The organism is Blautia sp. Marseille-P2398, assembly GCF_964240315.1.
Classification (GTDB): Bacteria; Bacillota; Clostridia; order Lachnospirales; family Lachnospiraceae; genus Blautia_A; species Blautia_A wexlerae.
On sequence record NZ_CAXSTD010000009.1, the window covers coordinates 1 to 115,343 of the forward strand.

Consider the following 115,343-nt stretch of genomic DNA (forward strand, 5'->3'; position numbering starts at 1 on the left):
ATGTATCGTGAAGGCGCGGAAGGGAAAGACGAAGCATACCTGAAACTCTATGACGGTCATGACTGGAAATGGTCCTGTGTACGTCTGGATCATACGGATATGGAATATCTGAGAAAATGCTGGTCAGGGAAAAAGGCATCTGCCCCGACTCTGGAAAAGAGACACCGGAAGTATTTTTTGCGTTTTTCCTATAAAGAGGAAGTAACACTTACCAAAACACCTGTGAAAGAACAGATTATCTGCAGCGTGGACTTAGGGATCAATACCGATGCAGTCTGTACGATCATGCGGGCAGACGGAACTGTCCTGGGAAGAAGATTCATAGATCATCCCAGTGAAAAAGACCGGATATACCGCACACTGGGACGGATCCGCAGATTCCAGAGGGAACATGGCTCTGCGCAGACACAGGGAAGATGGGCATATACGAAACGTCTGAATACAGAACTGGGCAAAAAGATTGCAGGTGCGATTGTAAGATATGCGGAAGAAAACCATGCAGATGTGATCGTGTTTGAGTATCTGGAGATGCAGGGGAAGATATCGGGAAAGAAAAAACAGAAACTGCACCTGTGGAGAAAGCGGGATATCCAGAGGCGCTGTGGACATCAGGCACACAGGAAAGGGATGCGGGTATCCAGGATCTGCGCATGGAATACCAGCAGGCTGGCTTATGATGGTTCCGGGGCGGTAATACGCGACTGGGAAAATCACAGCCTCTGTACTTTCCAGACAGGAAAACGATATAATTGTGACCTGTCAGCATCCTATAATATAGGAGCGAGATATTTTGTCAGAGAACTTTTAAAACCCCTTCCGGCAACGGAAAGGTCTTTACTGGAGGCAAAAGTCCCTCCTGTAAAGCGTAGAACCTCATGTGTCTATGCGGATCTGAGAAAACTCCATTCAGAAATGGAACTCTTAAAAGCAGCATAGATACAGGCAGATATACAACGGACTACCTGTAATGTGGGAACCAGCCATATCCGGCATGGGAAATGCGCATAACTGCGCACCTAAATTACAGGCGTATCCGCCGATATTCAGTCTGACGCCTAAAGCGTCTGGAAGCACGTGACTTTAGTCATGTGAGGTTTACTTTACAGGAATCAGTTGTAGGCGAACAGATTTTTGTGTATAATCATAAAGATATATGCCTGTTCAGGCACAAAAAATATTTCGAGAGATGTAAACGGTAACCGGTACATATTTTGAATCTGAAAGATTGTTGCAGAAATCAACTTGTTGATCAGCATGGTTGTTTGTAAAATAATGTACCGTACAGGAAGAAGACAGGAGAAAATATGAGCGATATTTATAGTACATTAAATCCTCAGCAGCAGGAAGCGGTTTACCATACAGAAGGTCCACTGCTGATCCTTGCGGGAGCGGGTTCGGGAAAGACAAGAGTACTTACCCACCGCATTGCTTACCTGATAGATAAAAAGGGAATCAATCCCTGGAACATTCTGGCTATCACATTTACAAATAAAGCAGCCAGTGAGATGAGAGAACGTGTAGATAAAATAGTGGGATTTGGTTCTGAGAGCGTATGGGTTTCCACATTCCATTCTACCTGTGTGCGTATTCTGCGTCGTTATATTGACCGTCTTGGATATGATACCAGATTTGCTATTTATGACACAGAAGATCAGAAAACTCTGATGAAAGAAGTATGCAGAAAACTGAATATTGACACCAAGAAAACAAAGGAACGTTCTCTTCTGGCACAGATTTCCCATGCAAAAGATGAACTGATCACACCGGATGAGATGGAACTGAATGCAGGTGGGGACTTTGTTAAAAAGAAGGTTGCTGAGGTATATCGGGAATATCAGGCTGCTTTGCGCAGAAATAATGCGCTGGATTTTGATGATCTGATCGTAAAGACCGTAGAGCTTTTTCAGAACTGCGGAGATGTTCTGGAAAACTATCAGGAACGTTTCAGATATATCATGGTGGATGAGTATCAGGATACCAATACTGCACAGTTTAAATTTATAAGCCTGTTGGCCTCTAAATATGAAAACCTCTGTGTAGTCGGTGATGATGACCAGTCTATCTATAAATTCCGCGGTGCAAATATTGGAAATATTCTTGGATTTGAGCATGTTTTTCCAAATGCAAAAGTCATCCGTCTGGAACAGAATTACCGTTCCACAAAGAATATTCTGAATGCAGCCAATGCGGTGATCGCAAACAATACCTCACGTAAATCAAAAACACTCTGGACTGAGAATTCGGAGGGGGAACGAATCCATTTCCGCCAGTTCATGAACGGATATGAGGAAGCAGAGTATGTGGTAGGCGAGATTTCCAGAGCTCACAGAGAGAATGGTGCGAAGTATAAAGACTGTGCAGTTCTGTACAGGACCAATGCACAGTCACGACTCTTTGAAGAGAAGTGTCTTCTTGCGAATATCCCTTACAAGATTGTAGGCGGTGTGAATTTCTATGCGCGTAAAGAAATCAAAGACCTGTTATGTTATCTGAAGACAATTGACAATTCCAGAGATGATCTGGCAGTCCGCCGTATCATCAATGTACCGAAGCGTGGAATCGGAGCCACAACTCTTGGCAGAATACAGGATTATGCGGATAAAATGAGTGTGAGTTTCTATGATGCCTTGCGTGTGGCAGAGGAGGTCCCGTCTATTGGAAGAAGCCTTTCAAAGATTGATGGATTTGTAACCTTTATTCAGAGTTTAAAGAGTAAGGCAGAGTCTTATACAGTACGTGAACTTCTGGAAGAAGTGATTGAACTTACCGGATATGTGGCAGAGCTGCAGGCTGAAGATACAGATGAATCGAAGGCAAGAATCGAGAATATTGATGAACTTATTTCCAAGACAGAATCCTATCAGGAAGCAATGGAAGAACAGGGACAGACTGCCACACTTTCAGGTTTTCTCGAGGAGATTGCACTGATCGCAGACATTGACAGCGTGGATCCGGATCAGGATTATGTGCTTCTTATGACACTACATAGTGCCAAAGGTCTGGAGTTTCCGAGAGTATTTCTCGCAGGAATGGAAGATGGGATGTTTCCGTCTTATATGTCCATTATATCAGATGACAGATCTGATCTGGAAGAAGAGAGAAGGCTCTGTTATGTGGGTATCACAAGAGCTATGGAGGATCTGACGCTGACAAGTGCCAGACAGCGGATGCTCCGGGGAGAAGTACAGTATAATAAAGTATCCAGATTTGTACGTGAAATTCCGCGGGAGCTTGTGGATCTGGGACAGGAAGCTCAGGAAAAGAAGAAAAAGATTGAAGAGATGATTCAGGCAGATAGAAACCTTGCAAAAATGAAAATGGCTTTTGAGACGAAAACATTCAAGCCCAGAGAATTTAAGGTGACGAAGGCTGCTGCACTGGATTACGAAGTGGGAGACACTGTCCGCCACATTAAATTTGGTGTAGGAATTGTCAAAGACATTGTAGACGGCGGAAGAGATTATGAAGTCACTGTTGATTTTGACAAAGTGGGAATAAAGAAAATGTTCGCAGGATTTGCAAAGCTGAAAAAAATATAGTAATGGGGCAGGTGACTTAAGTCACCTGCGGAGGCTGCGAAAAGCAATAAGCAGTAAGGCGAACGATTTTATCCGCTTTATATATGAGACAGGAGTTCAGGAAGTTTCATAAGACTGTCAAATTCATGATCAGGGATGATTTCTGAAGTCTTCTCATGGCTGGGATTAAACCAGATCGTGCGGATTCCGGCATTGATGCCGCCCTGGATGTCAGAGGTCAGGCTGTCCCCCACGATTACGGATGTTTCCTTATGGAAATCAGGGATTCTGGAGAAGCAGCAGTTAAAGTATTCCCTGCCCGGTTTATTGTATCCCAGTTCTTCGGAGATAAAAATATCCTCAAAGTAACGGGAAATTCCGGAACTTTTAAGCCGTCCCTTCTGGACACTTAAGGTACCGTTTGTAACCAGATACATCCGGTATTGACCGTAAAGAGTTTCGAGCAATTCTTCTGCACCATCTATGAAATAGTGCCCCTGGGCCAGAAGAGTTTCATAGGTATGTGCAGCTTCTTTTGCAGGTACATCCACATTCAGCTCTGCAAAAAGAAGCCGGAATCTCCGAAGCTTTACCTGGTCTCTGGTGATCTTGCCCTGTTCAAGAAGCTTCCACTGGGCGAGGTTGAGCTCACTGTAACGCTTCAGAACTGAAGGCTCGGGAACAATGTGAAAACTTTTCAGAGTTTTTGCGATAGCTGCTCTTTCTGCCCGGTTAAAATCAAGTAATGTATTATCAAGATCAAAAAAAAGTGTTTCTACCATAAGTATTTATCCTCTCTTATCAGATCGTTGCTGTCGGCATATTTTTAAGTCAGGGGCAAAATTCATTCCAGATTGCCTGTGGCAATGGAATTTTGGCTTGTATGTCTCGGGATTGTGTGAATAGTAACCCCCTGATATCATTATAATAAAGAAACTAACAAAAGTATAGAATAAATGCAGATATCTTATGGTAAAATTACAGAGAAAGTGTTATAATAATTTCATTAAACAGCAGACGGCAGAAGTGTTAAGTGTCAGCTGATGAATTATTGAGAGGATGGTGCGATTATGAATATCAAAATTGAAGAATTATTATCAGCATTAAACAGAAAAGAAGAAGAGAAAGAAAAAAATACAGTCCTCTGGGTACTGGCAATCATTGGCGCAGTTGCAGCAGTAGCAGGTATCGCATTTGCTGTATATCATTTCTTTGCTCCGGATTATCTGGAAGATTTTGAAGAGGATTTTGACGATGACTTCGACGATTATTTCGAAGATGAAGAAGAATAATTACCTGTAATATGAAAATGAAAGAATAGCTCCGGCTTATACCGGGGCTATTTTTATGGAGGTTATATGAAAAAAGGCGAAATTTATGAAGGCGTGATTGAGAAAGTAGATTTTCCCAATAAGGGAATTGTGATAACAGACGGACAAAAAGTTACCGTAAAGAACGGAATGCCCGGACAGAAAGTTCGTTTTATGATCAATAAGAAGCGTTCCGGACGTGCAGAGGGAAGACTTCTGGAAGTGTTGGAGAAGTCTCCGCTTGAAACAAGAGAGCCGGTCTGTAGCATTTTTCCGGAATGTGGAGGATGCATGTATCAGACCATGTCCTATGAAAACCAGCTCAAAATGAAAGAATGTCAGGTTCGTGAACTGTTGGATGGTGCATTGAACGGCACTGATTACCAGTGGGAGGGAATTCATGGAAGTCCCATTGAATTCAGATATCGAAATAAAATGGAATTCTCCTTTGGTGATGCATATAAGGATGGTCCGTTGACGCTGGGTCTGCACAAAAAAGGCAGTACCTATGATGTTCTTACAGCAGATGACTGTCAACTGGTTCATGAAGATATGACGAAAATCCTGACTTGTGTGCATGAATACTTCCTGAAACGAAACGTTTCCTATTATAAAAAGATGCAGCATACAGGATATCTGCGCCATCTGCTTCTCCGCCGCGGTGTGACTACAGGAGAGATTCTGGTCCATGTGATTACCACCAGTCAGGAAGAACATGATCTGGAATCTCTGAAAGAAGAACTTCTTGCACTTCCGCTGGAGGGTAAAATTGTGGGAATCATGCATATTATCAATGATTCTCTTTCTGATGTGGTGCAGAGTGATGAGACACGTATCCTTTACGGTCAGGATTTCTTTTATGAAACGCTTCTGGGACTGCGATTTAAGATCAGTACATTTTCATTTTTCCAGCCTAATTCACTGGCTGCGGAAGTGCTTTATTCTATCGTACGTGAGTATATCGGAGATACGAAGGATAAAGTAGTGTTTGACCTTTACAGCGGAACCGGAACGATCGCCCAGCTTGCAGCCTCCGTAGCGGACGAAGTGATAGGTGTGGAAATTGTGGAAGAGGCAGTAGAAGCTGCAAAACAGAATGCAGCACTGAATAACCTGAGTAATTGCAAATTTATTGCAGGAGATGTCCTTAAAGTCCTGGATGATCTGACGGAGAAACCGGATGTGATCATTCTGGATCCGCCAAGGGATGGAATCCATCCCAAAGCATTGCCGAAGATTCTTTCTTATGGGGTAGACCATATTGTATATATTTCCTGCAAAGCGACCAGCCTGGCAAGAGATCTTCCGGCATTTCTGGCGGCAGGGTATAAGCTGGAAAAAGCCTGCTGCGTTGATCAATTTTGTCAGACTGTTCATGTTGAGACGGTCTGTCTCCTCTCTAAGAAATGCCTAGTTTAAGCGGGGTTGAGGGGTATATCTGCTAGAATATATTATGAAAATAAGCCTATAAAATATGTGCATGAAATGAAAAATAGAATACGGGTGTAGTGAAAATCAACCTTTTGGCGTAGTTCGTATAGAGTACGCTGAAAGGTTATTTTTATGGGATTTTGTACGCGGAGAAGTAATAGACTGTACGCCGAAAGTTATGTAGGTTTAGATTGATTTTCGGCGTCTTGGCGCTTATACTAGAAATTAGGATAAAATGTCGCATTTTATAACTTTATTGAGGTAAGAAAATATGGAGTTTATGACTATTAAAGAAGCAGCAGAAAAGTGGAACTTATCAGTTAGAAGAGTGCAGACAATCTGCAATGAAGGAATGATAGAAGGGGCTATGAAGTTTGGTAATACTTGGGCCATTCCAAAGAATGCTGTAAAACCAGCGGATAAAAGAATTAAGTCCGGGAAGTATATCAAGTCCTGATTTTGGGACAACAGATATGGGAGAATGGATTAGAAAGGAAGAGTATGCCTATGTTACCGGAAGAAAAAGCTCGTGTAAAAATTGATAAGCAATTAAGAAATGCCGGCTGGGATATAGTGGCTCGAAATGAATATCTGCCTAATAGCACATCTGCTGTTAAGGAAGCTTTGATGGGAGGAAACACAGAAAGTGATTATCTTCTCTTTATTGATGGAAAAGCTATTGCAGTTGTTGAGGCAAAAAGAGAAGAGAATCCTCTAGGTGATGAAGTTAAGAAACAGGCAGAGGACTATGCTGTTTCTCCACAGGACTGGTATGGTTTATGGTTTGAGAAACTTATTCCGTTAGTGTATATGGCTAATGGAAATAAGATATATTTCAAAAATATGTTGGTAGAAAACAGTGATTATGAAGAACTGTCACAGATGCATTCTCCTAAGAAGATGCTTCAGAGTATTGGAAAGAAGTCCGAGTATGGTGCTCTTCCGTTAATCGAGAAGCGTGGCCTTCGCGATTGTCAATATAGAGCAGAAGTAAAGTTTGAAGAATCATTAAAAATGGGAAACAAGAAAAATCTGGCAGTACTTGCAACCGGCTCTGGTAAAACTTATCTTGCATGTTTGGCAGCTTATAGATTGCTTAAGGCGACTTACTTATAGCTTAAAAAGTTTTTCTTGTTCAGGGCGGAAAAATATTTTTATTAAAGGAGATAAATTATGCCTAAACACACAGATGAAGATATTAGAAATATGAGTAAAATAACATGTAAGATAGCGGCAGATTACCTAGGCATATCCCCTATGGCGGTTAGTATTGGCATGAGAAATGATCTTTTACCGATTGGTTTTGCAATTCACAATGAAGAAAGAGATAGAACATATTCTGAGAGTTGGTCCTATCACATAATTGGTGAGAGATTGATTGCATATAAGTATGGGAAAACATCAGAAGTACAAGTTCAAAATATAGAAAAGAGTCTAAATACTATAATAGAACAGTTTGAAGAAATGAAAAAAGATTTGGTTTTTCTATTAAGCGAAAACGAGGAGCAGCAGAATTAGAGCTTTATGAATATGCGTTTTCGCTGGGAAAATACAAAGATGTTGACAAAAAATATGCAGGAAAGGAGCTGCCAGGATGGAGAATGAAAAAGGAATAGTTAAATTGACTCGTAAGCAGCTCTATGATGAAATATGGGCTCTTTCAGTTGCAGGGGTAGCCAGAAAATATAACTTGAATTATGGTAAACTGATAGCAACTTGTAAAGTAGAAAATATATCTTTTCCTTCTTCTGGTTATTGGACTAAGAAGAATATGGGAAAAGATGTATCGAATGAGATTGTAGAATTTTCTGGATTGGAAGATACAGAAATTTCATTGATAACGAAAGACGCGGTTGTTAAGCGTATTCGGAAAGCTAAGGCAGAAGTAGTAGAGAAAGTGCATACTGACGTAACAGAAGAATTGGACGTAGTAACCGAGGAGGATTTACCGCAGAAAAAAACGGACAACATACCTGAGTGGCCGGATGGAATTCTTGATTATTTGGATGAGACGGAAAGAAATAAAGTATTAGAATATGCATGCAATCTGCAGATAAGTCAAAGTACACGATTGCATAAAATGCTGGTCCAATACAAGAAGGATATTACAGATTATAAGTCAAAGCTGAAAGAAGTACAGAGTAGACCATACTATAATTCAAGACATAACAAACCAGAAAACGAGCCTGAATTTTTTAAGGAAATGTCTGATGAGTGTATGTCACGTGCAATTGCAATATTAGATACCGTATTCAAAACAATTGAATCTTTAGGTGGAAGTATTAATAGTGATTTGTCTGTAAAAATTAGAGGAGATATTGTTAGATTTTGTATGGTTGAGAGTCAAGACCAAGTGAAGCATGAAATGACTAAACAAGAGGCACAGGCGCTCGTAAAATATAATGATGATATCAAAAATCATAGATGGGCTTCAAAACCGCAAATTAGAAAGTATGACAAGGTATATAATGGCAAACTTCGTATTGTGTTTGGGGCGCGAAGCTACATAAGAGATAACGATTCTGAAAAATTAGAAGATAGACTGGGTGATATTTTGGTTACCCTGTATGAGAAGGCAGAAGAGAATAGAATTGTACGAGAAGCACGTGAAGAGGCAGAACGTAAGAGAGTTGAAGAAGAGAGACGCAGAGAAGAAAATAGACAAAGAAAAGAACAAGAAATTCGTCTTGTAAAAGAACTTGTAAACAAAGCTGAAGACTATAGAATTGCAAAGGAAATAAGAGAATATATTCAGGCTATGATAGATAGTGGAAATGAAGATATTACTCCAGAATGGATTGAATGGGCTCTGAAGAAAGCTGACTGGTATGATCCGTCTATAGCGACTGAGGATGAATATCTGGGAAAACGTCAGCATGAAAAAAGTGCTGAAGAAAAGGAAAAATCTTTACAAGACAGTATCAGAAAGAGCTGGTATTGGTAAAAATGAATGGAGGCAATTTGATGGATAAAGATCCCTTTAAAGAGTATATGAAACAATCAGAACCGAATAAAAGAGACAAAGGTTATGCCTGGCATACAGCTATCGGACTTCAAGCAGTGGATGGATTAAAGACTTCGAAGTATTTGATTGATACTGCAATAAAGAATATTGAAGGTGATATTTCGATTGATGAAGCGCAAGAACTTCTCAACACGTATTATGAAGAAAATCCAAAAGCAGATATAGAAGACCGTACGGAAGAGGCCGACAAAGTTGCCGTTAGAATAGCAAAAATTTTGTCGGAGAAAGCATTTAGTTTTACTCCGAATGAGTATATCTCTATTCATAAAAAGTTATTTACAGGGATTTATGGACATGCCGGAAAACTTAGAGATTATAATATCACAAAAAAAGAGTGGGTGCTGAATGGAGCAACGATTCTTTATGGAAGTGCATCAGAACTTCGTGCAACCCTGGACTATGATTTTGCAGAGGAAAAGAAGTTTAGTTATAAAAACTTGAGCATGGAAGAAATTATTCACCACCTGGCGTTTTTTGTATCAAGATTATGGCAGATACATGTATTCGGAGAAGGAAATACACGAACTACGGCAGTATTTTTTATTAAGTATCTTAGAACACTTGGATTTGATGCAACTAACGACATTTTTGCGGAGAATGCATGGTATTTTAGAAATGCACTTGTTAGGGCTAATTATAACGATTTGAAAAATGGTGTTCATGAAACAACCGAGTATTTGGAATTGTTTTTAAGAAATTTATTGTTGGATGAGAAGAATGAACTTCATAATCGTACGATGCACATTAGTGGAAGGTTTGCAGAAGTGGACATTGAAAGAGTAAAAGTGGACATTGAGAGTGGAGAAGTGGACATTGAAAGCACAAAAGTGGACATTCGAAATAAATTACTTTCTTTCTCAGATACGATTTCAGAAAAAACAATAAATCATACAGTAGAAATATTTTCAAAATGTGGAAAAGAAAATTGTTTCGGAAGAACGATAGTTGAAGAAATTACTGGATTAAAGCCATCAGGAGCTTCCAAGTTAATAAAACTGTTGGTTGATAGTGAGGTAATCGTACCTGTAACAGGACATGGAAAAGGAAAATATCGGTTTCAATAAAAGTGAACATTGAAAGGGTGTTAATGCCATTCGCAAAAATGCCCAAAACAAATCGGCGTACTGATATATTACCAAATTTGGTAGCAGTATTTAGAATAATTTTGTATTATAAAAGTGTTACAAAATATCGGCGTACCCGCCACACGTTTACAAAGTCAAACGGTCTGTACGCCATGTCTTAACCTTATGATTGCAGATATTAGCAACCTGTCAAAGGGTGTAAAAACTCAGTAACTATGCGGGTTCGCGTACTGTTAAAGCAGTGAAAAACGACACCGCATGTGGAGACGGTTGTTCTTTTGTCCCAACTGAAACAAAAGCCGGATGATTACATTAATGTCACGATTGAACTTGATGATATGGATATAACATCTGCAGAGACTAAGGCTACATATGATGAGATAAAGAAGTATGTGGCTGAACATAATGCCGGCATGAAGGTTTCCAATCTGTATATCTCACAGGTAAAGAGAAAATGCGGAATTGAGGTTGGAAAGAATTATAATTTACCTAAAAATGAAGATAGTAGGCAACCGCAGTGTCCAGAAGATAAAGAGAGTGCAATTGTGGAGGTATTGAAGCATTTTAAGATGAATAGTTAATAAAGAGAGGTGCAGATGCTATGCCAGGTATACTCGTGGTTGAAGATGATGAAAATTTAAATCGTGGAATTACATTCTCACTGAAAAAATCCGGATATGAGGTTTTTTCAGCAGAATCAGTGAAAAAAGCGAAAAGAATTGCAAGTGATAATAATGTGGATGTTACCATTTGTGATGTGAATCTTCCGGATGGGAATGGACTGGAATTTGTAAGGTGGATGAGATGCAATTATAATACATACATTATTTGTCTTACAGCACTAGATCAGGAGATGGATCAGGTCATGGGATATGAAGCAGGGGCAGATGATTATATTACAAAGCCGTTTAGTCTTTCGGTACTTCTTTTGAAAATAGAAGCACATTTCCGCCGCAGACAGGAGAAAACGGAAGCCGGAAAGATGATTTCGGGAGATATCGTATTTATCGCAGGAGAAATGAAAGTCCTGATAAAGAGTCGTGAAATCAGTCTGACAAAAACGGAGTTGAAAATGCTGACTTTTTTTCTTCAGAATCCGAAACAGATTCTTTCAAAAACACAAATATTGGAAAATGTGTTTGATCTGGAAGGGGATTTTGTGGATGAAAATACAATCGCTGTCAATATCAGAAGACTCCGTGAGAAAATCGAAGACAATCCGGCTGCACCGGTCTATATAAAGAATATCAGAGGTCTTGGGTATATATGGAATCAGGAGGTAAGGCAGTGACAAAGAGATATCGCAAGAAGATTACAGTAGTGCTCTCCTTGGTATTACCTGTCATATTATTGTTTGCAATATTAAATTGCTTTACCACGTATGTGTTTTATGAAGATTATAAATATAAAATGAATCTTATGACAGAGATTGCTGCAAAGGAAGAATTTTCCGGGCTGGATGCTGTTTCGGAATTGCTTAAGGATAAGGATATTGAAACTAACGAACAGGGAAGGCGATTATTGGAGCAATATGGATACTGGGGGAATAAAGGGAATGCATTTTATTCGCAATTCCGGTATCAGGTTATGGTGACCGGTGCTGTAAGCACTGTGATATGCGTGCTTCTTTTGACTTTTTTACTTTATTGGAAGAAAAAAGAAGATGCGTGTCATCAGAAAATTTTAGACCAGTTGGAAGAAATTCTGCTCAGATTCCGTGAAAATAAATTTGATGATTTACTGAAAACGGAAAATCATGCAGAACTGGAAAAATTGAATGACCAGCTTGAAGCAATCGGACATCATATTCAGTTGATAAAGGAAGAAGCAAGGGCAGAAAAGGAGAACACGAAAGAAATGGTTTCTGATATTTCTCACCAGTTAAAGACACCGGTTGCAGCTTTGGATACATGTTTTAGTGTGCTGATGCAGAATGACTTAAGTGCCACAGAACAGGAGGAGTTTCGTATCCGTTGTCGGAGTGCTCTGGATGGATTGGAGACATTATTGCAGTCGCTTCTTGAAATATCCAAGATGGAAACTGGACTGATTCAGATTAATAAGAAAAAACTTCCGCTTATGGATACTGTCATATCTGCTGTGAACCGCACTTATCCTAAAGCGGATGAGAAAGAAATTGAATTCGTTTTTGACTATGAAAAAGAGCTGGAAACATGCACGATTATGCAGGATAAAAGGTGGCTTGGTGAAGCTGTGATCAACGTTCTGGATAATGCGGTCAAGTACAGTCCGTGTGGTTCAAAAATATTTATCCGGTTACAAAAAAGAAACTATCTTGTAAGAATGGAAATTGAGGATCAGGGAATTGGTATTCCGCAGAATGAGTATCACAAAATTTTTCAACGATTTTACAGAGGAAGTTCCAAGGAGGTCATGGAAAAGAGTGGTACAGGAATCGGACTTTTTCTATCGAGAGAAATTATCGAAAAACACGCAGGTACGATTACGGTAACCTCCGGCAAAAAGAAAAAAGGAAGCACGTTTGTGATTCAATTACCATATGTTGGTTAAATTTTAAGTGAGCAGAAATCTTACAATTCTGTAAGATTTCTGCTCGTTTTTTGAAAGTGAAATGAAAGATTGTCCTGATACAATTTGGATGTAGATTGAAAAATGACCAAATATATAAACAGGCAAAGAAAGCGTGCTGAAAAGGTACGCTTTACAGAATTGAAAAGGGAGGCAACACATGAGTGTGATATTAGAAACCAAGCAGCTTTGTAAGTTTTATGGCGCAGGTGAGAATCAGGTCAAAGCGGTCAATCAGGTGGACATTCAGATTGAGCAGGGAGAATTTGTCGCAATTGTTGGAAAGTCAGGTTCCGGTAAAAGTACATTACTTCATATGCTTGGAGGGCTAGACACTCCGACAAAAGGCAGTGTTACTTTAGCAGGGAAAGATTTATACAGGATGAAGGAAGATGCCCTTGCTGTTTTCCGCAGAAGAAAAATCGGATTTGTTTTTCAGGCATTTAATCTGGTTTCATCTGTTAATGTCTGGGAAAATATTGTACTGCCACTGGGGCTGGATGGAAGAAAAGTGGATGAAGCGTATGTAAATGATATTATTGCAACTCTGGGGATTGAAAACCGGATTTATAATCTGCCAAATCAGTTATCCGGAGGACAGCAGCAGAGAGTAGCAATTGCAAGAGCACTGGTGAATCGTCCGGAAATTATATTTGCAGATGAGCCGACAGGAAATCTTGATTCTAAGACCAGTGATGAGGTAATCGCTCTGCTTAAGATGACAGCAAAAAAATATGGACAGACAATTGTAATGATTACCCATGATGACGAAATTGCACAGGTCGCTGACCGTATTCTGGTGATTGAGGACGGACAGGTGGTGGATTTCAGATGAAGACAATAAGCAGGATTGCATATAGCAATGACAAAAGGAACAGGACAAGAAGTATACTGATCATGATGGCAATCTGTCTGACCACGATGCTGCTTGTTATCATCAGTACTGTGGGAAATGGGGTAATTCATTTACAGAAAAGTCAGGCGGCAAGCTCATACGGAAGCAATTACGGCCTGTTTATCGCCGCAGATGGTACGCAATTAAAAGAAGTGGAACGCAGAGCTGAGATATCTGATATCGGCATCATGTGTACGGAGGGCATCCTGAAAGGAAATGAAAATGGCGGCTTTGTCAGTGCGGATGAAACGGTCAGGAAAATGCTTCCATATAATCAGGAATATGTGTTGAAGGAAGGTACCTATCCGGAAAAGGCGCAGGAAATTGCCGCAGGACGCGCTTTCTTTGATGCAGTGGGATACCATGATGTAAAGGTCGGAGACACCGTAACATTGGAGTACCGTTCCGGCATGCAGTCGGAATACGCACCGGTGGAATTTACTGTCAGCGGGATTTTATATGACCGGGATGAATATACCATCGAGGCTTCCTATGTTGTATTCGGTTCGCAGGATTTTTATAATGAGCGTGTTGCGGAGGGTGACAGGCAATATAATATCTATTTTACCTTGAGCGATTCTGCAAATGTATCTATGAATAATGTTGCGCCTGTTATAAAACAAATCGCGGATTCCTGCGGCATTGACCAGAAAAACGTGATCATCAATGACCTCTACCTGCAGTGGGTATTGCAGCCGAGCTATGAAATGATTGTGGTTTGTGGAACCCTGATCCTCGGAATCGTGCTGTTTTCCGTTGTGGTCATTTATAATATCTTCCAGGTCGGGATCGCCCAGAAGGTTCAGGAGTACGGAAAAATCAAGGCGCTGGGTGCAACCAGAAAGCAGATGAAGCAGTTGATCTTTCGTGAGGGCATTCTTCTGGCGGTTCCTTCGATACCGCTGGGGCTGCTGTTTGGTTTCCTGATTGCAAAAGTCAGCTTCAACTGGCTGGTGAAGCAGGGAAATCTGGTATCGTCCGGAATCAAGAACCATCAGGTGCCTCTGTTTTCACTGACAATTATGCTCATCTGCATTTTTGTATCGTTTCTTACGGTCGTTTTGGCTCTGCGCAAACCCATGAAAATTGTTTCCCGGATTTCACCCATCGAAGCGACACGGTATCTTGACGGCTCCAAAACGCAAAAACAGGGCAGACGAAAAGGCAGAAAAGATGTCACCGTTTTCTCCATGGCAATGGCAAATGTGACAGGCAATCCGAAAAGAACCATTGCTACGATTCTTACCATGGGGCTTTCCTGTGTATTGTTTGTAATTATCTCTAATTATGTTGGGAATATTGACACGGAGCACGAGGCGCGGATTGCAATCAACCATGGACAATTTGAGTTGCAGCTGGATTATTCCCAGAATTATGATGAAGCCTATTCGGAGAATAATCTGGACACAATCCTACAGAACAACCCACTGAATGATTCTTTGATTAAAGAAATCAAATCCATCCCCGGTGTAACGGATGTACTGACGAGAGAAATCGTCTCTGCAGATTTGAACGGAACAAAATTTCCGGTTGCAATCGTAAATCAAGAGGATTTTGAAATGATGCGCGGGGATGGCGATATCGGTTCCATGGACTATACACAGGCTGTCAAAAACGGGGATGTTTTCTTTGGCTGGTCCATGTGGATGGAAGCTGACGGGTATTCTGCGGGTGCACCGATTACATTCAACTTTGATAACGGAAGCGGAACCTATACCTATCATGGAAAAATCGCAGGCTCCTTTGTAAGCGCGGACACTTATCTGGTCATTCCGGAAGAAGTATACCGCTCTGTAAATCCGAAAGGGACATCTTATGGATACCTGTGGGTGGATTGTGCTAAAAAAGATGTGGCATCTGTAGAGCAAAGCCTGAATGACCTGCTCTCCGATACTTCTCATATCAAGCTGAACACCTATCACGCAGAATTGCAAACCGCAGAATACGCAAGCCGTATGATGAAGCTTGGCTGCTATCTGTTCATGGCAATTGTCGGTCTCATTGGGTTTATGAATCTGGCAAACACCATGATCATCAATATCACCACGAAGAAGCAGGAATACGGTGTGCTGCAAGCGGTAGGCATGACCAATAAGCAGTTGAATCTGTGCTTACAAATACAGGGCTTGATTTTTACGGTTGGCACCATCTGCGTCGCACTTGCTGCCGGTCTGCCTCTTGGCTATGCACTGTTTTCCTATGCGAAGCATAATGGGATTTTTGGAATGAACGTTTATCACGTTCCTCTTATCCCGATTCTTGTTATGATTCTTCTGGTTGGTATTCTACAAATTGTGCTTTCCTGTGTTTTAAGCAGTAATCTGAAAAAGGAAACGCTGGTAGAAAGAATAAGGTATCAGGGATAGCAAGTATTGCTGGGATATCCTCAGTATCATAACAGGAATTAAAAGCACTTGGCTTCATTGCCGATTCGGATTTTGAAAGTCATGTTTCACACTTATACGAGTGGAATGATGACAAACTCATCATCGGAAAGTTCTGTCAAATCGCCGCCGGAGTTGAGTTTGTGATGAACGGTGCAAAACATCAGATGAACGCCGTCTCTACATTCCCGTTCTATACCTTGGAGGGATGGGAAATGTCGCCGCCTGCAAAGACGGATCTGCCATTAAAAGGAGATACCGTTATCGAAAATGATGTTTGGATCGGGCAAAATTCGGTAATCCTTCCCGGCGTTCACATTGGAGATGGTGCAATCATTGGTGCAAACAGCGTTGTGGGAAGTGATGTTCCACCATATACGAAGGTCGTTGGGAATCCTGCAAGAGCAATTCAAAAACGCTTTGACGATGAACTGATTGAATTGCTGCTGAGATTCAAGTGGTGGGATAGGAGCATTGACGAAATCAACCGGCTGATTCCAATCTTGACTTGCAGTGATTTGGATAAAGTGAAAGCTGAAATCAAAAAGCAATTAGGCTGACAAATTCTAGTTGTGCGCCCAGCTAAGGGTGTGTAGTCAAGCCGGTGGGAATCCGGTTTATCCAAGGTTTAGCCAACCAGATAATAGCGAGTCTTGGGATGATGTCGGTAACGGCATTTGACAAGCGTAGACAGCAAGAAAGCAGGGTTGAATAGTGATTGAGCTTCGAAACGTTAACTTCAGTCGGTCGACGTCTTAACTGGTGCGGAAGACAATATCATGTAATACGATATGGCGAGTATTATGTGGCACTGCGGAGTCAGAGAACCAATCATGTTTTACATCGTGAATACACATCAACTGGGGAGAACCTGCCGTTTCTCGAAAAAGAGTATGAAGTCACAACTGAAAACGGAGGATTTCAAATGAATGGCAGGTAGTCGGACAATCTCATAGTACTGTAGAAATCGGGTAATGCCGATGGAGGGAAGGGGATTGCATAGTAAAGGTCTTACTGAGGACACATTATCCGTACTCAGGGACGGAGGAAATAATGGAAACGAAATTAGTAAGAATAGCTGAAATATCAGCAACAACAAAACATCCTATATTTACATCAGTGTACCATTTGATAAATGAAGATATGTTAAAGCAATGTCATAAGGAATTAGATGGGAGCAAAGCAGTCGGAATCGACAAGGTAACCAAAGATGAGTATGGGAAGAACCTTGACAGAAATATCAAGGATTTAGTACAAAGGCTGAAAAACAAATCCTTTAAGCCACTTCCATCGCTGAGGGTATACATTCCTAAAGCAAATGGAAAGAAAAGACCATTAGGGATAGCTTCTTATGAAGATAAGATTGTACAAATGGCAGTGAAGAAAATATTGGGTGCTATTTATGAGCCAAGATTCCTAAACTGTATGTATGGATTCAGACCGAACAGAGGTTGTCACGAAGCGATAAAAGAGATATATCAACGGATAAGTTATGGGAAAATCAGCTATATCGTAGATGCTGACATCAAAGGGTTCTTTGACCATATCGACCATGAGTGGATGATGAAGTTTCTCGAATGGAACATACAGGATAAGAACTTACTGTGGCTGATACGTAAATATCTTAAAGCAGGAATAATGGAACAAGGTAAATTTGAACCAACAGAGGAAGGTTCGGCACAAGGCTCAGTAATGAGTCCGATGCTTGCGAATATATACATGCATCATGTGCTGACGCTGTGGTTCAAACTTGTAGTGAAGAAGGAAATGCAGGGAGAGTGTTTTCTTGTCAACTTTGCGGATGATTTTGTTGCAGGATTTCAATATAAGTCAGAAGCTGAAAGATACTATAAAGAGTTAAAAGAACGAATGGAAAAGTTTGGTCTGGAACTTGAGAGTAGTAAAAGCAGACTGATTGAATTTGGAAGATTTGCAGAGCAGAATCGCAGGGCAAGAGGAGAACATAAACCGGAAACATTTGACTTTTTGGGATTTACTTTCTACTGTAGCAAAAACCGAAAAGGAGGTTTCGTACCAAAAGTACAGACTTCAAGAAAGAAGTTTGAGCAAAAGGTCAGAGCCTATAAGAATTGGATTTATGATAATCGGAATCGACCGATGCGAGAGATAATCAAGGAATTAAATGTGAAGCTAATCGGACACTATCGGTACTATGGTGTTACATGGAATTTCCGAAAGATAACAACATTTTTGCATAGAGTTCAGCAGTTTCTGTTTAAAGCTATGAATCGGAGAGGTTGTAGACGGGCATACACATGGAATGGATTTGTGGAAATGCTCAAGTATTATCCATTAGCAAAGCCTAAAACGTACTATTGCTTATATTAAAGTGAATGTTACTATGAGGAGCCGTATGCGGGAAAGCCGCACGTACGGATCTGTGAGGGGCTAAGATTGAGAGGTCTTAGTCTACTCGACTGTTGATGCAAAGCAGAGGCGGTAACCATTGATAAGTTCCCGCAAACCGATGAGGCGCTGGACATGTTTCCACAAACCGATGAGGTAAAAAAGAGAGCAGTTCAGACGTCTCAACGCATGTGGAGACGGTATGTTTATTGTCCAAACTCCACGAAGCGAAGCATCATGTGAATGTGAAACTTAATATGGATGAGATGGATTTGACAGCTGCGGAGAGCAAGGCGACTTATGAGGAGATAAAGAAGTATGTGGCAGAACATAATGATGGGATGAAGATATCTAATCTGTATATTGCACAGGTAAAGAGTAAGTGTGGAATTATAGAAAGAGAGAACAATAATAAGTCAAAATCTGAGAAGGGCGGACAGCCGGAATGTCCAAAAGAAAAAGAAATAGCGATTGAAGAGGCGTTGAAGTATTTTCAGATGATTCCAAGTGAATCATAGGCTAATTTGGCTTATCGGATTGAGAAAATTCAACTAATGTTATTGAGCCTTCGGACATTGGGAATAAAATCTGATGTTCGTAGGCTTTTTGTTTACAGAAAAAATTTTCGCGGATATAATAAACATGACATATAGTTGTCATGTTGAATTGGGTATGATATATATGGAGTGTAAGAAACGATGAAAATAGATAGACTTATCGGTATATTGTCAATCTTACTGCAGGAAGAAAAGACAACGGCTCCTGAACTGGCAGAAAGATTTGAGGTATCTCGAAGGACAATAAATCGGGATATTGAAGACCTTTGTAAAGCAGGTATTCCTATAAAAACTGCACAGGGTACTGGCGGTGGCATCAGTATTATGGATGGATATCGTATGGACAGGATGATTTTGAGTTCCAAAGATATGCAGATGATTCTTGCGGGTTTGCGGAGTCTTGACAGTGTGAGCGGAAGCAGGTACTACAGTCAACTGATGGAGAAAATCCAGACCGGATCATCAGAGTTCATCAGTGGAAGAGACTCTATGCTGATTGACTTATCTTCATGGTATAAGGGTTCTCTTGCTCCAAAGATCGAGGTAATACAGAGTGCAATAGAAAACAGGCACATCATACGATTTAAGTATTATGCTCCGTCCGGGGAGAGCAACCGAAGGGTAGAACCATATTATCTGGTTTTCCGGTGGTCGAGCTGGTATGTATGGGGGTGGTGTTTAGAACGTAAAGATTACAGGCTGTTCAAACTGAACCGTATGGATTGTGTTGTTGAAACAGACCGTGGATTCCTGCGTAGAGATGTACCAATGCCGGATTTGTCAAATGAGAAGATATTTCCGGGTGGGATAAAGGTAAAAGCTCTTTTCACACCGAATATGAAGTGGCGGCTGGTTGAAGAATTTGGACCGAACTGCTTTACAGAAACGGACGATGGAAGGCTGCTCTTTTCAGCAGACTACACGGATATGGAAAACCTTGTGACATGGATTATGACATTTGGAGCAAAAGTAGAGGTGCTTGAGCCCGAAGAAGTGCGGGACATTATTCGCAGGAATGCAGAGGAAATATTAAAAATCTATGGAGGATTAGGAAAATGAGATTAGACGGTTTTGGGTTGTTTGTTGATGATATGGCAAAGATGATTCGTTTTTACAAGGATGTTCTCGGATTTGAAATTAAGGAAGAAGAGAATACTTCCAATGTTTATCTTGTAAAAGACGGAACACTTTTTTTTACTGTATGGGCGGAATGATTTTGAGAAGATGACAAACCGGCGATATGAGTATATCAAGGGTCTGAATGGTCATTCTGAAATAGCTCTATATGTTGATACTTTTGAAGAGGTGGACGAGGCATACAAGAAGGCTGTGGAAAATGGTGCAACATCTGTACTTGAACCGGAACTTGAACCTTGGGGACAGAGAACCTGCTATATTGCTGATCCGGAAGGAAATCTGATAGAGATTGGTTCCTGGAATAAGCCTTATGAAGAAAAGGACTTAGAGGGGTGTAAAGGATATGGCTTTTGACTACAAGAAGGAATATAAAGAATTTTATATGCCGAAAGGCACACCGTCTATCGTAACTGTTCCGAAAATGAACTATATAGCGGTAAGGGGAAGCGGCAATCCAAATGATGCAGACGGAGAATACAAGCAGGCTATCGGACTTTTGTATGGAATTGCATTTACGATTAAAATGAGCAAAAAGGAAGATCATCGGATTGATGGATATTTCGATTATGTCGTGCCGCCATTAGAGGGATTCTGGTGGCAGGATGGAGTATCCGGAATTGATTATGCTCGTAAGGAAGATTTTAAGTGGATCTCTGTTATTCGCTTGCCGGATTTTGTTACCAGGGAAGATTTCGACTGGGCTGTCAGGAAAGCTACGGCAAAGAAAAAACAGGATTTTTCTAAGGTTGAGTTTTTTCCCTATGAGGAGGGCTTATGTGTACAGTGTATGCATATCGGAGCGTATGACGATGAGCCTGCTACGGTAGATGCAATGCACAGGTTTATGGAAGAACAGGGATACACATTGGATATAACGAATCGGAGAATGCACCACGAGATTTATCTGAGCGATGCGAGGAAGGTAGCGCCGGAGAAGTTGAAGACTGTAATCAGGCATCCGATAAAGAGAGCCTAAGGGTGTGGAGGAAAATAATATGGCATCAACAAAAGAGTATTTGGATTTTGTTATGGAACAATTATCAGGACTGGATGAACTCAGTAGCCGGGCAATGATGGGCGAATACATCCTTTATTACCGTGGAAGGATTTTTGGTGGGATATATGATGACAGACTTTTGGTGAAGCCGGTCTCGATGGCATTGAGGCTGATGCCAGATGCTGAGATGGAACTACCTTATAATGGTGCTAAAGAAATGATTTTGGTTGATAATGTAGATGATCGGCAGTTTTTGTGTGAACTGGTTGAGAGTATGTGGGAAGAATTGCCGGAAAAGAAAAAGAAGAATATACAGTAAGAACTAAGACTTGACAAAATCGAACAAATATTCTATATTTGACAACGGAGATTCTATACCCAAAACCCAAAAACAGAAAACGTGAATGCGCAAATGAAGCTCAAACCCTTGTGGTTTGGGCTTTTTCTAATTTTGATAGAAACTTGAGAACAATAATTTTCAAAAAGTCAATTATCAATTTGTAATGTTTTTTGAAGGAAAAAGTTCACAAAAGCATTTAGGCAATATTTACAAATTTTTTGAAAAAGGAATAGTTTCGCAAGAGTAACAGAGTGGCAATCGAGTAATATCGGTTGCTTTTTTGTTGCCCAATTTTAGAAATTGTCGATTGCCCCCGGAAGAATGATTTCTAAAAATTACAAATTTGAAAAGAAATGGAGGAAAAGAAAAGTGAAAGAGTATTCAAAAGGAATTTATGTAAAATTCAAACCGGAAGAGGTGGAGATACTGCATAATCGAATGAAGGAAGCTGGAGTTCAAAACATGAGTGCATATATCAGAAAGATGGCATTGAACGGATATGTGATTATTCCTGAGTGGCCGGATTTGAATCAGGTAATATCCTTCAACGATCTGAAATGCCGTGAAAAAGATCAGCAAGGACGTTGTTCAGATTACAACTGACGATTTGCGAATCTATCTGGATGAGTATCAAACTGAAAGTAAAATCAGCAAGGTCACAGTAGATAATATCCGCAGAATATTGTCCAGCTTTTTCTCCTGGCTGGAAGACGAGGACTATGTTGTCAAAAGCCCAGTAAGAAGGATACACAAGGTTAAAACCTGCAAAACGGTGAAGGAAACGTATTCCGATGAAGACTTAGAACTGATGCGCGATGAATGTGAAGGAATACGAGATCTTGCAATTATTGATCTGCTTGCATCCACAGGCATGAGAGTTCAAAAAATGAGCAACATTGGTATAGTATGCATGAATCGTGGAATCCTTGAGATTCCGTTTATTCGCAGCAGATCTAATTTGATTAAAAATTTCTTCGTACATAATAAAATCCTCCATGTAAAGTAAATCGTAAATGTATAAACACTGCTTACATGGAGGAGCATTAGCATAATAAAACTGCTTGCCAGAAAGGCAGCTCAATGGTATTCTTTTCATAGGCAGTGGGGATGTCGATCCTGTTTGATTGTTGGTTGTGGTGACTTAACAATACTACTTGTAGGACTTGGTTTCCACTGTTTTTTTATTAAAGTGTAAAGAAAAACTGCGCCATAGCTTTGGCAGGCCATCGCGCAGCGATTTTGTTCAATTGGAAGTTATGGCTTTGACTTTTTCCGAATAATCAGCTTTAGGATAATACATACGACCACCACAACAGCCACCAAGGCACCATCCAACAGCAGCTCTGTGTACCACGGTGCAGACTGTATGGCATATAAATTTGGGTAGGTTTTAAAGTGCCAGAACTTATAAATTCCGAATCCAATGAAAACTCCTATTGATGAACCAATAACGATGTTTAAAAAACAATTCAACTTTCTCAGCATGGCAGCACACCCCTTTCCAAATTTCCGATTTGTACTTATTTCTTAAACAGCTCAGAATGTGAACCAAGGCGATAAAGCATCAAAACAAGAACATCTCCACAAATCTCATAAATAAGCAGCCAGTCCGGTTCGATGTGACACTCACGCGTGCCTTTGTAGTTTCCTGTAAGGTCATGATCTCTGTATTTTGCATCCAGCGTACCGCCATTCGCCAGAATATCAATTACTTCAAACAGCTTATCAAGATTTTTATTTTGCTTTTTGGCAAGCTTCAAATCCTTTTTAAACTGATTGGTAAACTGAATGTCGTATTTCATACGTCGAGAGCTGCCTTAAGCGCATCCATACTGGAATAACGCGGAGCAGAAGGATCCTTCATCATTTTTCTGCCTTCCTCAATGGCAGCGGCTGTCGTATCATTCGGTACTTCCAGTTTTAATTCAAAAGGAATACCATGCTCACGGATAGCGGTTCTCAGGAACATATTTACAGCAGTTGTCATATTCAGACCAAGCTCATTGAAGATTTCCTCCGCCTGGTCCTTGATTGCCTTGTCTATACGAATATTTAAATTAGTTGTTGCCATACAGAACACCTCCATTCAAGTATAGTATATTCAAATATGTGCCTAATGTCAACACATTGTCATCATATAAGATATATATGAAAACTAAAATAAAGACTTTCTCCCCCAAATTATGCCTGTTTTGTTAAAAAACTTGATATCTGTTGTCCAAGAAGGAAACCAACCTGTGGATATAACTCTTGGATTTCCTGATATTTTGCCTCAATCATTTCCGGTTCATCAGCCCAGATCTTTTCATATATTTTGAAAGCTCTTTTAAAATGCGTTTTGGCTTGCGGAAGATTGGCAGTCATCAGATAAATGGTTGCAAGGTTTTCCTGAACTTTGGCATAATCCAGACAGTCATCGGAATGGTATTCCTTGATGATGCCAGATAATTTTTGCAGGACAGAGATTCCTTTTTCCATATATTCTTTTGCAAGATCTGGGTAACCGTTCGTGCGGTAAAGACCACCGAGGTTTAAATGGAGGTTTGAATGGAGATTGGAAACAAGATGAGCATTCTCTTCTGTAATTTTTTTAACCAGGGCAAGGGCATCCTTTTCCAGTTTTATTGCTTTTTCTGGTTTGGTTTCAAGGGCTGCCTGAAAATCTAGCAATAATGCCTAGTCAGAGTCAGTGCCAATGCTTTTTGTCTTTAACAGATCCTTTAATTCCTGAATGATTACATTCATACCTTTGTGGTAGTTATAGTTATCCATGTATGGAAATTTAACCACACAGACGATAGGAAAGTGTGGGGGATTTCGCCTGTGTCATGACACAGGCAGTGCTTGCTACTCTTGATTAGTTAAAGACTTTTAACTTTCCTGATTTTAAAATAATACCGATCAATAATATCCTGCAATGTAATGGATTTCATTTTTTCATCTACCATATTTTGAATTTCATGATAGAAGTCCCCAATAGCGAATTGAATGTTGATACCGATTCCACAATCCGGATTGGTATCTGTGTCCAGGTGAAGCAGCGGCTTATCGCCCTCTACGGCTCGGTAGATGTCATACATATTGATTTTATCTGCCGATTTTGCAAGAGCGGCATTCGCATGACCTTGTGTGTTGACAACAATGCCTGCATTTTTCAGGGTTGCCATAAGCTGTCTGACATAAGCCGGGTTTGTCTTGATACTTTCTGCGATTTTTGTGCTGGAGAGTTGTTCGTCATCTCCAAGAGCAATAAATATAAGAATATGAATGGTGTCACTAAGCTTTGTGGAATATTTCATTTGTCACCTCGAATTTTCTTCTTGCAATTTTTAAACTTACATGATAGTATGATTTTAATACTTGATGTAAATTTAATTTTAACAAGTAAAAAAATAAAAGTCAAGCAAAATAAAAAGTGTGGAATCTGATATAAAAAAGGAGATAAAGTGGTGTATGCAAAAGGAGGAACAAGTCAGTTTTTTGGCGGGAAAGGAAATGTGGTGAAGATGAATGTATATCAAGAGATAAGCCAAATCATCAAAGAAGCAGATGGTATTTTGATTGGAGCCAGTAATGGTTTGTCTATCGCAGAGGGATATAATATTTTTGCAGATGACGCATGGTTTCAGGAAAATATGGGAGATTTCAGAGAAAAATACGGACTGCGTTGTGTTTTACACGGATTTTCAGTGCCAATGAAGGTAGAAGAAAAGTGGGCGTTTGTAAGCAGACTTGTTAAGGCAAAAGCTATGCAGGATGAGCCGAGTGAGATTATGAAAAATATCTATGCACTAGTAAAGGATAAAGAATATTTCGTAGTAACTTCCAATGCGGAGGATCATTTTGTGCCGGCAGGTTTTGAGGCAGACCGTGTTTTTGAAATGGAAGGGAAATTAACCCAGATGCGGTGCAAGAACAGATGTCATGACGAGGTCTATCCTAATCAAAAAGCAGTTCTCGCCATGACAGAAGAGGAAGTAAACGGAAGAGTACCCAAAGAGTTACTGCCGAAATGTCCAAAATGCGGTGGAGATATGGAAGTAGATTGGGGTGAGATGTCCTCGTTTACAGAAACAAAAAATTGGAAGGAAAAGGCTGCCCACTATCAAGAATTTATTCAGAATTTACATGGAAAGAAGCTGGTAATTCTGGAATTTGGTATTGGTTGGAGAAATCAGATGATTAAAGCTCCTTTGATGCAGCTAGTAGCAGTAGAACCACAGGCAAGATATATCACATTTAACAAGGGCGAAATTTACATTCCAGAAGAAATCAAAGAAAAATCCATCGGTGTGGATGGTAATCTTACGGTAGCGTTAAAGGAAATCAGAAAGGGAAGGATAGACTAAGTAAGGTGGTTAAAGATATTACAGTTGTGAGATAGGAGAATGAAAAAAATGAGCTGTTATGAAAATTTGGTAATGAAAACACAAATGAACTATTCCAGACACTATAGTACCTATGCATCCGGCGGTACTGCTGTAGTGTTGAGCAAACAAAAACCACTTCCTTATGAGGAACAGATTCAGGAATTTGTTCGCAGAGTGCAGGAGGCAGAGTGTATCATAGTAGGCGGAGCATCCGGTTTATCAGCGGCTGGAGGTGGTGACTTTTATTATAGTGATACCCCTTCTTTTCGTGAGCATTTTGGAAAATTTGCAGATAAGTATGGATTCAAAGGTGCTTTTAGCGGCATGATGCATCGGTTTTCTACAAGAAATGAACACTGGGGATATGTGGCAACCTTTTTAAATACTACACAAAATGCCCCTATCAGAGAGCCATATCTGGATTTGGATAGAATCTTGCAGGGAAAGGACTTTCATATCTTAACGACTAATCAGGATACACAGTTTGTAAAGATTTATCCGGAAGAAAAGGTCAGTGAGATTCAGGGAGATCATCGTTTCTTCCAGTGTTCCCAGTGCTGTCAGGATGAAACATGGGATGCCGTACAACCTGTGGCAGATATGATTGCGGCTATGGGAGAGGGGACAATGGTGCCGGATGAACTGATTCCTCGCTGCCCTCATTGTGGTGCGGAAATGTTTCCGTGGGTAAGAGGATATGGGAATTTTCTGCAAGGGAAAAAATACGAAGAAGAATATGAGAAAATCTCAAAATACATTCAAAAGAACAAAGATAGAAAAATTCTCTTGATAGAACTTGGAGTAGGGCGCATGACACCGATGTTTATACAGGAACCGTTTTGGGAACTGACAAACAGTTTGAAAGATGCATATTATATTTCCGTAAATTCAGAATATCAGTTTTTGCCGGAATTCATTGAAGATAAGGGAATTGCTATTTTGGGAGATATAGGAACAGTGTTAAAAGATTTGCAGAAAGCAAATGAGGAAAGTGCATTTGTATAGGATACTTGTTCTTGATATTCCACTTGATGGAGAAACATTAGAATATTGATTGATACAAAACTGCACTCAGGGATATTGTGGGTGCAGTTTTGCATTAAAATTATTGATTACGATACAGTTTCTGATATGCAGTAGGTAATATCTGAAATATATCTCGGAAAGCCGATGTAAATTTACTTTGGCTTTTATATCCCACAGTGGCGGCAATTTCCGAAATAGATTTATCTTCCTGCAACAGCATATTTGATGCCGACTTCATACGGTATTCTTTCATGTAAGAAGCGATGGGCATTTTATTGTTATTTTGAAAAGCTGCGAGGCGTTTCAGGAAGAGCAAACTGTTGAAGTCAAAAAGTGGCTAAGAGCGTTATATTTAATTCACTTTGGCAGGGTGATATGACTGTATGGATCAAGGTTGGTTGCAACTTCTGACTTTTATAGCCGTAATCCTTTAATATCTTTAATGCGTGATAAGATCATATTGCAACTGCAGCTGATAATGCCAGGCAGTGTATCAATGACATTGTGCAGGAAGTATTCCATTTCATCACCTGATGAAGCAACGGCATGTACATGAAGCCTGTCTCTTCCTGTGACACGGTAAATCTGTGTGATTGTATTATTTTTGTACAATATATCTGTCACCTGCGCCAGGTACTCCGGTTTTGTTTCAATTTCAAAATAGCATGATACAGCCCCACTGATTTTTTGCGGATTAATAATTGTTGTATATTCTTCGATTACGCCTCTTTGCTCCAAAGCCTGGATACGGGCTTTTACTGCCACTCTGGAAATACCGGTTTCTTCACCGATATCAGAGTAAGAGATACGTGCGTTTTCTATAAGCAGCCGGATAATCTTCTGATCCAGCTCATCTAAACCGTCCAGGTACATAAGTTCCCTCCTGTAAAATAATATAAAATAATATCCATCTGATAGCAGTTTTTTTCAATATCAAATATCATATCATTTATATTACTAAAAGTAAACAGCAGCTTGACTTATTTGCTGTAATTACATATAATTGTTGCGTAACGAAATCTTAAACTTACATTTTGAAAATACAATCGTGATTTCGGATAAAAAGCAGGAATTGATGGAGGAAAATGAGAATGTCAAAAGATGAATATTTAATCACAGATGCCCCTCTTAAAGCACTGACTGTTTTTGCAATGCCTATGATTCTGGGCAGCTTCTTTCAACAAGTATATAATATGGCTGATTCCATTATCGTCGGTCAGTTTGTGGGATCCTCTGCACTTGCGGCAGTTGGAGCCTGTGCCGCTTTGACCAATGTTTTCATCTGTGTGGCTTTGGGAGCTGGTGTAGGAGCAGGCGTACTTGTGAGCCGCTATTTTGGAGCTCAGAATTATAGCAAAATGAAAACAATTGTGTCAACATCGTTGATCAGTTTTCTGATTCTGAGTATACTTCTGGGGGTTTTTGGCTTTGTTTTTTCTCATTTTATGATGAGTTTATTACAAACACCTGCTGACATACTGGATGAAGCGGTACTGTATCTGCGTGTTTATTTTGTGGGATTTCCCTTTCTGTTTATGTACAATATCCTTTCAACGATGTTCAATTCCATCGGTGAATCGAAGATTCCGTTGGGCCTTTTGATATTTTCTTCTGTTTTGAATATTGTTATGGATCTTTGGATGGTGGCAGGTTTAGGGCTGGGTGTGTTCGGTGCCGCCCTTGCAACTCTCATTGCGCAGGGGATTTCCGCAGTGTTTTCGCTTTTGATTTTCTTTAACCGGATGCGTCGATATAAAAGCCGCTTTAACTGGTTTGACAGGCAGGAGTTACATTCCATGCTTCGTATTGCAGTACCATCGGTTCTTCAGCAATCCACAGTGTCAATTGGTATGATGATCGTACAGGCGGTTGTAAATCCCTTCGGTACACAAGCGCTGGCAGGTTATGCGGCAACCATGAGAGTAGAGAATGTTTTTTCACTGATATTTGTATCCATTGGAAATGCGGTTTCGCCCTATGTTTCCCAGAATCTTGGAGCAAAGAAAATTGAACGTATCAAAAAAGGATACCATGCTGCACTGGTGTTGGACCTGTGTTTCGCAGTCCTTGCTTTCATAGTCATTGAAACACTGCACACCCCAATTTCTTCCTTATTCCTTGGAAAAGATGGAACCGCTCTGGCATATCAGGTGTCCGGGGATTATATGAAATGGCTGGGATATTTCTTTATTTTTATGGGTATTAAGATGGCAACAGATGGAGTTCTTCGTGGACTTGGAATTATGCGGCCGTTTCTCATTGCCAATATGGTAAATCTTGCCATTCGGCTGTCAGTTGCCTTGATTTTTGCACCGCGTTATGGAATTGCATTTGTCTGGCTTGCTGTACCGGCCGGATGGCTTGCGAATTTTCTGATCTCCTATGGGGCACTTAGAAAATCATGGCCGGTTGATGAAGGAGTTTCATTCCGGTAAATTTCTCTTAAGTTTTGATGGAAAGCTGGATTCGTATGTTAAGAGGTATATTTTCGTTACTGTTCACTGGCAATATCCCGCGAAGCGTGTTGCTGTGAACAGTAACATATTTTCTTATAGACATGATATAGTATGAGTGCTATAATAAAAAATAATTTTTTATGGCATTTATTGGCAAACCGGTTGAAAAGCCGGGGCGCAAAGCCAGAAGGAGCTAAAGTCAGATTGAAATCTGGCCATGCCAGCCGGTTGCATCATGCCTCAGTAATAAAAAAGGTAAATGTTAAATGGGCATTATGGAAAAAGTTCCTGTAAAATTTTTTACAAGGAACTTTTTTGTGTCTTCAAGCGGATATTCGCAACCTCCGCAGGGGACTTACCTGATTCGGTTAAATTTGAGAAAAAATAGAAAAGAATAGCAGGAATGGAGAAAAGATGAAAGGGAAAAAGGTGATTGCAGGCATTCTGCTTGTGGGAATTTTAGCAACTGCCCTGGCAGGGTGTAAAAACACAAATATCACTAAAAAAGAAAGGGAAAAGCCCGTCATCACCCTGGGCAGTGACAGTTATCCGCCATACAATTATCTGAATGAAGATGGGATTCCCACAGGAATTGATGTGGAACTGGCTACAGAAGCTTTTAAAAGAATGGGTTATCAGGTGGATGTTGTCCAGATCAACTGGGAGAAGAAAAAAGAACTGGTAGAAAGCGGAGAGATTGACTGTATTATGGGCTGTTTTTCCATGGAAGGACGCCTTGACGATTACCGCTGGGCAGGACCCTACATAGCAAGCCGCCAGGTAGTTGCTGTAAATGAGAGCAGTGATATCTATAAACTAAGTGATCTGGAGGGAAAGAACCTTGCCGTCCAGTCCACAACCAAACCGGAAGGCATCTTTCTGAACCGGACAGATGAAAGGATCCCCAAACTGGGCAATCTGATCAGTCTTGGGCACAGGGAACTGATCTATACCTTTCTGGGAAAAGGATATGTAGATGCAGTTGCTGCACATGAGGAATCCATTGTCCAGTACATGAAGGATTATGATGCAAGCTTCCGTATTCTGGAAGATCCGCTGATGGTGGTCGGGATAGGTGTTGCTTTTGCAAAAGAGGATGACAGAGGAATCTGTGAGCAGATGGATCAGACGCTGGAAGAAATGCGTCAGGATGGCACATCCCTGAAAATCATTAAAAAATATCTGGATGATCCCCAGAAGTATCTGGAGGTGGATGATCTTGGATATTAGGAGAAGAATAAAAGTAAAACGATTCTGGATATTCGGCATTCTGCTTGGAATCTGTGTGACTGCAACTTCCCTGTATTACTTTTTTCAGGCAGAGAAAAAAGAAGCAGAGAACAGGATGGTGAAAACTGTAAACTATGTCAAAGTGCAGTGTTCCACCTATACCCATTATAATGAAGCTTCGGAATCTAAAAGTCTCCTCCGCGCCATTGAAAGTGCCAGACAGATGAGTACGAATATCGACATGGAAACAGAAAACGGCGGCCGGCTAAGCCAGGAGTTTCTGAAAGAAAATCTGCAGACCCTCTGGGTGGATGGTATCCTTGTGCTGGATGCAGAGGGAAAGACAGTCTGCAAATACAGCATGGATGAGGCTCTGACCAATGAGATCACAGATTATCTGCAAAAAGACATTATCATGGATTTTACCGGATATGAAGAAAGATCTTATTCGGAACGGATTGACCGAGAAGACGGATCACGTATCGACATTGCAGCCTGTGCCAGAAAAGATGGGCCAGGTATGGTTGCAATCTATTATTATACATCTTCGGAATTTGTCAGAAATTATACCCTGACAATACAGAACCTTTTAAAGGGCTATAGCACTCAGAAAGATGGAACGATTATTGTTGCAGACAAGGGAACCATTGTTGCCAGCAACGATGAAAGCCTGCTGGGACAGGATACTGCCGGCAACCAGGTTGTCCAGGCAATGAAAGAGCATACAGACAGTCAGCATATTTTTCATTTAAAAAATGAAGGAACCGGAGGTTACGGAATCATGCTGAAGCAGAGGGATTATTATATTTATGCCTATCTTCCGGATACGGAAGTATTCCGTAACCTGCCGCTAAGTGTAACAGCTGTCGTTTTTCTTTATTTACTCATATTCGGTATATTCTGCTTCTGGGGTTACAGAGCGGATCTGGCACACCGGAAACAGGAACAGGAAAAAGATGAAAAATATAAAGCAGAACTTCTGAGAACAGCAAAAAAAGCAGAAGCAGCCAATGAGGCAAAAACCGAGTTTCTACAGCGAATGAGCCATGATATCCGGACACCGATCAATGGAATCTGCGGCATGATCAATGTGGCAGACTATTATGCAGACAATATGGAGAAACAGACGGAATGCAGGGCAAAGATCAAAGAGGCATCTCATCTGTTGCTGGAACTGATAAACGAGGTTCTGGACATGAGCAAGCTGGAGTCAGATGAAGTGGTTCTGGAAGAAATCCCATTTAATCTGAACAGTATTTTTGAGGAAATACTGGGTGTGATCGAACATATGGCTGCGGAGCAGAATATCCGGATCATTTGGGAAGAGAAAGAAGTTACACACTGGAATCTTATTGGAAGTCCGGTGCATGTGAAACGGATTCTGATGAATATTTTGTCTAATGCGGTGAAATATAACAAAGAAAACGGATATGTCTATATCAGCTGTCGGGAAATCCCATCAAAACAGACAGCAATGACCACATTGGAATTTGTCTGCAGAGACACCGGAATTGGAATGACAGAGGCATTCCAGAAACGCATTTTTGAACCATTTGCACAGGAACATGCAGGAAGCCGCACAAAATTCGCCGGAACAGGACTGGGAATGCCAATTACAAAAAAACTGGTGGAGAAAATGGGCGGAACCATTTCCTTTGAAGGTAAAGAAGGCACAGGGACTACATTTGTGATCCGGATTCCATTCCAGATTGATGCAGATATGAAGGACAGGAATGAAACGGAAGAAAAAACAGAAACTTCTATCCAGGGGCTCCATGTTCTTCTGACAGAGGATAATGAGCTGAATATGGAGATTGCAGAATTTGTGCTTCAGAATGAAGGCGCTGTGGTGACAAAAGCATGGAATGGACAGAAGGCTGTTGACATATTCAGAAAAAGCAGACCTGGAGAATTTGATGCTATTCTTATGGATATTATGATGCCTGTCATGAATGGATATGAAGCAGCAAAGATGATCCGCTCTCTGGACAGAGAGGATGCAAAAGTGATACCGATCATTGCCATGACAGCAAACGCGTTCACTGAGGACAAAATGAGAGCAAAGGAAGCAGGAATGGATGAACATATTGCCAAGCCTGTTGATGGGAAATTATTAGTAAAAGTGATCAATGAGTTAGTAAAACGCAATCAGAGGGAGAAGTTATAATGAAAAAGAAAAAATGGAACAAGTTAGTTTCTGTGCTTTTGGCGATGGTGACAGCCGTATCACTTCTGTCTGGCTGCGGCGGGAAAAGTGCGGAAAAAGAAGATGCAGAAACCATCACAGTGTATTTATGGAGCACAAAGCTGTATGAAAAATATGCGCCATACATCCAGGAACAGCTTCCGGATATCAACGTTGAATTTGTAGTAGGCAATAATGATCTGGATTTCTATCGTTTTCTGAATGAAAACGGCGGATTGCCGGATATTATAACCTGCTGCAGGTTTTCCCTCCATGATGCAAGCCCCCTGAAGGACAGTCTGATGGATCTTTCCACAACCAATGCTGCAGGTGCTGTCTATGATACCTACCTTAACAATTTCAAAAATCAGGATGGCAGTGTAAACTGGCTTCCTGTGTGTGCAGATGCCCATGGCTTTGTAGTGAACAAAGATCTTTTTGAAAAGTATGATATTCCTCTTCCAACGGATTATGAAAGCTTCGTTTCTGCCTGCCAGGCATTTGATGAGGTGGGTATCCGTGGGTTTACTGCAGACTATTACTATGATTATACCTGTATGGAAACACTGCAGGGTCTGTCTGCATCAGAGCTGTCTTCTGTGGATGGACGTAAGTGGCGTACCATCTACAGTGACCCGGACAATGCAAAGAGAGAAGGTCTGGACAGTATTGTCTGGCCGGAGGCTTTTGAACGTATGGAGCAGTTTATTCAGGATACAGGGCTGAGCCAGGATGATCTGGATATGAATTATGATGATGTGGTTGAGATGTACAAAAGTGGTAAGCTTGCCATGTATTTCGGCAGTTCTGCCGGTGTAAAAATGTTCCAGGATCAGGGCATTAACACAACATTCCTGCCATTCTTTCAGCAGAACGGCGAAAAGTGGCTGATGACTACACCATATTTCCAGATAGCTTTAAACCGTGACCTGACAAAGGATGAAACACGTCGGCAGAAAGCAATGAAGGTACTGAACACAATGCTTTCAGAGGATGCGCAGAACCGGATCATTTATGATGGGCAGGATCTGTTAAGCTATAGCCAGGATGTGGATTTCCGGCTTACGGAATATCTGAAGGATGTGAAACCTGTGATCGAAGAAAACCATATGTATATCCGTATTGCGTCAAATGACTTTTTTTCCATTTCCAGGGATGTGGTGTCTAAGATGATCTCAGGAGAATATAATGCAGAGCAGGCTTATCAGTCATTTAATTCCCAGCTTCTTGAAGAAAAATCCACTTCTGAGGATATTGTGTTGGATTCAAAGAAAACTTATTCCAATCGTTTCCATACCAGCGGAGGCAATGAAGCCTATTCTGTTATGGCAAACACTTTGCGCGGTATTTATGGGACGGATGTGCTGATTGCAACAGGAAACAGCTTTACAGGAAATGTACTGAAGGCCGGTTATACAGAAAAAATGGCAGGCAACATGATTATGCCAAACGAGCTTTCCGCTTACAGCAGTGAGATGAGCGGGGCAGAACTGAAGGAAACGGTCAGAAACTTCGTAGAAGGCTACCAGGGAGGCTTTATCCCCTTTAACCGTGGCTCTCTGCCTGTGTTCAGTGGTATTTCTGTAGAAATCAGGGAAACGGATAATGGTTATACATTGAGTAAAGTTTCAAAGAATGGAAAACAGATTCAGGACAAGGATACTTTTACTGTGACCTGCCTTGCAGCACCACAATATATGGAAGCTTATCCAGCAGAGGAAAATATTGTATTTGATGGAGGGGATACCTCTGTGGAAGATACCTGGACAACATATGTTTCAGATGGTAATGCCATTCTTGCAGAGCCTGAAGACTACATTACTCTGAGGTGAGAAGAATGGATGTTAAGAATCATAATACAAACAGAAAGAAACGGGTTGTGAGAAAACGATGGAATGCAGCAGTTCTTATTGCCCTATTTGTTGGAATCCTTTTGACTGTTTTCCAATATTTGGGGTTTGTATCGAAGACTGTTTATGAGGAAAGTGTTTCTCACCTGACAGAAATTTTTCATCAGTCTGATAATATGCTAAGTGAGCTGACAAATAAGAATCTGACTTATCTCCATATATGGGGGGAATATCTGCAGAACACTTCCGATGAAAGTGAAATTCGTGAGTATATAGAGAAAGCACAGGAAGATGCAGGCTTTTTAGATTTTTATTTCCTGTCAGCGGACGGGAACTATAAGATGGTAACAGGTGAAACCGGGTATCTGGGATTACAGGAAAATATTGAAGATGAGATCCGGCAGGGAAATGATGTGATAACCAATGCAACAGTTCCCGGAAAATCCCAGCTCCTTGTTTTTGCCACTCCCAGGCCTCATGGAAGTTATCAGGGCTTTGAATATGATGCCATTGCCATTGCCTATGAAAACTCTGATATCGTAAATGTGCTGAATATTTCTGCTTTCAATGGAAATGCCCAGAGTTATGTGGTTCATCCGGATGGCCGTGTTGTTGTGGATCATTCTTCTGAGGCATGGGGAGAGGTGTATAATTTCTTTGGGATTCTGAGAGAACATTCTACTCTGTCTGAAAAAGAGATCCTTAAGCTTTCAGAAGAGTTTAAGGAAGGACATACAGATGCAATGCTGATAAATCTGGATGGAGAGGATTACTATCTGGTCTATGAGAAATCCAAACCTCAGGACTGGATCTTTCTGGGACTTGTCCAGGCTGATATCGTCAATGCAAGTATGAATGTTCTGCAGCGTAGCACTGTGCTGCTTGTAAGTGCAGTAGCGGTGTGTATTGCCGGTCTTTTTATTGGAATTATTCTCCGGAAAAACAGGGTAAACCTGAAGAGAAAGGATACGGAGATCCTGTACAGGGACGAATTGTTTCAAAAGCTGTCAATGAATGTAGATGACGTTTTCCTGATGCTGGATGCAAAAACATATCAGGCAGATTACGTCAGTCCCAATGTGGAAAAACTGCTGGGAATTACAGTAGAACAGATTCGTAAAGATATTTGTGTCCTTGGGAAACTGCATCCCGGGGACGTTGAAGATCCGGAGAAGAAGTATCTGGAAGAAATCCAGGTTCATGAGCAGCAGGAATGGGATCTTGAATATGTTCATCAGAAAACAGGAGAACACCGCTGGTTTCATAACGTTGCAATGGGCAGCGAGGTAAACGGAAAAAAGAAATATATCCTGGTTCTGTCAGATCGTACCTCTGATAGAAAAATGAATCAGGCCCTTTCTGAGGCGGTCCGCGCTGCGGAGACTGCAAACAAGGCAAAGAGCACCTTCCTTTCCAATATGTCTCATGATATCCGTACACCAATGAATGCGATCATTGGTTTTACTACACTGGCTGTAAGCAACATTGATGATAAAGAAAGGGTTCGGGATTATCTGGGTAAGATTCTTTCCTCCAGTAATCATCTGCTCTCACTGATCAATGATATCCTGGATATGAGCCGTATTGAGAGCGGGAAAATCCATCTGGAAGAGACGGAAGTCAGTCTGTCAGAGGTTCTTCATGATCTGAAAACCATTATCAGCGGACAAATCCATGCGAAACAGTTAGAGCTTTACATGGATGTCATGGATGTTACCAATGAGGATGTTTATTGTGACAAGACCAGGCTGAATCAGGTACTGCTGAATCTTTTGTCCAATGCGATCAAGTTTACTCCTGCAGGCGGAACCGTTTCTGTCCGGCTGAGAGAGTATCCGGGTACACAGAGAGGCTGTGAACTGTACGAAATCCGGGTAAAGGATAACGGAATCGGCATGAGTCAGAAATTTGTACAGAAGATCTTTTCTCCTTTTGAGAGAGAGCGGACTTCCACTGTAAGCAGGACTCAGGGTACAGGACTGGGTATGGCTATCACCAAGAACATCGTGGATATGATGGGCGGAACCATTGAGGTTCAGACAGAACAGGGCAAAGGTACTGAATTTATTATCCGTCTGCCATTGCGGATTCAGCCTGAGAACCACCGTATAGAGAAAATCGCAGAGCTGGAAGGTCTGAAAGCATTGGTAGTAGACGATGATTTCAATACTTGTGACAGTGTGACTAAGATGCTTGTAAAGGTTGGAATGCGTTCGGAATGGACACTTTCCGGTAAGGAGGCTGTTCTCCGTGCACGACAGTCTATGGAAATGGGGGATGCATTCCACGCTTATATCATTGACTGGCGTCTGCCTGATATGAATGGCATTGAAGTTACCCGTCAGATCCGCAGTCTTGGTGATGATACGCCAATCATTATCCTGACTGCTTACGACTGGTCAGATATTGAAGTGGAAGCCAGGGCAGCAGGGGTGACTGCGTTCTGTGCCAAACCTATGTTTATGTCAGATATCAGAGAGACTCTGATGGCTGCTATCGGTCAGAAGCAGGCCGGGGCAGAGGATAATATTCTTCCGGCAGCAGATTCAGATTTCAGAGGCAGGCAAATACTGCTTGTGGAAGATAATGAACTGAACAGAGAAATTGCAGTAGCACTCCTTAGTGAATATGGTTTTCAGGTTGATACAGCGGAAGATGGAGCAGAGGCTGTGGAGAAAGTTAAGAATTCAACATCAGGTGACTATGATCTGGTGCTTATGGATGTGCAGATGCCTGTAATGAATGGATATGAGGCTACTGAGCGGATCCGTTCACTGGATAATCCTTCACTGGCGGGAATTACGATCCTTGCCATGACTGCCAATGCTTTTGACGAAGACAGAAAGAAAGCACTGGCATGTGGCATGGATGGATTTCTATCCAAACCAATTGTTATAGAGGAATTGATCAGTACATTACAAAACAGTCTGGGGTAAGTTTTCTGTTTGAACTGTGATAATGGGATATGAAAAGTGGTTTGATGAAAGCAAGGAGGAGCAACGAATGATTTGTGGAATGACGTATTTTCAGATATGTCTGTATTTTCTTATTTATTCTTTTGGCGGCTGGGTTGTTGAAGTTATTTTTCATGCAGTAGCGTTGGGAAAAGTTATAAACAGAGGTTTCCTGAATGGACCGGTCTGCCCGGTATATGGATTTGGGGTGCTTTCTGTTTTTGCTTTGCTCAATACAATTCAGGGCAGCGGGCGTCAGATGAGTGATGGAATGATTTTTGTGTTTGGAATTGTTCTGGCAACTGCGGTGGAGCTGGTTGCAGGCTGGCTGCTGGATGTGTGTTTCCACGCAAGATGGTGGGATTATTCAGATAAACCCTTTAATTTTCATGGCTACATTTGCCTGGAGTTTTCTCTGATCTGGGGACTGGCTATCGTTATGGTAGTAAAAGTTTTCCAGAAGTATGTAGAGGCACATGCGTTACATACACCTGCAACCTGGGAGTGGATTGTGATAGCAGTTTTGTATGCTGTGTATCTGACAGATTTTATTGTGACGGTAGCAGTGATCCAGGGACTGAATAAAAAGCTTACCAGACTGGATAAGGTTCGCGCAGATCTGAGAATTGTAAGTGATAAACTGAGTGATACACTGGCTACGACTACGATTGGCACAGCACAGAAAGTGGGAGAAGGAAAGGTTCAGGCAACTCTTGCAGCAGCAGAACTGCGTGATGCAACTGCCGCACAGCGAGAAAAATCTATTGAAATGCTTCGTATAAAAAGAGCGGAGCTTCAGGCTCAGTTTGAGGAACTGTCCAGTTCTATTACCAATCATACCGTTGTCGGGCAGGGGCGTATCATCAAGGCATTTCCGAAGATGCAGCACAGAGACTATTCCGAACTGATTCAGGAGCTGAAAAAGAGATTAAAATAGATTAAAATGCAGAGGGAGGATTCAGGTGAACAGACAGGCAGTACAAACCTTAAAGACTTATTTTGGATATGATACATTCAGAGAAGGGCAGGAGAGTGTTGTGGAGTCCATTCTGGAACACCGGGATGTGCTTGCAATCATGCCGACAGGAGCCGGAAAATCCATCTGTTATCAGGTACCGGCACTGATGCTGTCAGGAATTACGATTGTAATTTCTCCTCTGATCTCACTGATGCAGGATCAGGTAAAGGCTTTGAATGAAGCGGGAATACATGCTGCATTTATCAATTCTTCACTGTCGGAAAGTCAGATTAGCAAGGCGTTGTACCTGGCAGCAGAAGGAAGATACAAAATTATTTATGTTGCACCGGAACGTCTGGAAAATTATGAGTTTCTGGAATTTGCCAGACAGGTGGAGATTTCCATGGTGACAGTGGATGAGGCACATTGTATTTCACAGTGGGGCCAGGATTTCAGACCAAGCTATGTCAAAATCGTAGACTTTGTAAAAAATCTTCCCGGTCGTCCGATCGTCAGTGCTTTTACCGCAACTGCAACAGAGGAAGTAAAGAACGACATTCTCTGTACTTTAAATCTGGAAGATCCGAAAGTAGTGATCACCGGGTTTGATAGAAAGAATTTATATTACAGCGTGGAAAATATCCGGCGAAAAGACGATTTTGTGATGGATTACATAGACAGACATCCAACAGAGAGCGGGATTATTTATTGCTCTACAAGAAAAAATGTGGACAATCTTTTTGAACTGCTTTTCCAAAAAGGAGTTGCTGTTACCAGATATCATGCAGGACTGAATAATGAAACCAGAAAAAAGAATCAGGATGATTTCATTTACGACAGAACCCCCGTTATTATTGCAACAAATGCATTTGGAATGGGGATTGATAAATCCAATGTGAGATATGTGATCCATTACAATATGCCGCAGAGTATGGAGAATTATTATCAGGAGGCAGGACGTGCAGGGCGTGATGGAGAGAATTCCCAGTGCGTTCTATTGTTTTCTGCACAGGATGTTATGATCGACCGAATGCTTCTGGATAACAAAGATTTTTCCGATGTGGATGAAGAGGATGAATTTCTCATTCGTCAGCGGGATATACGAAGGCTTCAGATCATGGAAGGATATTGTAAAACAACAGGATGTCTGCGAAATTATATTCTGGAGTATTTCGGTGAAAAGACCTTCGGTCCCTGTGATAATTGTGGAAATTGTCACAGAGAATACCATGAGACAGATATGACCAGAGAGGCGAAGTGGGTAGTGAACTGTGTGGCTGAGACGAGAGGAAGGTATGGACTGACAATTGTGCTTGGTACTCTGCTGGGGGCTAAGAGAGCCCGGTTGAGGGAGCTTGGAGCAGATAAGTATAAATCTTATGGAGCATTGAATGATCACAGTGAGGCAGAACTCAGGGCACTGATCAGCCAGATGACTGAGATGGGATATCTCTATCAGACACAGGAACGTTACAGTGTGCTGAAACTGGGCGATATTTCTCCGCTAAGAGATGAAAATACTCACGTGATCATGCGTACTTACGAGGAAAAAGAACCGGATAAAAAGAAAAAGCCCCAGAAATCTGTCAGAAAACGCAGTACAGATGCGCTTACGGCAGCAGGTTACGATTTATTTGAAGCCTTGCGGAAACTTCGTCTGGAAATTGCAAAAGAGGAAGCCATGCCTCCATATATCGTGTTCAGTGATAAGACGCTGATAGATATGTGCATCAAATGTCCATCAAATGAAGAAGAAATGCTGGAGGTTTCCGGTGTGGGCAAGAATAAGTTAAAGAAATACGGTCAGAGATTTCTGGAAGAGATACAGAAGTTCTGCCTGGAACGTCCGAATGCGGTTTTGAGTATGTCGGAAGATGAAAATGGTAATCCCTGAGAACAAAGGTTGGAAAACAGATGAATATAGAAAAATATACGGAAGAATTAATCACATTGAGACATTACTTTCATCAATATCCGGAGCTGGCACTTCAGGAAGTGGAGACGTCTGCATATATCCGGAAATATCTGGAGAAACTGGGATATGAGATTGTGCCGATAGAACCTACAGGATTGATCGCGGAACTTCCATCTCTGAGAAACAGGGAGAAACTGGTTGTACTCAGGGCGGAGATGGATGCATTGCCCATACAGGAGCAGACAAATCTACCATATGCATCAGTAAATCAGGGATGTATGCATGCCTGCGGTCACGATATGATCCTGGCAGCAGCACTGATCCTTGCAAAAATTGTGGCAGAAGAGCAAAGAATGCAGGAAAATTTTCCGGTCAGGCTCCGGTTCCTTTTTGAACCTGCAGAGGAGATTGGTGAAGGTGCAAAAAGAATGCTTCAGGCCGGAGCATTAGAGAATCCGAAAGCAGATGCATTTCTGATGTTTCATTACGCAGCGGACATGACATTTGGAATGGCAGTGCATCAGGGACAGGCATCTTCCATGATCAACAGTATGCAGATTCATGTTCATGGAAAATCCAGTCACTGGTGTGAAGCGGATAAGGGGATTGATGCAATTTATGCAGCTGCTCAAGTGATAAGTGCCATTCATGATCTGAATGAAAGTTTTGGAAAACAGCATCCGGATGCAGGAAAATATATTGTGGGTACGGGTACGATCCATGGCGGTGAATATACGAATATTATTGCAGACCATGTGGTATTAAACGGAAATATACGCGCAGTTCATGAAGAAACTTACACGGCACTTGAGCACGAGCTGGAGAGAAATCTGCAGGAAATTGAAAAGCAGACTGGCACACAGATCCGTATGGAATTTCCAAAAGATCCGGTATATGCGTTTGCCAATGATGAGGAACTTACAGAGACAGCAAAGGCAGTGGGTGAAGAAGTATTCGGGGATAAGTTTGTCCTGGAAGGAGAAGATGAGCTGTTTCTTTCAGGTGATAATGCATACAGATATTTTAGAGAAACCAGAGGACTTTTCACAGTATTTCTTGCGGGAATACCAGGAGAGAATCATCCTCTGCATCATCCGAAATTTCAATTGGATGAGAGGATACTGCCGTACAGCGTGGAAGCATTGTATAAGATTATAACTACATTATGAAAAAAATTACCAAAAGGACTTGAAAATTGGATTAAAATAGTATAATATAAAAACATAAACAAATTAAGAATGCATAGCAACTATAACTTATTAACGTTGAGTGACAGCAGATTGCTGAATAGTAACGGACAGACGATATACTATAAAGAAAGAATTGAGGGCAGAAATATGAAGATTACAGATACCATTAAATATGTCGGAGTTAATGACCATCAGGTAGATTTGTTTGAGGGACAGTATGCAGTGCCAAACGGAATGGCATATAATTCCTATGTGATTCTGGATGACAAGGTTGCAGTTATGGATACTGTAGATGCCAATTTCAAACATGAATGGCTGGATAATCTTGAACAGGCACTGGGCGGACGTAAGCCGGACTATCTGATCGTTCAGCATATGGAGCCTGACCATGCAGCAAATGTAGCGAACTTTCTGGAAGTATATCCCGGCACTACAGTAGTAGCCAATGCGAAGACATTTGTAATGATCAAAAATTTCTTCGGATTGGATCTGGAAGGGCAGAAACTGGAAGTAGAGAATGGTTCTACACTGAGTCTGGGAAATCACAATCTTACTTTTGTATTTGCGCCAATGGTACATTGGCCGGAGGTTATGGTGACTTATGACAGCACAGATAAAGTTCTTTTTTCAGCAGATGGATTTGGTAAGTTCGGTGCTCTGGATGTGGCAGAAAACTGGGATGATGAAGCAAGAAGATACTTTATCGGTATTGTTGGTAAATATGGCGCACAGGTACAGAGACTTCTGAAAGTAGCAGCTACTCTGGATATTCAGATCATCTGTCCGTTACATGGTCCGGTACTTACAGAAAATCTGGGACATTATATCAGCCTCTATGATACCTGGTCCTCTTACACACCGGAGGAAGAAGGAATCGTAGTTGCATATACTTCTGTATACGGACATACCAAAGAAGCAGTCAATCAGTTTGTGGAGAAATTAAAAAGCAAGGGATGTCCGAAAGTAGTTGTTTATGATCTGGCAAGAGATGATATGTCTCAGGCACTCAGCGATGCATTCCGCTACAGTAAGCTGGTACTGGCAACAACTACTTATAATGCAGGAATCTATCCGTTTATGAATGACTTTATTACCCGTCTGGCAGAGCATAATTTTCAGAACCGTACAGTAGGTCTTATTGAAAACGGTTCCTGGGCACCTCTGGCAGCAAAAGTAATGAAAAATATGCTTTCTGAATGTAAGAAGATCAACTGGCTAGACACCACAGTGAAGATCATGTCCGCAGTAAATCAGGAAAACAGAGATCAAATGGAAGCGATGGCTTCCGAGCTTTGTAAGGAATATATTGCAAAGAATGATGAACTGGCAAATAAAAATGACATGACAGCATTATTCCGCATTGGTTATGGTCTCTATGTAGTGACATCAAATGACGGTAAAAAGGATAACGGACTGATCGTTAATACAGTTACACAGCTGACAGACTCTCCGTTCCGCGTTGCAGTTAATATCAATAAGACAAATTATTCTCACCATGTTATCAAGCAGACAGGGGTGATGAATGTAAACTGTCTCTCTGTAGAAGCTCCGTTCTCTGTATTTGAACAGTTTGGTTTCCAGAGTGGAAGAAGCGTGGATAAATTTGCGGGACAGAAGGTGAATCGTTCTGATAACGGACTGATATTCCTGGACAAATATATCAACGCATTTATGTCCCTGAAAGTAGAGCAGTATGTAGATCTGGGAACTCACGGAATGTTCATCTGCAGTGTGACAGAAGCCCGCGTGGTAAGTGACCAGGAGACAATGAGCTACACCTACTATCAGAAAAATGTAAAACCGAAACCTGAAACAGAAGGTAAGAAAGGATTTGTATGTAAAGTCTGCGGATATATCTACGAAGGTGATGAACTTCCGGAAGATTATATCTGCCCACTGTGTAAACATGGAGCTGTAGACTTCGAGCCGATTGGATGAAAGATTTCTCTTGTTAAACTGCTAAAGAGTGACATTCTGTTATATGAATAATTGTTGAGATTTCAGAGTGATCTGATTGATAAAATAAAAAATAGAGATTGTCAGTGGTTAAATTGCTGGCAATCTCTATTTTGCTCCAATATGGTACTATTATTAAATGCAGAAAATAGTACAATTACAGTTGTATTGTAAGGATGAATAGACGATGGGATATTAATAGAAACATTATGGGATGTAAAGAAATTTTGATAGACGAATTCAATAGCAATATGTTACACTTTATAAAAGTTAGAGTTTAATATATCAAAATATAAAGGGAAGTGTGTCTATTGAAACAAATTAAAAAGAAACTTCCAAAAAGAATATATTGGAATATTATGAGCTTTTTGAGCATTATGATGAAATAAAAATGTGGTATGACGGATATCGGTTTGGAAATGTAGAGGTTTATTGTCCCTGGGATGTGATAAATTATTGTGACGAATTGCGTATAAACAATATGGCGCAGCCACAGAATTACTGGTCTAATACTAGCAGTAATGAAGCGGTGAAACGCTTTATTCAGGAGACTGATAAGGGAACGGTCAGAAAGGAAATTGAGAAACTGATAGCAGGAGAAACAATTGTAAAGGAGATTCATCAGGAACTGACATATCAGGATATGTATGCTTCGATTGAAAACCTGTGGAGTGTTCTTTTTACTACGGGATATCTCACACAGACCGGAAGAAAAGATGCAAATACGTTCATGCTTACCATTCCTAATATGGAAATACGTAATATTTTTCTGACACAGATTATGGAATATTTTAAGAAAACTGTTTCTGAGAATGGAGAAGCACTTGAAGTACGGTATTGCATTTTACAAAAAGAAATGCAAAGTAATGGCAGTCAAATAAATGAAAAACAAATACAAAAAAGCAGCAGAACCATTGAGGGATAGTGATTCAATGGTTCTGCTTTTTACTGTCTGTATTGATGAAGTTGCTTAATGTAACTGGAACACAACAGTTTCGTAAGGTTTGAGTACAAGTGTTCCAATTCCGTATTCAACTTCATTTTCTCCGTAATTGGAAATGATTACGGGAGTGTTGCACGGTAATTCAATATCTTCAGTGTCATAATGGAATTTCTGCATGGATGCAGAGAAATTATGCACTGCCAGCCATGTCTCATTCTGCCAGCTTCTGGTGTAGGCAATAATCGGTCCCTCTTCCGGACAGCAGAGTTTGAAATCTCCATGAGCCATTATCGGGTGTTTTTTGCGTAGTGCGATGAGATTCTGGTAGAATCTGAAAACGGAAGAGTCATCATTCATCTGGCTTTCTGCGTTAATGAGTTTGTAGTTTGGATTGACACCCAGCCACGGAGTATGCTCAGAAAATCCGCCGTTTGGACTGTCGTTCCACTGCATAGGCGTTCTTGCATTATCACGGCTGATACTTCTGGATTCTGCCAGTGCTTCTTCAGGAGAAGCTCCCTGTTCGATCATGGTTTTATAATAATTGCGGGTATCAATGTCATTGTAATCATCGATAGATGGGAAGGCAACATTGGTCATTCCCAATTCTTCGCCCTGGAAAACGAAGGGGGTACCGGGAAGTGTGTGCAGATAACATGCCAGCATTTTTGCAGATTCTGACCAGAATTCTCTGTCATTTCCGTAAAGGGAAACCTGACGCGGTTTGTCGTGATTACTTAAAAATCTTGCCCACCATCCGTCTTTTTTCAGGATTTCATAATCTTTCTTAAGATCACGTTTCATTTTCTCTGGTGACCATGTCTGGATTTCAACAATCGGAGGGACAAATGGAATAGCCATGTTAAATTCTTTGCTTGCTGCGCTGGAATAGTTGATGGCATCCTGTTCATTGTTGATATTAACTTCTCCTACACTCATCAGATTGTCGGGAGTCATTGTTTCTGCAACCATTTCACGGATGTAGCGGTGGGTTCCCTCCAGATTTACACACGCTACAGTACCAAGGGGTTCATTCATATCTGCACGTCCGTCCAGTCCTTTGTCAAGATAACTGATGGCATCAATGCGATATCCGTCAACACCTTTCTCATTCCAGAAACGGATAATATCAAAAATTTTCTCTTTAGTTTCCGGATTATCCCAGTTCAGATCCGGTTGTTCTTTAGCAAAGAAATGGAGATAGTATTGTCCACGTTCCGGAACATATTCCCAGGCGCTTCCGCCAAATACGGACATCCAGCAGTTGGGTGCGCCTCCGTCCGGTGCAGGATCACGCCAGATATAGTAATCACTGTAAGGATTATTGCGGGATTTCTTTGATTCTAGGAACCATTTATGTTTATCTGAAGAATGGTTCAGGACCAGATCCATGATAATGGCGATGCCTCGTTCATGTGCACCGTCGCGGAAAGCATCCCAGTCTTCCATAGTTCCGAATTCTTCCATGATCGCGAAGTAATCAGAAATATCGTAACCGTTATCCACATTCGGAGAAGCATAGACAGGAGACATCCATACTGCATTGATGCCAAGCTCCTTCAGATAATCCAGCTTCTCAATCATTCCCTTCAGATCACCGATTCCATCATTGTTGCCATCTTTAAAACTTCTTGGGTAAATCTGGTAGATCACCAGATCTTTATACCAGTCTTTTTTGTGTTTCATATGTACATCCTTTCGTCTTTTTGCATAAATAAACTCTGAAATTATTATATTGTATTGTGCAAAAAAACGCAATGAAGAAAATGAGATTATTTTTGATAATAGTAACACACGTGTTACTGTTCACATTCCACTATTCCGCGAGGTGTTTTGGCATGAATATGCCAAAATCCCGAGACATACAAGCCCAAATTCCATTGCCGCAGGCAATCTGGAATGAATTTTGGATACGTTACTGTGAACGGAGTGAACAGTAACATAACGAAGTAAACAGTAATACACACTCTGGACATATCAGATTGTACAGAAAAAAGAATTGTGATAGAATAGGCGCGTAAAATATGTTACTGTACATAAGACAATGAAAGACGGAGAACAGAATGAACGCAAATTTTGAATATTATAAAGTTTTTTATTACGTATCAAAATATGAGAATCTGACAAAGGCAGCATCAGTATTAAAGACCAGCCAGCCGGCTGTGACCAGGACGATACATAATCTGGAAAATATATTAGGGTGCAGACTGTTTACCAGAAGCAAAAGTGGCATGAAACTGACTCCTGAGGGAAAGATTTTCTATCAGTATGTAGCAGCAGGCTGTGCTCAGTTTTTCAAAGCCGAGGATAATCTTAATAATCTGATCAGCCTTGAGAACGGGACCATTTATATCAGTGCAACAGAGACAGCATTGCACTGTTATTTGTTCGAGGCAGTCAGAGACTTTAATATTCAATACCCGAATGTGCATTTTAAAATTCTTAATAACAGCACTACAGATTCTGTAAATGCCTTAAAAGAGGGTAAAGTAGATCTTGCAGTTGTATCTGCTTCTTTACAGTTAGCAGAGCCACTGAAAATGAAAGTAGTGCGAAAGTATAGGGAAATTCTGATCGGAGGCAGTCGTTTTGCGGAGCTGAAGGGGAGGAAGACTTCGTTGGAGGAACTTTCAGCCTATCCATGGATCAGCCTGACTTCCGAGGCAATCAGCAGGAGATTTTTGAATGAGTATTTTTCAAAAAATGGACTGCAGTTTTCGCCGGATGTAGAGCTGGCGACTACAGATATGATTCTCCCGGCAGTACGGTATAATATGGGAATCGGATTCCTGCCAGAAGAATTTGCCGGAGATGATCTGGAATCCGGAAAGGTTTTTGAGATAGATGTAAATGAAACACTTCCGGAGAGAAGCATTATTCTGATCCATGATACAGAATATCCTCAAAGTATTGCATCTAAAGCATTCCAGAAGTTTTTGGCAGAACGGAAAGAACAGAACCGCTGAAATAGAAAAGTCATCAGGAAATCCACATGATGTGAATCCTGATGACTTATTATATTTATAAGGAATTTATCATCTGTTAGACGGATTTATTTATGCCACTCCCAGTTTCGAATCTCTTCCAGATCCTGGCCATATTCAGCAATATACTGTTTGTGCTCAACAAGCTTGTCATTCATCTTCTGGATTAAGAAGGAACCTTTGTTTCCAAGCTGTGGAAGATGCATGATGGCATCCTTTACAAGATTGAAACGGTCAATCTGGTTCTGTACACGCATATCGAATGGTGTAGTAATAGTACCTTCTTCCTGATATCCGTGAACAGAGATATTGTGGTTGTGACGCTCATAAGTAAGCTCATGGATCAGTGTTGGATATCCATGGAATGCAAAGATGACAGGTTTATCTTTTGTGAAGATTGCATCATATTCTGCGTCACTTAAGCCGTGTGGATGTTTGTGGTCGGATTCCAGTTTGAACAGGTCCACAACATTAACAACACGAATCTTAAGTTCCGGCATTTCATCACGAAGGATAGTAACTGCAGCCATGATCTCAAGTGTAGGTGTATCACCGCAGCAGGCCATAACAACGTCTGGTTCTTCACCACAGTCATTGCTTGCCCACTCCCAGATACCGATACCCTGTGTGCAGTGCTTAACAGCCTGCTCCATGGTCAGCCACTGGCAGCTTGGATGTTTGGAAGCTACAATTGCATTGACATAGTTCTTACTCTTGATGCAGTGATCGAAGCAGGAGAGTAAGCAGTTAGCGTCCGGTGGTAAGTACATACGAACTACGTCTGCTTTCTTATTGGCAATGTGATCCAGGAATCCAGGATCCTGATGAGTAAATCCGTTGTGGTCCTGCTGCCATACGTTGGATGTCAGGATGAAGTTCAGGGATGCGATGGGCTGTCTCCAGGAAAGCTGATTGCAAACTTTCAGCCATTTTGCATGCTGGGCTGCCATGGAGTCAACGATACGGATGAAAGCTTCATAGCTTGCGAAGAAGCCATGACGACCTGTTAACAGGTAACCTTCCAGCCATCCTTCACACATATGCTCACTGAGCATACTGTCCATAATACGTCCGTCTCTTGCGAGGCAGTCATCAGTATCAAGCATTTCTGCGTTCCAGTCACGTTTCTGATATTCAAATACTTTGTACAGACGGTTGGACATGCTTTCATCTGGTCCAAAGATACGGAAGTTCTTGTTTTCTTCATTCAGTTTGAAGATGTCGCGGATGTATCCGCCAAGTTCGATCATATCCTGAGCTTTTGTTTTGCCAGGCTGTACTTCAATACCGTAATCGCGGAAGTCCGGAAGACGAAGATCTTTCAGAAGAAGTCCGCCATTTGCATGTGGGTTGGCACCGAGACGTGCATTTCCCTTAGGAGCCAGTTCAGCCAGTTCCGGGATCAGGCGTCCGTTTTTATCAAACAGTTCCTGAGGACGATAGCTTTCCAGCCACTCCTTCAGAAGTTCAAGATGTTCCGGTTTTTCCATAGTGATCGGAACCTGATGAGCACGGAAAGAACCTTCAATCTGAAGTCCGTCAACAACCTTAGGACCTGTCCATCCCTTAGGAGTACGAAGGATGATCATTGGCCATACCGGACGTTCCGGATTATTGTTCTCACGGGCGTTCTTCTGGATCGCTTTGATTTCTTCGATCACTGTGTCCATTGTTTCAGCCATCTTCTTGTGCATTGTCATTGGGTCGTCACCTTCAACGAAATATGGTTTCCAGCCACAGCCCTTGAAGAAGCATTCAAGTTCTTCATGAGAAAGACGGGAGAAGATAGTCGGGTTGCTGATCTTATATCCATTTAAGTGAAGAATAGGAAGTACAGCACCGTCTGTGATCGGGTTCAGGAATTTGTTGGACTGCCAGGATGTCGCCAGAGGACCAGTCTCAGCTTCACCATCACCTACAACAGTAGTTGCAATCAGATCCGGGTTGTCAAATACAGCTCCGAAAGCATGAGCGATGGAGTAACCAAGCTCGCCACCTTCATTAATGGAACCAGGTGTTTCCGGTGCGCAGTGGCTTGGGACTCCGCATGGGAAGGAGAACTGTTTGAACATTTTCTTCATACCTTCCTCATCCTGGCTGATGTTAGGATAAACTTCGCTGTAAGAACCTTCCAGATAGGTATTGGCAATCATGAAGTTTCCGCCATGTCCAGGACCGGAAAGCAGGATCATATCAAGGTCATAACGTTTGATGACACGGTTGCAGTGTGCATAAACGAAGTTCTGTCCCGGTACAGTTCCCCAGTGACCAACAATTTTTTTCTTGATCTGATCCATAGTTAATGGCTCTCTCAGAAGCGGATTGTCGAGAAGATAGAGCTGTCCGGCAGACAGATAGTTAGCTGCACGCCAGTAAGCATCGATTTTGTCAAGCATTTCCTGGTTTAAAGGCTGCTTTTCCAGACATAATTTGTTGTCTTCCATTTTCTTACCTCTTTCTTTTTTCTTTGTCTTTGATGTGTATAATTTAAGATGTTGAAGATATCTGTATGAGAAATTTTCTGATGGTAGTTAATGATAAACGTTTCTCAACAGATAAGTTGGAGTGTTACTTTGTTATTTTTTAACTAAACACATCCTATCATGTCAGAAATGAAACGTAAAATAGAAATATTGCATTGTAATTATAAGTTTTTGATATGGATAAAAAATAAGCTCCTTCTGATGAAATGCGGAGCAGTTATTCGGTATAGAGCTGCGTAGCGAAGCAGATTGTGAATATCCGCTTGACGACAATGCTCTGAGTGGAAATGATTGGTGTTTAATATGGAAGATGACGAAAAGAACTAAGCAATGATTAGTAATTTTCACGAAAAAATGGATAACATGAAAGTTGTATTGCAATTTGCACAAAAAATAGATATAATAAAAAAAACAATTGCGCATAAGGTATAGAAAAACTGCTTATATGTACTAGATAAAGTATAGGCGGTAAAAGTGAAGAATGGCGAAGGAGACAAGAATCATGGGAAAAAGAGCAGCAGGAATATTAATGCCGATCAGCAGCCTTCCATCAGACTATGGCATCGGATGTTTTTCCAAAAGTGCATATGAATTTGTAGACTGGTTAAAGGAAGCCGGACAGACTTACTGGCAGATTCTGCCATTGGGACCGACCAGCTATGGAGATTCTCCATATCAGTCTTTCTCTACATTTGCAGGTAATCCATATTTTATTGATCTGGATACACTTGTGGAAGAAGGAGTTCTTGATAAGAAAGACTGCGAGAAAGTTAACTGGGGAAAGAAGCCTGATGAGGTAGATTATGAAAAAATCTACAAAGGCCGTTATCCTCTTCTGAGAAAAGCATACGAGAACAGTGATATCAGCAAGAATCCTGACTATCAGAAATTCGTAGCAGAGAATAGCTGGTGGCTGTCAGATTATGCTCTGTTTATGGCAGTAAAAGACCGTTTCGAAGGTGTAGAATGGACCAAATGGGCTGAGGATATCAGACTCCGCTGGAACAATGCCATGGATTATTATCGTGAAGAACTCTATTTTGATATTGAATTCCAGCAGTATATGCAGTTTAAGTGCTATGAGCAGTGGATGAAACTGAAATCCTATGCAAATTCAAAAGGAATCCAGATCATTGGAGATATTCCGATTTATGTTGCCATGGACAGTGCTGATGCATGGGCACATCCGGAGTTGTTCCAGCTGGATCAGGACAATGTACCGCTGGCAGTAGCAGGATGCCCTCCGGATGGATTTTCTGCAACCGGTCAGTTATGGGGAAATCCGCTGTATCGCTGGGATTATCACAGAAATACAGGATATCAGTGGTGGATTTCCAGAATGAGTTACTGCTTCAGACTGTATGATGTTGTGCGAATCGATCATTTCCGTGGATTTGATGAATATTTCTCTATTCCATACGGAGATAAAGATGCAAGAGGCGGACACTGGGAAAAGGGTCCCGGAATTGATCTGTTCCGTAAGATTGAACAGGCGCTTGGATGGAAGCAGGTTATCGCGGAGGACTTGGGATATATGACAGATTCCGTACGTCATCTGGTATATGAGAGCGGATTCCCGGGAATGAAGGTTCTGGAATTTGCGTTTGACTCCAGAGATTCCGGATGTGCCAGTGATTATCTGCCACATAACTATCCGGAGAACTGCGTGGCATATACAGGAACCCATGATAATGAAACTATCGTGGGATGGTGGAAGAGCATCACAGCAGCTGAGAGAAAACTGGCGAGAGATTATCTGTGTGATCATGCAACACCGGAAGAAGAACTGTATAAGTGTTTCATCAGTCTGATCATGCGCAGTGCTGCGCGTGTCTGCGTTATCCCAATGCAGGACTATATGGGACTGGACAACAGATTCCGAATGAATAAACCATCTACAGTTGGTATGAACTGGAAGTGGAGAATTAAGAAGAGAGATCTTACAAAGAAACTCCAGAAGGAAATCTATGATGTGACACTTCGTTATGGACGTAAGAACTGGGATTAAATACATAGTGAAATAACTGGAATAATGACAGCGTTTCGGATATAAATAATATTCGGAACGCTGTTTTTTTAACCGAATCAAGCAGTTATTTGGTTAAAAAAGCAACGAAGGGGATGGTTTTGTCTGCTTTGTTTCATTCAGCCAGAGTGATTTGTCAGAGGGAGAAAAAAAGGACAGTTTTGCAAGGTCTTTATTTTTGTATGAAAAAGAAAACATTGAAATTGTTTTGACAGGCGTACAATTGAAAAAGAAATGCATTGATTTTCAGGCAATGTCTGATAAAATATTAACCAGAAAAAGCAAAAGAACAGATTTTCAGGAGGGAAAATAAATGAACTATAACAGATTAGAAACCAGTCTGATCGATGTGATCAAAGAGGAACAGGCGAAGCTTGGATATATGAAAGAGAAGATCAGCCTTTATTATCCGCTCAGTTCCCTGAATCATTTCTTTGGCGGTGAGACAGATGCTGCAGGCATGATGGAGATTTTAAAAGATTTTCCTTCTTATATAGAAGAGAAATTTGGTGAAGTAGCAGTATCACACAGAGGAGATCGTTTCTGCTTCACTGTTTCGGAAAAAGCTTCCGAATATGTACATAATAATATGAAAGAGAATGAATTCATCAAGGCATTGATCGAACTGGTCGGCAGACATGGATGTACGATAGATGAAATTAAAGAACTGTTCCATTCTTATTCAGATAAAATCATTACTGAACCAATGGATAACGAGGAGTTTGATGTGATGATCCGCTTTGATGATGGATCAGATCCTTATTATTATTGTTTTAAAGATGAAGGATGCCATATCATTTACCACAGATTTCTGCCGGAAGACTATGCAGATTTTGGATTCTGATAAGAATGAGTGAAAAATTTTCCAACTGTCGGATCAGCCAAAATATATGTGATATTTGCAACAAAAGTATGTTATTTTTTTGTCAAATATCAACAAAAATAAGTCGAAATTCTATATTGACAGATAGTCTCAATAATGGTAATTTTTATTTGATTTAATGTTTTCATTTATAGAAACAGGTAAAATTTTATTACATTATTTTACAGGAATAAAATAGATAAAATTGAGTTGACAGTTTGGAGGGAAAGATTAAATGAGAAAAACCAAAATTATCTGTACAATGGGACCGTCTACTGATAAGGGCGATGTTATGGAGCAGCTTGTGAGAGAGGGAATGGACGTAGCACGTTTCAACTTCTCACATGGACCTCACGATGAGCAGAGAGGCCGTATCCAGAAACTGAGAGAACTTCGCAAGAAATATGACAGACCTGTTGCAGCACTTCTTGATACAAAGGGACCGGAGATCAGACTTGGATGCTTCAAGGATGGCAAGGTTTCTCTGGAAGAAGGACAGATATTTACATTTACAAATAAAGATATTGAAGGAACTAATGAGTGCGTAAGCATTACTTATAAAGAGCTTTATAAGGATGTGCAGCCGGGCGGACATATTCTGGTTGATGATGGACTGGTAGACCTGGAGGTTCAGGACATCGCAGGAAAGGACATTGTCTGCAAGGTTATTAATGCAGGTGTGATTGGCGACAGGAAGGGTGTCAATGTTCCGGGTGCAAACCTGAAGATGCCATTCATCAGTAAAAAAGACCATGGTGATCTTCTCTTCGGTATCCAGGAAGGATTTGATTTCGTTGCAGCATCTTTTACACGTACTGCAAACGATATCCGCGAAGTAAGAAAAATTCTGAAAGAAAACGGCGGTGAAGAGATTCAGATCATTGCAAAGATTGAGAACCAGCAGGGCGTTGACAATATCGACGAGATTATTGAAGCAGCAGATGGCATCATGATCGCCAGAGGTGACATGGGTGTTGAGATCCCGCCGGAATATGTACCTGTTATCCAGCAGAAAATCATCCAGAAAGTTTACACAGCAGGAAAACCGGTTATTACAGCAACACAGATGCTTGACTCCATGATCTCTCATCCGAGACCAACCCGTGCAGAGGCTACAGACGTTGCCAATGCGATTTTCCAGGGAACAAGTGCAACTATGCTTTCAGGAGAAACCGCAGCCGGTAAATATCCGGTACAGGCACTTCAGATGATGAGCCGTATTGCAGAACATATGGAACAGAATATTGATTACAATACAATCTTTAAGAAAACAGACAGAAATGAGAATCCGGATATTACAAATGCAATCGCACATGCAACCTGTCTGACAGCAATCGACTTGAAGGCCAGTGCAATCCTTGCAGTGACAAAATCTGGAAGTACAGCTCATATGATGTCCAAACACAGACCAGGATGTCTGATCGGTGCATGTACAAGCTCTGAGAGAGTTCTTCGCCAGCTGAATCTGTCATGGGGTGTTTACCCGATGCTGATCAAAGAAGAATACAGTTCTGAGATCCTTTGCCTGAGAGCAATCGAAGCAGCACAGAAGCATAAACTTGTAAAAGTTGGCGACACTATTGTATTTGCCGGTGGTGTACCGCTTGGAATTCCGGGAAGAACAAACCTGATCCGCGTCTGCACGGTTGAGTAAGTCAGGAAAATATCAGTAGTTGAAGTGGGAAACTTGCCTGATTCGATAAAAAATAGTATTTTCAGAAAATATAAGATGTAAAAGACACAGGGGTCTGCCGTCAGAAAAGTATGACAGAAAATATTTTCTGACAGCAGTCCCTTGCTTGTGTTAGAGGAGAGAATTGTTATGAAAACAAATGAGGAAGAAGATTCGAGACATATTTTCAGAGGAGAGCTGGCATTGGTGATAGCAGTCATGATCAACAGTCTTGCTGTTATTCTGATGCTGTATTCTGGTTCAGGAATATCTGCCATATCCAGTGTTCCTTATGCATTTGAAAAAGTATTTCCGGTAATTACACTGGGAACATGGACTTATATTTTTCAGGCACTTCTGATCTTAAGTCTGATGATACTGAGAAAAAAATTTGTACCTGCTTATCTGTGCAGTTTTCTGGTTGGATTTGCATTCAGTGAGCTTTTGGATGTTAATGAGGCATGGATCAATATCCTGCCAAAGACAATTCCACTCAGAGTGTTATATTTTGTGATCAGTTATCTGCTGATCTGTATAGGGATCGCACTTTCTAACAGATGCGGTCTGCCGATTATTCCTACAGATCTGTTTCCTCGTGAACTGTCAGAGATTATAAAGGTGAAATATTCTAAGATCAAGGTTTCTTTTGATGTGATCTGTCTGATGATTACTGCCTGTATGACAGGGCTGATCCTGGGGCATATCAACGGACTGGGAATCGGAACAGTGATGGCGGCATTTACCATGGGAAAAGTAATTGGATTGATTGGTGATGAGATGGATAAGCACTTCCGGTTTGTGAATTTCACTCAGCACTGTTCACTTCATGTACAGTAACAGAGTTTCTTCATTGCAGGATTTTTCTTTCTATGATATACTTGACGCATTATAGAAGTAAAGATATCATAAGAAATCTGTGATGGAAGTATGTTGCAACTCTGGTATCTGAAAATAATATATTAAGGAATAGTGATGCAGATTATGAAACGGTTGCTCATAAAAAACAAAAGAAAGCTCTGGCTTTGGTTTCTGCTCCTTGTTTTTTTGTTTCTGGCATGCAGAGCTGCTTACATTACAGGCAGCAAAGCAGAACAGACCAGAAATAATGAAGTAGAAGAAAGGCAGGCAGATAGTCGGTCAATACCGAATGAAATGGAGATATTATGTTGAATCAATTTTCAAGAACAGAGCTTCTTCTGGGAAAAGAAGCAATGAATAAACTGGAGAACTCCCGCGTGGCAGTGTTTGGAATCGGAGGGGTTGGAGGATATGTATGTGAAGCATTGGTCAGAAGCGGTGTGGGGACCTTTGATCTGATCGATGATGACAAAGTATGCCTGACGAATCTTAACAGACAGATTATTGCCACCAGGAAAACTGTTGGTCAATATAAAACAGAGGTGATGCGGGACAGGATCCTGGACATTAATCCGAAAGCAGATGTGAGAATCCATAACTGTTTTTATCTTCCGGAGAATGCTGCTGATTTCGATTTTAGTGAGTATGATTATGTGGTAGATGCTGTGGACACAGTGACTGCGAAGATTGAACTGATCATGCGTGCAAAGGAGGCAGGGACTCCTGTTATCAGCAGTATGGGTGCCGGAAATAAGCTGGATGCCAGTGCGTTTCGGGTGGCGGATATCTATAAGACGAAGGTGTGTCCGCTGGCGAAGGTTATGCGTAGAGAGCTGAAGAAGCGTGGTGTGAAGAAACTGAAGGTTGTTTATTCAGAGGAACAGCCGATCAGACCAATTGAAGATATGGCGATCAGCTGCAGGTCGCATTGTATTTGTCCTCCAGGTGCTACGCATAAGTGTACGGAGCGCAGAGATATTCCGGGGAGTGTGGCCTTTGTGCCGTCTGTCGTCGGGCTGATTATTGCAGGAGAGGTTATTAAAGACCTGACTGCGGAGTACAGAAGATAAGAAGTGTTTATTTTGAGATGTGTATGGTGTCAGAAATGGTATGGTACACATCTTTTTTTGCGGGAAATATTTTGAATTGGATTGATGGATTACCTGTTAGAGTGTATAGAATTGTTATATGAGAAAAAGTCAAAATAACATAAAAATTTATAGGATTTTCAAAATATAATGAAAGAAAAAAGAAAGAATCTGTGATACACTGTCATTATTGATTGATAGAACTGTGAAGGTGCAGAATTTGGTGAATGAGAATGCCTGAACGATATCAGCGTAATAAATTGTTACTGCTTACTCCGTTCTCAGTAACTAATAAATTTCAGATTGGAGGATATCATATTGAATGAAAACAAATTACAACAGAACAGTGCAGGCCTGTTTTATCGGATATGTGGTGCAGGCTATTGTAAACAATTTTGTTCCTCTGCTGTTTCTGACATTTCAGGGCAGTTACGGGATTTCGCTGCAGAAGATCACACTTCTGGTTACTTTTAATTTCGGAATCCAGTTGCTGGTAGATCTGGCATCGATTGGATTTGTGGACAGAATAGGTTATCGTGCATCTATGATCCTGGCACATGCAATGGCGGCTGCAGGTCTGATTTTGCTCACAGTATTGCCGGAGTGCCTGGGAGATCCGTTTGTGGGACTTCTCATTGCAGTTATGATCTATGCCATCGGAGGCGGATTGCTGGAGGTGCTGGTAAGTCCTGTGGTGGAAGCCTGCCCTACAGATAATAAGGAAAAAGCAATGAGTCTCCTTCATTCCTTTTACTGTTGGGGACATGTGGGAGTGGTACTTCTTTCTACATTATTCTTTCGTATTTTCGGGATTGCAAACTGGAAATATATGGCGCTGGTGTGGGCATTGATTCCCATTGCAAATGGAATCTTTTTTACCAGAGTTCCCATTGCTCCACTGCTGGATGAGGGTGAAAAGGGGCTGACTATGGGAGAGCTTTTTAAGAAAAAAATCTTCTGGGTTCTGATGTTAATGATGCTCTGTGCAGGAGCCAGTGAGCAGGCGGTAAGCCAGTGGGCTTCTACTCTGGCTGAGAAAAGCTTTGGAATCAATAAAACTATCGGAGATCTGGCAGGTCCCATGGCGTTTGCAATTCTTATGGGAAGTTCAAGGGCATTTTATGGGAAATTTGGAGATAAAATCAATCTGGAACGCTTTATGCAATACAGTGCAGTTCTGTGCATGGTTTCCTATCTGATGATCGCATTTATCCCGGTACCTGCGTTGGGAATCCTTGGATGTGCGGTTTGCGGTCTGTCTGTAGGTATTATGTGGCCGGGAACCTTCAGCATGGCGGCTGCCTCAGTAAAGCGTGGCGGAACAGCCCTGTTTGCCCTCCTTGCCCTTGCTGGAGATGTGGGATGTTCATCCGGACCAACCTATGTGGGGATGATTTCAGGAGCACTGAATGATAATCTGAAACTTGGAATCTTTGCGGCACTGATTTTCCCTGTGTTGATGATAATGGGGATTAAGATGATTGGAAGTCTGCAAAAATATGATTGAGATAATTAAAAAGTATGGAACGATTAATTTTTCATATTGATGTAAACAGCGCATTTCTTTCATGGGAATCAGCCAGAAGGGTAAGCCAGGGGCTGCCGGATCTCAGGGAGATTCCCTCCTGTGTGGGAGGAGATCCAAAGAAACGGACAGAGTACACACGCTGTTCCCGGACGAAATACCGGAGAAAATGTGGCCACTTCCTGTCCGTAACCTGTTATTTCTGGGAAAAGCCTCCGAGCAGAAGCTTCTGAATCAGGGAATCCGTACTATTGGTGATCTGGCAAGGGAACGGGAAGCAAATGTACAGTTCTGGCTTGGAGAAAAACCAGAGCACAGATGAAAAATGAAGACAGACAGGAAGAATAAAAGCGCAGAGATGATACTTTTTCTCTGCGCTTTTATAGCGGACTGTTATACATATTTCAGAAATTCTTCATCCGGGATCCGGGAAGTATGAATGGCATTCTGGATAGCCTGAGCCATGACTTCTGCGGCGAGAGTTCCAGCCATATTGATATCTACAGAAACATTGCCAATGCTGGCAGCATAGATGGAATCACCGTCAGCCATAGTTGCTACAGGATTGATGCATCTGGCATAGGCACAGCGGGTCATAGAGGCAATTTTATTCAGTTCAGCCTTTGAAAATGCCCCATTGGTGATTACAGCTCCGATGGTGGTATTGCCGGTAAACTGGTCATGAGGTGTCATAAAGCGGTATAATTCGTGGACACTGTCCAGAAACCCGCTTCTGTCAGGTGTTTTCAGCCCTGCAATTTTCTGACCATTTTGTGGACTGAAGATATCTCCCAGTGCATTGACAACGACAATTGCGGCCATCTGGAAATTTTTCACAGATACAGCGGCAATACCAAGACCTGACTTCATGGATTGTTTCATACCGTAAAGTTTTCCCACAGTTGCACCGGTACCTGCACCGATATTTCCGGTTCTGGTATCTGTTCCTGCAAATGCCTGACGGCAGGCTTCTTCGCCCATTTTTGCAGTTGGACGTATTTTAGGATCTCCGTAAGAGAGGTCATAGATACAGGACTGGCATACAAGAGGAACCAGGGCTGCACCGGTGTTATAACCGATATTTTGTGATTCCAGATAGTTCATCACACCGTCAGCAGCAGCCAGTCCATAGGCAGAACCTCCGGACAAGACAATAGCATTGATGGGATTGTCGGCAGTGACAGGAGAGGTGAGAGGAGTTTCTCTGGAAGCAGGGCCGCCTCCGCTTATATCGCAGCCTGCTTTTGCTCCATTTGGAAAATAAAGAACAGTTACACCGGTCTTCGCATCATGGTCAGAAGTATGACCGATGCGTAAATTTGAAAGCTCTGTAATAGAAATCTCTTTTAATAATGACATAAAAATCTCCTTTATTATGTGATAGCAATTCTATGAAATACTGAGAGCAATCCAGCCCATCAGAATGTGAAGTACTGCGTCAGATATTTTCCTTGTCTTTCGCACTCTGCTGAACTGTCTTGATTGCATTATTTTGTGAGATTGCTATAGATATTAATTGAATCAGGTAGGATTTCTGTTTTAAATGTGCCAGATAAAAAAACCTGACTACGGTGACAATGTAGTCAGGTTTTTTGGAAAAGGCTGTTCTTTTAAAGATTATGCACGTTTCAGTGCCACAGAAAGTGCCTTGGAAACGATACTTCCCACTACAAAGCAGAAGCCCGCTTCGATCAGTCCCTGAACGCCCACAAAAGCAGCAACGAAGACAACAGGATTGCTTACTCCAAGACTGGAAACAATACCCTGAATGTAATCTGTGTTGTAGAAGAAGAGACATAAAAAGCCCATGAAGAAGAAAGTATTCAGTAACGGGCATGCCAGTGAAGCAACGTAATAGGAAAATTTCTTCGCCGGTGATTTATATAATGCTGCGAAAATAAGTCCTGTGATCCATCCTTCCAGCACACGTGCCACGATACATACAATAAAAGTGCCAAATGGATTAATGTTAAAAAGTGCAGCAGCGAAAGCTGAACTTCCTGTGACAGCCATATAGAAGCTGGTTGCACCGAAAGCAAGTCCGCATACAGCACCACCTTTCGGTCCGAGGATGATAGCTCCTACAGCTACCGGGATGGTGAGAAGGGTGATGGATAAGCCGGGAGTACGAAGGTAGCCCAGCGGGGTAAAGGACATGAGCAGAATAATGGCAATCATCATAGCCAGCTCTACCATGTAAAGAGTGCTGCTTCTTTTTGAGGCAGCTGTTGTAGTAGTTGTTGTTGTGTTCATATGAATTCTCCTTTTGGTCTGATAAAACGGCGCAATGCGTCCCCTGCTTTTCAGACAGTTTAGAGTATGGGGATCAGGCGTTATGAAAAATATGCATCAGAACAAAAGAAAAATTTCCGGTGTGTAGACGCCTTACAGGTCGCCTCACGAATTTAACCAGACTGTGAAGTGGATGATTTTATCCACCAGACTGTCAGATGTGGAAATCAGATGCATTTTCTTTCGAATAACGCTCCCGTAAACCATAACACATTTGATTAAAAACTGCAATATTTTATAGTATGTTTGAAAATAAATACAGGATATAGAGACGTTTCTATATCCTGCAAAAAATATTGATTATGAGATTTAGCGTTCCATCATGCTGATGGATTCAATTCTTACGCTTCCACCACGTACCACTTCAATTCTGTGGAATTCTTCCTTGATCAGTTTGACAACTGCATCATTCTTGGTGGCTGTCTGGACAAATTCCAGAAGCAGGCTGTCTTTGCCGTAGTCAATGACTTTTGCCTGGAAGGTTTCTGCAATCTGAAACAGTTCTGCTTTATCTTCCCTGGAGCAGTTGAAAACCTTGATGTAGAGAATTTCTTTCATTCTGACAAATACATTTGTGAAGTCGATTACCTTGATAACCTCGATCATGCGGTTTAATTGTTTTTTGATCTGTTCAAAGGTTTTATCATCGCTGACTGTTGCGATAGTCATTCGGGATACTGTAGGATCCTCGGTGGTTCCTACAGTAAGACTGATCTATCACGAGATATGTAAATGGTTAAGTGAGTTTTGTTAATTAAAATGTACTAAAATGTCGTCTTTTTTGACAAGAAATTATAGAAAATAAACAAAATAACACAATGCAAAAAACAATGCATAAAATAAAAGAATGTCCCTTTGAGGAACATTCTTTTAACGTGTCTGAAGGAAAACTTTTAATTTGGGAAGCTGGTTGTTAAGGATAAGAGTTTCCGGAAACATGAGCTGGTGAACGAATTCTTCGGCATAGGTGAAATCTCCAACATGTTCTTTTCCGTGGCTGTCGCTGGACAAAATAACAGGAAGCTGATATTTCTGACAGAGATACAGGATTCTGGCTGCATTGGCTCTTGTGTCTCCCCGATATCCTCCGGGTGCGAGGGAAGCTTCGTTTATTTCAAAAATAACATTTTCCCGTAAAGCTGCTCTTGCCAGCGTTTCATAATCTACAGGGAAATGTGTATCGTCGCAGTGGCCGAGTATTTTTACAGCAGGATGTTTCATTGCATTGATGTAAGCTTCTGTATTCTGAGATACAGAGCCTGAACGGTAGTTCTGCCGATGCATACTGATGATAGCGTAATCCAGGTTGTTCAGCAGTTCATCTGACAGATCTGTATGTCCTGCACTGTCCAGGATGTTTAGTTCAACTCCGTAAAGAATATCTATGCCGAATCTTTTTCTGGGATAAAAAGGAAGGCTTCTGAAATAAGAAGAAGTTCCGGAAGCCAGAGTTCCCGGGCCGTGGTCAGAAATCCCAAGGAGTTTCAGTCCTTTTTTGCTGGCTGCTTTTGCCATGTCAGAGATGGTACAGGTGGTTCCGTGACCGCTGGCGATAGAATGTGTGTGGATGTCAGAAAGATACATTGTTTGTCTCCTTTCCAGAGCGGTTTCTATATATGATAAGAGCCTTACGGAAGATGCAAAGCTGCTGTTTGATGGTACATTCGTTATATTCAAGTATGACAGATGAGGATTTAAATGTCAATGAGGAAACAAAATAAAAACAACTGAAATACAACAAAAATCAAATAAAAAGCAACACAAATAAACGGCTGATACATGTTAAATTATGTTGACTTCGGGAAAATGAGAAGGTATAATGGGACTATATGAAAACACGGGGGCTTATTGCTGATCAATGACAGCGATAGCACTGTTTGCTTATGTGTAGACAGTTACTTCATGAGAAAGGAGTAACATGGAAAAATTTCAAACATCAGACATTTCCGGAATTCTCTTATGAATGGCTGGAGGCTGAACTGGATACTGGTATGATTCCACAAATATGGACAGCGAAGAAATTGCTCCTAACCTTTATGACTAATCGACAAGTATATATCGAGAGGAAATGAATCCTCAGAATTAAGTAAAAAAAGTTACCGGGAACAATGTGACCGGCAGCGAAATACAGACGCCGCACTGCCGTATGGCAAGTGCGGCGTTGTTGTTCAAAACTCTGATAGCAGAGTGAAATCAAACAAATATAAATACAGTAACAGCTCAGACAAGATGATGCAAATAAAGACATTTTTTTGGACAAACGAGGTTCTTACCCTGGAGAGCAGATCAGGGTAAAATGAAATCATCAGATATGAAGAGCGCAATTCATATATTGGAGGAAGAACAGTGAAAAGTACGGAACGGTTAATTTTTCATATTGATGTAAACAGTGCATTTCTTTCCTGGGAATCAGCCAGAAGGGTGAGCCAGGGGCTGCCGGATCTCAGAGAAATTCCTTCCTGTGTAGGAGGAGATCCAAAGAAACGGACAGGTATCGTGGTTGCCAAATCTATCCCTGCAAAAAAATACGGGATCCAGACCGGCGAGCCAGTAGCCATGGCTCTTCGGAAATGTCCCAATCTGGTGATCGTTCCCAGTGATTTTGAATTATACGATAAATGTTCCCGGGCATTTAAAGCAATCTGTGCTTCCTTTGCACCTGTGATGGAATCTTTTTCCATTGATGAGGTATTTCTGGATATGACAGGTACTTCTCTGATCTATCCTGACCCTGTAGCTGCTGCTCATGAGCTGAAAGACAAGATTCACAGAGAGCTGGGATTCACAGTAAATGTAGGAATTTCTACCAATAAGCTTTTGGCAAAGATGGCATCAGATTTTCAAAAGCCGGACAGAGTACACACTCTGTTCCCGGATGAAATCCCGGAGAAAATGTGGCCTCTTCCTATCCGTAATCTGCTGTTTCTGGGAAAAGCTTCCGAGCAGAAGCTTCTGAATCAGGGAATCCGTACCATCGGTGATCTGGCAAGAGAAAGAGCATCCAATGTGCAGTACTGGCTTGGGGAAAAAACGGGACATCAGCTATGGCAATATGCCAGAGGTATCGATGATTCCCCTGTAAAAGCAGTGCCTGATGAGGCAAAAGGTTTCAGCGTGGAAACTACTTTTAACGATGATATTACTTCCATAGAGCAGGTGTTTCCCATACTTTTGGAGCAGTGTGATGTTCTGGCAACCAGAATGCGCAGAAAAGATAAGAAATGCAACTGTATTTCCGTGACTTTCCGTACTTTGGATTTCAGAAACCGTTCACACCAGACAAAGCTGGAAAATGCTACAGATCTTACAGATGAAATTTATATAAATGCTACAAGACTTTTTAAAGAGTTCTGGAAAGGACAGCCGCTACGTCTGATTGGTGTGGCACTGACAGGCCTTACAGATGGCACTTATGAACAGATGTCTCTGTTTGAAGATACAGAAAATAAAGAACGCCACAGAAAGCTGGATGCAGCTATGGATGAGATCCGGATGAAATTTGGAAATGATAAGATCACCCGTGCCAGTATTATGAACAGCAATGCACGGATTGGGCGAAAAGCGAAAGCACAGATGAAAAACGAAAAGATGGAAGAACCGTAAGTAAAGGGAGGACTGAGCATTAAGAACAATGCGACAATCCTCCCTTTATAAAAATTTCAGAAAAAGTTTTATCGTTCCATCATACTGATAGATTCGATTCCTACACTTCCTCCACGTACCACTTCAATTCTGTGAAATTCTTCCTTGATCAGTTTCACTACTGCGTCATTCTTGGTTGCTGTCTGGACAAATTCCAGGAGCAGGCTGTCTTTGCCATAGTCAATGACCTTTGCCTTGAAGGTTTCGGCAATCTGAAACAGTTCAACCTTATCTTCTTTGGAACAGTTAAAAACCTTAATATACAGAATCTCTTTCATGCGGACAAATACGTCTGTGAAATCAATAACCTTAATAACCTCGATCATACGGTTCAACTGTTTTTTGATCTGCTCAAAAGTTTCATCATCACTGACAGTTGCGATCGTCATTCGAGATACTGTGGGGTCCTCGGTGGTTCCTACAGTAAGACTGTCCAGATTGTAGCTTTTTCCGGAGAAAAGTCCGGAGATTTTGGACAGAACACCTACCTGGTTCTCAACATAGAGAGAAATCCATCTTTTTTTCATTCCTTTATCCATAATAATTTTCCTCCTGATCAACAGTCCATAATCATATCTTCTAGAGTTCCGCCTGGTTTGATCATAGGATAAACCATTTCCTCAGGGTCAATGATGAATTCAATTACTGTAGGTGCCTTTGTGTTCTTTTTTGCTTCCTCGAAGGCTGCTGCAATTTCCTCTTTCTTTGTGACACGGATTCCTTTTGCCCTGTAGCTCTCTGCAAGTCTGATGAAATCCGGTGTGTACTGTGGATATTCCATGCCTTCAGTGCGGCGGGAAAGTGCTCCTGCGCGCAGATTGGTCATAGCATAGCGTTTGCCGTAGAAAAGCTTCTGCCACTGGCGTACCATTCCAAGGTATTCATTGTTAAAGATGCACAGGATAACAGGAAGTTCTTCCAGAACTGCAGTTGCAAGCTCCTGAATGTTCATCTGCACACCGCCGTCACCGGAGATAACGATGACAGGTCTGTCGGGATTTCCGATTTTGGCTCCGATACCGCCCGGAAGACCATAGCCCATTGTTCCCAGACCACCGGACATGATCATCTGTTTGCCCTCTGTGATTTCCGCATACTGGGAGACAAGCATCTGATGCTGTCCTACATCTGTTACGATAATACTGTTCTCAAACTGTTCGTTGATCTCTTTCAGGATATCCATCGGACTTAAAAGATCATTTGGACGCATTTTAAGCGGATGCTCTTCTTTCCAGTTTTTGATCAGGTTAAGCCACTTGTCCGTTGAACATTCCTGGACGTATTCGTTCATTTTGGTGATAGCCTCTTTTGCATCAGCAACAATGGGGATATCTACCTGAATGTTTCGGGAAATGGATGCTGTATCAATATCAATGTGGATAATCTGGGCATGTGGTGCAAATTCATGAAGTTTTCCGGTGATTCTGTCATTGAATCTGGTTCCGATGGAGAACAGCACATCGCAGTTGCTGACAGCCATGTTTGCTGCATAGGCACCATGCATGCCGAGGTTTCCGATATAAAGCGGATGGTCAGTAGGAATGGAACCTTTGCCCATTACGGTTGTGACAACCGGAACTTTTGTCTTTTCCACTACTTCCCGGAAAATTTCATGGGCGCGGGAGATTACTACACCGCCGCCTGCCAGGAATAAGGGACGTTTTGCTTTATTTAAAAGTTTGATGGCACGTTTGAGCTGGCCGATGTGGACATCTGTGTTGGGCTTGTATCCGCGGATATTTACATTTTTAGGATATTCAGCGCTGCCGAGTTCTGCCATTACGTCCTTTGGAAGGTCGATAAGGACAGGTCCCGGACGGCCGGTGCGGGCAATGTAGAAGGCTTCTTTGATGATACGTCCCAGGTCTTCACGTCTGCGGACAGTAACGCCGTATTTGGTGATGCTTCTGGTGATTCCTACGATGTCTACTTCCTGAAATGCATCGTTGCCGATGAGGTGGCGGGCTACCTGGCCGGTGAAGCATACAAGAGGTACGCTGTCATAGTTGGCGGTTGCAAGTCCTGTTACAAGGTTGGTTGCTCCGGGACCGCTGGTTACCAGACATACGCCGACTTTGCCGGTGGTTCTGGCGTAGGCGTCGGCTTCGTGGACAAGGGCCTGTTCGTGACGGGGGAGGATGATTTTGACGTCGTCCTGTTTGTAGAGTTCGTCACTGATGTCGATGGTACAGGCGCCGGGGTAGCCGAAGAGGTATTCTACGCCTTCTTCTTTTAAGGCTTTGACTAAGAGTTTGTTGCCGGATATTTGTTTCATATTTGGGTAAACCTCCTTTGTGTATGTGGATGGGGACGCTCAGAAATTTATTTGTTTTGTGTGCGGTTTCGGAGTCTAGTATATCTAAGTGTCTGAAAATCTGCTAAAAGCGTTCAGAAAAATCTCAAACTCGCTGCGCTCAGACAGTGAGATTTTTCTGAACAACGCAGATTTCCAGGCACCAAGATATACACGACTCCTGCAAATGCACACAAAACAAATAAATTTCTGAGCTGTGTGTTGGCCAATGCAGGGGGCAGAATGGCGCTGCGCTGATTCTGCCGAGTGTGGGGCGGCGGGTTTGATGTGACAGATTAAAGCAAGCACGAACGACTTTTTGACCCTGATATATAAATATAGTAAAAAACGCCCTGGGCTTGTTTGCCCAGGGCGAAAATGTTTCCGCGGTACCACCTGTATTCAGAGTCTGGCTCTGCACTTTGTCAGTACTGATATACTGTGTTCCTGTAACGTGGAACTGACGTTGAAGCCTACTTGGCATGTCCGTTCAGGTCTTGTGGATCAGACGGGATATGCGGTTTGGTTCACTGCTCGGGGGCTACTTCCACAATTCGTTCACGAAAGCTCGCACCGACCGCTTTCTCTCTGTGCTTCCCGGGGTTGTGTACTCCTCCCTGTCATGGCATTTGGCTGATATAGGGATATTCATTGTCCGAATAGGGTGGACAAATGTTTTCTTGGGTTACATTATACATTTATAGAGAGGAAATTGTCAACCGGGTTTTGGATAATTGCTGTAAAATTTATGTTCTGGAATGAATTTTGGTTACGTTACTGAGAACGGAGTGAACAGTAATGTAATTGACAGATTTTTATATTGCTGATATAAAAAAGAAATAGTACAGTTGTTTGGAAGGAGGGGACATATGGATTATTTATCGAATAATGTGGCGGTGAATCTGAAGAGGATTCGGAAATCCAAGAGTATGAGTCTGGATCAGGTGTCTGAGCAGACGGGGGTGAGTAAGAGTATGCTGGCTCAAATTGAGAGAGGGACTGCCAATCCTTCTCTGGGTGTGCTGGGGAAGATTACAAGTGGTCTGAGGATAGAGTTTCAGGAGCTGATACAGCCGCCGAGAGTGGACTGTTGTCTGGTGACACCGGCAGAACTGGTTCCTACCAAGGAGATAGCAGGACAGTACAGGGTATGGACCTGTCTGCCTTATGAGGATACCCGTCTGGTGGAGGTGTACCGGATCGAGGTGGAACCGGGTGGTGTTTATATCAGTGGCAGCCATGGGGAGAAGACGAGAGAATATCTGGCTGTTATGGAGGGTGTGCTTACGCTGGAATGTCATGGTGAGAAGTATGAAATCCACAGAGATCAGGTGTTTAAGTTTGAAACGGATCAGGAGCATGTCTATCGGAACACAGGGAAGGAGAAAGCCTGCTGTACCTGTTTTTTTCTGGATTATCATTGATGCAGTTGTATCAGGAGTTTTGTTGCTGAAGCGGTCTGCCGCAGGTGGATTACCATAGTGTAGAACTGAGTAGTGAAGCAGGTGATTTTATCCGAAGTATGAGTGTAAAATGTACAATATAATGCACAAAATGATGAAAAAGATACACCAGGAAATGAATATCTGAAAAGAAAGAATGTATGTAATGGTTTGTCAGTCTGCCATTTCATGAAGAGGCTGTGTTGTTATGAATTGTTGAGAAACCTTTATAATATCGCATGAATATGCAGGAAATATTGGATATACAATAAGGAGAACACAGAGCTTTCATTACTGTTCACTCCGTTCTCAGTAACGATCTTTCTGTAAAAAATGTAAATGTTCAAAAAAACATGTTGACAAATCATAAGGGCAGTGATATTGTAAGAATGTACAAAATAATACACAGAAAAAGTTAAGCAAAGGCGCTTACCCATACGGGTCAGTTTGTCTTTGCTTTTTTTTATTATCTTAAGGATGCAGGAGGACACAGCTATGAAATTAAAAGACATAGGATTAACTTTTCAGGACATTAAGGACAAAGTAAACAAGTACATGATTGAGACTTATGAGAGATTTGATTTCCTTGCAGAGACAGCAGAGGGCATGTACATTTATGATGAGAATAAAACTCCATATCTTGATTTTTACGCTGGTATTGCAGTAAACAGCGCAGGAAACTGTAATCCGAAGGTTGTAGCTGCTGCAAAGGATCAGTTAGATGATATCATGCATACATTTAACTATCCATATACAATCCCGCAGGCACTGCTTGCTGAGAAGGTCTGTGAGACAATTGGAATGGACAAGATTTTCTATCAGAACTCCGGTACAGAGGCCAACGAGGCAATGATTAAAATGGCCCGTAAATATGGTATTGAAAAATATGGTCCAAACCGTTATCATATCGTAACTGCAAAGATGGGATTCCATGGAAGAACCTTTGGTGCCATGTCTGCAACAGGTCAGCCGGGTAATGGATGCCAGGTTGGATTCGGACCTATGACTTATGGTTTCTCCTATGCACCGTACAATGACCTTCAGGCTTTCAAGGATGCATGTACAGAGAACACAATTGCCATTATGGTTGAGCCTGTACAGGGCGAGGGTGGCGTGCATCCTGCAACAATGGAATTCATGCAGGGACTTCGTAAATTCTGTGATGAGAACGATATGCTTCTTCTGATCGATGAAGTACAGACAGGATGGTGCAGAACAGGTGCTGTTATGTCCTATATGAATTATGGTATCAAACCGGATATCGTATCTATGGCAAAGGCTCTGGGCGGTGGAATGCCAATCGGTGCCATCTGTGCAACAGCAGAGGTTGCAAAAGCTTTCACAGCAGGTTCCCATGGAACTACATTCGGCGGACATCCGGTAAGTTGTGCAGCTGCACTGGCTGAGGTGAATGAGCTTCTGGACAGAGATCTGGCTGGAAATGCAAAGAAGGTTGGCGATTACTTTGCAGCTAAGCTTGAGAAGCTTCCTCATGTAAAAGAAGTAAGACATCAGGGACTTCTGGTAGGTGTGGAATTTGATGATACTATCGGCGGAGTGGATGTAAAACATGGTTGTCTTGACAGACATCTTCTGATCACAGCCATCGGAGCGCATATCATCCGTATGATCCCACCGCTTATTGTTACAGAAGAAGAGTGCGACAAAGCTGTAGCAATCATCGAAGATACAATTAAATCTCTGGAAAAATAAAAATCCGGCAACGGAGTGATACAGTAAGGACAAGGGCGTCACGAATTATATTCGTGCGCCCTTTTATGATATCAGAGCCAAAAGGTCAAAAAGTCGTTCGTGCCTGCATGATAAGACTTTTGAACTTGGGACCTGCCAAACATGAGAAAGTAGCGATTTACATAGCAAATCAGCGGATTTCGAATGTTTGAGAATCTGATAAAAATTTGAGTGTGAGAGGGAAGAGCATGAAACATCTGGTAATTACGATTGGCTGCGAATATGGAGCCAAGGGCAATGCCATCGGTAAGAAGATTGCGCAGGATCTGGGGATTAAGTTTTATGATCGTGATCTTGTGGATGAGATTATCAAAGAGGTAGGCATCCCTACAGACATTATGGACAGAGTAGAGGAAGGCGGAACCATCGCAGGTAAAGGTGCACAGGGTGATGTGAGAGGCTCCTTTTCCAAATATGCGGATTTGACAGACCGCGCCATTCATGTACAGAAGCAGATTATCCGGAAGCTGGCTCAGAAAGAAGCCTGCGTAATCATAGGACGGTCTGCAGATTATATTCTGAAAGATACAGAAGGAATCCAGCTGGTGAGAGCATTTATTTATGCACCTAATGATGTTCGCGTCCACAACATTATGGAAAGCCATAATCTTTCAGAAAAGGATGCAAAGCTTCTGTTGGATGAGAAGGATAAACGTTATCATAAGAGACATCTGGCACTGACAGGAAGTAACCGCGGTGACAGACATAACAGGGATATTCTTATTAACAGTGATTTTCTGGGAATTCAGGGAACAGCAGAATATCTGGAAGATCTGATCGCAAAAAAATACGGAAAAAAGGAGGCCTGACCTATGGAACAAAAAACATCAGAATTTGACAAAGTACTTGGTGCATGGGACATACTTGTAATTGCATTTGGCGCCATGATCGGCTGGGGCTGGGTAGTTTCTTCCGGTAACTGGATTGAATCCGGTGGTGTGCTTGGTGCAGCTATTGCATTTGCAATCGGTGGAATCATGATCTTCTTTGTAGGTCTGACTTACGCAGAGCTTACAGCAGCCATGCCTCAGTGTGGTGGTGAGCACGTATTCAGCTACAGGGCAATGGGTTCTACAGGTTCTTTTATCTGTACCTGGGCGATTATTCTTGGATATGTAAGTGTTGCCTGCTTTGAGGCATGTGCATTTCCCACAATCATCACTTATCTGTGGCCAGGGTTCCTGAAAGGATATCTCTATACAGTTGCAGGCTTTGATGTTTATGCATCCTGGTTGATCGTGGCGATTGTGATTGCTTTTCTTATTATGATAATCAACATTAATGGAGCAAAAACTGCAGCAGTTTTGCAGACTGTTCTTACCTGTATTATCGGCGGTGCCGGAATTATTCTGATCGTGGCTTCTGTGGTTACAGGAAGTGTGGATAACCTTCAGGGACAGATGTTTGTTGGAAACGGTACCGGTGAAGCAATGAAAAGTATTATTAAGGTTGCAGTTATCACTCCGTTTTTCTTTATTGGTTTTGATGTTATCCCACAGGCAGCAGAGGAGATTAATGTTCCGCTGAAAAAAATCGGTAAAATGATGATCCTCTCTGTTGTGCTGGCTGTTGTATTTTACGCACTGGTTATTCTTGCAGTAGGTTATATCCTGAATCCGGCAGAGATTATTGAGTCTCAGCAGGGAACAGGACTTGTAACAGCAGATGCCATGGCCAAGGCTTTCGGGACAAAGATTATGGCCAAGGTTATCATTGTAGGTGGAATGTGTGGTATTATTACATCATGGAACTCCTTCCTCCTTGGCGGTTCCCGTGCCATGTACTCTATGGCAGAATCCTACATGATTCCTCCGTTTTTTGCAAAGCTTCATCCGAAGCACAAAACTCCGGTTAATTCTCTGTATCTGATCGGTGCCCTGACTATGCTGGCTCCTTTTGCAGGAAGAACAATGATGGTCTGGATCTGTGATGCAGGTAACTTCGGATGCTGCCTTGCATACTGTATGGTCTCTGTCTCTTTCCTGATCCTTCGTAAAAAGGAACCGGATATGGCAAGACCTTACAAAGTAGGCCACTACAAATTTGTAGGTTTTATGGCAGTAGTCATGTCAGGGCTGATGCTTCTGGTTTACTGTATTCCGGGTTCCGGTGGAAGTCTGGTATTTCAGGAATGGATCATGGTAGGTAGCTGGAGTTTACTTGGAGTTGTATTTTATGCGATCTGTAAACGTAAATATAAAGAAGACTTTGGTAAACTTATTGAACTGATCTCTGATGAGGATGCAGCAAGTCTTATGCCGGAGGCTGATGATGAAGAGCTTGATGTGGTAATCGATGCGGCTATTGACAGGGTGCTTTCCTCTATGGCATAACGCTATAAATGACATGACAATTATTTTGGGTAACAGAGTTTTGAATTTGTGCAGGGTCCCTGCACATTGCAATATTGAAAAATACAGGAAAAGAGGCAGAAATTAATGAATCCATTTGAATTTTTTATTCCTCAGAATATTACAGTCGGTGCAGGTACTCTGGCGAAGCTTCCGGAATGTGCCAAAAAGCTTGGAGGTTCTCATGCAATGCTGATCTCAGGACCAACTCTCCGGAAAATGGGAGTTGTGGATAAGGCGGCGGATTATCTGAAAGACGCCGGAATGGCAGTGGATATTTTTACAGATGTAGAAGCCAATCCGTCTGTCACCACAGTGGAAAAAGCGACAGAAGCGTATAAGGATTCCGGCGCAGATTTTATCGTTGCGCTGGGCGGTGGTTCTCCTATGGATGTGGCAAAAGCAGTGGGAGTTACGGCTAAATATGGCGGCAGTATTACAGAATATGAGGGGGCACATAAGGTTCCCGGAAAAATTGTTCCGCTGATCGCAATCCCGACTACTGCGGGAACCGGCTCAGAGGTTACGGCATTTTCTGTTATCACTGACCACAGCAGAGATTATAAGCTGACGGTATTCAGTTATGAACTTCTTCCTGCATATGCGATCCTGGATCCTGAGCTTCTCACTTCTGCTCCGGCATCTGTGGCAGCAGCCTGCGGAATCGATGCATTTATTCATGCGGAGGAGGCTTATGTTTCCACAGCAGCATCTCCGTTTTCTGACGCAATGGCAGAGAAAGCAATGGAGCTGATCGGTGGAAATATCCGCCGTTTTGTGGCAAGACGTACAGATCTGGAGGCTGCAGAGGCAATGCTTACGGGATCTCTTTTTGCAGGAATCGCCTTTTCCTTTGCAAGACTTGGAAATGTCCATGCCATGAGTCATCCGGTAAGTGCTTTCTTTAATGTGGCACATGGAGTGGCAAATGCAGTTCTTCTCCCTGTGATTGCAGAATATAATGCGCTGGCAGATCATGGCAGATATCTGAAGATTTATAATTATATCAGTCCGATCCTTGCATATGAGGATGAATTCGAACCACTGATGCTGGCGGATGCCATCAGGGAATTAAACGAAGATATCGGAATCCCGGAAGACCTGACCACAGCCATCCGCCAGGCGAAGAAGGGAGAAGAGATTTCTGATGAGGAGATTGAAAGCAAGATTGATGCCATGGCAGATGACGCTATGAAGAGCGGAAATATTGCAGTAAATCCAAGATCCTCCAGGAAACAGGATATTGTGGAATTGTATCATAAGGCTTTATAAATTCAGATAAAGAGGAATGCAGTATTTTATGTAATTGCTATAGGTTAACAGAAGGTATTGATTAAAATATCTGCTATTATAAAAAACGTGCAGAAACATTGAAGTCGACAGATAACTTCAGGTTTGAAGATTTATCCCGATTTTAAAATGTATCTGCACGTTGTTTTTTTGAGAAATTTCCATTGTATAACTTGCCTGATAGAAAGAAAGATTATATAGTATTAATCAAAATATAGTAAAGTAATGTGAGTCAAAATATTGATTGTTCAGGAGGATTTTATGGCAAAGAAGAAAATATATGCAGTACGCAAGGGACATAAAACAGGACTTTTTGCTACATGGGCGGAGTGCCAGAAGGCAGTAAGCGGATATTCAGGAGCTGAGTTTCGGGGATTTACAGAGAAAGAGGAAGCATTGGCTTTTCTGAACATGGAGACAACAGGAAATGTATCCGGTGATAAAGCAAAAGAGGCGGCAGGAATCGTGGAAGTACCTGAAAATATGGTCATTGCTTATGTAGATGGAAGTTTCGAGAAAAGTATTGGCAGATATGCCTTTGGTTGTGTGATCCTTACACCGGATGGACAGGAAATCCGTAAATCCGGCAGCGGCAGTGATTCTGCAGGAGTCGCGATCCGAAATGTGGCAGGAGAGATGCTTGGTTCCATGACTGCAGTAAACTGGGCCATAGAAAACAAATATCCAGCTGTGGAAATCCGCTATGATTACGAAGGTGTAGAGAAGTGGGTAACAGGTGTGTGGAGAGCCAAAACACCTCTGACCAGCAAATATGCTGCTCATATGCAGGAAGCAGGAAAGAAAGTAAAGATTTCTTTTTGTAAAATAGCAGCTCATACGGGCAATCACTACAATGAAGAGGCAGATCAGCTGGCTAAGAGTGCATTGCTTAAAATGGATGAAGAAGTACGAATATAAAAATCTTATCACTGAAAGGCGATTTCCAAAGGGATGAAAAATTTATGTGGATGACAATTTGAGTGATCCTCAGGGAAATCAATATACGGAAGTGGAAAAATAAAAAGCAGCTGTGTTACCATTGAAACTGTTAGCTGAAATTTTTATCAAGTAACAGTTTCAATTGACAGGTAACGCAGCTGTTTTTGCTTATGAAAGTGTCATATCCCCGTCTTTCACCCATCCAAGCTTACGGATAAACATGTTGATGAGCGGACACAGGATTGCAGGCAGGATAAAGGAAATCAGCAAAAGTCCGGCCCAGTCCCAGCCTGTGACAGCTGTTTTTGTTCCTGTGGCAATATCATTCATCCATCCGGTGTAGACACCAATCTGTCCTACGAAACCACAGGTACCCATACCGGAAGAAACCGGAGTACCGTTCATCTGAAGTTTGAACAGACAGGTTGCAAGAGGTCCGGTGATGGCAGAAGTAAGGATCGGTGCAATCCAGATGCGTGGATTTTTTACGATATTTCCCATCTGGAGCATGGATGTTCCGATTCCCTGAGAAACAAGACCACCCCATTTATTTTCGCGGAAGGACATTACTGCGAAACCTACCATTTGTGCACAGCAGCCTGCTACAGCAGCTCCTCCGGCAAGTCCGGTGAGGCCAAGCGCAGCACAGATTGCGGCAGATGAGATAGGAAGTGTCAGTGCAATACCCACAAATACAGAAACAAGGATTCCCATCAGGAACGGCTGCAGGTTGGTTGCCCACATAATAATATTTCCCACTTTCATTGCTGCACTTCCAAGTGCCGGAGCCCACCATGCGGACAGGGCAACACCTACACCGATCGTGACAAGTGGAGTGACCAGAATATCAATTTTGGTTTCCTTAGATACTGCTTTTCCGATTTCGGAAGCGAAGATGGCTACAAATAATACAGCCAGCGGTCCGCCTGCACCGCCTAATGCGTTAGATGCAAAGCCAACAGTGATCAGTGAAAACAACACCAACGGCGGACAATGCAACGCATAGCCGATGGCAACAGCCATGGCAGGACCACTCATTGCAGATGCCAGAGAGCCTACGGTATACTGGGTGTCGTTTACAGTTGCCACAGCAGTGGTCAGAAATGAAATATGAAACTGTGTTCCAAGTGTGTTGATGATCGTGCCAATCAGCAGGGAGCAGAAAAGACCCTGCGCCATGGCACCAAGGGCATCGATTCCATAACGTTTTATGGAGATTTCGATGTCTTTACGTCTGAGAAATGCTTTAAACTTTTCCATAGATTACTTTCTCCTGTTTTTATTATGTATAGAAGGGTGTATATACACCTATATACGTTTTTCTCATTATAGTCATATTCACGGAGTAAATCAAGTAGTTTTGTAACTGTTCACACACCACTATCCCGCGAAGTGTTTTGGCATGAATATGCCAAAATCACAAGACATACAAGCCAAAATTCCATTGCCGCAGGCAATCTGGAATGAATTTTGGGTACGTTACTGTGAACGGAGTGAACAGTAACGTAGTTTTAAAATAGTGGAAAACAATTTACAGAAAGAATATTGTAAAGTATTTTACTGTCTGATATGATAGAAAGAGTTAATTTTACGGAGGAAAAAAGATGAGTGAATGGATCAGAAAAATAAACTGGAAGTATGTGGTCGTAATGTTGATTGGAAATATAATCCTTGGTCTGGGAATTGCGATATTTAAACTTTCCGGACTTGGAAATGACCCTTTCAGCGGAATGGTAATGGCACTGGCAGAATGTGTGGGAATTGAATATGCCCGTTTTTTAATTCTTCTGAATCTGGGATTTTTTGTAATAGAAATTATCTGGGGAAGAAAGCTTATCGGATTGGGAACGATCATAAATGCGTTATTCCTTGGATATTTTGTTACATTTTTCTATAACCTGATCACATCTGTGATCGATGCACCGGATCAGATGGCAATGCAGGTGGTTACCGTATTTATTGGAGTTATCATAACAAGCCTTGGAATTTCCATGTACCAGCTTCCGAAACAGGGAGTTGCACCATATGACAGTATTTCTCTGATCATGACAGAGAAATGGCCGAAAATTCCGTATTTCTGGTGCAGAGTATCTAATGATGCGATCAGTGCACTGGTGTGTTGGCTTGCAGGGGGAATCGTCGGACTGGGAACACTAGTCAGTGCATTTGGATTCGGACCTTTTGTTCAGTTTTTCGATACACATTTTACATCAAAAGTGCTGGCAAAGCTGGAAAAATAATAAAAAACTGTCCTGTATATGCACATTATACGTAGAAAATAGGTGCATTACAGAGACAGTTTTTTTATTTGTCAGCCTGTTAACTGCATATATGGCATGCTTCACATGCAGATGGCGTAGTAGCGCATCCTCCCATAGCAGTTTCACGCAGTTCTGCAGGAAGCTTTTTACCCACGGTAAACATCGTCTGGATCATTTCGTCCAGAGGAATCAACTGCGGGATTCCTGCGAGAGCCATTTCTGCGGCAATTATAGCGTTTGCCACACCTGCAGCATTTCTGTTCTGACATGGATATTCTACCAGACCGCCGACCGGATCGCATACCAGACCAAGCATGTTCATAAGAACAGTAGATGCAGCAAAAGTACATTCTTTCGGTGAACCTCCCATCAGCTCTACAGCAGCAGATGCAGCCATTGCAGATGCAACCCCTACCTCGGCCTGGCATCCGCCTACCGCACCTGCAACAGTTGCATTTCGCATTGCCAGATAACCAATGGCACTTGCGTTAAATAATGCCCGTATAATCTCTTCATCAGAGAATTGATAATGTTCCTGCATTGCCAGCATCAGTCCCGGTACGATTCCGGCAGAACCGGCAGTAGGAGAGGCCACGATCAGCCCCATGGAGGCATTCGTTTCCAGTGTAGCCATAGCATAAGTAATTGCCTTCTGAAGCAGATTTCCGCAGAGACCTTTTTTCTCCTGAGCGTGGAGACTCAGCTTTCTGGCTTCGCCGCCGATCAGACCACCCATAGATTTTACCGGCTGTCTGATTGGTGAGAAAGCAGCATCTTTCATAATTCCCAGTACTCGTGTCATTTTTTTATTTACAATCTCAGAGGCTGTTTCGCCAAGCTCAATCTCACGGATACGCATAATCTCTGAGATAGGAAGATTTTTTTCTTCACAGAGTGCTAAGAGTTCATTTGCATTTTTAAAATCCATGATAAAAATCCTCCTTTCTTTACATCTGTACGATCATAACTTCATGAATATTCGGGTTCTCGCGAATCGCAGGAACGATATTCTCAGGAAGTTTGCCGTCAGATTCTACGATTGTATAAGCAATCTCTCCCTTGCTTTCACGGAACAGACGCATAAATGCAATATTGATATTGCGGTCACTCAGGCATTTGGTAATATAGGCCACAACGCCGGGAGTGTCCTGATGAATCACGATCACTGCACTGTACTCGCCTGTAAAGTCTACCTGTACGTGATTGATATCTACAATACGGACCTTGCCTCCTCCAAGGGATTCGCCGCGTACGGTCATTTTCTGGCCTTTTTCATTTTCCATGCAGATATCTACGGTGTTCGGATGAATATCTGTTTCCTGCTCATTTGGAGTGAAAGAGAATTTCAGACCTTTTTCATGAGCAATATCAAAAGAATTTCGGATGCGCATATCATCAGTAGAGAATCCCATAATACCACCCAGCAGAGCTCGGTCAGTACCGTGACCATGGTAAGTTTTTGCAAAAGAGCCGTACAGGATGAAGTCGGCTCTCTTTAACGGGCCTTCGATCATTTTCTGGGCAAGATAGGAAATACGCGCCGCACCTGCGGTATGTGAACTTGAAGGACCGATCATGTTCGGCCCCATAACATCAAATACACTGATAAATGACATATTTTTTCTCCTGTGAATATCAATTATAGTCTTGCATGTTTATGGCAATAATCTTATTATTTGCAAATTTCTGATTATATTCTATCATTTAGGAATAAAAGAAGCAAACTTATCGTTAACATTAACAAAAATTAATGTAAAAAATGAGAAAACAGGGTTGCTTTTTCTCTACTGGGCGGTTACAATAACTGTGCAAATTGAAAATAATTTTAAAAATGCTGTTTCAAAATAGGGAACAGCATAAAATTTGCTGTTAGAAATCAGATTCCCGAAAACAGGGTCTGATATCCGAAATCGTAAATTTTAAAGAAAAGGCAGGTGGAACAGAATGGATAATTGCGATTCTCATGGGCGAAGTAGTAGCACAGGATCTGAATTAAAAAGAGTATATGAGTATAGCAGCCGTTTTTGTTCTGCTGTAGTCATATATTTTCCATGTATGCATATAGAATAGAAGCTTTTTACTGTCTGTGATCTGACAGTTTCTGTATGTGGAAGATTGGATGTCTTTTTCATTTCTTATCCTGTATTTATGAAATTCCCCCGAATCATGCAATTACATATTGAGCAGTAATGATCCGGCGAAGATGCCGGACAGTTACGGACAGCGGATGAATAGCAGGTTATGGTTTGATACCCTGCGGTTTATTCTGCTGGAAAAAGCATGAAAGAAATGGCAGTAAAATGTAATAAATAACAGACTGCTTTCTTTTGGTGTGCTTTTATGCAAAAAAACGGAGGATGAAAGAATGGAGAAAAGAGTACAGGATTATTCCAAAGAAATTCTGAAGATCATCCGCAGCAACACCTCTCCTGCCGTTATGGGAGGAAGGCTGCAGGATTATCATGAGAATGATCTGGCAGATGTAATGCCGAAACTGACTGTACAGGAGCGGTGCAAGCTGTACCGTATCCTGGATACAGATATGCTCTCTGATATTTTTGAATATACAGATGAGGAGAATGCAGCAGAGTATCTGAATGAAATGGATGTGAAAAAAGCAGCAGCCATTTTATCCAAAATGGAGACAGATGCTCTTGCAGATGTATTAAATAAAGTTGAAAAAACAAAGAAAAAAATACTGATCGATCTGCTTGAACCTGAGGTTCGACGTGATGTGGAGATGATCGCATCCTTTGATGAGGATGAGATCGGAAGCCGCATGACAACAAATTATATTGTGATCACAGATAAACTGACAGTTAAGCAGGCAATGAGCAGTCTGATCGAACAGGCTGCAAAAAATGACAATATCTCCACTATTTTTGTAGTGACAGAGCAGCAGAAATTTTATGGGGCCATTAATCTGAAAGAACTGATCATTGCCAGACGGGATGATCTGCTTGAGAATCTGGTGGTGACTTCCTATCCATATGTATATGCGGAAGAGAATATTGATGACTGTATCGAAGAACTGAAAGATTATTCTGAGGATTCTATTCCGGTTCTTGACAACGATAATCAGCTTCTGGGTGTCATCACATCTGCCAGTATCATTGACCTGGTTGATGATGAGATGGGTGATGACTATGCGAAGCTGGCCGGTCTGACAGCAGAAGAGGATTTAAAGGAGCCACTGAAAGAAAGTATGAAGAAACGTCTGCCCTGGCTGATCATTCTTCTGGGACTTGGCATGGTAGTTTCCTCAGTGGTAGGAATTTTTGAGAAGGTGGTGACTGTACTTCCGATCATTATGTGCTTCCAGTCTTTGATCCTTGATATGGCAGGTAATGTGGGTACCCAGTCTCTGGCTGTGACGATTCGTGTGCTGATGGATGAATCTCTGACAGGTAAGCAGAAACTGGAACTTGTGTGGAAGGAAATGAGAATTGGTCTGTGTAATGGCGGACTTCTTGGAATTCTGTCTTTTGCGCTGATTGGATTGTATATTTATCTGTTTAAAGGAAAAACACTTCTGTTTTCCTATGCAGTATCCGGATGTATCGGTGTGGCACTGTTGTTGGCTATGTTGATCTCCAGTGCAGTAGGCACCTGTATTCCATTGTTCTTTAAGAAGATCAATATTGACCCGGCAGTAGCATCAGGTCCGCTGATCACAACAGTGAATGACCTTGTTGCAGTAATTACCTATTATGGCCTGAGCTGGCTGTTCTTATTAAAAATGCTGAATCTTGCAGGCTGAATTTCAGATAATAAAAACAGAAAGAGGGATAAAATCTTTATGGATTTAAAACAATTACAGTATTTCGTAGTATGTGCGCAGACAGGTTCATTCAGTGATGCTGCGAAAAATCTGTATTCTACACAGCCCAGTGTCAGCAAGGTAATCAAGGGACTGGAAGATACGCTGGGAATGCAGCTTTTTGAACGACTGCCAAGAGGAATCAGACTGACAGTACAGGGGCATAAGATGTATGAATATGCGTCGAAAATTATAAATGAAGTAAATGTTCTGGAAAATATGGCTTCCAGCGGAATGACAAAATGGATCCGGATATCTTTAAATCCCAGCTCCTGGTTTGCCAATCAATTTGTAGACTTTTATAATGAAACCTATGAAAAAAAATATCATTTCCAGGTAACAACAGCAGGTGTACAAAGCGTAATGGAAAGAGTCCGGGATTATATGGATGATATTGGTTTTGTATATATCCTCAGTCAGCAGAAGGAAAATTTCCTGTATGAATTGTCAAAAAACAAAATGCATTTCGAACCTATCTATGAAACAGATGTAATGCTGTATCCGGGAGGGCTGACAGAGCTTTACAATTCCGGCAAAGAGAGGGCAGAACTGGAAGACCTGGAGGGAATCCGTTTTATACAGAATTATCAGGATGAATTTTTTGACATCGGTGCTGTAAAAGAAGATGCATTCCAATGGAAGGATATTGATATTTCCGTGCTGACCAACAGTGATTATATTATGGAAAAAATGCTGAAGAACAGCAAGGTGGCAAATATAAGCGGAAGTTACCTGTCAGAAAACAAAGAAGGAACTACACCGGGAATCCCTCTGGATCTTGGAGACAGTAAAGTGATTTTTGGTTTTATACTCCACAAAGGAGAAGAAATGGATGAGAGTGTGGCAGAGCTTGTGGAGTTTTTAAAGAGCAGACTGCCGAAGCATTAATTGCCGAAGCATTAATAAAAATTGCAGTTGACTTTTTAACTTATTTTGCATATACTAATAGTAGCTAAGAAATGAAGTGAAATTTCCATGAAGCGAAACGAAAGCCCTCAGAGTTGCCGCTCTGAGGGCTTTTTTGCTCGTTACGGGGAGCTGTTCCGTTTAGACTGTTGCTGTCTAATGTCCGCTGTCCAGCCATTTGCATATGTAGTAGCTAACTACGCCTGCTATGACAGAGACAAGAAATGAAGTAAAAATTGCTTCCATGAAACTCACCTCCTTCCTGCTGGAGGTTCGACAGCTCTTGTAGTATAACATAGTTTAGAACAAAATGGGATGGTTGTTTTAAATTATTGCTGATATTAAAAAAACCTATTCCCAAAATGACGATAGATATTCAAATTAAGAATAGCTTATAACCCCCAGGGTGGGTTGTGGGCTATTTTTGCTTTTGTTAAACTGAACGGTGGCAAATTAGGAGTACAATTTTCAAAAATTATAAAATGGAGATAATCAAATGAGAAAATATGCATTCAGACGACTGCTTCAGCTGATTCCCATTTTGTTTGCGATTACTTTTCTCTCTTATGGCATGATGCGGATTGCGGGAAGTGATGTAGTAACACAAAAAATGGAAAATACAGGACAGATCCTGTCAGAAGATAAGTTAAATGCAGCCAGAGAACAGCTGGGACTGGACAAACCATTTCTGACCCAGTATTTTGTGTGGCTTGGGAAATTGCTTCATGGAGATATGGGAAACAGCTATGTATCCAGTCTTCCGGTTTTTGATACGTTCATATCGAAGCTTCCGGCAACGCTGCTTCTTACAGTGACATCTATTTTGCTGACTATCATCATATCAATCCCTCTGGGGATTCTGTCAGCAGTAAAACAGAATACGATCACGGATTATCTGATCCGTTTATGCAGCTTTATAGGAAACAGTCTTCCTAATTTTTTTGTATCATTGCTGTTAATGTATTTTCTTGCGATCCGGTTGCGGATTTTTCCGGTTATATCCAAAGATGTAAGTTTAAAGAGTGTGGCAATGCCGGCGATCACTCTGGCAATTGCCATGTCAGCCAAGTATCTCCGCCAGGTCCGTGCAACTGTGCTGGATGAATTAAGCAAAGACTATGTGGCAGGAGCGAAAGCAAGAGGAGTAAAGTTTTCTGTCACTCTTTGGAAAAGTATTATGAAGGCTTCGCTGGTAACCATCATTACCTTGCTGATGCTGTCAGTGGGAAATCTGCTGGGAGGAACTGCGATCGTAGAATCAATCTTTATGTGGGATGGAGTTGGAAAGATGGCAGTAGATGCCATCTCCATGCGTGATTATCCTATTATTCAGGCCTATGTTATGTGGATGGCGATCATCTATGTTGTAGTAAATCTGCTTACAGATCTGTCATACCGGTTCCTGGATCCGAGAATCCGTCTGGGAGGTGTGAAACAATGAGTGAAAAGCAGAATAAAAATGTGACAGTGCGTGTACAGAAGATTAAGAAAAACCATATAAAACAAAAGCTGATCTTTTTTCTTATTCTTGCAATAGGGCTTGTAATACTTGCAATTTTTTCAGAGCATCTCTGTCCATATGACCCTTATGCACAGAATCTGGCAAGTGCACTTCAGCCCCCCAGTCTTCAGCATCCTATGGGAACAGATACATATGGGAGAGATATGCTGTCCAGAGTGATAAGTGGTGCAAGAGCCAGTATTTTCTCTACCTTTATCCTGGTTGCTGTGATCGCTGTGCTGGGAACAGCTGTGGGTGTATGCTGCGGATATTTTGGCGGAGCTGCAGATGCTGTTATGATGAGGATTTCAGATGTATGTCTTGCTTTCCCTGGGCTTGTATTTGCCATGGCGATCGCGGCTATTCTTGGGGGAGGCATTCAGAATGCTGTTATAGCACTGGCAGTAGTAAGCTGGCCGAAATATTCACGTATTGCCAGAGGGCAGACTCTGGCATTAAAAGAGGAACCCTATATTCATGCTGCCATACTTGCAGGTGACAGCTCAGGTCAGATTATGCTCAGGCATATTCTTCCCAATATGCTGGGACCTGTTCTGGTAACAGCCATGCTTGACATTGGTACTATGATGATGGAGCTTGCGGGCCTGTCATTTCTTGGACTGGGAGCACAGATTCCCATGGCTGAATGGGGAAGTATGATGAGCAGCGGACGAAGTATGATTCAGACATATCCATGGGTAGTATTATCACCTGGAATTGCAATTTTTATATCTGTGGCAATTTTCAATCTGTTAGGTGATACAGTCCGTGACTATCTGGATCCGAAGAACAGCCGTTCATGATAAGTAATATGAAAACAAACGAGGAGGAAAGAAAATGAGAGCAAAGAAATTTCTGGCAATGGCAATTGCCCTGGGACTGGCGGTAGGAGCGACAGTTATGCCAACACTGGCAGCAGACAAAAAGACATTTGTATTTGGTGATACCACCTTTAATGCGGAAAATGAAGAGGCAGATATTAATCCACAAAATACATATGCAGGATGGGCGTGTATCCGTTATGGAGTAGGGGAAACTCTTTTCCGTTATTCCGATACCATGGAGATAGAGCCATGGATCGCAAAAGAGTATGAAAATATTGACGAGCTGACCTGGAAGATCACACTGAATGACGGAGTTGTGTTCTCCAATGGACGTGCCTGTGACGGAGAGGCAGTAAAGGAAAGCCTGGAGGCTTTGGTTGCCAATCATGAGCGTGCAGCAGGAGATCTCTGCATTGATACTATCGAGGCTGACGGAAATACTGTTACCATAAAGACTACAGAACCGAAGCCTGCACTGATCAATTATCTCAGTGATCCTTATGGATGCATTATTGATATGCAGGCAGGTGTCAGTGATGATGGGATCGTGATCGGTACAGGTCCTTATGTGGCAACTGAACTGGTGACAGATGATCATGTTAATCTTGTAAAAAACGAAAACTACTGGAATGGAGATGTAAATGTGGATGAGATCACTGTCCGCACAATTTCTGACGGTGATACACTGGCAATGGCTCTTCAGGCAGGGGAGATCAATGCTGCCTATGGTATGGCATATGCAAGCTATCCCTTATTTGAAAATGATGATTTTACATTTACCAGTACAGCTACAAGCCGTGCATTCTATGCATGGATGAACTTTGAAAGTCCTGTAACATCTGACCCTGCAGTGCGCAAAGCAATTGCCATGGGTATTGATAAGGACAGCTTTGTGTCTGTGCTTCTGAATGGATATGGATATCCTGCAGTCGGTGTTTTCCCGGATACCTTCTCTTTTGGAGGGCAGAATCTGACAACAGAGAGCTATGATCCTGATGGGGCAAAGAAGGTTCTGGAGGAAGCAGGATGGGTGGATTCTGATGGTGACGGTATCCGTGAAAAAGACGGACAGAAACTGGAGATCCGCTGGCTTACTTATCCCAGCCGTCAGGAGCTTCCGCTTCTTGCAGAGTCTGCACAGGCAACCTTAAAAGAAATCGGTATGGATGTTCAGATAAATTGTACCTCTGATAATAATACTATCCGTAAAGACCCTGCATTATGGGATGTATATGCAAGTGCCATGGTAACTGCACCTACAGGAGATCCGGAGTATTTCTTCACTTCCTGCACACTGGATGAATCTGCAAGCAATAACGGACATTATCACAGTGATAAACTGGAAGATCTGGAAAAACAGATGAAGCAAGAATTCGACGCAGATAAGCGTTCAGATCTGGCGATTCAGATGCAGCAGACAATCCTGGATGACAATGCCTATGTATTCTGCTCTTACCTGAGAATGAGTATGATCATGCAGTCTAATGTAACAGGACTGACTGCACATCCATGTGATTATTATGAACTGACAGCGGATTTGGATATCAACTAAACTGTAACAATAAATGAAGAATATGTGAACGATGATATTTCAGGGGCAAAAGATATTTTGCCCCTGATTTGGCAAGTATTAACAAGGATGGTTTACAGAAATGGATAGAAAAATACTGACCTACGATTCCGTAGAGATATCATTTGGCGGGAAAGCGGTGGTTCATGATGTGAGCTTCTCTCTTGAACATGGAGAGATACTTGGCCTTGTGGGAGAATCCGGCAGTGGGAAAAGCACCCTGATCAAAGCCGCAATGGGACTTCTGGGACCGGATGGTCTTGTGACAAGAGGAGATATCCGATATATGAATCAGAATATTCTGGATATACCGGAGAAAGAAAAAAGAAAGATCAGAGGTGCAGGAATTGGCATGATCTTTCAGGATGCAGGTGCTTCCCTGTGCCCGATCCGCACCATTGGAGAACAGATTTATGAAAGTATGCGTGTACATACGAAGATAACAAGAAGTGAGGCCAAAAGCAGGGCAATGGATCTGTTTGATAAACTGAACTTTAAGGACAGTCAGCGTGTGTGGGACAGTTATCCATTTGAACTGTCAGGCGGAATGAATCAGAGAGCAGGTATTGCAATTGCCATGCTTATGAATCCGCCCATCCTATTTGCGGATGAACCGACCAGTGCTCTGGATGTGTCTGTACAGCGTCAGGTTGTAAGGGAAATGCTTAAGTTAAGAGAGTTGTTTGGAACTGCAATTGTGATCGTGACACATGATATCGGGGTAGTCCGGGCAATGGCAGATACTGTGTTGGTTTTGAAAAATGGTAAAACAATAGAATATGGCACAGCAGACCGTGTACTGGATCATCCCCAGGATCCCTATACCAGGAAATTGCTGGAGGCTGTACCAAAGCTGCAAAGGAAGGTCAGAGTATGAGCATACTTTTAGAGGCAGAACATTTAACAAAAACATTTACCCAGAGAGGAAAAAATCCTTTTAAAGCAGTAAATGATGTAAGCTTTACACTAAAAAAAGGAGAAACGCTGGGAATCGTAGGGGAATCCGGCAGCGGGAAAAGTACCATAGCAAAGCTGATCACCCGGCTGACTGACATCACAGAGGGTACATTGAAATTTGAAGGAAAAGATATTACAAGACTGAAACAAAGTCAGCTGAAAGAGATATATGGAGATATACAGATGGTTTTTCAGAATCCGGTGGGTTCTTTTGATCCCAGAAGGACACTGGGTGACGGAATCGGTGAGAGCCTTAGAAACCGTGGAATGAAAAAGGCTGATGTGGAGAAGAGAGTAGCAGAATTGCTTGAGCAGTGTGGTCTTGAGAAGGAATATGCAAAAAGATATCCTTATGAGGTAAGTGGCGGACAGTGCCAGCGGGCTGCGATCGCAAGAGCCCTGGCAGTAGAACCAAAAGTTCTGATCTGTGATGAGGCAACCAGTGCTCTGGATGTAACCATACAGAAACAGATCATGGAGCTTCTGGAAGATCTGAAAGAGAAGAAGGGGCTGTCTTTTATTTTTATTTGTCATAATCTGGCCCTTGTCCAGATGTTCTGTGACAGGGTTCTGGTACTGTATGAGGGAAAAGTAGTGGAAAGCGGAATTCCCGATGATATCATCAATGAACCCAAGGAAGAGTATACACAGAGACTGGTGGATGCGGTACTTTCGTGAATGTGATTTTTTTTGGAAGTGCGATAGTGGTATGAAAAATACAGGCAAAACTATGCCGGATAAGAATATATAGATATCCCCTTGGGTGGGTTGTTGACGCTTTAATGTGGTGCTACAATACAGTTGTTTGTAAGGTGCGCGCCAGATAAAAATAATATTTTCACAGGAAAGGAAGTATATTTATGCATATACCTGAAAATTATTTAAGCCCGTCAACATGTGCTGTAATGACAGCAGCCATGCTTCCGGTGTGGGGATATTCTATTCATAAAATAAAAACAGAGATACCGAAATCAAAGATGCCGCTTCTTGGTATTGGGGCAGCCTTTTCATTTCTGGGAATGATGTTTAATGTTCCGCTTCCGGGCGGTACAACAGGACATGCAGTAGGGGGAACTCTTATTGCCATACTGACAGGAAGTCCTGCAGCCGGGTGCATGGCGGTTTCTATTGCTCTGCTGATACAGGCACTTCTTTTTGGAGATGGCGGAATCCTTGCATTTGGGGCAAACTGTTTTAATATGGCATTTATATTGCCATATCTGGGCTTTTTCCTGTATAAACTTCTTTTGAAGAAAACAGGTATGCGCAAACTTAGTGCGGCAATTGGTTCATATATAGGTATTAATGCTGCGGCCTTTTGTGCAGCTGTTGAATTTGGTATTCAGCCACTGCTGTTCAAAAATGCAGAAGGCCAGGCTCTTTATTGTCCGTATCCGCTAAGTGTATCAATACCTGCAATGATGATCGGACATATTACATTATTTGGTCTGGCAGAAATTATTCTGACAGTAGTGGTACTTACCTTTGTTGAAAAAGTTACACCAAAAGCACTGGATGCTGTTCCGGATAAGACAGCATTTAAACCACTGTATATACTGATGGCTGTTCTCATCGTACTGACTCCTCTGGGACTTCTGGCAACCGGTACTGCCTGGGGTGAATGGGGTGCTGATGAAATCGCTGGTCTGGTAAGTGGCGGAAGCCAGCTTGGATACACTCCGTCAGGAATGACCAATGGATTTGAACTGTCAACTTTGTTTCCTGATTATTCTATGTCCGGGTTACCTGAGTGGACAGGATATATTCTTTCGGCTATTGTAGGCGTGGCACTTCTGGTGATCATTTTTAAGATTATTTCTTCAATGATGAAAGAGAAAGTTGATTTTAAAAAGAAGGCTGCATAACAGATGAATGATCATAAAAAAGAAGAAACTATGCTTCCGGACTGGATGTGTTCCGGAGAAACTTATGTTCCATCTAAAGATAAAGAAGCATTTTTAACAAAAAGTACGAAATCAGTTTTATCTGTGCTTGCAAAAATGCGGTTTTATGAAGGGAAGGATGGCAAATTTTCTGCCACTCCTTCTCTGAAACTGTTTTATACACTTCTATATATTGTTCTTACTGCATGTTCAGGAAATTATCTGTTTACTCTGATCATGTGTGCAGCAGTGACAGTCAGACTGGCGTTTTTTTCGGCAAAAGCTATCCGTCAGATCCTGAGAGGAACAGCAGGTGCGGTTCTGTTTTCTATATTGATCCTTCTCCCATCTGTATTTATGGGAACTCCTCAGACTTTAATGAATATTACTTCAAGAGTATATGTATCTGTAACTCTGGTTGGTATTTTGTCATCAGGGACATCCTGGAATAAACTGACAGGAAGTATGAGAACTTTTCGGCTGCCATCCATATTTATTTTTACGCTGGATATTACTTTGAAATATATTTCGGTGCTTGGAGAGATATGTGCAGCTATTCTTACGTCTGTCCGGTTAAGGTCAGTGGGAAAGAATCTTCAGAAAGCAAAAGCTTTGTCAGGTGTGTTGGGAATCTCATTTCTGAAATCTGGTGAAATGGCAGAGGAAATGCATGCAGCAATGTGTTGTCGTGGATTTACAGGAGAGTATAAGAAAAAGCAGAAATATACGTTATGTGCAGCGGATATTTTCAGTACTTTTATTATGGCCGGATGTATTGTATTGTTCTGGTATCTGAACCGAAAGATATGATAATTGACAGGAAAAGACAGAAGAGGGCAGTTATGATCAGACTTGAGAATGTATGTTTTGCATATGAAAAAGAAATTGCACTGAGATATGTGGATCTTCACATAAACAGAGGAGATTCTATAGTTATCCAGGGACCTAACGGATGTGGAAAATCAACACTGATTAAACTATTGAATGGAATTATTTTTCCATCGGAAGGAAAATATTTTTATCAGGGACATGAAATTAATGAAAAAGCGTTAAAAAACAGCCAGTTTGCAAAATGGTTTCATCAGCAGATGGGATATGTGTTTCAGAATGCAGATACCCAGCTTTTTTGTGGAAGTGTGGAAGAGGAGATTGCATTTGGACCGGTCCAGATGGGGCTTTCGGAAGAGGAGATTAAAAAAAGAACAGAAGACTGCCTGCACTTATTTGGATTGGAAAAACTAAGAGAGAGACCACCCTATCATCTGAGTGGAGGGGAGAAAAGAAAGGTTTCACTGGCATGTATTCTTTCGTTGAATCCTGAGGTTCTGATTTTGGATGAACCTCTTGCAGGACTTGATGAAAAAACACAGGATATGCTGGTGGAGTTTTTGCAGAGTTTTCATAATGCAGGAAAAACGTTGATTATGATCACACATAACAGACAGCTGGCTGAAACTATTGGTACAAGATTTGCCTGTATGAATGAAGAACATGAATTGAAGATGCTATCATAATATTGATAATTATCTTTTCGTTAAAAAAAGTACTTCCTGCGGACGAAGTACTTTTTTTAATGAGTTTTTAGATGCGCATTGCGCGGAGGTCTGTGCACCTTTATTTGTTGTTTGACACAAATCTTTGTGCGGATACATGGATCATTAAGTACCTCGCTGACTGATATTTAATGATCTCTGCATTGATTATATTTTAACAAAATTATGGGAAAGAACAAGCCTCCCAGGGGGATTTTAGACCATGAAAAAAGTAGTATGAACTATGCAATATATGAATAGGTAAATATCCCCCGGGGGCGCTTGACAATTGTTTACAACCTGAATTTTACTTAGTTACTGTAGCCAGAAGTACTTTAATATCTTCAAGATTATCGACAAAATAAATTCCTTCCTGCCGTCTGGAGGTGGACAGCCCCATCTTGATCATATGGTCAAGAAGCTGCTTCAGGCTGTCATAATATCCATTCAGATTATACAGAATACAGGGGGCATTAAGGTGTTTTAAGGAAACCATGGACATAACTTCTGTGATTTCTTCCAGAGTACCGGTGCCTCCTGGAAATGCAATAAATGCATCACCAAGTTCAATCATTTTTGCTTTTCTTTCAGCCATATCTTTTGTGACGATCAGTTCTGTGATCTCATCATACTGCAGTTCAGAATCTATAAAAAACTGTGGTTCCACGCCTGTTACTTTTCCTCCGGCATTCAGCACACTTTCTGCTATCTGTCCCATAAGACCGGACTTCGATCCGCCATATATCAGAGAATTTCCACTTTCTCCAATCCATGTTCCTAATTCCCGGACAGCATCTCCAAGTGCCGGATCATTCCCCTCCAAAGCTCCAAGATAAACAGTAATATTCATTGTAATTTCCTTTCTTTTTTCATGTACAGGTAATTGTTTTATATAACTGCCTCAAATAGCATTACCATCAGCGGCATTGTAATAATCGAGAACAGTGTAGTCATGACATTGATGGCACTGGCATAGCGTGAATCATTTCCGTAGACCTGGCACATCTGGGTTATTGTGGAAGCAGACGGTGTGATGATCGCCAGAAAGACAATAAGCATGATTTTATTTCCGTCTGCAGAGAACATAGCCAGATGGCTGATCTTAATCATTACAAGTGCAAGCAAAGGCACTGCGATCAGACGAAGAAATGATACAAAATATACTCTTTTGTCAGCAAAAATCTGTTTCAGGTTCATTCCTGCAAACAGCATACCGGTTACGATCATACTGGCCGGTCCTATCATGCTGCCCACTGAGCCAAGAGTATTATTGATGATCTCTGGCAAATGGATTTTTGCGAAAAAAAGTACAACACCGATAAAAATAGAAATCATGTTAATATTTAACACAATTTTTTTCCAGTCGTAGGAAGATTCCCGGCTGATAATCTTTTTGCAGTGTGTCCACAGAAAGATAAGTTGCACACTCATAAAAACACATCCATATAAAACCCAGTCCTGTCCAAGAATAAAGGTCACAATGGGTACGATCAAATTTCCTGAATTAGAATAATAAACAGAAGCAATTTCCACTTCATTCAGATGCAAAAGCTTTCCGGCTATGGAGATAATGATCAGGAGAAGAACCTGGGTCATGACAGATGCAGCCAGAGCAAGCAGCAATCCCTTTACAGTATCCATCGTGTAATCTACCTGAAAAGCATTGATGATTACACAGGGAATGATCAGATAGAGAATGATTTTGGATAAAACCTTGCTGTCTTCATCTTTTACAAGCCCAACTTTCACAATCAAATATCCCATGAAGATCATAAGAAATAATTGAATGATCTGTTCCATGAGCAGTATGCTGATATTCATAAACTTATCCACCTCGTATTCTTAAAAATGTCCGTCATCGGAAATATTGTATTTACCCGATTTCTGATGTCGGAACTCATTATAGAACTTTCCCGGTTGCGGTTCAATAGTAATGTGCGAACAGAAACAGTTGCTGACAATATTTTACAGGAAGCAAACCACAGATTTGAGAAAGTGTTTCAGATTATATTATCAGACAGTTTTTCAGCGGAAATCTTACAGAACAGCATTCATAGTATACGTCAGGCTTATTGTTTATCAATAACGGCATCCGGAGAATTAAAGGATTACGAAGCAGATCTTAGCTGATTCTTTCTGGACATTCTGATAGTATTATGTCATACTTAAATATGCAGAGGATTGCGGGAGCTGCTTTGCAGCGGAGCAATTCGTGGATAACATCATATGTATTAATTAAAATGAACAGGAGACATCAGCACAATGTTAGATGAAAGGATATATGAGAGTTATATAGGAATCCTGAAGGAAGAAATGGTTCCTGCAATGGGGTGTACAGAACCGATCGCACTGGCATATGGAGCAGCCAGAGCACGAGAAGTTCTGGGAAAAGAACCGGAACATATCACTGCAAAATGCAGTGGAAACATTATAAAAAATGTCCGTTGCGTTATCATTCCAAACTCCGACGGATTGACTGGAATTGAAGCAGGTGTAGTCCTCGGTGCAGTAGCCGGAGACCCATCCCTGAACATGGAAGTTCTTTCGAAGGTAAATGAATCTGGAAGAAAGAGATGTTGTGAACTTCTGGATAAAAAGATATGCAAAGTAGAACTTCTGGACTCCCCTGTAGTCCTGCACTTTATCATAGAAATGCAGGCAGGGGATGACACAGTAAGTCTGGAGATCAAATACGATCATATAAATGTAACAAAGATCGTAAAGAACCAGGAAGTCCTGCTGGATTCAGATCATAAATCCGGTGAAACTCCGGCTGCAGCAGACAGAACTCTGCTCAATCTGGAAGACATTAAAACATTTGCAGATGCGGTGGAGCTTGATGATGTCAAGGAAATTATAGAAAATCAGATCCGCAGCAATATGGCAATCGCCCATGAAGGAATGACTGGTAAATACGGTCTTGGAATCGGCCGGATAATACGCGAAACCTATTCCAATGATATGCTTACCAAAATGCGCAGCCTCACAGCCGCAGCTTCCGAAGCCAGAATGGGCGGATGCGATATGCCGGTAGTCATCAACTCAGGCAGCGGAAACCAGGGGATTGCCTGTTCCGTACCACTGATCGTGTATGCCAGAGAAATGGAACTTCCGGACTATGTACTTTACCGCGCACTGGTATTTTCTAACCTCTTAACTGTATACCAGAAACAGTATATCGGTAAACTTTCCGCATTTTGTGGTGCGGTATCCGCATCCTGTGCAGCCGGTGCGGGGATTACCTACATGGGAGGTGGCGAACTTTCAGTGATCAAGAAGACCATAGAGAATACTCTTGCCAATATTCCGGGAATCATCTGTGATGGAGCGAAAATATCCTGTGCAGCGAAAATCGCCGCCAGCCTTGATGCTGCATTCCTGGCACATCACCTTGCTATGAATGGTCAGTCCTATGCGCCATATACCGGAATCCTCAAGGAAGAAGCCGGCGAAACCATCAGCTGTGTAGGACAGATCGGCAAAGAAGGAATGAAAGAAACAGACAAAGAAATTCTGCGGATTATGTTAGAGCGTGTTTGATTTTATGACAAAGTAAAAAAGAACGGTATATTCTCCTGCTGAAAAAAAGACATAATTGCACTGGTTTTGTGATAAGACAAGAAAAAATAATGACTATAAATTTCAATTCATCTATTATGTTCATCTGAAAATAGGAATATAAATGACCTGAAACGAAAAAAGTATAATTACGGTCATCTTAAGAAACCGATGAAAATGACCTGAAACGAAAAAAGTACAATTACAGTCATGTATAGAAGGGAGTATGAATGACCTAAAATAAGAAAAGCAGAATTGTGGTCATCTTAAAATGAAATTATGAATGACTTGAAATAAAGAAAGTGAAGAATAGAGTCAATATAAAGAGATTTTTTGTTTGACTGAATTTGCTGAAAATAAAATTTAAGTCAAGGAACTTGAGAAAGTAAAAAATTTTTACGAGGTAAGCAGATAGATATGACTATATATGAGTATGGAAATCCAGATGCGGATACTGTTTTGATTCAGTTGACTGGTGATCATGAATTATCTGTTCTTAAGAATGAGGTTGAAGAAATCCGAAAACGGACTTCAACAGATTTCAGACTCATTGCTGCAAAAGTTGATGACTGGAATTATGAGTTGTCTCCATGGAAAGCACCGGCAGTGTTCGGAAATGAAGACTTTGGTGATGGTGCTGTCAGGACACTGGAGCAGATTCTGACATTATGCACAGACAAAAGCAGGACATATTATATCGGGGGATATTCTCTTGCGGGGCTGTTCTCGTTATGGGCAGCATATCAGACAGATGTATTTTCCGGCATTGCAGCTGCTTCACCGTCTGTCTGGTTTCCGGGATTTATTGAGTATATGAAGGAACATGAAATTAAAAGTGAGATAGTTTATCTGAGTCTTGGTGACAAAGAAGAAAAAACGAGAAATTCGGTGATGTCACAGGTTGGAAACTGTATCCGGATGGGATATGGGTGGCTCATAGAGCATGGGATCAATTGTAACCTGGAGTGGAATCAGGGCAATCATTTTAGAGAACCGGATATAAGAATTGCAAAAGCATTTGCCTGGGTAATGGAGGGAAAATAATATGTGGATATTATTTGCATTTGGTTCTGCTCTGTTTGCAGGCTTGACAGCCATATTGGCAAAATGCGGAATCAGAAACACAGATTCTAATGTTGCGACAGCATTAAGAACCGGTGTAGTGTTAGTCTTTTCATGGCTTATGGTATTTGTAGTCGGGGCACAAAGCGGAATCAGAGATATTTCAGCAAAAGTCCTGATCTTTCTGATTTTGTCAGGACTGTCAACGGGGATATCCTGGCTATGCTATTTCAAAGCACTGCAGATTGGAGATATCAATAAAGTAACACCAATTGATAAATCGAGTACAGTGATAACGATGCTGCTGGCTTTTATTTTTCTCAGGGAAGAAATAACGTGGCTGAAATTTGTTTCAATGATTCTTATCGGTATCGGTACTTATCTGATGATACAGAAAAAGGAAACAAAGGAGAAGGCAGAAGATAAGAAGTGGCTGCTTTATGCAGTCGGTTCCGCTGTTTTTGCCAGTCTTACCTCTATTTTGGGAAAGATTGGAATTCAGGATGTTAATTCAAATCTTGGAACTGCGATCAGGACTGCTGTTGTATTGGTGATGGCGTGGATTGTAGTATTTGTGACCGGAAAGCAGAATACGGTTAATAACATTGACAGAAAAAGCTGGCTGTTCCTTATTCTTTCCGGATTTGCAACAGGCGGTTCCTGGCTATGTTATTACAGAGCACTTCAGACAGGTCCGGCCAGTGTGGTAGTTCCGATTGATAAACTGAGTATCCTTGTGACCATTGCATTCTCATATATTGTATTCCATGAAAAACTGTCATTGAAATCAGGGACAGGACTGCTTCTTATTGTTGTTGGAACGTTAGCTTTGCTGATATAACTATTATAAAAAAGAAAAACTATCTGGAAAAGTATAATTGCGGAAACTGGCTTTTTCAGGTAGCAGAGGGATATTCAGATGGTATTTCAGATGCCAATGGAATCCTTTGATCCGCGCTGTACGCTCGGGGACGGAATCGGAAAAAGCCTGAGAAATATGGGGATAAGCCGTACCGAAACCCGTAGAAAAGTGGAAGAACTTCTGGAAAGATGCGGCCTGGAAAAAGAATACGCAGACCGTTATCCCCAAATTGTATATTTATCCTGTGTCTGAAGTATATCAAACAGGGCAGCAGATAGAGCAGAAATGTCTGAAGCGATTTTATTCGTGAAAGACATTTCTGCTTTTTGATTTCTTACTCAAAATGCCGTAAAATTTTGTGTTTTTAAAAATAAAGAAAGTGTCAAAAAGCACTAACAATTATTCAGAAATCTGTGATACAATGGAAAGGCGAAATACAGAAATACAAATGAAAAGAGAGAAAACTACAAATGACACAAAAACAAAATACATTAACAAAAACCGGTATTGTAGCGCTTCTTGCCTGTGTTTGCTGCATCTTGTGGGGAAGTGCGATTCCGGTGATCAAGACCGGCTATCGTCTGATGCAGGTAGACTCCGCAGATACCGCGAGCCAGATTGTTTTTGCGGGAGTTCGTTTTACGCTGGCAGGGATTCTGGTGTTGATCTTTGCTTCCATTAAAGAAAGGAAAGTGATGATTCCTGACAGGGAAATTTTGAAATACGCAGTTCCGGTATGTCTGGCGCAGACAGTGGGACAGTATTTCTTCTTTTATATAGGTGTTGCACATACATCAGGAGTCAAGGGCGCTATTATTACCGGACTTGGAAACTTTATTGCAATTCTTCTGTCCTGTCTGGCTTTTCGGAGTGAACGGATGACAGGCAGAAAAATTGCCGGATGTGTTCTGGGATTTGCGGGAGTTGTGGTAATCAATCTGATGGGAAATTCCCTGGATATGGGGTTTAAGCTGACAGGAGAGGGATTTATTCTGATTGCTCAGTTATCCTATGGAATTTCCACAGTTCTGATTAATCTTTTTTCCAGAAAAGTATCGCCGGTAGTACTGAGCGGAACGCAGTTTACGATGGGCGGCATCGTTCTGACTCTGATAGGAGTGGGAATGGGCGGTCATCTGGGAAATGTTACAGCAGGAGGTGTGGCAATCATATTTTATCTGGCAATGGTCTCAGCAGTGGCATATACACTCTGGTCTGTATTGCTTGCATGGAATGATGTTTCGAAGGTTGCAATCTTTGGATTCGTCAATCCCCTGTGCAGTGTGATTTTGTCTGCGCTGATACTTGGAGAGGTGAAGCAGGCATTTAATATTGGAAGTTTGATAGCACTGATTCTGGTTTGCACAGGAATTTATATTGTTAACTGCAAGAAAAAAATGTCTCGATAGACTGCGGAGCAGTTATTCGGTTATAAGCAAGTAGCGAAGTAGATTGCGGATATCCGCTTGACTGATTCCGTAATCCGGGAAGTCTGGAAAGAAATCGGCGGCTCTTTTTATTTTATGAAAAAAAGAGCATAATAAAATAGAATTTTATCTTGCAGGAATGAATATTTCTGGATATCAATCTAAAAAAGAACAGGAGAAATTCAGATGAAGAAAAAAATTTGTAAGCTGTCAGCAGCAGTATTGCTTTTTTTCTCGGGAATTATGGAGATTGGCTGGCGCTTTTTTAACATGGTGGTCTGCTGCAAAAGAAGGGGAAGGAAAAAGGAAAGAAAGAAATGGTTTGAATTATCCCATATACGGGATAATCATCCCAGAAACGGATACGCAAAGGAATATGATGAGAGCAGAGCATGGTGCGAGGCTCAGAAGATGCAGGACTGTTATATCCAAAGCGTGGATGGATTAAAACTCCACGGATTCTATCTGCCGGCAGAGCATGCAAAGCGGTTTGTTATCTTAAGCCATGGCTATCGGGGCAGCAGATTTGGTTCCCTGTCATTTATGGCAAAATATCTCCATGAGCATCAATGTAATCTTCTGTTTATGGAACAGCGATGCTGTGGAGAAAGTGAAGGAAAATATATTACCTTTGGAGCAAAGGAAAAATGGGATGTACAGCGTTGGGCAATTTATGTGTCCGAGAGAAATAAAGAAAAGCTTCCAATCTATCTGTATGGACAGTCTATGGGAGCAGCCGCTGTACTGATGGCATCCGGATACAGGCTTCCGTCAGAGGTGAAGGGACTGATCGCAGACTGTGGTTTTCAGTCTATGGAAAGACAGATGCGGGATATGGCTGACAACTGGTTCCATCTGCATTATATCCCTTTGCTTTTGAAGGAAATGGACTGTCTGTGCCATTTTGTGGCAGGATTTCGTATGAAAGATGCAGATACCACAGAAGCTATGAAAAGGAATACAAGACCTGTCCTTTTCTTTCATGGAGAGAAGGATACTTATGTGTACCCGAACAATTCATTCCAGAACTATATGCTGTGCAAAGCACCAAAGGAACTGGTCATTGTACAGGGAGCGAGGCATCTGTGCAGTGCCTATGCAGATCCGGAACTGTATCAGCGTACAGTGATGGAGTTTTTTGAGAAATATGATGGCCGTAATTCTGAAAAATAATGTGACTGTTTTCAACCGCCAAAGGCGATTACGAATGACAACAATCCCTGACTGGGACTTATCAGATGCGTTTTGTTAAATGCATGATAAGTCTCGGTCAATTTTATGTAAAGTGTTCATTAAGTGCTGAGGGTACTGGCATTTGGGAAAAATCTGTGCTATTTTTGTCACGTAATAAAAAAGTAATGTTGTAGCTGCCAGTACATTATTTTTAAAATAACTGTGGGCTACTGAACAAGTATGTAATGTTTTTGTACCCGGGAAAAGAGAAAAAACGGGTGATGGAGGTTAAATAAAGTATGACAAACTACTATCCTTTAACAGCAGCACAGAAAATGCACCATAACTGGATCATGGATTACGGTACACAGCAGGTATCCGGTGTCAGTGTTGTGGCGTCTGTACAGGCTGAACTGGATTTTGGATTATTAAAAAAATGTATTCAGATGGAGACAGAACGTTCCGGATGCACCAGAATCCGTTTTACGAAGCCTGATAAAGACGGAAATGTACAGCAATACCTTGTAAAACAGGATCCAAGAGATATCGGATTCAAGGATCTGTCAGGAATGGGAAGCCTTGCAAAAGCAGACGAGCTGATGCAGCAGTGGGCATACGAAACCTTTGACGGTGATGACATTCCCATGTGCGAGTTTACTATGCTGAAGCTGCCGGAAGGATATAATGGTTTCTTTGTACATATGGATCACAGACTGATCGATTCCTGTGGTCTGGTAGTAATGATCGGTGATCTGTTTCAGTTATATACCTATTATAAATATGGAACAGCCTATCCGCAGGAACTGGCAGACTTTGAGACAGTACTGAAAAAAGACCTTGCAAAAGCAGGCAACGAGAAACGTTTTGCAAAAGATAAGAAATTCTGGGATGATCAGCTGGATGCACTGGGCGAACCTCTGTATTCTGATATTCAGGGCCCGTCCGTACTGGAGGAAGCAAGAAAACGTCATGGAAATCCAAAACTTCGTTCTTCTGACATTGAGATGAAGGATCTGTTTGTGGCAGTTAAGGATTATTATCTGGAGCCGGGACCAACTAAAAATCTGATCGATTTCTGTATGAACCATCAGCTGTCTATGACAAACCTTCTTCTGCTTGGCATCCGTACCTATCTGTCAAAGGTAAATAACGGACAGGAAGATATCACTATCCAGAACTTTATATCCAGACGTTCTACTCATGATGAATGGACTTCAGGAGGAAGCAGAACTATCATGTTCCCATGCAGAACAGTGATCGCACCGGAGACAGATTTCCTTTCTGCTGCTTATGAGATTCAGAATATGCAGAATCGTATCTACATGCACAGCAATTACGATCCGGCATTTATTATGGATGAGATGAGAAAGAGATACAATACACCGGAGCATACAGGATATGAGAGCTGTTATCTGACTTACCAGCCAATGACTGTGAAGGTAGAGAATGAAATGCTTGGAACTATCCGTCAGCATGCAAAATGGTTTGCAAACGGTGCAGCCACCAAGAAGATGTATCTGACTGTATCCCATACAGAAGATGGAGGTATGAACTTCTCCTATCATTACCAGACTGCTCATCTGGAGGAACATGATATGGAACTGCTCTATTATTATATGATGCGTATTCTTTTCAAGGGAATCGCAGAGCCGGATATGAGCATCGGCAAAATTATGGAACTGGTTTAACTAAATCAATATCAGGAGGAAATGCAATGAATCAGGAAATGGAATTTAAAAATATCGTAGCACAGTATAGCAAGGTAGCATCGGAAGAAATGAATAATGAAATGAGATTCCGCGAGGATCTGGGTTTCAGTTCTCTGGATTTTATGTCCTTTTTAGGTGAGCTTGAGGATACCTTTGATCTTGAACTTGACGAGAGCGAAGTGCTGAAGATCACAACTCTTGGCGAAGCCTTAAATCTGCTGGAAGAACTTCAGTAATTTTTTTCGAAGCAAAACTTATAAAGATGTCAGGGTCAAGGATATTTTGTACCTGACAGGATATCCATAACTTGAACAGTTCAGAAAATAATGGGGGACAGATATGCTGATCAGAAATATATTAGAAGAAAGTGTACGTAAATTTGATGAAGTAAAAGCAGTAAAATGGCTCAAGAAAAAGGAAATCATGGAAAGAAGCTATGGCGAACTGATGGAAAATGTAGTTTCCACCAGAAAAGGTCTTCTTGCAGAAGGCTTTGAGGGCAAACACATTGCACTGATCGGAACCAGTTCTGTAGAGTGGATGGAAAGTTATCTGGGAATCATCACCGGATGTACCACTGCAGTACCGCTGGATGCCGCACTTCCCTGTGAGGATCTGATCGATCTGCTTAACCGTTCCGATTCCGTAGCTCTTTTCTTAAGTCCGAAGCTTAGACCATATCTGGATGCATTTCTTGAAAACTGCCCGAAACTTCAGAAGGTGTGGATGCTTCAGGAAGAGGTAGAAGATGCACCGGCAAAGGTATATGGTATTGGTGAACTTCGAAATGCAGGAAAGAGCGCATCAGCAGATTCTGTCTGCCCGGATGCAGAGGATATTGCGACCATCATTTTCACTTCCGGAACAACAGGAAAGAGCAAGGGTGTTATGCTGACACAGAATAATCTGGCTTCCAATGTTGAGGCAGTAAAGATTACGGCAGAACCGGGAACTGCCGTGCTCAGTGTGCTTCCGATCCATCACGCATTCTGCCTGGTTATGGACTGGCTGAAGGGATTCTCTCTGGGTGCAACTCTTTGCATCAATGATTCCCTGCTCCATATGGTAAGGAATATGAGTATTTTCAAACCGGATATTATGCTTATGGTTCCAATGATGATCGAAACTATTTATAAGAGACTGGCTGCCGCTGATCCGTCAATTCCGAAGGCAGTTCTGGCAGAAAAGGTATTCGGTGGAAAATTGCGTATTATCTTTACAGGCGGTGCACATTTGGATCCATATTATATTGACCGTTTTGCAGAATATGGCGTCGAAGTACTGGAAGGCTATGGAATGTCAGAATGCTCTCCTGTTATCAGCAATAATACACTGGAAAACAATAAAAAGGGTTCTATTGGAAAACCACTTGAAAACGCAGAAATCAGATTCGAAAACGGTGAGATTCTGGTAAAGGGAAGCAGTGTTATGAAGGGATATTATCAGATGCCTGATGAGACAGCAGAGACTTTAAAGGATGGCTGGCTGCATACCGGTGACAAGGGATATATGGATGAAGACGGTTATCTGTTTATCAATGGACGTGTGAAGAACCTGATCATCCTGTCCAACGGTGAAAATGTATCTCCGGAGGAGATTGAGAATAAGCTGGCTCTGAATCCGCTGATAGGAGAAGTGATCGTCACAGGTGAGGACAATGGACTGACCGCCCGCATCTATCCGGAGCAGGCTGTTGTGGAAGCGAAAGCATTGGATGCAGAGGCAATTCAGGCACAGCTTCAGGCATTTCTGGATGAATATAACAGAAATCAGCCCACCTATCGCCGCATTACAGAATTGATTGTCCGCAAAAATCCGTTTATCCGCAACACAACAAAAAAAATCAGGAGACAGGATGTCCTGATTGATGAGCCTCTGGAATAAGACAGAGGCTTAAGATAAAAGTGGAAGCATACCGGATAAAAAAACCTCAGACAGAATATCAGCGATCACTTCCGGTGCCAGATTAAAATTATCCCGGCTCCATTTGTGGAGAACGCCGATGGTACTGCCGATGGCGCAGGTGATCACATAGGAAACTTCTTCCTTTGTATGCCTGTCAGGCCTGGAATTAGATGTAGTTTCTGTAACATAATGATGGAGCATAGTCAGCATTTTTTCAAACAGATCATTGCCATGAGGCGTGCTCAAAAGACCGGACAGAAAAGGATTTTCCATAGTGTACCGGCACAGAGTCAGAAAATAGGAACTGCAGATATCCCGGTCATTTTTTGGCTGGAAATTTTCCATCATGGAAAAAACATCATGAATAGTTTTATCCTCAACTGCAGAGATCAGTGAAGGGATGTCCTGATAGTGATTATAAAAGGTACTTCTGGCAATACCAGCTGTTTTAGTGATGTCGGATACAGTAATCCGGTCAGGCTCCTTTTCTTTTAACAATTTGAAAAAAGCACCTAAAATGGCCTCGTCAGCCACAGAATATCTTTCATCGGGAATTATATTTTGCATAGTTGTTTCCCCCGGGAGTCTGTAAGTAATACATAAAGTATATCACAAATCTGACGATACATCAGGTGCTTTTTCTTTTTTTTGAGAAATTTACGTTACTGTTCACTCCGTTCACAGTAACGTAGCCAAAATTCATTCCAGATTGCCTGTGGCAATGGAATTTTGGCTTGTATGTCTCGGGATTTTGGCATATTCATGCCAAAACACCTCGCGGGATAGTGGTGTGTGAACAGTAACAACAAATTTTCAATAATATATAAAGAATAGGTAAAGGCTTGATTTATGAAAGAGTAAATGATAGAATGATATTGGATAAAATATTGTCTGATTTTAATGAAATGGCGAAATTTTGGATAAAATAATATCCATAAAACAATAAAAAGCAAGGAGGGAAAATGGAGCAGTTTGTATGGGAAACAGCAGAGGAACTGGATCAGAAGCTTGCACAAAGGGTGCGTAATATCAGAAAACGACGCTCTATTTCTCAGGAAAAATTATCTTCCATGAGCGGAGTAAGCTATGGTTCAATTAAGAGATTCGAAACTACCGGACAGATATCATTGATATCACTGACAAAGATTGCCATGGCTTTGGATATTGCAGATGAGCTTAGAAATATTTTTACGCATGTTCCATATAAAGATATTCAGGAGGTCATAAATGAGGGAAGGTAATGCATTACAGGTATTTTATGATGAAAAACTTGTAGGAACACTGGCTATGACAGCTGACCATAAAGCTGCGTTTCAATATAGTGAAGAATGGATTGAAAATGGTTTTCCGATCAGTCCGTTTTCACTTCCCCTTAAAAAGCAGGTTTTTGTACCGACAAAAGATTATTTTGACGGATTATTTGGAGTATTTGCAGATAGTTTGCCGGATAATTGGGGGAGATTGTTGTTGGATCGTCTGCTACGTGCACATAAGCAGAATCCAGACAAATTAACAGTGCTGGATCGGCTGGCAATTGTTGGAAAGTCAGGTATGGGAGCACTTACCTATTATCCGGAGAAAAAAATAGATGAACAATATGGAGATGTGGATCTGGATGAACTTGCGGAGCAGTGCCGGAAAATACTAAATACGGAATACTCCGATAGATTGGATGAATTATATCGTCTCGGTGGTACAAGTGGTGGAGCCAGACCCAAAATTATGACTACAGTGAATGGAGAGGAATGGATTATTAAATTTCCTGCACATGTGGATGGAGAAAATGCAGGGAAGATGGAATATGATTATTCATGCTGCGCAAAAAAATGTGGTATTATAATGAGTGAAACCAGACTGTTTCCATCTGAGAACTGTGAGGGGTATTTTGGGATTAAGCGGTTTGACAGGATATCAGATAAAAATGGAACAAAGAGAATTCATATGCTGACAGCTGCTGCGTTGCTGGAGTTGAATTTTGAGCATCCAAGTCTGGATTATCACAGTCTGATGAAACTGACAAAAATATTAACCAGAGATAATGAGAAAGATATGAGAGAGATGTTTCGCAGGATGTGTTTTAATGTTTTTGCACATAACAGAGATGATCATTCAAAGAATTTCACCTATTTATATGATGATGAAAAAGACAGATGGAGCCTGAGTCCGGCATATGATCTTACTTACAGTAACACATACTATGGAGAGCATACTACAACAGTTGACGGAAATGGACGTAATCCAGGCAGAAAAGAACTCCTGACTGTGGGAATTGCGACAGGAATGAAAAAAGAGGTATGTATAGAAAGTATGGATATGGTAGAAAAGTGTGTGAAAAATATGCTGGGAAGATATCTTTAAAGAAATCGACATGTGGAATAATTTGTTACTTGGAGGACAAAAAATGACTATTAGAAAAGCAGAAGAAAAAGACATTCTAAGAATAATTGAACTGTTGGGACAGGTATTGCAGATCCATGCAGATATAAGACCTGATATTTTTATTCCCGGTACCACAAAATATACTGTAAGCCAATTGACAGAGCTATTAGGAAAAGAAGAAAAACCAATATATGTTGCAGTGAACGAGGAAGATGTTTGTGTAGGATATGCATTTTGCCAATTACAGGAACAGCCTTTTTCAACTAATATGGTACCGTTTAAGTCTATTTTTATAGATGATCTATGTGTTGATCAGCAGGCACGAGGACAGCATATCGGCGAGAGTTTGTTTGAATATGTAAAAAATGAAGCAAAGCGAATGGGCTGTTATGAAGTGACACTGAATGTATGGGCAGGAAATACTTCAGCCGAAAAGTTCTATGAAAAAATGGGTATGAAAACAAAAGAAAGGCAGATGGAATATATCCTGGAACATTGATGCGTTGTATGGCATATTTGAGAAGTCTATCTGCGAATTTACAGAGATATCCGATGGATGAATCCGATCAGTCAAACAGTAAATATTAAAAGAAAATGCAAATCAGGCACAAGTTATATTTCGGAAACTTGTGCCTGATTTTTACAGTGTTATTTGGAAATTACAGGTGCTTTTGTCTGATATTTTTAGCATTGATATAATTTATGATCATGTTTGCTGCATCGGAAATATCAAGTTTGCCTGTATCAATAGACAGCTGATACTGGCTGGCGTCTTCCCATTCTTTGCCTGTGCAGAATTTGTGGAAAGATGCTCTTTTCTCATCAACTTCCTTTATCAGCTTTGCAGCTTTTTTCTCATTAATACCGTCCCGTTCCATTACACGTTTGATACGGCAGTCTTTATCTGCGTGAAGAAAAACAGTAGTTGTCTCAGGATCATTTGCATAGATCGCTCCTGAACAGCGTCCGATGATTACGGCAGATTTTTGCTGCGTAAGTTCACGTATAAGTTCAAAAGATTTTTCCATCGGATTGCTTTCTCCGTAGCTTACAGCAATGCTGTAGAGCAGGCTGTTTACTGCCTTTTCCTGGAAAAATTCTTTGTTTTCGTCAAGCTTTCCAAGTTTTTTGGCCTCTTCTTCCAGCTTCTTTCTGTCATAGAGTTCCAGTCCAAGTCTGGAAGCCAGTTCTTTTCCTATTTCATGTCCGCCGCTTCCGCACTGTCTTGCTATTGTAATAATCATATCCCATGCCTCCTGTGCAATGATGTTGCATTTATTTACTGTCAAAGTACTTTTTCGGAATTATTATACTCAAAAAAAATTGAAATGTATATGCCAAAATCTACTATAAATTGCCTTTGCAAATCCTGATATTCTGGTACTTATGGCAAATTGGTCTGACAAATATTTGCTTAATAGAAACATTAGACAAATACTTTATATTGAGATATGATGAGAATTGTGGGAGCTGCTTTGCAGCGGAGCAATTCGTAGATATCAAGTGCTTTCCCTTTGTCCAATTTCTTACAGTATCTGAAAAAGAATATTCTCCTGTCATATAATGTTTTATAAATCATTTTGCATGGATGTTCGCTGATAATAGGTATTTATGATATCCTGTAAAGTAATCGTATTCATTTTTTCTTCAGCAGTTTTTTGGATTTCATTATAGAATCCCTGCAAAGATAACTGAATGTTAATGCCAACGCCACAATCTGGATTGGTATGAGTATCTAAATGAAGCAATGGTTTATCACCTTCAACTGCTTTATAAATATCCAGCAATGTAATCTGGTCTGCTGGTTTTGAAAGAGAAGGACGGGCATGTCCGGCTACACTGGTCATAAGTTCGGCTTTTTTTAGTTTTAACATAAGCTGGCGTACAAAGCCGGGATTTGTATGGACACTTTCTGCAATTGAGGCGCTGGAGAGAGATTTTTCCTGGTTGATAGCAATCAGAACCATCACATGAACAGTATCACTTAATTTCGTTGAATATTTCATGATAAGAAACTCCTTGTAGTATGATATAATGATTTTGCTTTCACATTTTTGAGACAAAAATATTTCTGGTTTGTCTAAAACATTTCAAGTTCGCAACAGTTCTTTCCAATATGTTGAGAAACTGTGCATATTTACTATTTTGATGATTGTAAATAATATAATTACAACTATAATGAAATTTAAAGGAAAAGTCAATACAGGAATGAAATTTACGGAGGATTGTATAATATGCAGATCGTAGACAAATTTATGAAACCACCAAAATCCTTGAATAAACATTGATTATTACATGATGCGATAAAATATTTACAAAGGAGAACTTATGGAATACAAAAATCAAACAGAAAATCGTGCATTTCAGGAAATGTTGCAGGCAGCAGTAAAACGGCTGCAAAATCGTTACGGAGAGGATATTGCTGCAAAAAGCGGGGCTGTTTTTCATAGCAGCCGAAATGTGCTTGAAGTACTGAGTTTTTATGAAACGATTGAAATTCAACTCCCTGAGTTTCGTATTAACTCAGACATGGACGAATGGCATTATCTGACATTGCTGCATTATCTGGATATGGCCGATGGAACAGAAGGTTCACAGAAGCTCATTACTTTTGGTAACCTGAAAGATGGATTGATTCGAGGAACCAAGTTTGACCGGACTGCAGAGCAGAAACTGGAAAAGCTTTTGCAGGATAAAGATCCTGAGAAAATTCAGAAAGCATGTAAAAACCTGGGTGCAGAATTCACAGAGACAAAGGCGGATCTGTGTGCTGTTTTTCCAGTTCTGCCAAGATATCCGGTAACTTTAAAGATATGGTTTGCAGATGAAGAATTTCCTGCATCTGGCAAAATATTTCTTCAGGATCATGCCGATCATTATCTGAGTGTAGAAGATGCGGTAACAGTTGGAGAAATTTTGCTGCAAAAATTATCGGAAGCATTTTCTTCCCTCTGATCATGAATCAGAAAACTTTCCAGCCCGGATTTGATAAATTTGTCGATTACTGTCTGAATCTGTTTCCAGTCATTACAGTGATTGCGGAGCATCAGTCTGTTGATGGAAAGGCAGCCATTCATTTGAAAATAAAAAACCGATTCTGCCTGTTCAAAGGTCAGGAGGCTGTGTGACATAAGCCAGGTCACATAGCCTTCTTTTGTATTTTCTGCTATTTTTTCCAGAAGAATAGGGGCAATTGCATCATCCAGAAACAGTGCCCTGTATTGTGATTCCATCTGTATTTTCTGACAGAACGGATAGGAACAGCTTTTTTGATTTAGACAGAATAAATGATCTACAGTTGTTAACATATCCTGAGTCATATCATTAAAAATATCTGATAATACATCATAGATATCGTAGTAATGAAGATAAAAAGTGCCACGGTTGATTTCAGCATTTTTGCAGATCTCTGTAACTGTAATTTTCGTAAAACTTTTCTGATTTAACAATTCTAAGAACGTATCTTTTATGGTTTGCCTGGTATAGCGGGTACGGCGATCTTGTTTTCTCGTTTTTTCTGACATTATATACTCCTGTATTAGTTAGTATCATATGATTTCTCAACAATTTTTCTGATGTGTTGAGTAACCATACAAATCTCACAGACTGATTATTGTAATTTATATAGTAACAACTATAATGAGGTTTAAAGAAAAAGTCAACAGATTGTTCAGAATTTTAGGAGGAAAAACATGGGACATGTAATTGCAGTATCAGGAAAAGGCGGCGTAGGAAAAACAACTCTTTGTGGTTTGTTGATCCAGTATTTATGTGAAAGCGGAAAACGTCCGGTCCTGGCGGTGGATGCAGATGCAAATGCAAATTTGAACGAAGTGCTCGGTGTTGAGCCGGAGGTCACACTTGGGGAGCTGAGAGAAGAAATTGAGCGGGCAGGCATAGACCCACGATATCAGATTCCCTCCGGTATGACAAAACAGGCATATCTGGAAATGCGTCTTTCTGATGCGATTGCAGAAGAAGACGATTATGATTTGATGGTAATGGGACGAACCCAGGGACAGGGCTGCTATTGTTTTGTAAATGGTCTTGTGCAGACCCAGGTTCAAAAACTGCAAAGCCATTATCCATATATTGTGGTTGATAACGAAGCAGGTATGGAACATATCAGCAGAGGAATCCTGCCAATGATGGAAGTTGCCATTCTTGTAAGTGATTGTTCCAGAAGAGGTGTTCAGGCAGCCGGACGTATTGCAAAGCTGATGAAGGAGTTAAACTTTAAACCACAGAAAACTGGATTAATCGTGAATCGTGTTCCGGATGGAAAACTGGATGCCGGAACTCTGGAAGAAATCCGAAATCAGGGACTGGAACTGTTAGGGGTTGTACCACATGATGACCAGGTATATCAGTATGACTGTGATGGAAAGCCGATCATACAGCTTCCGAAAGATTCTCCTGTAAGAAGTGCACTGGGAGAAATTATAAAGAAGTTAGGATTGTGAGTTGGGGGATTGAAAGTTTGAATAACTGTGCGTCGCATTCTCGTTACTTTCAGTGATGAGTTAGACGCGCAAATTTTTTTACTAAACAACAGAACAAATGTTTACATAAACCAATACATATGGTATAATATTTATATGGAAAAAGATATATTTAATATAGATAAAAACAAACTTTCATATGGTAGGGGATATGTCTATTCCTTGCAGTATCATCTTGTCTGGTGTACAAAATACAGAAAAAAGGTTTTAAAAAACGGAATCGATACAGAATGCAAAGAAATGTTACAGAATCTTGCAGAAGAATATAAATTTCAGATCCTGGCAATGGAGGTGATGCCGGATCATATCCATCTGCTTGTGGACTGTAAACCTCAGTTTTATATTTCAGATATGATCAAGATCATGAAAGGAAATCTTGCACGCCAGATGTTTCTTGCGTATCCGGAGTTAAAAAAGGAACTGTGGGGTGGGCATCTGTGGAATCCGTCTTACTGTGCCATAACGGTCAGTGACAGGAGCAGAGACCAGGTGCTTGCCTACATCGAAGGACAAAAGGAAAAAGAAAAGAAAAAAGCCTGACAGAAGAAATGATTTGTTGGAGGAAAAGAGATGCAGACCGTATCCAGCTATGGCGTAGAATTACGAAAACAGAATATCCCAGTCCGCCAGACACTGGAAATCTACCGGTCTGCGGTCTGTTACCTGACAGAAATATATGAGCAGGTGTGGGAAGAACTGGCAGAGATACCGGATGCCAAAAGGCGGTTTAATGCTGCAGAGCATCTGGTGCATACTACAAAAAAGAATCCTGCACGCTTTGATTTTGATCTTCGCTTTCCGAAGATGCCGTCCTACCTGAGGCGAGCCGCAATCCAGCATGCATTGGGAAGTGTATCTTCTTACGAAACACGGATGGATCTGTGGGAAAAGGCAGGAGAAAAAGCAGGGAAACCCAGACTGGCGTATGAGAATCATGCCATGCCTGTTTTTTATCGTGATGTCATGTACAGAGAGGAAAAAGAAGGAAAAGACGAAGCATACCTGAAACTGTATGATGGTCATGACTGGAAATGGTTTTGTGTGCGTTTAAATCACACAGATATGGAATATCTGCGCAGGAACTGGTCGGGGAAAAAGGCATCAGCCCCGACACTGGAGAAAAGGCACCATAAATATTTCCTGCGTTTTTCTTATACGGAAGAAGTGACACTTACGAAGACACCGGTAAAAGAACAGATCATCTGTAGTGTGGACTTGGGAATCAATACCGATGCGGTCTGTACTATTATGCGGGCAGACGGAACTGTCCTGGGGAGAAAATTTATCAATCATCCCAGTGAAAAAGACCGGATGTACCGCACACTGGGCCGAATCCGAAGATTCCAGAGGGAACACAGCTCTGCGCAGTCACGGGGAAGATGGGCATATACGAAACGCCTGAACATAGAGCTGGGAAGAAAAATTGCAGGTGCGATCGTAAAAAATGCAGAAGAGAACCATGCAGATGTAATCGTATTCGAGTATCTGGAAATGCAGGGAAAGATATCCGGAAAGAAAAAACAGAAACTGCATCTGTGGAGAAAACGGGATATCCAGAAACGCTGTGAGCATCAGGCACACAGAAAAGGAATGCGGGTATCCAGAGTCTGCGCATGGAATACGAGCAGGCTTGCATACGATGGCTCCGGAAGTGTGTCCCGTGACCCGAAAAATCACAGTCTTTGTGTATTCCAGACAGGAAAAAGATATAACTGTGACCTGTCGGCATCGTATAATATCGGAGCAAGATATTTTATCAGAGAACTTTTAAAACCCCTTCCGGTAACGGAAAGGTCTTTGCTGGAGGCAAAAGTCCCTTCGGTAAAGCGTAGAACCTCATGTGTTTATGCAGATCTGAAAGAACTTCATTTACAAATGGAAATCTTAAAGGCAGCATAAATGCAGGCAGATATACAGCGGACTACCTGCAATGTGGGAACCTGCCATATCTGGCATGGGAAAATGCGCATAACTGCGCTGGCCTAAGTTACAGGCGTATCCGCCGATATTTAGTCTGACGCCTAAAGCGTCTGGAAGCACGCGACTTCAGTCGTGTGAGGATAAAGTTTTTAATTCACTATGCGAAACCAATTACTATAAAAGATAATTGCTGGCTGCCGGAAATCCATGCCGGGTTATTCGCAAAATAACTGAAAAAGATCATATGAAATAAGATAATACAATCAATAAAGGGGATGCCGTTTAATACCACTTTTCGGCATCCCCTTTTTGCCAAAATAATTAAGTATTCCAATATCCGATATGGCAGAAATATTTCTGGGACAGATTGTATTCCGGAGAAAAATGAAAGGTTAGTTTTAACTGGTTGTATTACGGCGAATCAATATTGGAGTAATCTGTTTATGGACAGGCTTTTCCAGTGGTTTAGGGGAACGTTTTTTTTGTTCTTCCATCTGTTGAACCAGAAGCTCCATGGCAGTCTGTGCAATAATATCAATCTGCTGACCAACAGTTGTGATTGGGAGAATTGCCTCACTGGCAATGGGAGAATTATCAAATCCTATGATTTCATAGAAAGAGGGTAATTCTCGGTATTTCTGGAAAATCAGGTTAAGAAACATGTTTGCATAAGTATCGTTGGCAAGGAAAATGCCTTTTTTTTGATTGGGATATTTCTCTTCTATTCTTGTAAAAATACGTCTTATTTCATTTAAAATTTCCTGATAAGAATTACCGCTTACACTTAGATCAATATCATAAGGAACCTGATATTCTTTACAGGTTTCCTTAAATGCGCGAATACGGTCGTAAGCAGGAACTGCTTTCTCAACATTGACATTGATGTGGATCAGTATATCACATTTATCACGGATCAGCAGAGTGGTAGCCTGAAGCGCACCCATATAGTTGTCAGTGGTAACACTGCTGATATATTCCGCTTCACGTTCAATGGCAACGATGGGAATCTGATAGGAGGATAATTGTTTTGATGACAGCGTATGACTTAAAACAATGAGACCTTCAATCTGATAGGATAGGAGCTCTTCAATATATTGCTGTTCTTCTTCAGCCCCATGTTCACTGCTAAAGACGAGAAATTTGTAGTGATAATCACTGTAGCTGGACAGCAGTTGTGTCAGCATTTCAGAATAATAATGCAGATAAAGATTCGGAATAATGATTCCGATAAATTCACTTTTTCCGTTTGCCAGAACTTTTGCAAGTTTATTTTTTTTATAGCCAAGAGTATCAAGGGCCTGAGAAATTTTTTCCTGATTTTCAAGTGTAAGGGAATCAGGATGATTGAAATATCTTGATATTGTAGTTTTTGAAAAATGAGTATATGCTGCAATATCTGCAAATGTCACCTGTTTTTTTGACATGAAACTTATTCTCCTTATAAATAAATGCAAATATTTTTTTAAGTATAGCAATTATTATACAAAAAGGCAATATTAAAATAACCGATTACGTAACCGGTTATTTTAATGAAGAAAAGTGTTGACAGAGAGTGTGTGATGTAGTAACATCAGATTATAAAGTAACCGGTTACTTAACCGGTTTCGTGAACAATGTATGAAAGGAATGGAGGAAAAAGTGCATGAAAACAGTGCAGAACCAAGCAAAGCCCGTAAGCAAGCAGACGTGGAGAAATAAGGTTACGTATGTGAAGAAAAACTGGCAGTTATATCTTTTTTTCTTAATGCCGGGACTTTTACTGACAATCATTTTTAAGTATCTCCCGATGGGAGGGCTTTTGATTGCGTTTGAAGATTATAATGTAATCAAGGGAGTACTTGGAAGTCCATGGGTTGGACTTGAATATTTCAGACGTTTTTTATCATCACCGGATTTTATGAACTATCTGATGAATACATTAAAGCTGAGTATCTATGGATTATTATGGGGATTTCCGGTTCCGATTATTCTGGCATTACTTATGAATCGTATTCAAAAAACAGGGATCAAGAAAAAAGTACAGCTTCTGATCTATATGCCGAATTTTATATCTGTAATAGTACTTTGTGGTATGGTTCGTATGCTGTTATCACCGGTAGGACCTTTGAACAGGCTGCTTGGGATTAGCACAAACTGGATGACAATGCCATCTGCTTTCCGTACTATTTATATAGCAAGTGGAATCTGGCAGACTGCAGGCTGGGCATCTATTATGTATACTGCAGCATTATCTAATGCGAGCAAAGAGTTGGAAGAAGCGGCAGTTATGGATGGTGCAAACCTTTTGCAGCAGATCTGGTACGTGGAGCTTCCGGCGATTAAGAACATTATTGTAATTCAGTTTATCCTGCAGGCAGGAAATATTATGAGCATTGGATTTGAGAAGGCATATGCATTGCAGACAGATATGAACCTGCCGGCATCAGAAATTTTATCTACATATGTATATCGCATCGGTCTTTTGAACGGTGATTATGGTTATTCTACGGCGGTAGGTCTGTTTAATTCAGTTGTAAATGTAATTCTGTTGATTTTTGTAAACTGGGTTGTAAAGAAGCTGAATGATGGAGAGGGATTATAGGAGGAAGAGAAGATGGAGAAAAAGAAGAGAAAATATTCAAGGACAGATCGTCTGATCCTTGGAATTGGATTCACGATTCTTGGACTGTTTGTGCTTTCTATTGCGATTCCAATTATATATGTAGTACTTGCATCTTTTATGGATCCTACTGTTTTGAATAATCAGGGACTGAGCTCTGATATTAAGGACTGGACTTTGGATGCTTATAGAAGAGTACTGGAGAATGAGATGATCTGGCGCGGATTTTTGAATTCTTTTCTGTATTCATTTGTATTTACAGTGATCTCAGTTTTTGTAACATTACTGGCAGCCTTTCCTCTGTCTAAAAAAGAATTTGTGGGAAGAAAATTTTTTAATCTGATTTTTCTGATCACAATGTTTTTTGGGGGAGGAATGATTCCAACATTTATTTTGATCAATCAGCTGCATATGGTAAATACAGTATGGGCGGTTTTGATTCCGGGAGCATTTAACGTTTGGAATATGATTCTTGCAAGAACTTATTATCAGTCAATTCCGGCAGAATTAAGAGAAGCATCTGCAATTGACGGTGCTAATGAAATTCAGCATTTTTTCAAAATTATGATGCCGGTATGTAAACCGATCATTGCAGTACTGGCACTGTGGTCATTTGTCGGAATGTGGAATAGCTACTTTGATGCGATGATTTATCTGAACGATGCAAATCTTCAGCCACTGCAGCTGGTACTGCGTTCAATCCTGGTGCAGAATACTCCACAGCCGGGAATGATTGCAGATATCCAAAGCACAGCAGAGATGGCAAAGGTAGCAGAACAGTTGAAATATGCAACAATTGTAGTATCAAGTTTACCACTTTTAGTGATGTATCCATTTTTCCAGAAATATTTTGATAAAGGAATTATGGTTGGATCGGTAAAAGGCTAAAGAAAGGAATGATACAGATATGAAGAAAAACAGAGTAAGAAGTTTGCTTGCACTTGGACTTTCTTTAACAATGATGGTAAGTATAATGGGGTGTGGAAAACAGCAGAGGCTTGATGCTGAGATTAATCCGGATACACCGGTATCGGATGTACAGTTTCCATTGAAAGAAACAGAGGAGCTTTCTTTTATTACCAGTGCACCGGCCACTTCAACACAGGATCCAAATAAAAGAGTGATTTTCCAGAGAATGGAAGAACAGACAAATGTTCATATTGACTGGACCTGCTTTGTATCAGATCAGTTTTCAGATAAAAAGAATCTGGCGTTGGCTCAGTTTGGAAATCTGCCGGATGGACTGTTTAATGCAGGCATGAGTGATTATGATCTGTTGCGTTATGCAAAGCAGGGAATAATTATTCCGCTGGAAAATCTGATTGACAAATATATGCCAAACCTTCAGGCTGTGTTTGAAAAATACCCGGAATACAGAACCATGTGTACAGCACCGGATGGACATATTTACTCTTTTCCGTGGATTGAACAGCTTGGTTCCGGAAAAGAAGCAATTCAGGCCATTGGAGATATTCCTTATATTAATAAGAAATGGCTTGATTATCTTGGCCTTGAGATTCCAACCACAACAGATGAACTGGAGCAGGTACTGATTCAATTTCGAGATCATGCAGATGATCTGAAACAAGAGTTTTCCATTGAAGGTGATGTAATACCAATGTCATTTATTATCAATAACGGAGATCAGGATCCTTCAATCTTAATAAATGGATTCGGAGATGGTTATGGGGACACAGGAGATCATTTTGCTGTAACAGATGAAGGTAAGGTGATTTATACAACGGTTCAGGAAGGATACAAAGAAGGTATCAAATGGCTGCATAAACTTGTGACAGAGAATCTGATCGATCCGGAAGCATTTACACAGGAATGGTCTACTTATGTTGCAAAAGGAAAGAATCACCGTTATGGACTTTGCTTCACATGGGATATTGCTAATATAGACAACAATACGGATTATGTGATGCTTCCGGCACTGACCGGACCGGATGGAATGAGAAATATCACCAGACAGAACAACAGTGAGACCAGCGGTTTTGACAGAGGAAGATGTGTGCTTACTACCAGCTGCCGTAACACGGCACTTGCTGCCGCATGGATCGATCAGATGTATGCACCCCTTCAGTCTCCGCAAAATAACTGGGGAACCTATGGAGAGAAGGATTCCTTTAATATTTTTGAGCTGTCTGTAAACAAAGATGGCGAAAAAATGTTAAAGCATATGGACTTAGGAGATCAGTCACCGGTGGAAGTACGTGAAGCGCAATCTGTAAATGGTCCTCTCGCTATATTAAATGAATATTATGACGTATATGTAACACAGCCGGAAGATGCGAAATGGCGTCTGGATAATATGCATGAGACATATTTACAGGATATGAACAGCAAATATGTTTATCCTAATGTATTTATGAGTATTGATGATACAAACAAAGTGTCACAGTATGATACAGATATTAAGAAATATGCAGAACAGAAGAAAGCAGATTGGATCCTGAACGGAGGAATTGATGAAGAATGGGATTCTTATCTGAAAAAAATGGAGAAGTACGGGCTTTCCGATTACCTTTCAATCAAGCAAAAATATTTTGACCAGTATCAGGATTCATTAAGCAGTGAAAAATAAGAGAAGATATCATTTTGACAGGAGGAACTATATGAGCGAAATGTTGGAAAAGGCAAGAAAATATGAATTTATACAGGGACAGCAGATCAAAGAGGAAGAAAGACCAGCCTTTCATATAACTCCTTATGTTGGCTGGATGAATGATCCAAATGGATTTTCCTATTATAAAGGAGAGTATCATTTGTTCTACCAGTATAATCCGTATAGCACACATTGGGACAGTATGCACTGGGGACATGTAGTGAGTAAGGATTTATTGCATTGGAACTATGTTCCGA

General features: G+C 41.3%; 102 protein-coding genes, 4 pseudogenes, 1 riboswitch and 1 other annotated feature (1 of these 108 running past the window's edge). Of the genes and pseudogenes, 81 read left to right on the forward strand and 25 right to left on the reverse strand.

Going from position 1 to position 115,343, the window contains the following annotated elements; translation table 11 throughout:
* Together ACESZG_RS11350 and pcrA are read left to right on the forward strand one after the other, a co-directional pair.
* A partial coding sequence (locus ACESZG_RS11350) for an IS200/IS605 family accessory protein TnpB-related protein (RefSeq protein WP_373218306.1) occupies window positions 1-936 on the forward strand: 936 nt, incomplete at its 5' end.
* A gap of 368 nt (window positions 937-1,304) precedes the next feature.
* Window positions 1,305-3,539, forward strand: a complete 2,235-nt coding sequence (gene pcrA / locus ACESZG_RS11355) for a DNA helicase PcrA (RefSeq protein ID WP_373218308.1) — start codon at window positions 1,305-1,307, stop codon at window positions 3,537-3,539.
* A 77-nt stretch (window positions 3,540-3,616) separates the two neighbouring features.
* On the opposite strand, the gene ACESZG_RS11360 is transcribed toward pcrA, so the two are convergent.
* Window positions 3,617-4,300, reverse strand: coding sequence for a YjjG family noncanonical pyrimidine nucleotidase (locus ACESZG_RS11360; protein ID WP_373218310.1), 684 nt, complete (start codon window positions 4,298-4,300; stop codon window positions 3,617-3,619).
* 288 nt (window positions 4,301-4,588) lie between these two features.
* Between ACESZG_RS11360 and ACESZG_RS11365 the strand changes: the two genes are divergently transcribed.
* The 21 genes and pseudogenes from ACESZG_RS11365 to ACESZG_RS11465 form a co-directional block, all read left to right on the forward strand.
* On the forward strand, window positions 4,589-4,810 hold the full coding sequence (locus ACESZG_RS11365; RefSeq protein ID WP_008706577.1) for a hypothetical protein: 222 nt from the start codon (window positions 4,589-4,591) through the stop codon (window positions 4,808-4,810).
* A 66-nt stretch (window positions 4,811-4,876) separates the two neighbouring features.
* The gene (gene rlmD, locus ACESZG_RS11370) at window positions 4,877-6,247 is read left to right on the forward strand and encodes a 23S rRNA (uracil(1939)-C(5))-methyltransferase RlmD (RefSeq protein ID WP_128867974.1); all 1,371 of its coding nucleotides are present in this window, start codon (window positions 4,877-4,879) and stop codon (window positions 6,245-6,247) included.
* Between the two features lie 283 nt (window positions 6,248-6,530).
* On the forward strand, window positions 6,531-6,716 hold the full coding sequence (locus tag ACESZG_RS11375; RefSeq protein ID WP_005339647.1) for a helix-turn-helix domain-containing protein: 186 nt from the start codon (window positions 6,531-6,533) through the stop codon (window positions 6,714-6,716).
* Window positions 6,717-6,766: 50 nt separating this feature from the next.
* Window positions 6,767-7,375 (forward strand): DEAD/DEAH box helicase family protein, encoded by a 609-nt coding sequence (locus ACESZG_RS11380; RefSeq protein ID WP_373218313.1) that lies wholly within the window; start codon window positions 6,767-6,769, stop codon window positions 7,373-7,375.
* Window positions 7,376-7,432: 57 nt separating this feature from the next.
* Window positions 7,433-7,777, forward strand: a complete 345-nt coding sequence (locus tag ACESZG_RS11385; protein WP_373218315.1) for a hypothetical protein — start codon at window positions 7,433-7,435, stop codon at window positions 7,775-7,777.
* Window positions 7,778-7,853: 76 nt separating this feature from the next.
* Window positions 7,854-9,203 (forward strand): hypothetical protein, encoded by a 1,350-nt coding sequence (locus tag ACESZG_RS11390; protein ID WP_128867972.1) that lies wholly within the window; start codon window positions 7,854-7,856, stop codon window positions 9,201-9,203.
* 20 nt (window positions 9,204-9,223) lie between these two features.
* Window positions 9,224-10,348: a Fic family protein gene (locus tag ACESZG_RS11395; RefSeq protein ID WP_138377098.1), complete on the forward strand. Its 1,125-nt coding sequence runs from the start codon at window positions 9,224-9,226 to the stop codon at window positions 10,346-10,348.
* Between the two features lie 272 nt (window positions 10,349-10,620).
* Window positions 10,621-10,950, forward strand: a pseudogene (locus ACESZG_RS11400) (23S rRNA (uracil-5-)-methyltransferase RumA); the annotation flags it as partial.
* Between the two features lie 20 nt (window positions 10,951-10,970).
* Entirely contained in the window at window positions 10,971-11,660 is a 690-nt protein-coding gene (locus ACESZG_RS11405) for a response regulator transcription factor (protein ID WP_008120506.1), read from the forward strand.
* Window positions 11,636-12,901, forward strand: a complete 1,266-nt coding sequence (locus tag ACESZG_RS11410; protein ID WP_373218317.1) for a sensor histidine kinase — start codon at window positions 11,636-11,638, stop codon at window positions 12,899-12,901. The genes ACESZG_RS11405 and ACESZG_RS11410 overlap by 25 nt, the downstream gene beginning before the upstream one ends.
* A gap of 178 nt (window positions 12,902-13,079) precedes the next feature.
* Entirely contained in the window at window positions 13,080-13,754 is a 675-nt protein-coding gene (locus tag ACESZG_RS11415) for an ABC transporter ATP-binding protein (protein WP_006426335.1), read from the forward strand.
* Window positions 13,751-16,180: an ABC transporter permease gene (locus ACESZG_RS11420; RefSeq protein WP_373218319.1), complete on the forward strand. Its 2,430-nt coding sequence runs from the start codon at window positions 13,751-13,753 to the stop codon at window positions 16,178-16,180. Before ACESZG_RS11415 ends, ACESZG_RS11420 begins: the two co-directional genes overlap by 4 nt.
* A 164-nt stretch (window positions 16,181-16,344) precedes the next feature.
* A complete protein-coding gene (locus tag ACESZG_RS11425) occupies window positions 16,345-16,758 on the forward strand; it encodes a CatB-related O-acetyltransferase (protein WP_373218321.1) in 414 nt (137 codons plus the stop codon).
* A 493-nt stretch (window positions 16,759-17,251) separates the two neighbouring features.
* Complete coding sequence (gene ltrA, locus ACESZG_RS11430; protein ID WP_173866989.1) at window positions 17,252-18,547, forward strand: group II intron reverse transcriptase/maturase; 1,296 nt, start codon at window positions 17,252-17,254, stop codon at window positions 18,545-18,547.
* Window positions 18,548-18,774: 227 nt separating this feature from the next.
* Window positions 18,775-19,083, forward strand: coding sequence for a 23S rRNA methyltransferase (locus ACESZG_RS11435; protein ID WP_373218323.1), 309 nt, complete (start codon window positions 18,775-18,777; stop codon window positions 19,081-19,083).
* Between the two features lie 180 nt (window positions 19,084-19,263).
* Window positions 19,264-20,181, forward strand: a complete 918-nt coding sequence (locus tag ACESZG_RS11440) for a helix-turn-helix transcriptional regulator (protein ID WP_373218325.1) — start codon at window positions 19,264-19,266, stop codon at window positions 20,179-20,181.
* A pseudogene (locus ACESZG_RS11445) lies at window positions 20,178-20,613 on the forward strand (VOC family protein). The gene ACESZG_RS11440 and the pseudogene ACESZG_RS11445 overlap by 4 nt, the downstream one beginning before the upstream one ends.
* Window positions 20,603-21,235, forward strand: coding sequence for a GyrI-like domain-containing protein (locus ACESZG_RS11450; protein WP_373218327.1), 633 nt, complete (start codon window positions 20,603-20,605; stop codon window positions 21,233-21,235). The pseudogene ACESZG_RS11445 and the gene ACESZG_RS11450 overlap by 11 nt, the downstream one beginning before the upstream one ends.
* Window positions 21,236-21,254: 19 nt before the next feature.
* Entirely contained in the window at window positions 21,255-21,575 is a 321-nt protein-coding gene (locus ACESZG_RS11455) for a TfoX/Sxy family protein (protein ID WP_118330140.1), read from the forward strand.
* Between the two features lie 342 nt (window positions 21,576-21,917).
* Complete coding sequence (locus ACESZG_RS11460; RefSeq protein WP_373218329.1) at window positions 21,918-22,199, forward strand: hypothetical protein; 282 nt, start codon at window positions 21,918-21,920, stop codon at window positions 22,197-22,199.
* Window positions 22,168-22,485, forward strand: a pseudogene (locus tag ACESZG_RS11465) (phage integrase N-terminal SAM-like domain-containing protein); the annotation flags it as partial. The gene ACESZG_RS11460 and the pseudogene ACESZG_RS11465, both read left to right, overlap by 32 nt.
* A gap of 631 nt (window positions 22,486-23,116) precedes the next feature.
* Here ACESZG_RS11465 and ACESZG_RS11470 read toward each other — a convergent pair.
* The 4 genes from ACESZG_RS11470 to ACESZG_RS11485 form a co-directional block, all read right to left on the reverse strand.
* On the reverse strand, window positions 23,117-23,398 hold the full coding sequence (locus tag ACESZG_RS11470; RefSeq protein ID WP_008706593.1) for a type II toxin-antitoxin system YafQ family toxin: 282 nt from the start codon (window positions 23,396-23,398) through the stop codon (window positions 23,117-23,119).
* Window positions 23,395-23,667, reverse strand: a complete 273-nt coding sequence (locus tag ACESZG_RS11475; RefSeq protein ID WP_020993598.1) for a type II toxin-antitoxin system RelB/DinJ family antitoxin — start codon at window positions 23,665-23,667, stop codon at window positions 23,395-23,397. Before ACESZG_RS11475 ends, ACESZG_RS11470 begins: the two co-directional genes overlap by 4 nt.
* Window positions 23,668-23,777: 110 nt before the next feature.
* Window positions 23,778-24,266, reverse strand: a complete 489-nt coding sequence (locus tag ACESZG_RS11480) for a tetratricopeptide repeat protein (protein WP_242860579.1) — start codon at window positions 24,264-24,266, stop codon at window positions 23,778-23,780.
* 191 nt (window positions 24,267-24,457) lie between these two features.
* Entirely contained in the window at window positions 24,458-24,895 is a 438-nt protein-coding gene (locus ACESZG_RS11485) for an Rrf2 family transcriptional regulator (protein ID WP_055052657.1), read from the reverse strand.
* Between the two features lie 150 nt (window positions 24,896-25,045).
* On the opposite strand from ACESZG_RS11485, the gene ACESZG_RS11490 reads away from it, so the two are divergent.
* Window positions 25,046-25,945 (forward strand): NAD-dependent protein deacetylase, SIR2 family, encoded by a 900-nt coding sequence (locus ACESZG_RS11490; RefSeq protein ID WP_373218332.1) that lies wholly within the window; start codon window positions 25,046-25,048, stop codon window positions 25,943-25,945.
* Between the two features lie 48 nt (window positions 25,946-25,993).
* Window positions 25,994-26,971 carry an NAD-dependent protein deacetylase gene (locus ACESZG_RS11495; protein ID WP_242860538.1) on the forward strand — a complete coding sequence of 326 codons (978 nt, stop codon included), beginning with the start codon at window positions 25,994-25,996 and terminating at the stop codon, window positions 26,969-26,971.
* A gap of 100 nt (window positions 26,972-27,071) precedes the next feature.
* Here the strand turns inward: ACESZG_RS11495 and ACESZG_RS11500 are convergent, their stop codons facing one another.
* Both ACESZG_RS11500 and ACESZG_RS11505 read right to left on the reverse strand, forming a co-directional pair.
* Window positions 27,072-27,308: an AraC family transcriptional regulator gene (locus tag ACESZG_RS11500; RefSeq protein WP_082419271.1), complete on the reverse strand. Its 237-nt coding sequence runs from the start codon at window positions 27,306-27,308 to the stop codon at window positions 27,072-27,074.
* Between the two features lie 98 nt (window positions 27,309-27,406).
* Window positions 27,407-27,865, reverse strand: coding sequence for an Lrp/AsnC family transcriptional regulator (locus ACESZG_RS11505; protein WP_373218334.1), 459 nt, complete (start codon window positions 27,863-27,865; stop codon window positions 27,407-27,409).
* A 218-nt stretch (window positions 27,866-28,083) separates the two neighbouring features.
* Here ACESZG_RS11505 and ACESZG_RS11510 point away from each other — a divergent pair, with 218 nt between their 5' ends.
* The 10 genes from ACESZG_RS11510 (at window position 28,084) to ACESZG_RS11555 (ending at window position 44,611) form a co-directional block, all read left to right on the forward strand.
* Window positions 28,084-29,427, forward strand: a complete 1,344-nt coding sequence (locus ACESZG_RS11510) for an MATE family efflux transporter (RefSeq protein WP_025580637.1) — start codon at window positions 28,084-28,086, stop codon at window positions 29,425-29,427.
* Window positions 29,428-29,590: 163 nt separating this feature from the next.
* Window positions 29,591-29,684: riboswitch (cyclic di-GMP riboswitch) on the forward strand.
* 178 nt (window positions 29,685-29,862) lie between these two features.
* Complete coding sequence (locus ACESZG_RS11515; RefSeq protein WP_055052653.1) at window positions 29,863-30,678, forward strand: ABC transporter substrate-binding protein; 816 nt, start codon at window positions 29,863-29,865, stop codon at window positions 30,676-30,678.
* On the forward strand, window positions 30,662-32,845 hold the full coding sequence (locus ACESZG_RS11520) for a hybrid sensor histidine kinase/response regulator (protein ID WP_373218337.1): 2,184 nt from the start codon (window positions 30,662-30,664) through the stop codon (window positions 32,843-32,845). Before ACESZG_RS11515 ends, ACESZG_RS11520 begins: the two co-directional genes overlap by 17 nt.
* Window positions 32,845-34,695: an ABC transporter substrate-binding protein gene (locus ACESZG_RS11525; protein ID WP_022380198.1), complete on the forward strand. Its 1,851-nt coding sequence runs from the start codon at window positions 32,845-32,847 to the stop codon at window positions 34,693-34,695. Before ACESZG_RS11520 ends, ACESZG_RS11525 begins: the two co-directional genes overlap by 1 nt.
* A 5-nt stretch (window positions 34,696-34,700) precedes the next feature.
* Window positions 34,701-37,649 carry a response regulator gene (locus ACESZG_RS11530; protein ID WP_373218339.1) on the forward strand — a complete coding sequence of 983 codons (2,949 nt, stop codon included), beginning with the start codon at window positions 34,701-34,703 and terminating at the stop codon, window positions 37,647-37,649.
* Window positions 37,650-37,716: 67 nt separating this feature from the next.
* Window positions 37,717-38,604 carry a putative ABC transporter permease gene (locus ACESZG_RS11535; protein ID WP_195382919.1) on the forward strand — a complete coding sequence of 296 codons (888 nt, stop codon included), beginning with the start codon at window positions 37,717-37,719 and terminating at the stop codon, window positions 38,602-38,604.
* 25 nt (window positions 38,605-38,629) lie between these two features.
* Window positions 38,630-40,519, forward strand: coding sequence for a DNA helicase RecQ (gene recQ, locus ACESZG_RS11540; RefSeq protein ID WP_373218341.1), 1,890 nt, complete (start codon window positions 38,630-38,632; stop codon window positions 40,517-40,519).
* Window positions 40,520-40,539: 20 nt separating this feature from the next.
* Window positions 40,540-41,709, forward strand: a complete 1,170-nt coding sequence (locus ACESZG_RS11545; RefSeq protein WP_055058091.1) for a M20 family metallopeptidase — start codon at window positions 40,540-40,542, stop codon at window positions 41,707-41,709.
* A 168-nt stretch (window positions 41,710-41,877) separates the two neighbouring features.
* Window positions 41,878-43,668: a flavin reductase gene (locus ACESZG_RS11550; RefSeq protein ID WP_173698043.1), complete on the forward strand. Its 1,791-nt coding sequence runs from the start codon at window positions 41,878-41,880 to the stop codon at window positions 43,666-43,668.
* Between the two features lie 367 nt (window positions 43,669-44,035).
* Window positions 44,036-44,611 carry a hypothetical protein gene (locus ACESZG_RS11555; protein WP_373218343.1) on the forward strand — a complete coding sequence of 192 codons (576 nt, stop codon included), beginning with the start codon at window positions 44,036-44,038 and terminating at the stop codon, window positions 44,609-44,611.
* A 45-nt stretch (window positions 44,612-44,656) separates the two neighbouring features.
* On the opposite strand, the gene ACESZG_RS11560 is transcribed toward ACESZG_RS11555, so the two are convergent.
* Window positions 44,657-46,315 (reverse strand): alpha-glucosidase, encoded by a 1,659-nt coding sequence (locus ACESZG_RS11560; protein ID WP_373218345.1) that lies wholly within the window; start codon window positions 46,313-46,315, stop codon window positions 44,657-44,659.
* A gap of 377 nt (window positions 46,316-46,692) precedes the next feature.
* On the opposite strand from ACESZG_RS11560, the gene ACESZG_RS11565 reads away from it, so the two are divergent.
* Window positions 46,693-47,595 (forward strand): LysR family transcriptional regulator, encoded by a 903-nt coding sequence (locus ACESZG_RS11565; protein ID WP_022381354.1) that lies wholly within the window; start codon window positions 46,693-46,695, stop codon window positions 47,593-47,595.
* A gap of 86 nt (window positions 47,596-47,681) precedes the next feature.
* Here ACESZG_RS11565 and ACESZG_RS11570 read toward each other — a convergent pair whose 3' ends face one another.
* Window positions 47,682-50,057 (reverse strand): phosphoketolase, encoded by a 2,376-nt coding sequence (locus tag ACESZG_RS11570; protein ID WP_008706824.1) that lies wholly within the window; start codon window positions 50,055-50,057, stop codon window positions 47,682-47,684.
* Window positions 50,058-50,598: 541 nt separating this feature from the next.
* Here ACESZG_RS11570 and malQ point away from each other — a divergent pair.
* From malQ to ACESZG_RS11605, 7 genes are all read left to right on the forward strand, one after another.
* Window positions 50,599-52,104 carry a 4-alpha-glucanotransferase gene (gene malQ / locus ACESZG_RS11575; protein ID WP_373218348.1) on the forward strand — a complete coding sequence of 502 codons (1,506 nt, stop codon included), beginning with the start codon at window positions 50,599-50,601 and terminating at the stop codon, window positions 52,102-52,104.
* Window positions 52,105-52,435: 331 nt separating this feature from the next.
* Window positions 52,436-52,966 (forward strand): DUF3877 family protein, encoded by a 531-nt coding sequence (locus ACESZG_RS11580; protein ID WP_347045652.1) that lies wholly within the window; start codon window positions 52,436-52,438, stop codon window positions 52,964-52,966.
* A gap of 253 nt (window positions 52,967-53,219) precedes the next feature.
* Entirely contained in the window at window positions 53,220-54,638 is a 1,419-nt protein-coding gene (gene pyk / locus ACESZG_RS11585; protein ID WP_173679370.1) for a pyruvate kinase, read from the forward strand.
* Between the two features lie 168 nt (window positions 54,639-54,806).
* Complete coding sequence (locus tag ACESZG_RS11590; protein ID WP_020993573.1) at window positions 54,807-55,493, forward strand: DUF6198 family protein; 687 nt, start codon at window positions 54,807-54,809, stop codon at window positions 55,491-55,493.
* 326 nt (window positions 55,494-55,819) lie between these two features.
* On the forward strand, window positions 55,820-56,584 hold the full coding sequence (locus tag ACESZG_RS11595) for a ThiF family adenylyltransferase (protein WP_022381359.1): 765 nt from the start codon (window positions 55,820-55,822) through the stop codon (window positions 56,582-56,584).
* A 340-nt stretch (window positions 56,585-56,924) separates the two neighbouring features.
* Window positions 56,925-58,109, forward strand: a complete 1,185-nt coding sequence (locus ACESZG_RS11600) for a sugar MFS transporter (RefSeq protein ID WP_025577598.1) — start codon at window positions 56,925-56,927, stop codon at window positions 58,107-58,109.
* A 61-nt stretch (window positions 58,110-58,170) separates the two neighbouring features.
* Window positions 58,171-58,449 carry a hypothetical protein gene (locus ACESZG_RS11605; protein ID WP_330584086.1) on the forward strand — a complete coding sequence of 93 codons (279 nt, stop codon included), beginning with the start codon at window positions 58,171-58,173 and terminating at the stop codon, window positions 58,447-58,449.
* Window positions 58,450-58,520: 71 nt separating this feature from the next.
* Here ACESZG_RS11605 and ACESZG_RS11610 read toward each other — a convergent pair whose 3' ends face one another.
* The 4 genes and pseudogenes from ACESZG_RS11610 to ACESZG_RS11625 form a co-directional block, all read right to left on the reverse strand.
* Window positions 58,521-59,486: a P1 family peptidase gene (locus tag ACESZG_RS11610; RefSeq protein ID WP_022381361.1), complete on the reverse strand. Its 966-nt coding sequence runs from the start codon at window positions 59,484-59,486 to the stop codon at window positions 58,521-58,523.
* Window positions 59,487-59,744: 258 nt separating this feature from the next.
* On the reverse strand, window positions 59,745-60,380 hold the full coding sequence (locus ACESZG_RS11615) for an ECF transporter S component (RefSeq protein WP_373218351.1): 636 nt from the start codon (window positions 60,378-60,380) through the stop codon (window positions 59,745-59,747).
* 348 nt (window positions 60,381-60,728) lie between these two features.
* Window positions 60,729-61,130: pseudogene (gene ilvN, locus ACESZG_RS11620) on the reverse strand (acetolactate synthase small subunit); the annotation flags it as partial.
* A 159-nt stretch (window positions 61,131-61,289) separates the two neighbouring features.
* Entirely contained in the window at window positions 61,290-62,003 is a 714-nt protein-coding gene (locus ACESZG_RS11625) for a phosphatase (protein WP_118338913.1), read from the reverse strand.
* Window positions 62,004-62,765: 762 nt separating this feature from the next.
* On the opposite strand from ACESZG_RS11625, the gene ACESZG_RS11630 reads away from it, so the two are divergent.
* Window positions 62,766-64,022, forward strand: coding sequence for a DNA polymerase IV (locus tag ACESZG_RS11630; RefSeq protein ID WP_055153337.1), 1,257 nt, complete (start codon window positions 62,766-62,768; stop codon window positions 64,020-64,022).
* Window positions 64,023-64,090: 68 nt separating this feature from the next.
* On the opposite strand, the gene ilvN (ACESZG_RS11635) is transcribed toward ACESZG_RS11630, so the two are convergent.
* Window positions 64,091-64,600 (reverse strand): acetolactate synthase small subunit, encoded by a 510-nt coding sequence (gene ilvN, locus ACESZG_RS11635; protein WP_022381366.1) that lies wholly within the window; start codon window positions 64,598-64,600, stop codon window positions 64,091-64,093.
* A 17-nt stretch (window positions 64,601-64,617) separates the two neighbouring features.
* Entirely contained in the window at window positions 64,618-66,336 is a 1,719-nt protein-coding gene (ilvB, locus tag ACESZG_RS11640) for a biosynthetic-type acetolactate synthase large subunit (protein ID WP_022381367.1), read from the reverse strand.
* A 383-nt stretch (window positions 66,337-66,719) separates the two neighbouring features.
* Window positions 66,720-66,987: a binding site (T-box leader), on the reverse strand.
* Between the two features lie 236 nt (window positions 66,988-67,223).
* On the opposite strand from ilvB, the gene ACESZG_RS11645 reads away from it, so the two are divergent.
* From ACESZG_RS11645 to ACESZG_RS11670, 6 genes are all read left to right on the forward strand, one after another.
* A complete protein-coding gene (locus ACESZG_RS11645; RefSeq protein ID WP_026649022.1) occupies window positions 67,224-67,778 on the forward strand; it encodes a helix-turn-helix domain-containing protein in 555 nt (184 codons plus the stop codon).
* A gap of 513 nt (window positions 67,779-68,291) precedes the next feature.
* Window positions 68,292-69,509, forward strand: a complete 1,218-nt coding sequence (locus ACESZG_RS11650) for an aspartate aminotransferase family protein (RefSeq protein WP_373218355.1) — start codon at window positions 68,292-68,294, stop codon at window positions 69,507-69,509.
* Between the two features lie 227 nt (window positions 69,510-69,736).
* Window positions 69,737-70,357: a cytidylate kinase-like family protein gene (locus ACESZG_RS11655; RefSeq protein WP_022380087.1), complete on the forward strand. Its 621-nt coding sequence runs from the start codon at window positions 69,737-69,739 to the stop codon at window positions 70,355-70,357.
* A gap of 3 nt (window positions 70,358-70,360) precedes the next feature.
* Window positions 70,361-71,881 (forward strand): APC family permease, encoded by a 1,521-nt coding sequence (locus ACESZG_RS11660; RefSeq protein WP_118566005.1) that lies wholly within the window; start codon window positions 70,361-70,363, stop codon window positions 71,879-71,881.
* A gap of 105 nt (window positions 71,882-71,986) precedes the next feature.
* Window positions 71,987-73,171, forward strand: a complete 1,185-nt coding sequence (locus ACESZG_RS11665; RefSeq protein WP_373218357.1) for an iron-containing alcohol dehydrogenase — start codon at window positions 71,987-71,989, stop codon at window positions 73,169-73,171.
* 279 nt (window positions 73,172-73,450) lie between these two features.
* Window positions 73,451-74,107 (forward strand): viroplasmin family protein, encoded by a 657-nt coding sequence (locus tag ACESZG_RS11670; protein ID WP_022380084.1) that lies wholly within the window; start codon window positions 73,451-73,453, stop codon window positions 74,105-74,107.
* 189 nt (window positions 74,108-74,296) lie between these two features.
* Here ACESZG_RS11670 and ACESZG_RS11675 read toward each other — a convergent pair whose 3' ends face one another.
* A complete protein-coding gene (locus tag ACESZG_RS11675; protein WP_227226506.1) occupies window positions 74,297-75,388 on the reverse strand; it encodes a PTS transporter subunit IIC in 1,092 nt (363 codons plus the stop codon).
* A gap of 344 nt (window positions 75,389-75,732) precedes the next feature.
* Here ACESZG_RS11675 and ACESZG_RS11680 point away from each other — a divergent pair, with 344 nt between their 5' ends.
* Entirely contained in the window at window positions 75,733-76,368 is a 636-nt protein-coding gene (locus tag ACESZG_RS11680) for a YitT family protein (protein ID WP_008706774.1), read from the forward strand.
* A gap of 79 nt (window positions 76,369-76,447) precedes the next feature.
* Here ACESZG_RS11680 and sdaAA read toward each other — a convergent pair whose 3' ends face one another.
* Together sdaAA and sdaAB are read right to left on the reverse strand one after the other, a co-directional pair.
* Window positions 76,448-77,317 carry an L-serine ammonia-lyase, iron-sulfur-dependent, subunit alpha gene (gene sdaAA, locus ACESZG_RS11685; RefSeq protein WP_055150769.1) on the reverse strand — a complete coding sequence of 290 codons (870 nt, stop codon included), beginning with the start codon at window positions 77,315-77,317 and terminating at the stop codon, window positions 76,448-76,450.
* A gap of 19 nt (window positions 77,318-77,336) precedes the next feature.
* Window positions 77,337-78,005: an L-serine ammonia-lyase, iron-sulfur-dependent subunit beta gene (sdaAB, locus tag ACESZG_RS11690; protein ID WP_025577539.1), complete on the reverse strand. Its 669-nt coding sequence runs from the start codon at window positions 78,003-78,005 to the stop codon at window positions 77,337-77,339.
* 749 nt (window positions 78,006-78,754) lie between these two features.
* Between sdaAB and mgtE the strand changes: the two genes are divergently transcribed.
* From mgtE to ACESZG_RS11740, 10 genes are all read left to right on the forward strand, one after another.
* A complete protein-coding gene (gene mgtE, locus ACESZG_RS11695) occupies window positions 78,755-80,149 on the forward strand; it encodes a magnesium transporter (RefSeq protein ID WP_161233556.1) in 1,395 nt (464 codons plus the stop codon).
* Between the two features lie 39 nt (window positions 80,150-80,188).
* A complete protein-coding gene (locus tag ACESZG_RS11700) occupies window positions 80,189-81,097 on the forward strand; it encodes a LysR family transcriptional regulator (protein WP_055059846.1) in 909 nt (302 codons plus the stop codon).
* A 514-nt stretch (window positions 81,098-81,611) separates the two neighbouring features.
* Window positions 81,612-82,556, forward strand: a complete 945-nt coding sequence (gene nikB, locus ACESZG_RS11705; protein WP_008706768.1) for a nickel ABC transporter permease — start codon at window positions 81,612-81,614, stop codon at window positions 82,554-82,556.
* Window positions 82,553-83,419 (forward strand): nickel transporter permease, encoded by an 867-nt coding sequence (gene nikC / locus ACESZG_RS11710; RefSeq protein WP_195303208.1) that lies wholly within the window; start codon window positions 82,553-82,555, stop codon window positions 83,417-83,419. Before nikB ends, nikC begins: the two co-directional genes overlap by 4 nt.
* A 34-nt stretch (window positions 83,420-83,453) precedes the next feature.
* Window positions 83,454-84,992: an ABC transporter substrate-binding protein gene (locus ACESZG_RS11715; RefSeq protein ID WP_349048172.1), complete on the forward strand. Its 1,539-nt coding sequence runs from the start codon at window positions 83,454-83,456 to the stop codon at window positions 84,990-84,992.
* 100 nt (window positions 84,993-85,092) lie between these two features.
* The gene (locus tag ACESZG_RS11720) at window positions 85,093-85,887 is read left to right on the forward strand and encodes an ABC transporter ATP-binding protein (RefSeq protein WP_368185566.1); all 795 of its coding nucleotides are present in this window, start codon (window positions 85,093-85,095) and stop codon (window positions 85,885-85,887) included.
* Entirely contained in the window at window positions 85,884-86,645 is a 762-nt protein-coding gene (locus tag ACESZG_RS11725; RefSeq protein WP_055058113.1) for an ABC transporter ATP-binding protein, read from the forward strand. Before ACESZG_RS11720 ends, ACESZG_RS11725 begins: the two co-directional genes overlap by 4 nt.
* Window positions 86,646-86,827: 182 nt before the next feature.
* Window positions 86,828-87,832, forward strand: a complete 1,005-nt coding sequence (gene cbiM / locus ACESZG_RS11730; RefSeq protein WP_055058114.1) for a cobalt transporter CbiM — start codon at window positions 86,828-86,830, stop codon at window positions 87,830-87,832.
* A 3-nt stretch (window positions 87,833-87,835) separates the two neighbouring features.
* Window positions 87,836-88,660, forward strand: a complete 825-nt coding sequence (locus ACESZG_RS11735) for an energy-coupling factor transporter transmembrane protein EcfT (protein ID WP_173721751.1) — start codon at window positions 87,836-87,838, stop codon at window positions 88,658-88,660.
* Between the two features lie 32 nt (window positions 88,661-88,692).
* On the forward strand, window positions 88,693-89,364 hold the full coding sequence (locus ACESZG_RS11740; protein ID WP_055058116.1) for an energy-coupling factor ABC transporter ATP-binding protein: 672 nt from the start codon (window positions 88,693-88,695) through the stop codon (window positions 89,362-89,364).
* Between the two features lie 325 nt (window positions 89,365-89,689).
* Here ACESZG_RS11740 and ACESZG_RS11745 read toward each other — a convergent pair whose 3' ends face one another.
* Window positions 89,690-90,232 (reverse strand): TIGR00730 family Rossman fold protein, encoded by a 543-nt coding sequence (locus tag ACESZG_RS11745; protein WP_373218362.1) that lies wholly within the window; start codon window positions 90,230-90,232, stop codon window positions 89,690-89,692.
* A gap of 38 nt (window positions 90,233-90,270) precedes the next feature.
* Window positions 90,271-91,203 (reverse strand): AEC family transporter, encoded by a 933-nt coding sequence (locus ACESZG_RS11750; RefSeq protein ID WP_118566031.1) that lies wholly within the window; start codon window positions 91,201-91,203, stop codon window positions 90,271-90,273.
* A 441-nt stretch (window positions 91,204-91,644) separates the two neighbouring features.
* On the opposite strand from ACESZG_RS11750, the gene ACESZG_RS11755 reads away from it, so the two are divergent.
* The 9 genes from ACESZG_RS11755 (at window position 91,645) to ACESZG_RS11795 (ending at window position 101,057) form a co-directional block, all read left to right on the forward strand.
* Window positions 91,645-92,922 carry a serine dehydratase subunit alpha family protein gene (locus ACESZG_RS11755; protein WP_173704284.1) on the forward strand — a complete coding sequence of 426 codons (1,278 nt, stop codon included), beginning with the start codon at window positions 91,645-91,647 and terminating at the stop codon, window positions 92,920-92,922.
* Window positions 92,923-93,357: 435 nt separating this feature from the next.
* Window positions 93,358-93,984, forward strand: coding sequence for a hypothetical protein (locus tag ACESZG_RS11760; RefSeq protein WP_055058457.1), 627 nt, complete (start codon window positions 93,358-93,360; stop codon window positions 93,982-93,984).
* A 1-nt stretch (window position 93,985) separates the two neighbouring features.
* Entirely contained in the window at window positions 93,986-94,843 is an 858-nt protein-coding gene (locus tag ACESZG_RS11765) for an EamA family transporter (RefSeq protein ID WP_118670063.1), read from the forward strand.
* Between the two features lie 78 nt (window positions 94,844-94,921).
* The gene (locus ACESZG_RS11770; RefSeq protein WP_227218860.1) at window positions 94,922-95,116 is read left to right on the forward strand and encodes a hypothetical protein; all 195 of its coding nucleotides are present in this window, start codon (window positions 94,922-94,924) and stop codon (window positions 95,114-95,116) included.
* Between the two features lie 218 nt (window positions 95,117-95,334).
* Window positions 95,335-96,273 carry a DMT family transporter gene (locus ACESZG_RS11775; RefSeq protein WP_055054279.1) on the forward strand — a complete coding sequence of 313 codons (939 nt, stop codon included), beginning with the start codon at window positions 95,335-95,337 and terminating at the stop codon, window positions 96,271-96,273.
* Window positions 96,274-96,477: 204 nt separating this feature from the next.
* The gene (locus ACESZG_RS11780; RefSeq protein ID WP_055054280.1) at window positions 96,478-97,464 is read left to right on the forward strand and encodes an alpha/beta hydrolase; all 987 of its coding nucleotides are present in this window, start codon (window positions 96,478-96,480) and stop codon (window positions 97,462-97,464) included.
* A 299-nt stretch (window positions 97,465-97,763) separates the two neighbouring features.
* Complete coding sequence (locus ACESZG_RS11785; protein WP_055054281.1) at window positions 97,764-99,152, forward strand: condensation domain-containing protein; 1,389 nt, start codon at window positions 97,764-97,766, stop codon at window positions 99,150-99,152.
* Window positions 99,153-99,178: 26 nt separating this feature from the next.
* On the forward strand, window positions 99,179-99,409 hold the full coding sequence (locus ACESZG_RS11790; protein ID WP_055054282.1) for an acyl carrier protein: 231 nt from the start codon (window positions 99,179-99,181) through the stop codon (window positions 99,407-99,409).
* 103 nt (window positions 99,410-99,512) lie between these two features.
* Entirely contained in the window at window positions 99,513-101,057 is a 1,545-nt protein-coding gene (locus ACESZG_RS11795; protein ID WP_055054283.1) for an AMP-binding protein, read from the forward strand.
* 9 nt (window positions 101,058-101,066) lie between these two features.
* Here ACESZG_RS11795 and ACESZG_RS11800 read toward each other — a convergent pair whose 3' ends face one another.
* Complete coding sequence (locus tag ACESZG_RS11800; RefSeq protein ID WP_055054284.1) at window positions 101,067-101,645, reverse strand: TetR/AcrR family transcriptional regulator; 579 nt, start codon at window positions 101,643-101,645, stop codon at window positions 101,067-101,069.
* 395 nt (window positions 101,646-102,040) lie between these two features.
* On the opposite strand from ACESZG_RS11800, the gene ACESZG_RS11805 reads away from it, so the two are divergent.
* The 3 genes from ACESZG_RS11805 to ACESZG_RS11815 are packed head-to-tail and all read left to right on the forward strand — an operon-like array spanning window position 102,041 to window position 103,956.
* Window positions 102,041-102,319, forward strand: coding sequence for a helix-turn-helix domain-containing protein (locus ACESZG_RS11805; protein WP_008706728.1), 279 nt, complete (start codon window positions 102,041-102,043; stop codon window positions 102,317-102,319).
* Complete coding sequence (locus ACESZG_RS11810) at window positions 102,306-103,436, forward strand: type II toxin-antitoxin system HipA family toxin (RefSeq protein WP_373218367.1); 1,131 nt, start codon at window positions 102,306-102,308, stop codon at window positions 103,434-103,436. The genes ACESZG_RS11805 and ACESZG_RS11810 overlap by 14 nt, the downstream gene beginning before the upstream one ends.
* Window positions 103,437-103,479: 43 nt before the next feature.
* Entirely contained in the window at window positions 103,480-103,956 is a 477-nt protein-coding gene (locus tag ACESZG_RS11815; protein ID WP_373218369.1) for an N-acetyltransferase family protein, read from the forward strand.
* A gap of 160 nt (window positions 103,957-104,116) precedes the next feature.
* Here the strand turns inward: ACESZG_RS11815 and ACESZG_RS11820 are convergent, their stop codons facing one another.
* Together ACESZG_RS11820 and ACESZG_RS11825 are read right to left on the reverse strand one after the other, a co-directional pair.
* Window positions 104,117-104,701 (reverse strand): AAA family ATPase, encoded by a 585-nt coding sequence (locus ACESZG_RS11820; RefSeq protein WP_373218371.1) that lies wholly within the window; start codon window positions 104,699-104,701, stop codon window positions 104,117-104,119.
* Between the two features lie 324 nt (window positions 104,702-105,025).
* Entirely contained in the window at window positions 105,026-105,463 is a 438-nt protein-coding gene (locus ACESZG_RS11825; protein WP_373218373.1) for an Rrf2 family transcriptional regulator, read from the reverse strand.
* A gap of 322 nt (window positions 105,464-105,785) precedes the next feature.
* Here ACESZG_RS11825 and ACESZG_RS11830 point away from each other — a divergent pair, with 322 nt between their 5' ends.
* Window positions 105,786-106,412 carry a DUF3786 domain-containing protein gene (locus ACESZG_RS11830; protein WP_349062617.1) on the forward strand — a complete coding sequence of 209 codons (627 nt, stop codon included), beginning with the start codon at window positions 105,786-105,788 and terminating at the stop codon, window positions 106,410-106,412.
* Here the strand turns inward: ACESZG_RS11830 and ACESZG_RS11835 are convergent.
* A complete protein-coding gene (locus ACESZG_RS11835) occupies window positions 106,334-106,981 on the reverse strand; it encodes a TetR/AcrR family transcriptional regulator (RefSeq protein ID WP_373218375.1) in 648 nt (215 codons plus the stop codon). The two genes, ACESZG_RS11830 and ACESZG_RS11835, sit on opposite strands and share 79 nt — an antisense overlap.
* Window positions 106,982-107,149: 168 nt before the next feature.
* On the opposite strand from ACESZG_RS11835, the gene ACESZG_RS11840 reads away from it, so the two are divergent.
* The 3 genes from ACESZG_RS11840 to ACESZG_RS11850 all read left to right on the forward strand — a co-directional run bounded on the left by ACESZG_RS11840 (window position 107,150) and on the right by ACESZG_RS11850 (window position 109,858).
* Window positions 107,150-107,920 (forward strand): AAA family ATPase, encoded by a 771-nt coding sequence (locus tag ACESZG_RS11840; RefSeq protein WP_055054289.1) that lies wholly within the window; start codon window positions 107,150-107,152, stop codon window positions 107,918-107,920.
* Between the two features lie 135 nt (window positions 107,921-108,055).
* The gene (gene tnpA / locus ACESZG_RS11845) at window positions 108,056-108,499 is read left to right on the forward strand and encodes an IS200/IS605 family transposase (RefSeq protein WP_020993527.1); all 444 of its coding nucleotides are present in this window, start codon (window positions 108,056-108,058) and stop codon (window positions 108,497-108,499) included.
* Between the two features lie 30 nt (window positions 108,500-108,529).
* The gene (locus ACESZG_RS11850; protein ID WP_173720154.1) at window positions 108,530-109,858 is read left to right on the forward strand and encodes an IS200/IS605 family accessory protein TnpB-related protein; all 1,329 of its coding nucleotides are present in this window, start codon (window positions 108,530-108,532) and stop codon (window positions 109,856-109,858) included.
* Between the two features lie 419 nt (window positions 109,859-110,277).
* On the opposite strand, the gene ACESZG_RS11855 is transcribed toward ACESZG_RS11850, so the two are convergent.
* Entirely contained in the window at window positions 110,278-111,303 is a 1,026-nt protein-coding gene (locus tag ACESZG_RS11855) for a LacI family DNA-binding transcriptional regulator (protein WP_195277889.1), read from the reverse strand.
* Between the two features lie 218 nt (window positions 111,304-111,521).
* On the opposite strand from ACESZG_RS11855, the gene ACESZG_RS11860 reads away from it, so the two are divergent.
* The 4 genes in view from ACESZG_RS11860 to ACESZG_RS11875 are tightly spaced (at most 31 nt apart) and all read left to right on the forward strand, a layout consistent with a single transcriptional unit that may run on beyond the window.
* The gene (locus tag ACESZG_RS11860) at window positions 111,522-112,460 is read left to right on the forward strand and encodes a sugar ABC transporter permease (protein WP_008706704.1); all 939 of its coding nucleotides are present in this window, start codon (window positions 111,522-111,524) and stop codon (window positions 112,458-112,460) included.
* Window positions 112,461-112,472: 12 nt separating this feature from the next.
* On the forward strand, window positions 112,473-113,366 hold the full coding sequence (locus ACESZG_RS11865) for a carbohydrate ABC transporter permease (RefSeq protein WP_022380668.1): 894 nt from the start codon (window positions 112,473-112,475) through the stop codon (window positions 113,364-113,366).
* A gap of 19 nt (window positions 113,367-113,385) precedes the next feature.
* Window positions 113,386-115,065 carry an ABC transporter substrate-binding protein gene (locus ACESZG_RS11870; RefSeq protein WP_022380669.1) on the forward strand — a complete coding sequence of 560 codons (1,680 nt, stop codon included), beginning with the start codon at window positions 113,386-113,388 and terminating at the stop codon, window positions 115,063-115,065.
* A 31-nt stretch (window positions 115,066-115,096) separates the two neighbouring features.
* Window positions 115,097-115,343 carry the 5' portion of a glycoside hydrolase family 32 protein gene (locus ACESZG_RS11875; protein WP_373218379.1) on the forward strand. The gene runs 1,238 nt beyond the window's last position, so 247 of the gene's 1,485 nt are visible here — the first part of the coding sequence; its start codon is at window positions 115,097-115,099; its stop codon lies beyond the right edge, outside the window.

Excerpts from the sequence above, each read along its gene's own strand:
- ACESZG_RS11550 (WP_173698043.1), top strand. The coding sequence starts at position 41,878 with ATGAAGATTACAGATACCATTAAATATGTCGGAGTTAATGACCATCAG.
- ACESZG_RS11755 (WP_173704284.1), top strand. The coding sequence starts at position 91,645 with ATGTTAGATGAAAGGATATATGAGAGTTATATAGGAATCCTGAAGGAA.
- ACESZG_RS11840 (WP_055054289.1), top strand. The coding sequence starts at position 107,150 with ATGGGACATGTAATTGCAGTATCAGGAAAAGGCGGCGTAGGAAAAACA.
- ACESZG_RS11600 (WP_025577598.1), top strand. The coding sequence starts at position 56,925 with ATGAAAACAAATTACAACAGAACAGTGCAGGCCTGTTTTATCGGATAT.
- ACESZG_RS11450 (WP_373218327.1), top strand. The coding sequence starts at position 20,603 with ATGGCTTTTGACTACAAGAAGGAATATAAAGAATTTTATATGCCGAAA.
- ACESZG_RS11515 (WP_055052653.1), top strand. The coding sequence starts at position 29,863 with ATGAAAGGGAAAAAGGTGATTGCAGGCATTCTGCTTGTGGGAATTTTA.
- ACESZG_RS11605 (WP_330584086.1), top strand. The coding sequence starts at position 58,171 with ATGGGAATCAGCCAGAAGGGTAAGCCAGGGGCTGCCGGATCTCAGGGA.
- ilvB (WP_022381367.1), bottom strand. The coding sequence starts at position 66,336 with ATGAAACAAATATCCGGCAACAAACTCTTAGTCAAAGCCTTAAAAGAA.
- ACESZG_RS11470 (WP_008706593.1), bottom strand. The coding sequence starts at position 23,398 with ATGAAATACGACATTCAGTTTACCAATCAGTTTAAAAAGGATTTGAAG.
- ACESZG_RS11860 (WP_008706704.1), top strand. The coding sequence starts at position 111,522 with ATGAAAACAGTGCAGAACCAAGCAAAGCCCGTAAGCAAGCAGACGTGG.
- ACESZG_RS11700 (WP_055059846.1), top strand. The coding sequence starts at position 80,189 with ATGGATTTAAAACAATTACAGTATTTCGTAGTATGTGCGCAGACAGGT.
- pcrA (WP_373218308.1), top strand. The coding sequence starts at position 1,305 with ATGAGCGATATTTATAGTACATTAAATCCTCAGCAGCAGGAAGCGGTT.
- ACESZG_RS11675 (WP_227226506.1), bottom strand. The coding sequence starts at position 75,388 with ATGGAAAAGTTTAAAGCATTTCTCAGACGTAAAGACATCGAAATCTCC.
- ACESZG_RS11545 (WP_055058091.1), top strand. The coding sequence starts at position 40,540 with ATGAATATAGAAAAATATACGGAAGAATTAATCACATTGAGACATTAC.
- mgtE (WP_161233556.1), top strand. The coding sequence starts at position 78,755 with ATGGAGAAAAGAGTACAGGATTATTCCAAAGAAATTCTGAAGATCATC.
- ACESZG_RS11440 (WP_373218325.1), top strand. The coding sequence starts at position 19,264 with ATGAAAATAGATAGACTTATCGGTATATTGTCAATCTTACTGCAGGAA.
- tnpA (WP_020993527.1), top strand. The coding sequence starts at position 108,056 with ATGGAAAAAGATATATTTAATATAGATAAAAACAAACTTTCATATGGT.
- ACESZG_RS11780 (WP_055054280.1), top strand. The coding sequence starts at position 96,478 with ATGAAGAAAAAAATTTGTAAGCTGTCAGCAGCAGTATTGCTTTTTTTC.
- ACESZG_RS11810 (WP_373218367.1), top strand. The coding sequence starts at position 102,306 with ATGAGGGAAGGTAATGCATTACAGGTATTTTATGATGAAAAACTTGTA.
- ACESZG_RS11510 (WP_025580637.1), top strand. The coding sequence starts at position 28,084 with ATGTCAAAAGATGAATATTTAATCACAGATGCCCCTCTTAAAGCACTG.
- ACESZG_RS11505 (WP_373218334.1), bottom strand. The coding sequence starts at position 27,865 with ATGTACCTGGACGGTTTAGATGAGCTGGATCAGAAGATTATCCGGCTG.
- ACESZG_RS11740 (WP_055058116.1), top strand. The coding sequence starts at position 88,693 with ATGATCAGACTTGAGAATGTATGTTTTGCATATGAAAAAGAAATTGCA.
- ACESZG_RS11570 (WP_008706824.1), bottom strand. The coding sequence starts at position 50,057 with ATGGAAGACAACAAATTATGTCTGGAAAAGCAGCCTTTAAACCAGGAA.
- ACESZG_RS11770 (WP_227218860.1), top strand. The coding sequence starts at position 94,922 with ATGGTATTTCAGATGCCAATGGAATCCTTTGATCCGCGCTGTACGCTC.
- ACESZG_RS11375 (WP_005339647.1), top strand. The coding sequence starts at position 6,531 with ATGGAGTTTATGACTATTAAAGAAGCAGCAGAAAAGTGGAACTTATCA.
- ACESZG_RS11360 (WP_373218310.1), bottom strand. The coding sequence starts at position 4,300 with ATGGTAGAAACACTTTTTTTTGATCTTGATAATACATTACTTGATTTT.
- nikB (WP_008706768.1), top strand. The coding sequence starts at position 81,612 with ATGAGAAAATATGCATTCAGACGACTGCTTCAGCTGATTCCCATTTTG.
- ACESZG_RS11615 (WP_373218351.1), bottom strand. The coding sequence starts at position 60,380 with ATGAACACAACAACAACTACTACAACAGCTGCCTCAAAAAGAAGCAGC.
- ACESZG_RS11805 (WP_008706728.1), top strand. The coding sequence starts at position 102,041 with ATGGAGCAGTTTGTATGGGAAACAGCAGAGGAACTGGATCAGAAGCTT.
- ACESZG_RS11385 (WP_373218315.1), top strand. The coding sequence starts at position 7,433 with ATGCCTAAACACACAGATGAAGATATTAGAAATATGAGTAAAATAACA.
- ACESZG_RS11775 (WP_055054279.1), top strand. The coding sequence starts at position 95,335 with ATGACACAAAAACAAAATACATTAACAAAAACCGGTATTGTAGCGCTT.
- ACESZG_RS11795 (WP_055054283.1), top strand. The coding sequence starts at position 99,513 with ATGCTGATCAGAAATATATTAGAAGAAAGTGTACGTAAATTTGATGAA.
- ACESZG_RS11610 (WP_022381361.1), bottom strand. The coding sequence starts at position 59,486 with ATGTCATTATTAAAAGAGATTTCTATTACAGAGCTTTCAAATTTACGC.
- ACESZG_RS11525 (WP_022380198.1), top strand. The coding sequence starts at position 32,845 with ATGAAAAAGAAAAAATGGAACAAGTTAGTTTCTGTGCTTTTGGCGATG.
- ACESZG_RS11410 (WP_373218317.1), top strand. The coding sequence starts at position 11,636 with ATGGAATCAGGAGGTAAGGCAGTGACAAAGAGATATCGCAAGAAGATT.
- ACESZG_RS11415 (WP_006426335.1), top strand. The coding sequence starts at position 13,080 with ATGAGTGTGATATTAGAAACCAAGCAGCTTTGTAAGTTTTATGGCGCA.
- ACESZG_RS11655 (WP_022380087.1), top strand. The coding sequence starts at position 69,737 with ATGAAACATCTGGTAATTACGATTGGCTGCGAATATGGAGCCAAGGGC.
- ACESZG_RS11765 (WP_118670063.1), top strand. The coding sequence starts at position 93,986 with ATGTGGATATTATTTGCATTTGGTTCTGCTCTGTTTGCAGGCTTGACA.
- ilvN (WP_022381366.1), bottom strand. The coding sequence starts at position 64,600 with ATGGATAAAGGAATGAAAAAAAGATGGATTTCTCTCTATGTTGAGAAC.
- cbiM (WP_055058114.1), top strand. The coding sequence starts at position 86,828 with ATGCATATACCTGAAAATTATTTAAGCCCGTCAACATGTGCTGTAATG.
- ACESZG_RS11785 (WP_055054281.1), top strand. The coding sequence starts at position 97,764 with ATGACAAACTACTATCCTTTAACAGCAGCACAGAAAATGCACCATAAC.
- ACESZG_RS11495 (WP_242860538.1), top strand. The coding sequence starts at position 25,994 with ATGAGCTGTTATGAAAATTTGGTAATGAAAACACAAATGAACTATTCC.
- ACESZG_RS11725 (WP_055058113.1), top strand. The coding sequence starts at position 85,884 with ATGAGCATACTTTTAGAGGCAGAACATTTAACAAAAACATTTACCCAG.
- ACESZG_RS11590 (WP_020993573.1), top strand. The coding sequence starts at position 54,807 with ATGAAAACAAATGAGGAAGAAGATTCGAGACATATTTTCAGAGGAGAG.
- nikC (WP_195303208.1), top strand. The coding sequence starts at position 82,553 with ATGAGTGAAAAGCAGAATAAAAATGTGACAGTGCGTGTACAGAAGATT.
- ACESZG_RS11715 (WP_349048172.1), top strand. The coding sequence starts at position 83,454 with ATGAGAGCAAAGAAATTTCTGGCAATGGCAATTGCCCTGGGACTGGCG.
- ACESZG_RS11475 (WP_020993598.1), bottom strand. The coding sequence starts at position 23,667 with ATGGCAACAACTAATTTAAATATTCGTATAGACAAGGCAATCAAGGAC.
- ACESZG_RS11625 (WP_118338913.1), bottom strand. The coding sequence starts at position 62,003 with ATGTATCTTTCTGACATCCACACACATTCTATCGCCAGCGGTCACGGA.
- ACESZG_RS11680 (WP_008706774.1), top strand. The coding sequence starts at position 75,733 with ATGAGTGAATGGATCAGAAAAATAAACTGGAAGTATGTGGTCGTAATG.
- ACESZG_RS11520 (WP_373218337.1), top strand. The coding sequence starts at position 30,662 with ATGATCTTGGATATTAGGAGAAGAATAAAAGTAAAACGATTCTGGATA.
- ACESZG_RS11855 (WP_195277889.1), bottom strand. The coding sequence starts at position 111,303 with ATGTCAAAAAAACAGGTGACATTTGCAGATATTGCAGCATATACTCAT.
- ACESZG_RS11830 (WP_349062617.1), top strand. The coding sequence starts at position 105,786 with ATGGAATACAAAAATCAAACAGAAAATCGTGCATTTCAGGAAATGTTG.
- ACESZG_RS11835 (WP_373218375.1), bottom strand. The coding sequence starts at position 106,981 with ATGTCAGAAAAAACGAGAAAACAAGATCGCCGTACCCGCTATACCAGG.
- ACESZG_RS11595 (WP_022381359.1), top strand. The coding sequence starts at position 55,820 with ATGTTGAATCAATTTTCAAGAACAGAGCTTCTTCTGGGAAAAGAAGCA.
- ACESZG_RS11670 (WP_022380084.1), top strand. The coding sequence starts at position 73,451 with ATGGCAAAGAAGAAAATATATGCAGTACGCAAGGGACATAAAACAGGA.
- ACESZG_RS11825 (WP_373218373.1), bottom strand. The coding sequence starts at position 105,463 with ATGAAATATTCAACGAAATTAAGTGATACTGTTCATGTGATGGTTCTG.
- ACESZG_RS11405 (WP_008120506.1), top strand. The coding sequence starts at position 10,971 with ATGCCAGGTATACTCGTGGTTGAAGATGATGAAAATTTAAATCGTGGA.
- pyk (WP_173679370.1), top strand. The coding sequence starts at position 53,220 with ATGAGAAAAACCAAAATTATCTGTACAATGGGACCGTCTACTGATAAG.
- ACESZG_RS11735 (WP_173721751.1), top strand. The coding sequence starts at position 87,836 with ATGAATGATCATAAAAAAGAAGAAACTATGCTTCCGGACTGGATGTGT.
- ACESZG_RS11560 (WP_373218345.1), bottom strand. The coding sequence starts at position 46,315 with ATGAAACACAAAAAAGACTGGTATAAAGATCTGGTGATCTACCAGATT.
- ACESZG_RS11820 (WP_373218371.1), bottom strand. The coding sequence starts at position 104,701 with ATGATTATTACAATAGCAAGACAGTGCGGAAGCGGCGGACATGAAATA.
- ACESZG_RS11650 (WP_373218355.1), top strand. The coding sequence starts at position 68,292 with ATGAAATTAAAAGACATAGGATTAACTTTTCAGGACATTAAGGACAAA.
- ACESZG_RS11530 (WP_373218339.1), top strand. The coding sequence starts at position 34,701 with ATGGATGTTAAGAATCATAATACAAACAGAAAGAAACGGGTTGTGAGA.
- ltrA (WP_173866989.1), top strand. The coding sequence starts at position 17,252 with ATGGAAACGAAATTAGTAAGAATAGCTGAAATATCAGCAACAACAAAA.
- ACESZG_RS11380 (WP_373218313.1), top strand. The coding sequence starts at position 6,767 with ATGTTACCGGAAGAAAAAGCTCGTGTAAAAATTGATAAGCAATTAAGA.
- ACESZG_RS11395 (WP_138377098.1), top strand. The coding sequence starts at position 9,224 with ATGGATAAAGATCCCTTTAAAGAGTATATGAAACAATCAGAACCGAAT.
- ACESZG_RS11745 (WP_373218362.1), bottom strand. The coding sequence starts at position 90,232 with ATGAATATTACTGTTTATCTTGGAGCTTTGGAGGGGAATGATCCGGCA.
- ACESZG_RS11580 (WP_347045652.1), top strand. The coding sequence starts at position 52,436 with ATGAACTATAACAGATTAGAAACCAGTCTGATCGATGTGATCAAAGAG.
- ACESZG_RS11750 (WP_118566031.1), bottom strand. The coding sequence starts at position 91,203 with ATGAATATCAGCATACTGCTCATGGAACAGATCATTCAATTATTTCTT.
- sdaAB (WP_025577539.1), bottom strand. The coding sequence starts at position 78,005 with ATGTCATTTATCAGTGTATTTGATGTTATGGGGCCGAACATGATCGGT.
- ACESZG_RS11800 (WP_055054284.1), bottom strand. The coding sequence starts at position 101,645 with ATGCAAAATATAATTCCCGATGAAAGATATTCTGTGGCTGACGAGGCC.
- ACESZG_RS11535 (WP_195382919.1), top strand. The coding sequence starts at position 37,717 with ATGATTTGTGGAATGACGTATTTTCAGATATGTCTGTATTTTCTTATT.
- rlmD (WP_128867974.1), top strand. The coding sequence starts at position 4,877 with ATGAAAAAAGGCGAAATTTATGAAGGCGTGATTGAGAAAGTAGATTTT.
- ACESZG_RS11865 (WP_022380668.1), top strand. The coding sequence starts at position 112,473 with ATGGAGAAAAAGAAGAGAAAATATTCAAGGACAGATCGTCTGATCCTT.
- ACESZG_RS11565 (WP_022381354.1), top strand. The coding sequence starts at position 46,693 with ATGAACGCAAATTTTGAATATTATAAAGTTTTTTATTACGTATCAAAA.
- ACESZG_RS11485 (WP_055052657.1), bottom strand. The coding sequence starts at position 24,895 with ATGAAATATTCCACAAAGCTTAGTGACACCATTCATATTCTTATATTT.
- ACESZG_RS11870 (WP_022380669.1), top strand. The coding sequence starts at position 113,386 with ATGAAGAAAAACAGAGTAAGAAGTTTGCTTGCACTTGGACTTTCTTTA.
- ACESZG_RS11425 (WP_373218321.1), top strand. The coding sequence starts at position 16,345 with ATGAACGGTGCAAAACATCAGATGAACGCCGTCTCTACATTCCCGTTC.
- ACESZG_RS11815 (WP_373218369.1), top strand. The coding sequence starts at position 103,480 with ATGACTATTAGAAAAGCAGAAGAAAAAGACATTCTAAGAATAATTGAA.
- ACESZG_RS11365 (WP_008706577.1), top strand. The coding sequence starts at position 4,589 with ATGAATATCAAAATTGAAGAATTATTATCAGCATTAAACAGAAAAGAA.
- ACESZG_RS11720 (WP_368185566.1), top strand. The coding sequence starts at position 85,093 with ATGGATAGAAAAATACTGACCTACGATTCCGTAGAGATATCATTTGGC.
- ACESZG_RS11665 (WP_373218357.1), top strand. The coding sequence starts at position 71,987 with ATGAATCCATTTGAATTTTTTATTCCTCAGAATATTACAGTCGGTGCA.
- ACESZG_RS11420 (WP_373218319.1), top strand. The coding sequence starts at position 13,751 with ATGAAGACAATAAGCAGGATTGCATATAGCAATGACAAAAGGAACAGG.
- ACESZG_RS11760 (WP_055058457.1), top strand. The coding sequence starts at position 93,358 with ATGACTATATATGAGTATGGAAATCCAGATGCGGATACTGTTTTGATT.
- ACESZG_RS11390 (WP_128867972.1), top strand. The coding sequence starts at position 7,854 with ATGGAGAATGAAAAAGGAATAGTTAAATTGACTCGTAAGCAGCTCTAT.
- ACESZG_RS11460 (WP_373218329.1), top strand. The coding sequence starts at position 21,918 with ATGATTTCTAAAAATTACAAATTTGAAAAGAAATGGAGGAAAAGAAAA.
- ACESZG_RS11660 (WP_118566005.1), top strand. The coding sequence starts at position 70,361 with ATGGAACAAAAAACATCAGAATTTGACAAAGTACTTGGTGCATGGGAC.
- ACESZG_RS11790 (WP_055054282.1), top strand. The coding sequence starts at position 99,179 with ATGAATCAGGAAATGGAATTTAAAAATATCGTAGCACAGTATAGCAAG.
- malQ (WP_373218348.1), top strand. The coding sequence starts at position 50,599 with ATGGGAAAAAGAGCAGCAGGAATATTAATGCCGATCAGCAGCCTTCCA.
- sdaAA (WP_055150769.1), bottom strand. The coding sequence starts at position 77,317 with ATGGATTTTAAAAATGCAAATGAACTCTTAGCACTCTGTGAAGAAAAA.
- ACESZG_RS11850 (WP_173720154.1), top strand. The coding sequence starts at position 108,530 with ATGCAGACCGTATCCAGCTATGGCGTAGAATTACGAAAACAGAATATC.
- ACESZG_RS11645 (WP_026649022.1), top strand. The coding sequence starts at position 67,224 with ATGGATTATTTATCGAATAATGTGGCGGTGAATCTGAAGAGGATTCGG.
- ACESZG_RS11455 (WP_118330140.1), top strand. The coding sequence starts at position 21,255 with ATGGCATCAACAAAAGAGTATTTGGATTTTGTTATGGAACAATTATCA.